Source organism: Streptomyces sp. NBC_01003, from assembly GCF_045162695.1.
Taxonomy (GTDB): domain Bacteria; phylum Actinomycetota; class Actinomycetes; order Streptomycetales; family Streptomycetaceae; genus Streptomyces.
Genome location: NZ_CP108707.1, coordinates 1366075 through 1480560 on the forward strand (window position 1 = coordinate 1366075; position 114486 = coordinate 1480560).

General features: G+C 71.5%; 99 protein-coding genes, 2 pseudogenes and 3 riboswitches (2 of these 104 cut by a window edge). Of the genes and pseudogenes, 40 read left to right on the forward strand and 61 right to left on the reverse strand.

Going from position 1 to position 114486, the window contains the following annotated elements; all coding sequences use genetic code 11:
* The 4 genes from OG698_RS06425 to OG698_RS06440 all read right to left on the reverse strand — a co-directional run.
* A protein-coding gene (locus tag OG698_RS06425; protein WP_406101975.1) for an ABC transporter substrate-binding protein crosses the window boundary here: on the reverse strand, positions 1–1555 show its 5' portion. 47 nt of this gene lie to the left of the window's left edge; 1555 of the gene's 1602 nt are visible here — the first part of the coding sequence; the start codon lies at positions 1553–1555; its stop codon lies off the left edge, out of view.
* Between the two features lie 141 nt (positions 1556–1696).
* Positions 1697–2788 (reverse strand): acyl-CoA dehydrogenase family protein, encoded by a 1092-nt coding sequence (locus OG698_RS06430; RefSeq protein WP_406101977.1) that lies wholly within the window; start codon positions 2786–2788, stop codon positions 1697–1699.
* A complete protein-coding gene (locus OG698_RS06435) occupies positions 2785–3972 on the reverse strand; it encodes an acyl-CoA dehydrogenase family protein (protein WP_406101978.1) in 1188 nt (395 codons plus the stop codon). Before OG698_RS06435 ends, OG698_RS06430 begins: the two co-directional genes overlap by 4 nt.
* Positions 3969–4943 (reverse strand): NADPH:quinone oxidoreductase family protein, encoded by a 975-nt coding sequence (locus OG698_RS06440; protein ID WP_406101979.1) that lies wholly within the window; start codon positions 4941–4943, stop codon positions 3969–3971. The genes OG698_RS06435 and OG698_RS06440 overlap by 4 nt, the downstream gene beginning before the upstream one ends.
* 168 nt (positions 4944–5111) lie before the next feature.
* On the opposite strand from OG698_RS06440, the gene OG698_RS06445 reads away from it, so the two are divergent.
* Positions 5112–6044 (forward strand): SDR family oxidoreductase, encoded by a 933-nt coding sequence (locus tag OG698_RS06445; protein WP_406101980.1) that lies wholly within the window; start codon positions 5112–5114, stop codon positions 6042–6044.
* 41 nt (positions 6045–6085) lie between these two features.
* Here OG698_RS06445 and OG698_RS06450 read toward each other — a convergent pair whose 3' ends face one another.
* The 8 genes from OG698_RS06450 to OG698_RS06485 form a co-directional block, all read right to left on the reverse strand.
* The gene (locus OG698_RS06450) at positions 6086–6976 is read right to left on the reverse strand and encodes an enoyl-CoA hydratase/isomerase family protein (protein WP_406101981.1); all 891 of its coding nucleotides are present in this window, start codon (positions 6974–6976) and stop codon (positions 6086–6088) included.
* Positions 6977–7003: 27 nt separating this feature from the next.
* Entirely contained in the window at positions 7004–7762 is a 759-nt protein-coding gene (locus OG698_RS06455) for a PIG-L deacetylase family protein (protein WP_406101982.1), read from the reverse strand.
* Between the two features lie 84 nt (positions 7763–7846).
* Positions 7847–9151, reverse strand: a complete 1305-nt coding sequence (locus OG698_RS06460) for an alpha/beta fold hydrolase (RefSeq protein WP_406101983.1) — start codon at positions 9149–9151, stop codon at positions 7847–7849.
* Between the two features lie 59 nt (positions 9152–9210).
* The gene (locus OG698_RS06465) at positions 9211–10233 is read right to left on the reverse strand and encodes a LacI family DNA-binding transcriptional regulator (protein WP_406101985.1); all 1023 of its coding nucleotides are present in this window, start codon (positions 10231–10233) and stop codon (positions 9211–9213) included.
* 266 nt (positions 10234–10499) lie between these two features.
* Positions 10500–11582 carry a rhamnose ABC transporter substrate-binding protein gene (gene rhaS, locus OG698_RS06470; RefSeq protein WP_406101986.1) on the reverse strand — a complete coding sequence of 361 codons (1083 nt, stop codon included), beginning with the start codon at positions 11580–11582 and terminating at the stop codon, positions 10500–10502.
* A 29-nt stretch (positions 11583–11611) separates the two neighbouring features.
* Positions 11612–12601 (reverse strand): ABC transporter permease, encoded by a 990-nt coding sequence (locus OG698_RS06475; RefSeq protein WP_406101987.1) that lies wholly within the window; start codon positions 12599–12601, stop codon positions 11612–11614.
* Positions 12594–13652, reverse strand: coding sequence for an ABC transporter permease (locus OG698_RS06480; protein ID WP_406101989.1), 1059 nt, complete (start codon positions 13650–13652; stop codon positions 12594–12596). Before OG698_RS06480 ends, OG698_RS06475 begins: the two co-directional genes overlap by 8 nt.
* A 40-nt stretch (positions 13653–13692) precedes the next feature.
* Positions 13693–15189 carry a sugar ABC transporter ATP-binding protein gene (locus tag OG698_RS06485; protein ID WP_399971269.1) on the reverse strand — a complete coding sequence of 499 codons (1497 nt, stop codon included), beginning with the start codon at positions 15187–15189 and terminating at the stop codon, positions 13693–13695.
* Between the two features lie 212 nt (positions 15190–15401).
* Between OG698_RS06485 and OG698_RS06490 the strand changes: the two genes are divergently transcribed.
* The 9 genes from OG698_RS06490 to OG698_RS06530 all read left to right on the forward strand — a co-directional run bounded on the left by OG698_RS06490 (position 15402) and on the right by OG698_RS06530 (position 30361).
* Positions 15402–18617 (forward strand): alpha-L-rhamnosidase, encoded by a 3216-nt coding sequence (locus tag OG698_RS06490; protein ID WP_406101990.1) that lies wholly within the window; start codon positions 15402–15404, stop codon positions 18615–18617.
* An 84-nt stretch (positions 18618–18701) separates the two neighbouring features.
* Positions 18702–21332, forward strand: a complete 2631-nt coding sequence (locus OG698_RS06495) for an alpha-L-rhamnosidase C-terminal domain-containing protein (protein WP_406101992.1) — start codon at positions 18702–18704, stop codon at positions 21330–21332.
* Between the two features lie 138 nt (positions 21333–21470).
* Positions 21471–22670: an L-rhamnose isomerase gene (rhaI, locus tag OG698_RS06500; protein ID WP_406101993.1), complete on the forward strand. Its 1200-nt coding sequence runs from the start codon at positions 21471–21473 to the stop codon at positions 22668–22670.
* Between the two features lie 5 nt (positions 22671–22675).
* Positions 22676–24718 (forward strand): bifunctional aldolase/short-chain dehydrogenase, encoded by a 2043-nt coding sequence (locus OG698_RS06505; protein WP_406110881.1) that lies wholly within the window; start codon positions 22676–22678, stop codon positions 24716–24718.
* The gene (locus tag OG698_RS06510; protein WP_406101995.1) at positions 24715–26205 is read left to right on the forward strand and encodes a rhamnulokinase family protein; all 1491 of its coding nucleotides are present in this window, start codon (positions 24715–24717) and stop codon (positions 26203–26205) included. The genes OG698_RS06505 and OG698_RS06510 overlap by 4 nt, the downstream gene beginning before the upstream one ends.
* Positions 26206–26279: 74 nt before the next feature.
* Complete coding sequence (locus tag OG698_RS06515) at positions 26280–27035, forward strand: (Fe-S)-binding protein (protein ID WP_406101996.1); 756 nt, start codon at positions 26280–26282, stop codon at positions 27033–27035.
* Positions 27032–28522 carry a LutB/LldF family L-lactate oxidation iron-sulfur protein gene (locus OG698_RS06520; protein ID WP_406101998.1) on the forward strand — a complete coding sequence of 497 codons (1491 nt, stop codon included), beginning with the start codon at positions 27032–27034 and terminating at the stop codon, positions 28520–28522. Before OG698_RS06515 ends, OG698_RS06520 begins: the two co-directional genes overlap by 4 nt.
* Entirely contained in the window at positions 28519–29175 is a 657-nt protein-coding gene (locus tag OG698_RS06525) for a lactate utilization protein C (RefSeq protein WP_406102000.1), read from the forward strand. The genes OG698_RS06520 and OG698_RS06525 overlap by 4 nt, the downstream gene beginning before the upstream one ends.
* A 22-nt stretch (positions 29176–29197) precedes the next feature.
* Positions 29198–30361, forward strand: a complete 1164-nt coding sequence (locus OG698_RS06530) for an ABC transporter ATP-binding protein (RefSeq protein ID WP_406102002.1) — start codon at positions 29198–29200, stop codon at positions 30359–30361.
* A 25-nt stretch (positions 30362–30386) separates the two neighbouring features.
* Here OG698_RS06530 and OG698_RS06535 read toward each other — a convergent pair whose 3' ends face one another.
* The 6 genes from OG698_RS06535 to OG698_RS06560 all read right to left on the reverse strand — a co-directional run bounded on the left by OG698_RS06535 (position 30387) and on the right by OG698_RS06560 (position 35398).
* Entirely contained in the window at positions 30387–31352 is a 966-nt protein-coding gene (locus OG698_RS06535) for an ABC transporter substrate-binding protein (protein WP_406102004.1), read from the reverse strand.
* Positions 31352–32023 carry an ABC transporter permease gene (locus OG698_RS06540; protein ID WP_406102005.1) on the reverse strand — a complete coding sequence of 224 codons (672 nt, stop codon included), beginning with the start codon at positions 32021–32023 and terminating at the stop codon, positions 31352–31354. Before OG698_RS06540 ends, OG698_RS06535 begins: the two co-directional genes overlap by 1 nt.
* A complete protein-coding gene (locus OG698_RS06545) occupies positions 32020–32736 on the reverse strand; it encodes an ABC transporter permease (RefSeq protein ID WP_399979428.1) in 717 nt (238 codons plus the stop codon). The genes OG698_RS06540 and OG698_RS06545 overlap by 4 nt, the downstream gene beginning before the upstream one ends.
* Positions 32737–32851: 115 nt before the next feature.
* A complete protein-coding gene (locus OG698_RS06550) occupies positions 32852–33556 on the reverse strand; it encodes a CDGSH iron-sulfur domain-containing protein (protein WP_406102006.1) in 705 nt (234 codons plus the stop codon).
* Positions 33557–33748: 192 nt separating this feature from the next.
* A complete protein-coding gene (gene sph, locus OG698_RS06555; protein WP_406102008.1) occupies positions 33749–34732 on the reverse strand; it encodes a sphingomyelin phosphodiesterase in 984 nt (327 codons plus the stop codon).
* 123 nt (positions 34733–34855) lie between these two features.
* Positions 34856–35398: an FABP family protein gene (locus OG698_RS06560; RefSeq protein WP_406102010.1), complete on the reverse strand. Its 543-nt coding sequence runs from the start codon at positions 35396–35398 to the stop codon at positions 34856–34858.
* Positions 35399–35584: 186 nt separating this feature from the next.
* Here OG698_RS06560 and OG698_RS06565 point away from each other — a divergent pair, with 186 nt between their 5' ends.
* Both OG698_RS06565 and OG698_RS06570 read left to right on the forward strand, forming a co-directional pair.
* A complete protein-coding gene (locus OG698_RS06565; RefSeq protein ID WP_406102012.1) occupies positions 35585–36568 on the forward strand; it encodes a helix-turn-helix domain-containing protein in 984 nt (327 codons plus the stop codon).
* Between the two features lie 86 nt (positions 36569–36654).
* Positions 36655–38211: an arylsulfatase gene (locus OG698_RS06570; RefSeq protein WP_406102013.1), complete on the forward strand. Its 1557-nt coding sequence runs from the start codon at positions 36655–36657 to the stop codon at positions 38209–38211.
* Between the two features lie 24 nt (positions 38212–38235).
* Here OG698_RS06570 and OG698_RS06575 read toward each other — a convergent pair whose 3' ends face one another.
* Positions 38236–39003 carry an SDR family NAD(P)-dependent oxidoreductase gene (locus OG698_RS06575; protein ID WP_406102014.1) on the reverse strand — a complete coding sequence of 256 codons (768 nt, stop codon included), beginning with the start codon at positions 39001–39003 and terminating at the stop codon, positions 38236–38238.
* 161 nt (positions 39004–39164) lie between these two features.
* Between OG698_RS06575 and OG698_RS06580 the strand changes: the two genes are divergently transcribed.
* A complete protein-coding gene (locus tag OG698_RS06580) occupies positions 39165–41132 on the forward strand; it encodes a hypothetical protein (RefSeq protein WP_406102015.1) in 1968 nt (655 codons plus the stop codon).
* Between the two features lie 64 nt (positions 41133–41196).
* Complete coding sequence (locus tag OG698_RS06585; RefSeq protein ID WP_399979409.1) at positions 41197–41895, forward strand: FadR/GntR family transcriptional regulator; 699 nt, start codon at positions 41197–41199, stop codon at positions 41893–41895.
* On the opposite strand, the gene OG698_RS06590 is transcribed toward OG698_RS06585, so the two are convergent.
* From OG698_RS06590 to OG698_RS06615, 6 genes are all read right to left on the reverse strand, one after another.
* Positions 41892–43976, reverse strand: coding sequence for a SpoIIE family protein phosphatase (locus tag OG698_RS06590; protein ID WP_406102017.1), 2085 nt, complete (start codon positions 43974–43976; stop codon positions 41892–41894). The two genes, OG698_RS06585 and OG698_RS06590, sit on opposite strands and share 4 nt — an antisense overlap.
* A gap of 199 nt (positions 43977–44175) precedes the next feature.
* Complete coding sequence (locus OG698_RS06595; RefSeq protein WP_406102018.1) at positions 44176–45735, reverse strand: long-chain-fatty-acid--CoA ligase; 1560 nt, start codon at positions 45733–45735, stop codon at positions 44176–44178.
* Positions 45736–45842: 107 nt separating this feature from the next.
* Complete coding sequence (locus OG698_RS06600; RefSeq protein WP_406102019.1) at positions 45843–46601, reverse strand: 3-hydroxyacyl-CoA dehydrogenase; 759 nt, start codon at positions 46599–46601, stop codon at positions 45843–45845.
* A 93-nt stretch (positions 46602–46694) separates the two neighbouring features.
* The gene (locus OG698_RS06605; protein ID WP_406102020.1) at positions 46695–47561 is read right to left on the reverse strand and encodes an acyl-CoA thioesterase; all 867 of its coding nucleotides are present in this window, start codon (positions 47559–47561) and stop codon (positions 46695–46697) included.
* A gap of 103 nt (positions 47562–47664) precedes the next feature.
* Positions 47665–48894: a serine hydrolase domain-containing protein gene (locus tag OG698_RS06610; RefSeq protein WP_406102022.1), complete on the reverse strand. Its 1230-nt coding sequence runs from the start codon at positions 48892–48894 to the stop codon at positions 47665–47667.
* 360 nt (positions 48895–49254) lie between these two features.
* Positions 49255–50220 (reverse strand): pirin family protein, encoded by a 966-nt coding sequence (locus OG698_RS06615; RefSeq protein WP_406102023.1) that lies wholly within the window; start codon positions 50218–50220, stop codon positions 49255–49257.
* Between the two features lie 184 nt (positions 50221–50404).
* Here OG698_RS06615 and OG698_RS06620 point away from each other — a divergent pair, with 184 nt between their 5' ends.
* The 3 genes from OG698_RS06620 (at position 50405) to OG698_RS06630 (ending at position 52666) form a co-directional block, all read left to right on the forward strand.
* On the forward strand, positions 50405–50695 hold the full coding sequence (locus OG698_RS06620) for a tetratricopeptide repeat protein (RefSeq protein ID WP_326778390.1): 291 nt from the start codon (positions 50405–50407) through the stop codon (positions 50693–50695).
* Between the two features lie 104 nt (positions 50696–50799).
* Positions 50800–51984, forward strand: a complete 1185-nt coding sequence (locus tag OG698_RS06625) for a methyltransferase (RefSeq protein ID WP_406102024.1) — start codon at positions 50800–50802, stop codon at positions 51982–51984.
* An 82-nt stretch (positions 51985–52066) separates the two neighbouring features.
* Positions 52067–52666 carry a histidine phosphatase family protein gene (locus OG698_RS06630; RefSeq protein ID WP_406110883.1) on the forward strand — a complete coding sequence of 200 codons (600 nt, stop codon included), beginning with the start codon at positions 52067–52069 and terminating at the stop codon, positions 52664–52666.
* Positions 52667–52684: 18 nt separating this feature from the next.
* On the opposite strand, the gene OG698_RS06635 is transcribed toward OG698_RS06630, so the two are convergent.
* The 5 genes and pseudogenes from OG698_RS06635 to OG698_RS06655 all read right to left on the reverse strand — a co-directional run.
* Positions 52685–53077: a hypothetical protein gene (locus OG698_RS06635; protein ID WP_406102025.1), complete on the reverse strand. Its 393-nt coding sequence runs from the start codon at positions 53075–53077 to the stop codon at positions 52685–52687.
* 103 nt (positions 53078–53180) lie between these two features.
* Entirely contained in the window at positions 53181–53939 is a 759-nt protein-coding gene (locus OG698_RS06640; RefSeq protein ID WP_406102027.1) for a CbtA family protein, read from the reverse strand.
* A gap of 20 nt (positions 53940–53959) precedes the next feature.
* Positions 53960–54181 carry a CbtB-domain containing protein gene (locus OG698_RS06645; protein ID WP_100593014.1) on the reverse strand — a complete coding sequence of 74 codons (222 nt, stop codon included), beginning with the start codon at positions 54179–54181 and terminating at the stop codon, positions 53960–53962.
* A gap of 62 nt (positions 54182–54243) precedes the next feature.
* Positions 54244–54326: riboswitch (cobalamin riboswitch) on the reverse strand.
* Positions 54327–54455: 129 nt separating this feature from the next.
* Positions 54456–55268, reverse strand: a complete 813-nt coding sequence (locus OG698_RS06650; protein ID WP_406102028.1) for an ABC transporter ATP-binding protein — start codon at positions 55266–55268, stop codon at positions 54456–54458.
* A 64-nt stretch (positions 55269–55332) separates the two neighbouring features.
* A pseudogene (locus tag OG698_RS06655) lies at positions 55333–55720 on the reverse strand (ABC transporter substrate-binding protein); the annotation flags it as partial.
* Positions 55721–55871: 151 nt separating this feature from the next.
* Here OG698_RS06655 and OG698_RS06660 point away from each other — a divergent pair.
* Positions 55872–56929: pseudogene (locus OG698_RS06660) on the forward strand (RNA-guided endonuclease InsQ/TnpB family protein).
* A 391-nt stretch (positions 56930–57320) separates the two neighbouring features.
* Positions 57321–57519: riboswitch (cobalamin riboswitch) on the reverse strand.
* A 152-nt stretch (positions 57520–57671) separates the two neighbouring features.
* Positions 57672–57826: riboswitch (cobalamin riboswitch) on the forward strand.
* 186 nt (positions 57827–58012) lie between these two features.
* Positions 58013–60331: a 5-methyltetrahydropteroyltriglutamate--homocysteine S-methyltransferase gene (metE, locus tag OG698_RS06665; protein WP_406102029.1), complete on the forward strand. Its 2319-nt coding sequence runs from the start codon at positions 58013–58015 to the stop codon at positions 60329–60331.
* A gap of 71 nt (positions 60332–60402) precedes the next feature.
* Here metE and OG698_RS06670 read toward each other — a convergent pair whose 3' ends face one another.
* Positions 60403–61827 carry a dihydrolipoyl dehydrogenase family protein gene (locus tag OG698_RS06670; RefSeq protein WP_406102030.1) on the reverse strand — a complete coding sequence of 475 codons (1425 nt, stop codon included), beginning with the start codon at positions 61825–61827 and terminating at the stop codon, positions 60403–60405.
* A gap of 126 nt (positions 61828–61953) precedes the next feature.
* Between OG698_RS06670 and trxA the strand changes: the two genes are divergently transcribed.
* Complete coding sequence (gene trxA / locus OG698_RS06675) at positions 61954–62367, forward strand: thioredoxin (protein WP_406102031.1); 414 nt, start codon at positions 61954–61956, stop codon at positions 62365–62367.
* A gap of 67 nt (positions 62368–62434) precedes the next feature.
* On the opposite strand, the gene OG698_RS06680 is transcribed toward trxA, so the two are convergent.
* Together OG698_RS06680 and OG698_RS06685 are read right to left on the reverse strand one after the other, a co-directional pair.
* Positions 62435–63871, reverse strand: a complete 1437-nt coding sequence (locus tag OG698_RS06680; protein ID WP_406102032.1) for a benzaldehyde dehydrogenase — start codon at positions 63869–63871, stop codon at positions 62435–62437.
* A gap of 113 nt (positions 63872–63984) precedes the next feature.
* Positions 63985–65028: a LacI family DNA-binding transcriptional regulator gene (locus OG698_RS06685; RefSeq protein ID WP_406102033.1), complete on the reverse strand. Its 1044-nt coding sequence runs from the start codon at positions 65026–65028 to the stop codon at positions 63985–63987.
* Between the two features lie 137 nt (positions 65029–65165).
* Here OG698_RS06685 and OG698_RS06690 point away from each other — a divergent pair, with 137 nt between their 5' ends.
* Positions 65166–66602 carry an amidase gene (locus OG698_RS06690; protein ID WP_406102034.1) on the forward strand — a complete coding sequence of 479 codons (1437 nt, stop codon included), beginning with the start codon at positions 65166–65168 and terminating at the stop codon, positions 66600–66602.
* A 6-nt stretch (positions 66603–66608) separates the two neighbouring features.
* Here the strand turns inward: OG698_RS06690 and OG698_RS06695 are convergent, their stop codons facing one another.
* Positions 66609–67706: a glycosyl hydrolase family 18 protein gene (locus OG698_RS06695; protein ID WP_406102036.1), complete on the reverse strand. Its 1098-nt coding sequence runs from the start codon at positions 67704–67706 to the stop codon at positions 66609–66611.
* A 71-nt stretch (positions 67707–67777) separates the two neighbouring features.
* On the opposite strand from OG698_RS06695, the gene OG698_RS06700 reads away from it, so the two are divergent.
* Complete coding sequence (locus OG698_RS06700; protein ID WP_406102037.1) at positions 67778–68236, forward strand: type II toxin-antitoxin system PemK/MazF family toxin; 459 nt, start codon at positions 67778–67780, stop codon at positions 68234–68236.
* Here OG698_RS06700 and OG698_RS06705 read toward each other — a convergent pair.
* Positions 68211–69068 (reverse strand): TIGR02452 family protein, encoded by an 858-nt coding sequence (locus OG698_RS06705; RefSeq protein WP_406102038.1) that lies wholly within the window; start codon positions 69066–69068, stop codon positions 68211–68213. The two genes, OG698_RS06700 and OG698_RS06705, sit on opposite strands and share 26 nt — an antisense overlap.
* A 216-nt stretch (positions 69069–69284) precedes the next feature.
* Here OG698_RS06705 and egtA point away from each other — a divergent pair, with 216 nt between their 5' ends.
* From egtA to egtD, 4 genes are read left to right on the forward strand one after another with little or no spacing between them, the layout of a single operon-like run.
* A complete protein-coding gene (gene egtA, locus OG698_RS06710; protein WP_406102040.1) occupies positions 69285–70577 on the forward strand; it encodes an ergothioneine biosynthesis glutamate--cysteine ligase EgtA in 1293 nt (430 codons plus the stop codon).
* On the forward strand, positions 70574–71908 hold the full coding sequence (gene egtB, locus OG698_RS06715) for an ergothioneine biosynthesis protein EgtB (RefSeq protein ID WP_406102041.1): 1335 nt from the start codon (positions 70574–70576) through the stop codon (positions 71906–71908). Before egtA ends, egtB begins: the two co-directional genes overlap by 4 nt.
* Positions 71908–72663 (forward strand): ergothioneine biosynthesis protein EgtC, encoded by a 756-nt coding sequence (egtC, locus tag OG698_RS06720; RefSeq protein WP_406102042.1) that lies wholly within the window; start codon positions 71908–71910, stop codon positions 72661–72663. Before egtB ends, egtC begins: the two co-directional genes overlap by 1 nt.
* Positions 72660–73622 (forward strand): L-histidine N(alpha)-methyltransferase, encoded by a 963-nt coding sequence (egtD, locus tag OG698_RS06725; protein ID WP_406102043.1) that lies wholly within the window; start codon positions 72660–72662, stop codon positions 73620–73622. The genes egtC and egtD overlap by 4 nt, the downstream gene beginning before the upstream one ends.
* A 29-nt stretch (positions 73623–73651) precedes the next feature.
* On the opposite strand, the gene OG698_RS06730 is transcribed toward egtD, so the two are convergent.
* A complete protein-coding gene (locus OG698_RS06730) occupies positions 73652–74956 on the reverse strand; it encodes an extracellular solute-binding protein (protein ID WP_406102044.1) in 1305 nt (434 codons plus the stop codon).
* A 213-nt stretch (positions 74957–75169) separates the two neighbouring features.
* Between OG698_RS06730 and OG698_RS06735 the strand changes: the two genes are divergently transcribed.
* A complete protein-coding gene (locus OG698_RS06735; RefSeq protein ID WP_227298938.1) occupies positions 75170–75385 on the forward strand; it encodes a dodecin in 216 nt (71 codons plus the stop codon).
* Between the two features lie 54 nt (positions 75386–75439).
* Here the strand turns inward: OG698_RS06735 and OG698_RS06740 are convergent, their stop codons facing one another.
* Positions 75440–75940 carry a hypothetical protein gene (locus OG698_RS06740; RefSeq protein WP_406102045.1) on the reverse strand — a complete coding sequence of 167 codons (501 nt, stop codon included), beginning with the start codon at positions 75938–75940 and terminating at the stop codon, positions 75440–75442.
* Positions 75941–75987: 47 nt separating this feature from the next.
* Between OG698_RS06740 and OG698_RS06745 the strand changes: the two genes are divergently transcribed.
* Together OG698_RS06745 and OG698_RS06750 are read left to right on the forward strand one after the other, a co-directional pair.
* Positions 75988–76995 (forward strand): MsnO8 family LLM class oxidoreductase, encoded by a 1008-nt coding sequence (locus tag OG698_RS06745; protein WP_406102046.1) that lies wholly within the window; start codon positions 75988–75990, stop codon positions 76993–76995.
* Positions 76996–77054: 59 nt separating this feature from the next.
* Entirely contained in the window at positions 77055–79424 is a 2370-nt protein-coding gene (locus OG698_RS06750; protein WP_406102047.1) for an ATP-binding cassette domain-containing protein, read from the forward strand.
* Between the two features lie 107 nt (positions 79425–79531).
* Here the strand turns inward: OG698_RS06750 and OG698_RS06755 are convergent, their stop codons facing one another.
* The 5 genes from OG698_RS06755 to OG698_RS06775 form a co-directional block, all read right to left on the reverse strand.
* Complete coding sequence (locus tag OG698_RS06755) at positions 79532–80344, reverse strand: lysophospholipid acyltransferase family protein (RefSeq protein WP_406102048.1); 813 nt, start codon at positions 80342–80344, stop codon at positions 79532–79534.
* Positions 80344–81114, reverse strand: coding sequence for a GNAT family N-acetyltransferase (locus tag OG698_RS06760; protein ID WP_399979336.1), 771 nt, complete (start codon positions 81112–81114; stop codon positions 80344–80346). The genes OG698_RS06755 and OG698_RS06760 overlap by 1 nt, the downstream gene beginning before the upstream one ends.
* Before the next feature lie 230 nt (positions 81115–81344).
* On the reverse strand, positions 81345–82094 hold the full coding sequence (locus OG698_RS06765) for a succinate dehydrogenase/fumarate reductase iron-sulfur subunit (RefSeq protein ID WP_406102049.1): 750 nt from the start codon (positions 82092–82094) through the stop codon (positions 81345–81347).
* A complete protein-coding gene (locus OG698_RS06770) occupies positions 82091–84040 on the reverse strand; it encodes a fumarate reductase/succinate dehydrogenase flavoprotein subunit (RefSeq protein WP_406102050.1) in 1950 nt (649 codons plus the stop codon). Before OG698_RS06770 ends, OG698_RS06765 begins: the two co-directional genes overlap by 4 nt.
* 3 nt (positions 84041–84043) lie before the next feature.
* On the reverse strand, positions 84044–84715 hold the full coding sequence (locus tag OG698_RS06775; RefSeq protein ID WP_329566697.1) for a succinate dehydrogenase: 672 nt from the start codon (positions 84713–84715) through the stop codon (positions 84044–84046).
* Positions 84716–84846: 131 nt separating this feature from the next.
* On the opposite strand from OG698_RS06775, the gene OG698_RS06780 reads away from it, so the two are divergent.
* On the forward strand, positions 84847–85728 hold the full coding sequence (locus tag OG698_RS06780; RefSeq protein WP_406102051.1) for a LysR family transcriptional regulator: 882 nt from the start codon (positions 84847–84849) through the stop codon (positions 85726–85728).
* A 205-nt stretch (positions 85729–85933) separates the two neighbouring features.
* On the opposite strand, the gene OG698_RS06785 is transcribed toward OG698_RS06780, so the two are convergent.
* The 4 genes from OG698_RS06785 to OG698_RS06800 form a co-directional block, all read right to left on the reverse strand.
* Positions 85934–86662 carry a VOC family protein gene (locus OG698_RS06785; RefSeq protein WP_406102052.1) on the reverse strand — a complete coding sequence of 243 codons (729 nt, stop codon included), beginning with the start codon at positions 86660–86662 and terminating at the stop codon, positions 85934–85936.
* A 7-nt stretch (positions 86663–86669) separates the two neighbouring features.
* Complete coding sequence (locus tag OG698_RS06790) at positions 86670–88814, reverse strand: putative bifunctional diguanylate cyclase/phosphodiesterase (protein WP_406102053.1); 2145 nt, start codon at positions 88812–88814, stop codon at positions 86670–86672.
* Positions 88811–89623 carry an SAM-dependent methyltransferase gene (locus OG698_RS06795; RefSeq protein ID WP_406102055.1) on the reverse strand — a complete coding sequence of 271 codons (813 nt, stop codon included), beginning with the start codon at positions 89621–89623 and terminating at the stop codon, positions 88811–88813. Before OG698_RS06795 ends, OG698_RS06790 begins: the two co-directional genes overlap by 4 nt.
* Before the next feature lie 255 nt (positions 89624–89878).
* Complete coding sequence (locus tag OG698_RS06800; protein ID WP_406102056.1) at positions 89879–90832, reverse strand: SCO0930 family lipoprotein; 954 nt, start codon at positions 90830–90832, stop codon at positions 89879–89881.
* Between the two features lie 261 nt (positions 90833–91093).
* Here OG698_RS06800 and OG698_RS06805 point away from each other — a divergent pair, with 261 nt between their 5' ends.
* From OG698_RS06805 to OG698_RS06820, 4 genes are all read left to right on the forward strand, one after another.
* Complete coding sequence (locus OG698_RS06805; protein ID WP_406102057.1) at positions 91094–91588, forward strand: hypothetical protein; 495 nt, start codon at positions 91094–91096, stop codon at positions 91586–91588.
* A 16-nt stretch (positions 91589–91604) separates the two neighbouring features.
* The gene (locus OG698_RS06810) at positions 91605–92369 is read left to right on the forward strand and encodes a DUF4239 domain-containing protein (protein WP_326772425.1); all 765 of its coding nucleotides are present in this window, start codon (positions 91605–91607) and stop codon (positions 92367–92369) included.
* Positions 92370–92446: 77 nt separating this feature from the next.
* Positions 92447–92701, forward strand: coding sequence for a hypothetical protein (locus tag OG698_RS06815; RefSeq protein ID WP_399979314.1), 255 nt, complete (start codon positions 92447–92449; stop codon positions 92699–92701).
* A 421-nt stretch (positions 92702–93122) separates the two neighbouring features.
* Positions 93123–93779 carry a class F sortase gene (locus OG698_RS06820; RefSeq protein WP_406102058.1) on the forward strand — a complete coding sequence of 219 codons (657 nt, stop codon included), beginning with the start codon at positions 93123–93125 and terminating at the stop codon, positions 93777–93779.
* A gap of 20 nt (positions 93780–93799) precedes the next feature.
* Here the strand turns inward: OG698_RS06820 and OG698_RS06825 are convergent, their stop codons facing one another.
* Positions 93800–94597, reverse strand: coding sequence for a polysaccharide deacetylase family protein (locus tag OG698_RS06825; protein ID WP_406110885.1), 798 nt, complete (start codon positions 94595–94597; stop codon positions 93800–93802).
* On the opposite strand from OG698_RS06825, the gene OG698_RS06830 reads away from it, so the two are divergent.
* Positions 94574–95035 (forward strand): universal stress protein, encoded by a 462-nt coding sequence (locus tag OG698_RS06830; protein WP_399979310.1) that lies wholly within the window; start codon positions 94574–94576, stop codon positions 95033–95035. The genes OG698_RS06825 and OG698_RS06830 overlap by 24 nt on opposite strands.
* 129 nt (positions 95036–95164) lie before the next feature.
* Positions 95165–96604: an amino acid permease gene (locus tag OG698_RS06835; RefSeq protein WP_406102060.1), complete on the forward strand. Its 1440-nt coding sequence runs from the start codon at positions 95165–95167 to the stop codon at positions 96602–96604.
* 3 nt (positions 96605–96607) lie between these two features.
* Here OG698_RS06835 and OG698_RS06840 read toward each other — a convergent pair whose 3' ends face one another.
* Positions 96608–97864: a CapA family protein gene (locus OG698_RS06840; RefSeq protein WP_406102062.1), complete on the reverse strand. Its 1257-nt coding sequence runs from the start codon at positions 97862–97864 to the stop codon at positions 96608–96610.
* Positions 97865–98090: 226 nt separating this feature from the next.
* On the opposite strand from OG698_RS06840, the gene OG698_RS06845 reads away from it, so the two are divergent.
* Together OG698_RS06845 and OG698_RS06850 are read left to right on the forward strand one after the other, a co-directional pair.
* Entirely contained in the window at positions 98091–98645 is a 555-nt protein-coding gene (locus OG698_RS06845) for a sigma-70 family RNA polymerase sigma factor (protein ID WP_100592980.1), read from the forward strand.
* A 144-nt stretch (positions 98646–98789) separates the two neighbouring features.
* Positions 98790–99308, forward strand: coding sequence for a hypothetical protein (locus OG698_RS06850; protein ID WP_399979299.1), 519 nt, complete (start codon positions 98790–98792; stop codon positions 99306–99308).
* Positions 99309–99345: 37 nt separating this feature from the next.
* Here the strand turns inward: OG698_RS06850 and OG698_RS06855 are convergent, their stop codons facing one another.
* From OG698_RS06855 to OG698_RS06870, 4 genes are all read right to left on the reverse strand, one after another.
* Positions 99346–100545 carry a histidine kinase gene (locus OG698_RS06855; RefSeq protein ID WP_329566718.1) on the reverse strand — a complete coding sequence of 400 codons (1200 nt, stop codon included), beginning with the start codon at positions 100543–100545 and terminating at the stop codon, positions 99346–99348.
* A complete protein-coding gene (locus OG698_RS06860) occupies positions 100542–102077 on the reverse strand; it encodes a cation acetate symporter (RefSeq protein ID WP_406102064.1) in 1536 nt (511 codons plus the stop codon). Before OG698_RS06860 ends, OG698_RS06855 begins: the two co-directional genes overlap by 4 nt.
* A complete protein-coding gene (locus OG698_RS06865) occupies positions 102074–102421 on the reverse strand; it encodes a hypothetical protein (RefSeq protein ID WP_100592976.1) in 348 nt (115 codons plus the stop codon). The genes OG698_RS06860 and OG698_RS06865 overlap by 4 nt, the downstream gene beginning before the upstream one ends.
* Positions 102422–102535: 114 nt before the next feature.
* On the reverse strand, positions 102536–103285 hold the full coding sequence (locus OG698_RS06870) for a LytR/AlgR family response regulator transcription factor (protein WP_406102065.1): 750 nt from the start codon (positions 103283–103285) through the stop codon (positions 102536–102538).
* A 139-nt stretch (positions 103286–103424) separates the two neighbouring features.
* On the opposite strand from OG698_RS06870, the gene OG698_RS06875 reads away from it, so the two are divergent.
* Positions 103425–104075, forward strand: coding sequence for a zf-HC2 domain-containing protein (locus OG698_RS06875; protein WP_406102066.1), 651 nt, complete (start codon positions 103425–103427; stop codon positions 104073–104075).
* A 48-nt stretch (positions 104076–104123) separates the two neighbouring features.
* Here the strand turns inward: OG698_RS06875 and OG698_RS06880 are convergent, their stop codons facing one another.
* From OG698_RS06880 to OG698_RS06890, 3 genes are all read right to left on the reverse strand, one after another.
* Complete coding sequence (locus OG698_RS06880; protein WP_406102067.1) at positions 104124–104984, reverse strand: Fpg/Nei family DNA glycosylase; 861 nt, start codon at positions 104982–104984, stop codon at positions 104124–104126.
* Between the two features lie 58 nt (positions 104985–105042).
* Positions 105043–107136: a SpoIIE family protein phosphatase gene (locus tag OG698_RS06885; RefSeq protein ID WP_406102068.1), complete on the reverse strand. Its 2094-nt coding sequence runs from the start codon at positions 107134–107136 to the stop codon at positions 105043–105045.
* A gap of 137 nt (positions 107137–107273) precedes the next feature.
* The gene (locus OG698_RS06890; protein ID WP_406102069.1) at positions 107274–108407 is read right to left on the reverse strand and encodes a DUF6777 domain-containing protein; all 1134 of its coding nucleotides are present in this window, start codon (positions 108405–108407) and stop codon (positions 107274–107276) included.
* A 119-nt stretch (positions 108408–108526) separates the two neighbouring features.
* Between OG698_RS06890 and OG698_RS06895 the strand changes: the two genes are divergently transcribed.
* Complete coding sequence (locus OG698_RS06895) at positions 108527–109957, forward strand: lipase maturation factor family protein (RefSeq protein WP_406102070.1); 1431 nt, start codon at positions 108527–108529, stop codon at positions 109955–109957.
* A gap of 13 nt (positions 109958–109970) precedes the next feature.
* Here OG698_RS06895 and OG698_RS06900 read toward each other — a convergent pair whose 3' ends face one another.
* The 6 genes in view from OG698_RS06900 to OG698_RS06925 are tightly spaced (at most 27 nt apart) and all read right to left on the reverse strand, a layout consistent with a single transcriptional unit that may run on beyond the window.
* Positions 109971–110816 carry an amidohydrolase family protein gene (locus OG698_RS06900; protein WP_406102071.1) on the reverse strand — a complete coding sequence of 282 codons (846 nt, stop codon included), beginning with the start codon at positions 110814–110816 and terminating at the stop codon, positions 109971–109973.
* Positions 110816–111127 carry an L-rhamnose mutarotase gene (locus OG698_RS06905; protein ID WP_100592968.1) on the reverse strand — a complete coding sequence of 104 codons (312 nt, stop codon included), beginning with the start codon at positions 111125–111127 and terminating at the stop codon, positions 110816–110818. Before OG698_RS06905 ends, OG698_RS06900 begins: the two co-directional genes overlap by 1 nt.
* Entirely contained in the window at positions 111124–112119 is a 996-nt protein-coding gene (locus tag OG698_RS06910) for an aldo/keto reductase (protein WP_406102072.1), read from the reverse strand. Before OG698_RS06910 ends, OG698_RS06905 begins: the two co-directional genes overlap by 4 nt.
* Before the next feature lie 5 nt (positions 112120–112124).
* Entirely contained in the window at positions 112125–112880 is a 756-nt protein-coding gene (locus OG698_RS06915) for an SDR family NAD(P)-dependent oxidoreductase (RefSeq protein ID WP_406110888.1), read from the reverse strand.
* 14 nt (positions 112881–112894) lie between these two features.
* Positions 112895–114250 carry an L-fuconate dehydratase gene (locus tag OG698_RS06920; RefSeq protein WP_406102073.1) on the reverse strand — a complete coding sequence of 452 codons (1356 nt, stop codon included), beginning with the start codon at positions 114248–114250 and terminating at the stop codon, positions 112895–112897.
* 27 nt (positions 114251–114277) lie between these two features.
* Positions 114278–114486 carry the end of an ABC transporter permease gene (locus tag OG698_RS06925; protein WP_399979266.1) on the reverse strand. Its footprint extends 826 nt past the window's final position, so only the last 209 of its 1035 coding nucleotides appear in the window; the start codon falls outside the window, past its right edge; its stop codon occupies positions 114278–114280.

Genomic DNA, 114486 nt, shown 5'->3' on the forward strand with positions numbered 1-114486 from the left:
CGAGCCCGTGGTCGTGCGGCTCGACCTGGGTGGTGAGGTCGCCGAACCGGTCGCCGACGACGTAGAGGTGGTCGATGTGCGTGAGGAAGGTGTAGCCCGGGTTCTTCACGAGTTCACGCTGCACGGTGTCGTACGCGGCCTTGCGCCTGTCGCGGTCGTCGGTCCTGCGGGCCGCGTCGAGCGCCTTGTCGACACGCGCGTTGTCGTACCAGGCCATGTTGTTGAAGCCGTCGCCCGCGAGGGAGGACTTGAGGAGCGTGTACTGGTCGAAGTCGGGGTCGGCCGGGGAGCCGCCGCCGGCGAGGACCGCGTCCTTGGGCATGCGCGGCTCGATGACCTCCCAGGTGCCGGACTCGACCTTGATCTGGATGCCGAGCTTCTTGGCGTCGGAGGCGTAGGCGAGGGCGTGGTCCTGGCGGAGCTTGTCGCCTGTCAGGTACCAGAGCGGGAAGGAGGCGCGGACGCCGTCCTTCGCGCGGATCCCGTCCTCGCCGGGTTTCCAGCCCGCGTCGTCGAGGATCCTCCTGGCCTTCGCGAGGTCGTGGGTGCGCTCGGTGCCCTCGGTGAACCAAGGGCTGTCGGTCGGGACCGGGCCGTACGCCTCCTTGCCCGCGCCGTAGAGGATCGAGTCGACCATGGCCTTGCGGTCGACGCCGATGTCGAGCGCGCGCCGCACGGCGGTGTCCCCGGCCACCTTGTTGCCGGTGGGCAGGGTCACGACGCGGTAGTCGAAGGTGCGGGCGGCGTACGTCTTCTTGTCGCCGTCGCTCTTGAACGTCGCGGCGAGGTTGGGCGGCAGGATGGCGCCGTCGAGGTCGCCGGAGCGCAGCCGGGTGGCACGCACGTCGTCGTCCTTGATGACGGCCATGGTGAAGTTCCTGACCTTCGGCTCGCCGCCCCAGTAGCGGGGGTTGGCCTTGAAGGTGAGCTTCTCGCCCTTGGACCACTTCACGAGCGTGTATGGCCCGGTGCCGACCGGCTTCGTGGTGAAGTCACCGGTGTTGACGTCCTGCTTGCCGGCTATGTGCTCGGGCGCGATGGGCAGGACGGTGCGCTCGGCGAACGGGGCGTAGGGGTACTTGAGGCGGAAGACGACGGTGTCGTCCCCCTTGGCCTCGACCGTGTCGACGGCGTCGAGCTCCGCCTTGGAGGCGTTGTTGGTCTTCTTGTCGAGGATCGTCTCGTAGGTGAAGACGACGTCCTTCGCCGAGAAGGGCTTCCCGTCACTGAACCGCACGCCGTCGCGCAGCTCGTACGTGTACGTGCGGCCGTCGGCGCTCACCTTCGGCAGGGCGGCGGCGAGCGCGGGCTGCAGCTTCATGTCCGCGTCGTGGGTGAGCAGCCCGTCGAAGACCTTCGAGTTGCCGTCCTTGCCGTAGCCCAGGAGCGGGCTGAGCGTGTCCGGTTCGTAGGCGATGCCCACGACCGCGCTCGACGCTGCCCGCCCCTTGCCGCCCCCGCCAGAGCCGCCGGGCGCCGAACAGGCCGCGGCGGTCACCGACAATGCGGCGACCGCCGCCACCGCTGTCGCACCTCGCGCCGGCCTGACCACCATGCCCACCCCTATTGAAGATCAACTCTTATTGCGAACGGGTCGCAATAATGCCATCTCGTCAAGGGAAGGTAAAACCCGGGGTCAGGCCCGGCGTCGGACCCGGGGTCAGGCCCGATGTCATGTCTGGCATCGGACCCGGTGTCAGGGCGCCCGGAGGTCGACCAGCTCGGCCAGCTCCTCCCGGTGTCTGCCCGCGGAACCCAGGGCGATCGAGTCGGCCTTGGCCCGCTTGAGGTAGAGGTGGACGGGGTGCTCCCAGGTCATGCCGATGCCGCCGTGCAGCTGGAGCGCCTCCTCCGCCGCATGGACGGCCGCAGGTCCCGCGTACGCCTGGGCGACGGCCACCGCGACATCGGCGTCGTCGCTCGCGGCGGCGAGGGTGTCCGCCGCGTTGCGGGCCGCGGCACGGACGCCGACGACCTCCAGCCACACCTGGGCGAGCCGGTGCTTGAGCGCCTGGAACGAGCCGACGGGCCGGTTGAACTGGTGGCGCTCGCGCGTGTAGCGGACCGTTTCGGTCAAGCACCAGTCGGCGAGGCCGAGTTGCTCGGACGCGAGAAGTCCCGCTCCGGCCCGCAGCGCGCGGCGGACGGCCGGAACGGCGTTGTCGGTCAGCACGCGCGCGCGTGCACCGGCGAAGGTCACCGTGGCGACGGGCCGGGTGGGGTCGAGGGACGTCCGTACCTCGACGGTGACGCCGTCGTCGGTGACATCGACCGCGTACAGGCCGCTGCTCGTCGGTACGAGGAGCACATCGGCCGCCGCCGCGTCGGCGACGCCGGTGACCCGCCCTTCCAGCCGGCCACCCTCTTCCCGTACACCGGTGAAGGCCTGGCCGGGCGCGGCCGACAGGGGCACGGCGAGCACGCCCACCGTGCGGCCCGACGCGAGCGCGCCGAGCAGCGTGGAGGCCTCGTCGCCCGAGCAGTCGAGGAGCGCCTCGGTCGCGACAACGGCGCTGGTGAGATAGGGAACGGGGGCGACGGAGCGCCCCAGCTCCTCGAGCACCACGGCCACTTCGCGGTGCGTCGCACCCTGGCCGCCGAGCTCCTCGGGGATCAGCAGGCCCGCGAGCCCCATGCCCTCGGCGAGGGACTTCCACAGCGCGCGGTCGTGCGGCTCCTCCGTCTCGACGCGGGCGAGCACCGACGCGGCGTCGCAGTGGGCGGCGAGGAGGCCGCGCACGGCGGACCGCAGCGCCTCTTCCTCCTCCGTGTACAGCAGATCGCTCATCGCGCGAGGTCCTTCCAGGCGACGTCCTTGTCGGTGCGCGGCTCGGACGGCAGTCCGAGGACGCGTTCGGCGACGATGTTGAGCAGGACCTCGCTCGTCCCGCCCTCGATGCTGTTGCCCTTCGCGCGCAGATAGCGGTATCCGGCGTCTCGGGCCAGGAAGTCGACGACGGCCGGCCGGCGCATGGTCCAGTCGTCGTACAACAGGCCCTCATCGCCGAGGAGTTCGATCTCCAGGCCGCTGATCTCCTGGTTGAGGCGGGCGAAGCCGAGCTTCATGCCGGAGCCCTCGGGGCCCGGCTGGCCCGCGACGAGCTGCTGGCGCAGGCGCTCGCCGGTGAGGCGGGCGACCTCGGCCTCGACCCACAGCTTCAGGAGCCGCTGGTGCAGGTCGTGGGTGCGCAGCTCGGGGCGTTCGCGCCAGGTCTTCGCGACCGCGGAGATCATGCCGCCCTCGCGCGGGATACGGGAGCCGCCGATCGACACGCGCTCGTTCATGAGCGTGGTCTGCGCGACCTTCCAGCCGTCGCCGATCTCGCCGAGGCGGTGCGCGTCCGGGATGCGGACATCGGTGAGGAACACCTCGTTGAACTCGGCCTCGCCGGTGATCTGGCGCAGCGGCCGCACCTCGACGCCGGGGTCGGTCATGTCGCAGATGAAGTACGTGATGCCGCGGTGCTTGGGCACGTCCGGGTCGGTGCGGGCGATGAGGATGGCCCAGCGGGCGGCGTGCGCGCCGGACGTCCACACCTTCTGGCCGTTGATCACCCAGTCGCCGGTGGCCTCGTCGCGCACGGCACGGGTGCCGAGGGCCGCGAGGTCGGAGCCCGCGCCGGGCTCGCTGAACAGCTGGCACCACACCTCCTCGCCGATCCACAACGGGCGCAGGAAGCGCTGCTTCTGCTCGTCGGTGCCGAAGCCGAGCACCGTCGGGGCGGCCATGCCGAGGCCGATGCCGATGCGGCGCGGATCGTTGTCCGGGGCGTCCGCCACGGCGAGTTCGGCGTCCACGACGGCCTGGAGCGAGCGCGGCAGACCCAGCCCGCCGAGGCCCTGCGGGTAGTGCACCCACGCGAGCCCGGCGTCGAAGCGGGCCTTCAGGAAGTCGGTACGGTCCGTGGTCGCGGGCGGATACGCGGCCAGCAACGTCTGCGTGCGGCTGCGCAGTTCGGCGGCGTCGGTCATGCGCCCGCCCCCTCGTGGCCGGGCACCACGGCGACGCGGCCGGTGGTGACGCCGTCGGCGACGCGCTGCACGGCAGCCGCCGCGCCGCCCAGCGGCACGCGCTCACTGATCAGCGGCTTGATCGCGCCGCGCGCCGCGAGCTCGGTGAGCTGCTCGTGGCAGTGCGCGACCAGCTTCGGGTCCTTGGTGTTGTACAGGCCCCAGTGCAGGCCGAGGATCGCGTAGTTCTTCACCAGGGCGTGGTTGAGGGCGGGGCTCGGGATCGTGCCGCTCGCGAATCCGACGACGACGATCCGGCCCTCGAAGGCGACGACCTTCGTGGACTGCGTGTACGCCTCGCCGCCGACCGGGTCGTAGATGACGTCGGCGCCCCGGCCGCCGGTGGCCTCCTTCACGGCGGCGATGACGTCCTGCGCGCGGCGGTCGATGACGACGTCGCAGCCGAGATCGCGGGCCGCCTTCGCCTTCTCCTCGCCGCCGACGACGCCGATGACGGTGGCGCCGGCCGCCTTGCCGAGCTGGACGGCGGCGCTGCCGACGCCGCCCGCCGCCGCGTGTACGAGGAGCGTCTCGCCGGCCTGGAGGTGCGCCCTGCGATGCAGGCCGAACCAGCCGGTCTGGTAGCCGATGTGCAGGGCCGCGGCCTCGGCGTCGTCGAGCGCGTCGGGCGCGGGCAGCAGGGCGGCGGCGTCCGCCACGGCGTACTCGGCGAAGCCGCCGTGCGGCAGCGCGGGGTTGGCCAGCACGCGGCGGCCGTCCTCGGTCTCGCCGCAGATCTCCACGCCGGGCGTGAACGGCATCGGCGGCCGCACCTGGTACTGGCCGCGGCACATCAGCGCGTCGGGGAAGTTGATGTTCGCCGCGCGCACCCTGAGCAGGACCTGGCCGTCGCCGGGGACGGGCCGCTCGACGTCGGCGAGCTCCATCACCTCGCTCGGCTCGCCGTTCCGGTGCACTTGCCATGCCTGCATGCGGGGCCTCCACGGGACTTCTTCGTCTTACCGGGTTCGCTCGCATACTAAGCGGTCGCTTGGAGATCTGGGAACAGGCCGGGGGCCTTTTTCGCGTACGCGTCGCGGTCATGTCCAAGGCTTGTCGCAGGCATGGAGCTTTCGGCGTCCACGCGGTATCGATACGGCATGACGGACTCGACCGGCCCCGCCCGCGCGACGACACCGCAGGGGCTGCCCACCCCTCCCCCGGCCGGCACGACAGCGCTCCCCCCGGGAACGTACCGGGGAAGCCTGGTCCTCGTCACCGGTGGCGGGACCGGGCTCGGGAAGGCCGTCGCCGCCGAGTTCGCGCGGCTCGGCGCCGACGTGATGATCGTGAGCCGCCGGGCCGCGCACCTGGAGCCCGCGCTGGAAGAACTGGGGCGCGTGAGCCGCGACGGCGGCACGGTGACGGCCGCGGTCTGCGACATCAGGGACCCGGACCGCATCGCCGAGGTCTTCGACACGGCGGAGGCGGCCCACGGGCGCACCCCCGACGTCCTCGTCAACAACGCGGCCGCCAACTTCCCCGTACCCGCCGAGGACATGAGCCCGAACGCCTGGCGCACCGTCGTCGACATCACCCTCAACGGCACCTTCTACATGACCCGTGAGTTCGGCCGCAGACATCTCGCGGCGGGCACGCCGGGCTCGGTGATCGCCGTAGGCGCCTCGTACGCGTGGACGGGCGGCCCCGGCTTCGCCCACAGCGCGGCGGCCAAGGCGGGCGTGAAGAACCTGGTGGAGACGCTGGCCGTGGAGTGGGGCCCGTACGGGATCCAGGTCAACGGCCTCGTGCCGGGGCTCATGCCGCACGAGGACATGACCGGCGACATCCGCGCCAACCTCGAGAGGGGCGGACCGAGAGGGAGCGCCGACCACGACGCCCGGCAGCCCGCCCTGCGCGTCGGCGCACCCCGCGAACTGGGCTGGGCCGCCACGTTCCTCGCCTCCCCCTACGCCCGCTTCATCAGCGGCCACACACTCGTCGTGGACGGGGCGAACTGGCAGCGGCGCGGACTGGCGAGCCCGCCTGTGGTGACCGTACGGGAGCAGATGGGGAGGGGGCCGTTCCAGTAAGGACCGTTCCCGGAGGGACCGCGAAGGGCGGCCCTCACGCTCTACTTCCCGTCGAACCGCGGCTCGCGCCGCTCCGCCTTCGCCGTGTACCCCTCGCCGATGTCCTCCGACGTGAGCGTGAGCGCCGCGCTCATCGCCACTCGGTCGAGCGCGGCCCCCATACCCGCGTCCGCGAAGGCGTCGATGTCACGCTTGACGGACTGCACGGCGAGCGGCGCGTTCGCCGCGATCTCCGCGGCGACCGAGTGAGCGGCCTCTTCCAACTCGCCTGCCCCGGTGACCTGTTGGACGAGGTTCAGCCGGTGTGCCGTCCCCGCGTCGACGCGGCGGCCCGTCAGGGCGAGGAACTTGGCCCACCCCGCGCCCGCCTCGCGCGCGATCCGCAGATCGCCGCCCGCGTCCACGGCGACCCCGAGCTGCGCCTCCGGCAGCGCGAACACCGCGTCCTCGGCCGCGATCCGCACATCGGCCATCAGCGCCAGCTCGAAGCCGACGCCGAGGCAGTAGCCCTGTACGGCCGCGACGACGGGCTGTGGCAGACCGGCGAACGCGCGGAACCGTTCATGGACCCAGCGGATGCCCTCGTAGTAGTTGCGCGTCCGCTCGGACCCGGAGCGCCCGGTGATCCCGCCGCCGGGCGCCTTGATGTCGATGCCCGCGCAGAAGGCCCGTCCCTCGGCCCGCAGCAGCACCACCCGGATCGTGTCGTCGAAGCGGATCCGGTCGGCGAACAGCCCGAGTTGGCGGCTCGACTCCCAGCTCCAGGCGTTCAGCTTCTCCGGCCGGCACAGGGTGAGGACACCTATACCGCCCTCCTCGACGTGCAGCCGGAGCCGCCGTTCGCCCTCGCCTTCGCCTTCGCCTTCGTCGGGAAGTTCCTTGCTCGTCGTGTCGATCATCCCGCCACCACCCCCACTTTCCTGACGTGTCATCAGAAGGCGCAGGGTAGGTGACGGGCCCTACCGACTGAAGAGTTCGAACGGCACGGCCGGTGTGCCGCCGAAGCGCTCCGCGACGGCCTGGACGTTGCCGGTGAGGAACGAGCGGCAGTAGGTCTCGGGGTCCTCGTCCGTCAACACCTCGATGTACGCGCGGTGTTCGAGCAGTGAGTGCACGGCCCGTTCGAGCCCGGGCGTCGCGTCGACCGCGTGCGTGGGCGACGACGAGCCCGCGACGGCGACCCAGCGCACGCCGTTCCACGGCTCAAGACCCTGCTCGATGAGTTCGGGGAAGATCCAGCGGTTGCCCGCGTCCGCCGCCGCGTCGAGGGTGGCCCGCCCGACGGCGACATGGTCGGGGGTGTTCCAGGCGACCCCGCCCCAGGTGTCGCGGTGGTTGAGGGTGATGAGGAGTTCGGGCCGGTGCCTGCGGATCGCGGTGGCGATGTCGCGTCGCAGCGCGGTGCCGTACTCGACGACGCCGTCCTTGTGGTCGAGGAACTCGACGGTGTCCACGCCGACGACGGCGGCGCTCGCGCGCTGCTCCTGTTCGCGCAGGGGCGCGCACTTGGCGGGCTCGAGGGTGTCGATGCCGGCCTCTCCGCGGGTGGCGAGGACGTACGCGACCTCGCGTCCGCCGTCGGTCCAGCCGGCGATCGCCGCGGAGCAGCCGTATTCGAGGTCGTCCGGGTGCGCCACGACGGCGAGGGCGCGCTGCCAGTCCTCGGGCATGGGCTGCAGCTGGTCGGGGGCGGCGTTCTGGATCTTCGGCTCGGTCATGGCCGCACCCTAATGCGGTGCCGTCCGCGATGCGGAGGCTTTCGCGGGCGGGGAAAGCCGTCGCGCCTCCCCCGCCGGCGTGTGTCAGATGTCGCCGCGCACCATGGCGAGCAGCCGGTCGAGGACGCGCGGCGCACCGGCCCGCAGTCCGTCGTGCTCGAACTCGTCGGTGACCCAGGTGCGCAGGCCCTTGATGGTGCGTGCCGTGCGCAGGGCGTGGTCCGTGTCGACGTACATGTCGTCGTGGTAGACGGCGGCGACGGCCGGTACCTCGTTGGCGGCCAGGCGGGCGGGGTCGTAGAGCGGGGCCCAGTCGGTGCGGGCGGCGAGGAGTTCGGCGGTCTCGCGCAGGGGGCGCAGGGCCGGGTCGCAGTCGAACATCCACGGGTGCACGGACTCGCCCGTGAAGAGCAGGGGCCCGTCACCGGCGAGCGTCTTCCCGGCGTCGAACTGCGGGAACTCGCCGCGTACACGCTCGGCCGACCAGTTCGTGGGCCGGGCGTCCTGCCCGTAGATGGCCTCGTGCACGAGCGCGTACAGCGGGTGTCCGGCGTAGGAGAGCGTGGCCTGTACGTCCTCCTGGAAGGCGTCGGACAGTTCGACGCCGCCCGGCGTGCGGACGAAGGCGTCCTCGAGGAGGTAGTGCAGGCGGTCGCTGCCGCCGGTCCCGCCGAGCAGGATGCCGAGGGACTGGAACGCCTCGACGGTCAGCTTGTAGCCGCCGTTCAGTACGGGCTCGTGCTCGGCGAGGTACTCGGCGATGCGGCGGGCGCGTTCGACGTCCTGCGGGTAGCGCGCGTAGTGGGCGGCGACCTTGCGTTCGATGCGCGGGTACGCGGCGCGGTAGACGTCGTCCGCGTGACCGTCGAGCGTGGGCAGGCCGCCGGTGATGACGGCGGCGGTGAGGCCCTCGGGGGCCGTCGACAGATAGCGGGTGGCGCAGAACCCGCCGAAGCTCTGGCCGAGGACCGTCCAGGGGGCGCCGCCGGTCACCTCGCTGCGGATGACCTCGCAGTCGCGGACGATCGAGTCGGCGCGGAAGTGCGCGAGGTAGTCGGCCTGTTCGCGCGGGCCGCCGCGCAGCGGAAGCGTCTGCCGGTTGGCCGGGGTGGAGCTGCCGGTGCCGCGCTGGTCGAGGAGGAGCACCCGGTGGTCCTGGAGCGCCGTGCCGAGCCAGGCCTGCTTGCCGGAGAAGCGGTTGGCGCCGAATCCGGGGCCGCCCTGGAGGTAGAGGAGCCACGGGAGGTTCGCGTGTTCCTTGCCGATGGCCACCGCCTCGCGGGCGAACAGCTCGATGCTCTCGCCCTCGGGGTGGTCGTGGTCGAGCGGCACTGAGAAGCGGCGGTCGGTGAGGACGACTCCGGGCTGGCGGTATGTGGCGGTCGTCAAGGAGGCTCCTGAGCGGCGTACGGAATACGGTGTGCGGTGTCCGCTCAGTTCAGCACATGTCAGCGCGAGCCCAGACTCGACCCCCGTACGACCAGCTCGGGCTGGAGGACGACCCTGCGGTGGCGGTGGGGCTCGCCGCTCGCGGGTTCCGTCTCCTCCAGGAGAAGTTCGGCGGCCATCACTCCCATGGTGACCGCGGGCTGGCGTACCGAGGTAAGGGGCACCGTGGCGGCCGACGCGAACTCGATGTCGTCGTAGCCGACGATCGCGATGTCCTCGGGGACCCGTACACCGGCCGCGTACATCGCCTGGAGGACGCCGAGGGCGAGCAGGTCGTTGGCGCAGAACGCGGCGGTGGGGCGATCGGCGAGGCCGAGCAGGCGGGCCCCGGCGTCGCGTCCCGCCGCGACGTCGAGCCGCTCCGTGGGCAGTTCGCGCAGTGCTCCGGCCGGGAGGCCCGCCTCGGCCAGGGCCTGGAGGGCGCCGGTGCGGCGGTCCGTGACCTGGTTGAGCGCGGGCGGTCCGCTGACGTAGGCGATGCTGCGGTGTCCGGCGTCGACGAGGTGCCGCACGGCGAGCGCGCCGCCGGTGACGTCGTCCACGGACACGGAGCACTCCGAGGTGCCCTCGGCGACGCGGTCGACGAGCACGAACGGGATGCCGTGCCGGCGGAAGCTCTCGATGTTGCGGCCGCTCGCCTCGGCCGGGGTGAGGAGCACGCCCCGCACGCGCTGCTCGGCGAACAGGGAGAGGTACTCGGCCTCCTCGGAGGGGTTCTGCGCGCTGTTGCACACCATGACGCCGAGCCCCGCGTCGCGCGCGGCACGCTCGGCGCCGCGCGCGACATCCACGAAGAACGGGTTCCCCATGTCGAGGACGAGCAGCCCCATGATGCGGCTGCGTCCGGCGCGCAACTGGCGCGCCGACTCGCTGCGTACGTAGCCGAGCCGGTCGATGGCGGACAGCACCCGGGCCCTGGTGTCGGACGCGACGGAGTCCGGGCGGTTGATGACGTTCGAGACCGTGCCGACGGAGACTCCGGCGGCGCGGGCGACGTCCTTGATACCCACCGACTGGGCCATCGGGCGGGGACCTCCATGGGGCGTTGAGCGACGGGAATGGTTCAGATTACCCGTGAATGCGCTGGTGGCTGCGGGGACGGGGGACTCGGAGGACTAGGGGGTGTCCGGCGGATCATGGCCGGGGTCGCGGCGCCTGGCACGGCACCTCGCCGCGTTGCCGAAACGTCCGAACAGCTCCGCTATCAGGACGCTCCGGCGCCTTGCGATGCACCGCGCCAGGCGCCGCGACCTGTCCGACCCTGATCCGCCGGACACCCCCTAGAGCCTCAGAAGTGGTAGTCGTCGATGTTCTTCCGGTCGAAGACGGTGGGCTCGCCGAGGTCGATCACGCCGTCCTTGCCGACGGTGAAGGTGCCCATGCCGCCGGCCTTGAAGGTCTCGCCCTCCTTGCCGGTGATCTGCCCGGAGGACAGCGCAACGGCGGTGCGGGCGGCGAGCTCGCCGAGCTTGGCCGGGTCCCACAGCTCGAAGCCCTCGACCGTGCCGTTCTTGACGTACTTGCGCATGTCGTTGGGAGTGCCGAGGCCGGTCAGGGAGACCTTGCCCTTGTACTTGGAGCCGGACAGGTACTGGGCGGCGGCCTTGATGCCGACGGTGGTCGGGGAGATGATCCCGGCGAGCTTGGGGTGTTCCTGGAGGAGGCCCTGGGTCTGCTGGAAGGACTGCTGGGCGTCGTCGTTGCCGTACGCGACCTTCACCAGCTTCATGTCCTTGTACCTGGGCTTCTTCAGCTCGTCCTTCATGAAGTCGATCCAGGTGTTCTGGTTCGTCGCGGTCTGCGCGGCGGACAGGATCGCGATGTCGCCCTTGTAGCCGATCTGTTCGCCCAGGAGCTGGACCTGAGTGCGGCCGAGCGCCTCGGCGCTGGCCTGCGAGACGAACGCGTCACGGCACTCGGGCTTGGTGTCGGAGTCGTAGGTGACGACCTTGATCCCGTTCTTCATGGCCTGCTTGAGTGCGGTGCACAGGGCGCCGGGGTCCTGTGCGGAGACGGCCATCGCGTCGACCTGCTGCTGGGTGAGCGTATTGACGTAACTGACCTGTCCACTGGTGTCGGTGGCGCTGTTGGGGCCGGTCTCCTTGTACGTCGAGCCGAGCTCGGTGACGGCCTTCTCGCCGCCCTTGTCGGCGGTCGTGAAGTACGGGTTGTTGACCTGCTTGGGCAGGAAGGCGACCTTCAGGCCCTTCTTGGTCGCGGCTCCCGGGTCGGCCTTGGCGTGGGAGGACGTGCCGGCTTCGTCGTCCTTCGCCGAGTCCTTGGTGGTGCCGCCGCACGCGGTGGCGGCGAGCGCGAGCGAGGTGACGGCGGCGAGCGCCAGGCAGGCTCGGCGGAGTGCGGGTGCGGACATCGTGGGCCCCTTTCGGGCGGTACGTGAGGTCAGTGCGAGGGGGTGGTGGCCTGGCGGCCCGCTCGGGCGGTCGCGAGCTGCCGGACGACGCGGGGTCCGAGCACGGAGACGACGAGCAGGACGCCGGTGACGACGATCTGCGACTGGGCGGAGACGTTGAGCAGGCTCATCGCGTTCTGGAGGGCGCCGAGCAGGAACACTCCGGCGATCGCGCCGCCGAGTGTGCCCTTGCCTCCGTCGAAGTCGATGCCGCCGAGCAGCACGGCGGCGACGACGGACAGTTCGAGCCCGGTGGCGTTGTCGTAGCGGGCGCTGGCGTAGTGCAAAGCCCAGAACACGCCGGTCAGGGAGGCCATGAGGCCGGTGGCGACGAACAGCCACAGCTTGTGGCGCCGGACGCGGATACCGGCGAAGCGCGCCGCCTCCTCGTTGGCACCGATCGCGAAGAGGGAGCGGCCGAACGGCGTCGCGTGCAGGATGACGACCGCGATCGCGAGCAGCGCGAGGAAGGGCAGGAACGCGTACGGCAGGAAGGTGTCGCCGATGCGTCCCGCCGCGAAGTCCAGGTACTGCGAGGGGAAGTCGGTGACCGCGTCCGAGCCGAGGATGATCTGGGCGATGCCGCGGTAGGCGGCCATGGTGCCGATGGTGACAGCGAGGGAGGGCAGCCCGAGGCGGGTCACAAGGAGGCCGTTGACGAGCCCGCAGACGATGCCGAGGACGAGGCACAGCGGGATGATCGTCTCGATGGCCATGCCCGCGTTCCACAGGGAGCCCATCACGGCCCCGGACAGGCCGGCCGTCGAGGCGACGGAGAGGTCGATCTCGCCTGCGACGACCAGAAGGGTCATCGGGAGCGCGATCAGCGCGATGGGCAGGGTGTTACCGAGCAGGAACGACAGGTTGAGCGCGTTACCGAAGCCGTCGACGAATGAGAACGACACCAGGAGCAGCACCACCAGGAGTGCTCCCACCACGGTGTCCCACCGGACGGCGCGGGCGAGGGGGAGATCAGCCATGGTGGCCACTCCTTCTGTTGAATGCAGCCCTCTTCTTCAGTGCCTCGGCGACTCGCAGGGCGACGACCCGGTCGACGGCGATGGCGAGGACCAGCAGGAAGCCATTGATCGCGAGCACCCACACCGAGCTGACGCCCAGAGCGGGCAGCACGCTGTTGATGGAGGTCAGCAGGAGCGCGCCGAGGGCCGCGCCGTAGACGCTGCCGGAGCCGCCGGTGAAGGCGACGCCGCCGACCACGACGGCGCTGACGACGGTGAGTTCGTAGCCGTTGCCGGTGGCGGAGTCGACGTTGCCGAAGCGGGCGAGGTACAGGGCGCCCGCGAGCCCGGCGAGCGCACCGCACGCGGTGTACGCGGCGAGGATCCGGCGGCGCACGGGGATGCCGGCGAGGCGCGCGGCCTCCGGGTTGGAGCCGAGCGCGTACAGCTCGCGCCCGCCGCCGAAGTGCCGCAGGTAGTACGCCACCGCGATCAGGACGGCGAGGGCGATCAGCGCGAGATACGGCACCGCGGAGATGCCGCCGGAGCCGAAGTCGACGTATCCGCCCGGCAGATCGGACGCCGTGATCTGCCGCGAGCCGACCCAGATGGAGTCGATGCCGCGGATGACGTAGAGCGTGCCGAGGGTGACGACGAGGGCCGGTACCTGGCCGAGGCTGACGAGGGCGCCGTTGAGGAGCCCGCAGCCGACGCCCAGGGCGACGGCGAGCACGATCGCGACGACGGAGTTACCGCCGCCGTGGAGGTAGTCACCGGCGGCGAAGGCGCTGATGCCGAGGGTCGAGCCGACGGACAGGTCGACGTTCCGCGTGATGACGACCAGCGCCTGCCCGGTGGCGACGAGGACGAGGATGGTGGCGTTGAGGAGCAGGTCCTTGATGCCCTGCTCCGAGAGGAACTCGCTGTTGCCGGCCTGGGTGACGCCGATCATCACCAGGAAGACCAGCAGGATGGCGAGTTCACGCATCTTGAAGACCCGGTCGACGAGCCGGGTACCGCCGGCCTTGTCGGGATCGACGGCGGGCGCGGGCGGCTGCGCGGTGACGGTCATGGGGTCCTCCTTCCGGGGTTCGCTTCGCTCGGGCCACGCATCACGCCGCCCTCCCCGTCGCCGCCGCCATCACGGACTCCTCCGTCGCCTCGGTACGCGGGATCTCCGCCGTGAGTCGGCCCTCGTGCATGACGAGTACGCGGTCGGCCATGCCGAGGATCTCCGGCAGGTCGGACGAGATCATCAGCACCGCGACGCCGTCCGCGGCGAGTCCGGACAGCAGCCGGTGCACCTCGGCCTTGGTGCCGACGTCGATGCCGCGCGTCGGCTCGTCGACGATCAGCACGCGGGGGCCGGTGGCGAGCCACTTGGCGAGGACGACCTTCTGCTGGTTGCCGCCGGACAGCGTGCCGACCGCGTCGGCGATCCGCGCGTACTTGACCTGGAGCTTCATGGCCCAGTCCAGTGAGCGGCTGCGCTCGGCCCCACGGTCCATGAGTCCGGCCCGCGCGGTCGTGCGCAACCCCGTGAGCCCGATGTTGCGTTCGATCGACATGCCCATCACGAGGCCCTGGGCGCGCCGGTCCTCGGGCACGAGGGCGAGTCCCGCGGCCATGGCGGTACTGGGGGCGCCGTTGACGAGCGCGCGGCCGTCGACCTCGACGGTGCCCGCGTCCCGGCGGTCGATGCCGAAGACCGCCCGGGCGACCTCGCTGCGACCGGCGCCGACGAGCCCCGCGAGGCCGACGATCTCACCACGCCGCACGTCGAACGACACATCGGTGAAGACGCCTTCGCGGGTGAGGCGGCGCACGCTCAGGGCGACCGCACCGATGTCGGTGGCCTGCTTGGGGTAGAGCTCGTCGAGGTCGCGGCCGACCATGCGGCGTACGAGGTCGTCCTCGGTCAGGCCCTCGACGGGTTCGCTCGCGATCAGGGTCCCGTCGCGCAGCGTCGTGACGCGCTGGCAGAGCCCGAAGATCTCCTCCAGGCGGTGGGAGATGAAGAGGATGGCGGAGCCCTGTTCGCGCAGGGTGCGCACCACGGCGAAGAGGCGGGCCACTTCGCTGCCGGTGAGCGCGGCGGTCGGCTCGTCCATGATCAGGACCCGGGCGTCGAAGGAGAGCGCCTTGGCTATCTCGACGATCTGCTGGTCGGCGATGGACAGGCCGCGCGCGGGCTGCTCGGGGGCGAGGTCGACGCCGAGGCGCGCGAAGAGCGCGGCGGCCGCGGCGTTGACGGCCTTGTGGTCGATCCGGCCGAGGGAGCGGCGGGGCTGGCGCCCCATGAAGATGTTCTCGGCGACGGAGAGGTCCGGAAAGAGCGTGGGCTCCTGGTAGATGACCGCGATCCCGGCGTCGCGGGCGTCGGCGGGCCCGTGCAGGGCGACGGGCTCACCGTCGATGAGCACGGTGCCGGCGTCGGGCCGGTGGACCCCGGCGAGCGTCTTGATGAGGGTGGACTTCCCCGCGCCGTTCTCTCCGGCGAGGGCGTGCGCCTCTCCGGCGTGGAGCTGCAGGGACACGCCGTGGAGGGCGCGCACGGCACCGAAGGACTTGTCGAGTCCCTCTACGGCCAGGACGGGGGGCTCTCTCATGGGAATGGCACCGATCGGGTCTGAAGAGCTGGCTATGAAAGGTTTCAAACAGATTGCACGGAAGCTAGCCCCGTACCAACAGCGCCGTCAATGGTGGGGACTTGGAAATCCGTCAACCCGTTGTGACGCTGCGGCAAACCCTTGACAGGCCACTTTCGTCACTCTAGCTTCCCTCCCTGAAACGATTCATAGCCGAGTCGTATGGAGCCAGTGTGATCAGCAGAAGACGACTGCTCAGCACGACCGCGACAGCCGCCCTGGGGACGGCCATCGCTTCCGCCGCACCGGGAGCCGCGCAGGCCGCGCCCGCCTCGGGAGCCGCCGCAGGGGCTCGGGCCGCGAAGGCCGTGCGCGTGAGCGCGCCCACCGTCGAGTACGTGAGGCACCCGCTCGGGCTCGACGTGCCGCATCCCAGGCTGAGTTGGCCACTGGAGTCGGACGAACCGGGCCGGGCCCAGAGCGCCTATCAGATACGCGTCGCCACCACCGAGAGCCGCCTCGGCGACCCCGACGTGTGGGACAGCGGCAAGGTCGACTCCCCCGAGTCCACCCTCGTCCCCTACGCGGGCCCCGCCCTGGCCGCGCGTACCCGCTACTACTGGTCCGTCCGGGTCTGGGACACCACGGGCCGGGCCTCCGAGTGGAGCGAGTCGTCCTGGTGGGAGACCGGCCTGACCGCCGCGTCGGACTGGTCGGCCCGGTGGATCGGCGCGCCCGCGGCGCTGATCGGAACGCCCGCGCTCGAAGACGCCTCCTGGATCTGGTTCCCCGAGGGCGATCCGGCCGCCGGCGCCCCGGCGGGAACCCGCTACTTCCGCGGCCGTGCCGACGTACCCGAAGGCCTGACCCGGGCCCGCCTGGTGATGACCGCCGACGACGGCTACACCGCGTACGTGAACGGGACCGAGGTGGCACACGCCGACCCGGACGGCCCGGCGGAGAACTGGCGCCGCCCGGCCGTCGTCGACGTAACCGCCCAACTCCGCTCCGGTACCGCCGTGTTGGCCGTCGCCGCCGTCAACGCCACGGACAGCCCCGCCGGCCTGCTCGGCCTCCTGGAGCTGACGACGGCGGACGGGGCGAAGACCTTCGCCACGGGCGCCGACTGGAAGGCCGCCGACCAGGAGCCCGCCGGTGACTGGAAGTCGGCCGGCTTCGACGACTCCTCGTGGAAGCCGGCGAAGGCGCTCGCGAAGTGGGGTTCGGGCCCCTGGGGCAAGGTCGCGCCGTCGCACTCCCCCGCCGCCCAGCTGCGCCACGAGTTCCGGCTCAAGGGCAGGTCCGTGGCGCGGGCACGCCTCTACGCGTCGGCGCTCGGCCTGTACGAAGCCCACATCAACGGCGAGCGAGTCGGCGAGGACCGGCTCGCGCCGGGCTGGACGGACTACCGCAAGCGCGTCCAGTACCAGACGTACGACGTGACGAAGCTGGTGAAATCCGGGGCCAACGCGCTCGGGGCGACGGTCGCCGCCGGCTGGTACGCCGGGAACATCGCCTGGTTCGGTCCGCATCAGTACGGCGAACGGCCTGCGTTCCTGGCCCAGTTGGAGGTCACGTACACCGACGGTTCGACCGAGCGGGTACTGTCCGGCACGGACTGGCGCGCCTCGACCGGTCCCGTCACCGAGGCCGACCTGATGGCGGGCGAGGAGTACGACGCACGCCTGGAGACCGACGGCTGGACGCGCGCCGGGTTCGACGACTCCGGCTGGGTCGCGGCCACCGCCGTCGACAAGGTGAGCGCCGCCCTGGTGGCCGAGGCGGGCGGCCCCACCCGCCTCGAACGCGAGCTGCCCGCACGGAAGATGACCGAGCCGAAGCCCGGCGTGTTCGTCTACGATCTGGGCCAGAACATGGTCGGCGCGGTCCGCCTCACCGTCGCCGGGAAGGCCGGCACCACCGTACGGCTGCGGCACGCGGAGGTTCTCAACCCGGACGGCACGATCTACACCGCCAACCTCCGGACGGCGAAGGCCACGGACACGTACACCCTCAAGGGTGGTGGCAAGGAGACGTACGAGCCGCGCTTCACCTTCCACGGCTTCCGCTACGTCGAGGTGACCGGCTACCCCGGCAAGCCGCCGCTCAACGCCGTCGTGGGCCGGGTCATCCACACGTCGGCGCCGTTCACCATGGACTTCTCGACGAACGTTCCGATGCTCAACAAGCTGCACCAGAACATCACTTGGGGGCAGCGCGGCAACTTCGTCTCCATCCCCACCGACACTCCGGCGCGCGACGAGCGGCTCGGCTGGACCGGCGACATCAACGTCTTCGCGCCGACGGCCGCCTACAACATGGAGTCGGCCCGCTTCCTCACCAAGTGGCTCGGCGACCTGCGCGACGGCCAGAGCGACGAGGGCGCCTTCACGAACGTGGCCCCCGACATGCCCGGCGTCGGCAACGGCGTCGCGGGCTGGGGCGACGCGGGCGTGACCGTCCCCTGGGCGCTGTACCAGGCGTACGGCGACACGCGCGTCCTCGAAGAGTCCTGGTCCTCGATGCTGAAGTGGCTCGACTACCTGGAGAAGCACAGCAGCGGTTTCCTGCGCCCCGCCGAGGGCTTCGGCGACTGGCTCAACCTCCAGGACGAGACGCCCAAGGACGTCATCGGCACGGCCTACTTCGCCCACGCCGCCGACCTCGTCGCGCGGGCGGCGAAGGCGCTGGGCAAGGACCCGGCCCCGTACACCTCGCTGTTCGGCAGTGTGCGTGACGCGTTCCGCACGGCGTACGTCTCGGACGGCGGCAAGGTGAAGGGCGACACGCAGACCGCGTATGTGCTCGCGCTGTCGATGGACCTGCTCGCGGAGGCCGACCGGGGTCCCGCCGCCGACCGTCTCGTCGCTCTCATCAAGGCCAAGGACTGGCACCTGTCGACGGGGTTCCTCGGCACTCCGCGCCTGCTGCCGGTCCTCACCGCGGCCGGTCACACCGACGTCGCCTACCGGCTGCTCGTCCAGCGGTCCTTCCCCAGCTGGGGCTACCAGATCGACAAGGGCGCGACGACGATGTGGGAGCGCTGGGACTCCATCAAGCCGGACGGCAGCTTCCAGGACGCCGGGATGAACTCGTTCAACCACTACGCGTACGGCTCGGTCGGCGAGTGGATGTACGCGAACATCGCCGGAATCGCGCCGGCCGAGCCGGGCTTCCGCAAGATCCTCGTCCGGCCGCGCCCCGGCGGCGGGGTCACGCGAGCGGAGGGGCGCTACGACTCCGTCCAGGGGCCGATCAGCACCAAGTGGTCGGTGGACTCCGACGGGTTCCGGCTCACGCTCACCGTGCCGGCCAACACGACCGCCGAGGTGTGGATCCCCGCTTCCGACGCGGCTGAGGTCGCCCACGGCGCGGCGAAGTTCCTCCGCATGGACGACGGCTGTGCCGTCTTCGCGGCGGCGTCCGGCACCCACCGCTTCACCAACTGACGTACCGCGAGGCCCAGATGAGCCCACGCCTAAATCGATTCACTCCTGCCCGGTCCCGGTGCGGGCGGACGGAGGCACACAGACGTGACGGATGACGTGAAGACAGCACAGGGGCCCGACCGGCGCGCCGTGCTCGGAGCGGGTGTGGGCGGGGCGGTGCTGGCCGCGGCCGGGCTGCCCCTCCTGGGCTCGGGAACGGCCGCGGCAGCGACGCCGGTTCAGGGATCGGCCGCCGGACCGGTCGCTGATACGGCCTGGCACCCCTACGTCCAGGCGCCGTCCAGCCGTACGGTGCGACCGGTACGGATCGTCCGGTCCGCCGGTGACGTGACCCGTCCCGACGCCCTCCTCGAACCCGGCGGCCAGGTCACCGTCCTGCGCCGCCCCGAGCCTCCCGGGCCACCGCGCTGGCCCGACGGAACCACCGCGGAAGGCTCCACCACGCACGCCGGCAACAACGGAGGGGACGGCCAACCGCGCACGTACGACGCGCAGCACGCCGTCGACGGCGACCTCGACACGTTCTGGAACGACGACACCGAGCGCGCCTTCCCCGACACCCTGACGGTGACGGCGCCCGATGCGCTCACGCTGTCGGGCCTGACCGTGGTGTCCGACACGGACGGCGTCCCCACCGACTTCACTGTGGACGCCTGGGTGGACTCGGACTGGCGAAAGATCGCCGCCGTCACCGGCAACAGCGCGGTACAGCGCGCCGTCCGCTTCGACGCGCCTGTGTCCACGGCGCGGGTGCGGATCACGGTCGCCTCGGCCCAGGACCTCGGGCAGGGAGTGTTCACGCGGATCAACGAGGTCTGGCCCGAGGCCGTGGACCCGGTGGTGGCGCCGAGCGTGACGCTCGACTTCGGCAAGGTCGTTGTCGGCTACCCGATGGTCGACTTCGCCTCGGCGTCCGACAACCACCCGGGGGTGCGCCTCGCCTTCTCCGAGACGCTCCAGTTCCTCACCGAACGCTCCGACTTCACCCGCAACGACCAGGCGGGCGGCGCCTCGAAGGGAACGGACCAGTACGCCGTCCCTGCGGGCGGCGCCAAGTGGACGGACAAGAAGGGCTACGCCTCGGGCGGCGACAAGGTGTACGCGGACGGCCTGCACGGCTTCCGCTATCTCAGGATCACGCTGGACGCGCTGCCGTCCGACGCTCCCGCCGCGCAGCCGTGGGGCACCGTGGCCGTGGACTCCGTGTCGCTCGACTTCACGGCCTATCTGGGCACACCGCAGTCGTACCGCGGCTGGTTCCTGTGCTCCGACGAGGAGTTGAACCGCTACTGGTACGGCGCCTCGTACACGAACGAGCTGGTCGTCGACACCTTCCGCGAGGACGACGTGGACCCGCGGGGCGCCTTCAGCGCGTCGCTCGACGGGAAGCTCGTCCTGCACGACGGCGCGAAGCGGGACCGGGATCCGTACGTCGGCGACGTGGCGGTGGCGGGGCGCACCCTCTATCTCACGCACGACGAAGTGGCCGAGGCCTCGCGCAACGTGCTGGCGGACCTCGCCGAGCACCAGCGGGCCGACGGCTGGATCCCGCCGGCCTCCATCAACCACTACACGCTCCCGCTGTTCGACTACCCGCTGTGGTGGGTGACGTGCAGCTGGGACTACATCCTGTACACGGGCGACAAGGACTACGCCGAGCGCTACTACCCACAGCTCGTGAAGGTCCTCGACACGTGGTACCCGAGCGTGACGGACGACGCGGGCCTGCTGAGCAAGGGCCTCAACGGCACGGCCGGGTACGGGGATTACGCGTTCCTCGGGCGCACAGGGCGCATCACCTACTACAACGCCAACTATGTGCAGGCGCTGAGGGACGCGGCCCGGATCGCGGACCACGTGGGCCGTGATGTGGACGCGGCGCGGTGGCGGGAGCGGGCGGACAAGGTCGCTCAGGCGATCAACACGCATCTGTGGGACGAGGCGGCGGGCGCCTATCTGGACTCCGCGACCGGCGCCGTCCGGCACGCGCAGGACGGCAACGCGATCGCCATCACGTCGGGCGTCGCGGGCGCGGAGCGGGCGGCGTCGGCGCTCGCCCACCTGGACGCGACGACGAAACGCCGGTACGGCAACGCCTTCATGGACAACGACACCCTCTTCGGTGGTGCCTCCCAGCGGGTGTACGCCTTCACCTCGTACCCGGAGTTCGTGGCGCGCTTCGAGAGCGGCCTGGCCGACTCGGCGATCGACCAGATCAAGCGCACCTACGGGTGGATGGAGAGCCACGACCCCGGCATCACGCACTGGGAGGGCATCGGCCCGAACGGCTCGCTGTACGAGGGCGCGTACACGAGCATGGCGCACGGGTGGTCCACCGGAGTGCTGCCCGCGCTCACCCATCAGCTGCTCGGCGCGAAGCCGACCTCGCCCGGGTACGCCGCTTGGGAGGTGCGTCCGTACACCGGCTCGGTGCGCTGGGCGCGGGGTGAACTACCCACACCGCACGGGCCGTTGGGTGTGGAGTGGGCACGTGAGGGCGACACGTTCACGTTGACCGTGCGTGCACCGCGGGGCACTCGGGGGATCGTCGCGCTGCCCACGGACGGCCGGGGCTCGACCGTGCGTTCCGGCGGGCGGACGCTCTGGCGGGACGGCAGATCCGCGGCGGCCGGGGTGCGCCTGGACTCCGGCCGCGTGACGGTCTCCGGTCTCGCGCCGGGCACCCACCGCTTCACGCTGACGCGCGAGAGCTGAACTGCGCCTGCGGCCCGGGCGATCGGGCCGCAGGCGCGTCACCGACAAGGCCGTGCGGGGCCGTTGACACACCCCGCACGGCCCTTTAGCGTCAAGCTTTGAATCGTTTCACAACGATCGTTCGTTCACAGGAGAGACATGACCGGGTCCACAGCACACGAGGCGCGGACAGCGGCCGCCAAGGCCGTCCTGAAGCGCCAGTCGATCGAGACACCGTCCTGGGCTTACGGAAACTCGGGCACCCGCTTCAAGGTGTTCGCCCAGGCCGGCGTGCCCCGCACTCCGCGGGAGAAGCTCGACGACGCCGCGCAGGTCCACGCGTTCACGGGGGCCGCGCCGACCGTGGCGCTGCACATACCGTGGGACCGCGTCGAGGGCGGACCCGAGGGATACGCGAAGCTCGCCGCGTACGCCGAGGAGCGCGGCGTGAAGCTGGGCGCGGTCAACTCCAATGTCTTCCAGGACGACGACTACAAGCTGGGCAGTGTCACCAACCCGGACCCCGCGGTGCGACGCAAGGCCGTCGGCCACCTCCTGGAGTGCGTCGACATCATGGACGCCACCGGCTCGCGCGATCTGAAGCTGTGGTTCTCCGACGGCACCAACTACCCCGGCCAGGACGACCTCCGGGACCGCCAGGACCGGCTCGAAGAGGCGCTGCGGACCGTGTACGAGCGACTGGGCGACGACCAGCGCATGGTGCTCGAGTACAAGCTCTTCGAGCCCGCCTTCTACGCCACCGACGTGCCGGACTGGGGCACGTCGTACGCGCACTGCCTCAAACTCGGCGAGAAGGCGCAGGTGTGTGTGGACACCGGGCATCACGCGCCGGGCACCAATATCGAGTTCATCGTCGCGTTCCTGCTGCGAGAGGGCCGGCTCGGCGCGTTCGACTTCAACTCGCGCTTCTACGCGGACGACGACCTGATGGTCGGCGCGGCGGACCCCTTCCAGCTGTTCAGGATCCTGTACGAGGTGCGGCGGGGCGGCGGTCTGGACGCCGACTCCGGGATCGCGTTCATGCTCGACCAGTGCCACAACATCGAGGCCAAGATCCCCGCGATCATCCGCTCGGTGATGAACGTCCAGGAGGCGACGGCCAAGGCGCTGCTCATCGACACCGAGGCGCTCGCGGCGGCGCAGCGGGAGGGCGACGTGCTGGCGGCCAACGGCGTGCTCATGGACGCGTACAACACGGACGTGCGTCCCCTACTGGAGGAGGTCAGGGAAGAGCTGGGGCTCGACCCGGATCCCATGGGGGCCTACCGGCGGTCAGGATGGCAGGAGCGGATCGTGAAGGACCGCGTCGGAGGCGTACAGGCCGGATGGGGGGCATGAGCGACATGGCGGAGCTGCACGCATCGTTGAGCGAACTCCTTGAGCGTTCACACCGTTTGGGCGCGGATCCGCGCAATACGAACTACGCGGGGGGCAACACCTCGGCGAAGGGCACGTCGACCGACCCGGTGACCGGCGGTGACGTCGAGCTGATGTGGGTCAAGGGCTCGGGCGGTGACCTGGGGACGCTCACGGCCGACGGGCTCGCGGTCCTGCGCCTGGACCGGCTGCGCGCGCTGGAGGGCGTGTATCCGGGGGTGGAGCGCGAGGACGAGATGGTCGCCGCGTTCGACTACTGCCTGCACGGCAGGGGCGGCGCCGCGCCGTCCATCGACACCGCGATGCACGGCCTGGTGGACGCGGCGCACGTGGACCATCTGCACCCCGACTCCGGGATCGCGCTCGCCTGTGCCGCGGACGGCGAGAAGCTCACCGTCGAGTGCTTCGGCGACACCGTGGTGTGGGTGCCGTGGCGCAGGCCCGGATTCCAGCTCGGCCTGGACATCGCCGCGGTCAAGGAGGCCAACCCGCGCGCGATCGGCTGTGTCCTCGGCGGTCACGGCATCACGGCGTGGGGCGACACGGCACAGGAGTGCGAGCGGCGCTCCCTGCACATCATCCGCACCGCGGAGGCGTTCCTCTCCGATCGGGGCAGGGCCGAGCCGTTCGGACCGCTGCTCGCGGGATACACCGGCGCAGGACCGGCGGCGCGAAGGGAGCGGGCCGCCGCGCTCGCACCGTTCATCAGGGCGCTCGCCTCGCAGGACCGTCCCCAGGTGGGCCACTTCGACGACTCGGACGTCGTGCTCGACTTCCTGTCGCGCACCGAGCATCCGCGCCTCGCGGCCCTCGGCACGTCCTGCCCCGACCACTTCCTCCGCACGAAGGTCAGGCCCCTGGTCCTCGACCTGCCGCCGTCCGCCCCCCTGGACGAGGCGGTCGCGCGGCTGAAGGAGCTGCACTCCGAGTACCGCGAGGAGTACGCGGCCTACTACGCGCGGCACGCGGGCCCGGACTCGCCGGCGATGCGGGGAGCCGATCCGGCGATCGTGCTCGTGCCCGGCGTCGGCATGTTCAGCTTCGGCAAGGACAAGCAGACGGCGCGCGTCGCGGGCGAGTTCTACGTCAACGCGATCAATGTGATGCGGGGCGCCGAAGCCGTGTCGGTGTACGCGCCGATCGAGGAGTCGGAGAAGTTCCGCATCGAGTACTGGTCCCTGGAGGAGGCCAAGCTCCGGCGGATGCCGAAGCCCGAGCCGCTCGCCACGCGGGTCGCGCTCGTGACGGGCGCGGGCAGCGGCATCGGAAAGGCGATCGCTCGCAGGCTCGTGGCGGAGGGAGCGTGCGTGGTGGTCGCGGATCTGAACGGTGACAACGCGGCTGCCGTGGCCGAGGAGTTGGGCGGTCCCGACAAGGCGGTGGCCGTCACGGTCGATGTGACGTCGGAGGAGCAGATCGTCGACGCGTTCGGGGCGGCGGTCCTCGCGTTCGGCGGGGTCGACCTCGTGGTGAACAACGCGGGCATCTCCATCTCGAAGCCGCTCCTGGAGACCACGGCCCGGGACTGGGACCTCCAGCACGACATCATGGCGCGCGGCTCCTTCCTCGTCTCGCGCGAGGCCGCCCGTGTCATGCGAGCGCAGGGGCTGGGCGGCGACATCGTGTACATCGCCTCGAAGAACGCGGTGTTCGCGGGCCCGAACAACGTCGCGTACTCCGCGACCAAGGCCGATCAGGCACATCAGGTCCGGCTCCTGGCAGCCGAGTTGGGCGAGCACGGCATCCGGGTCAACGGAGTGAATCCGGACGGTGTGGTGCGCGGTTCCGGGATCTTCGCGGGCGGCTGGGGGGCGCAGCGCGCGGCGACGTACGGGATCGAGGAGGAGAAGCTCGGCGAGTTCTACGCGCAGCGGACCATCCTCAAGCGCGAGGTGCTGCCGGAGCATGTCGCGAACGCGGTGTTCGCCCTGACGGCCGGGGATCTCACGCACACGACGGGGCTGCACATACCCGTGGACGCCGGCGTCGCCGCGGCCTTCCTGCGATGAGCTCCGCGGCGAGGGGTCCGGTGGGGGCGCGCGAGGGCGCGTTCGCCGCGGTCGATCTGGGTGCCTCCAGCGGGCGCGTCATGATCGGCCGGGTCGGGCCCGGCAGCCTCGGCCTGGTGGAGGCCCACCGCTTCCCCAACCGTCCGGTGCGGCTTCCGGAAGGGCTGCGCTGGGACGTGCTCGGCCTGTACGCGGGCGTGCTTGACGGGCTGCGGGCCGCGGGGGCGACGGCGGGCGGGCGGCTCGCGTCCGTCGGTATCGACAGCTGGGCCGTGGACTACGGCCTCCTCGACGCGGACGGCGCGCTGCTCGGCCAGCCCGTGCACTACCGCGACGGGCGCACCGAGGGCGTGGCGGAGAAGGTGTGGGCGAGCGTGCCGGCGGCGGAGCTGTACGCGACGACAGGGCTGCAGTACGCGCCGTTCAACACGCTCTACCAGCTCGTGGCGGCACAGGGCTCCGCTCAACTGGCGGCTGCGCGCCGCCTGTTGCTGATCCCCGATCTGATCTCGTACTGGCTGACCGGCGAGCAGGGCACTGAGGTGACCAACGCCTCGACGACCCAGCTGATCGACCCGCGCACCGGTGGGTGGGCATCCTCGGTCGCCGATCACCTCGGGGTCGATCTCGGGCTCTTCGCGCCGCTGCGGCGGCCCGGGGACCCGGCGGGGCAGCTGCTGCCGGAGGTCCTGGAGGAGACGGGCCTGACGGGTCCGGTTCCCGTGACGGCCGTCGGCTCGCACGACACGGCCTCCGCCGTGGCCGCCGTCCCAGCCGCACCCGGCGAGCGGTTCGCCTACATCTGCACGGGCACCTGGTCGCTGGCCGGTCTCGAACTCGACGCCCCTGTCCTGAGCGAGGCGAGCCGCGCCGCGAACTTCACGAACGAGCTGGGCCTGGACGGCACGGTCCGCTATCTGCGCAACATCATGGGCCTGTGGCTGCTCCAGGAGTGCCTGCGCGCCTGGGGAGATCCCGAACTGGGAGCGCTGCTGCGGGAGGCAGGGGACGTTGCGCCGCTGCGGTCGGTGGTGGACGCCGGTGACGCCGCGTTCCTCGCCCCGGGCCGGATGCCCGAGCGCATCGCCGAGGCCTGCCGCGACACGGGCCAGCCCGTGCCGCGCACCCGGGCCGAGACGACCCGGTGCATCCTCGATTCCCTGGCGCTCGCGCACCGGCGGGCGATCGCCGACGCGGCACGCCTGGCCGACCACGTGGTCGACGTCGTGCACATCGTGGGCGGCGGCGCGCGTAACGCCCTGCTGTGCCAGCTGACCGCCGACGCGTGCGGTCTCCCGGTGGTGGCGGGCCCGGCCGAGGCGGCGGCCCTGGGCAACGTACTCGTGCAGGCGCGCGCCCATGGCCTCGTCGGCGACCGGGAGGCGATACGCGAACTCCTCGCCCGCACCCAGTCCCTGACCCGGTACGAACCGCGGGGGAACCACCCCGCGTGGCGGGCCGCCGAGCGGCGTCTCGCCGAACGGTGACGCCAGGTGTCTCCCCTCCGGGCCGCCTGCCGCGTACCCTGCACCCATCCGATGATCGATACGAAGGGGCCGCGATGCGCGTCGCACTGTTCCTGACGTGTGTCAACGACACGCTCTATCCGGACACCGGCCGTGCGGTGGTGAAACTCCTGACCAGGCTGGGTGTCGACATCGACTTCCCGATGGGGCAGACCTGTTGCGGGCAGGCGCACTACAACACCGGCTATCGCCATGAGGCGGAGCCGCTCGCCCGGAAGTTCTCCGATGTATTCGGTAAATACGACGCGATCGTGACGCCGTCGGGGTCATGCGGGGCGATGGTGCGCGAGCTGTATCCGCGGATGGGCGAGCGGGCCCGCGCAGAGGGCCGCGGCGACGGGCTCGCGGCCACTCTGGCGCCGGTCGTGCCGAAGACGTACGAGCTCACCGAGTTCCTCGTGGATGTGCTCGGCGTGACGGATGTGGGCGCGTACTACCCGCACACGGTGACGTACCACCCGACGTGCCACGGCCTGCGCTCCCTCGGCCTCGGCGACCGACCCTACCAACTGCTCAAGGCGGTCAAGGGACTTGACCTCAAGGAGCTGCCGGGTGCGCAGGAGTGCTGCGGGTTCGGCGGCACGTTCGCGGTGAAGAACTCCGATGTCTCGGCAGCGATGGGAGAGGACAAGGTCCGCAACGCCGGGTCGACCGGCGCCGACGTCCTGTGCGCGGCGGACAACTCCTGCCTGATGCACCTCGGCGGCACGATGTCCCGCCTGCACACCGCGATGCGCCCCGTCCACATCGCGGAGATCCTGGCGAGCACGGAAGAGGAGCCCCTGTCATGAGCGGCAGCACCTTCGTCGGCATGCCGTCCTTCCCGAAGGCCGCCCATGAGGCCGTCGGGAACACCACCCTGCGCGCGAACCTCCGGCACGCCACGCACACCATCCGCGACAAGCGGGCCAAGGCCGTCGCGGAACTCGACGACTGGGCGCACCTGCGCGAGGCCGGCAAGCAGATCAAGGACCACACCCTGCGCCATCTCGACACCTACCTCGTGCAGTTGGAGGAGACCGTCACCGCGGCGGGCGGCATCGTCCACTGGGCAGCCGACGCCGACGAGGCCAACCGGATCGTGACCCGCCTGGTCAAAGAGACCGGCGAGACCGAAGTGGTCAAGGTCAAATCGATGGCCACCCAGGAGATCGGGCTCAACGAGGCGCTGGAGGCCGAGGGCATCCACGCCTACGAGACCGACCTCGCCGAACTCATCGTGCAGCTCGGCCACGACCGCCCCTCCCACATCCTCGTCCCGGCCATCCACCGCAACCGCGGCGAGATCCGCGACATCTTCGCCAAGGAAATGGGCGCGTGGGGCCGCCCGGCCCCCGAGGGCCTGACGGACACCCCCGCCGAGCTCGCCGAGGCCGCCCGTCTCCACCTGCGCGAAAAGTTCCTGCGCGCCAAAGTCGGCATCTCCGGCGCCAACTTCATGGTCGCCGAGACCGGCACCCTCGTCGTCGTCGAGTCCGAGGGCAACGGCCGCATGTGCCTCACCCTCCCCGAGACCCTGATCTCCGTCGTCGGCATCGAGAAAATCGTCCCCACCTGGCGCGACCTCGAGGTCTTCCTCCAGACACTCCCCCGCTCCTCGACGGCCGAGCGCATGAACCCGTACACCTCGATGTGGACCGGCACCACCGACACCGAGACCGCGGACGGACCCCGCGCCTTCCACCTCGTCCTCCTCGACAACGGCCGCACCGACACCCTCGCCGACGAGGTCGGCCGCCAGGCCCTGCGCTGCATCCGCTGCTCGGCCTGCCTGAACGTGTGCCCGGTCTACGAGCGGGCCGGCGGCCACGCATACGGCTCCGTCTACCCCGGCCCCATCGGCGCCATCCTCAGCCCCCAGCTGAGGGGCACCGCAAGCGAGATCGACGCCTCGCTCCCCTACGCCTCCAGCCTGTGCGGAGCCTGCTACGAGGTCTGCCCGGTCGCCATCGACATCCCCGAAGTCCTCGTCCACCTGCGCGAGCGGATCGTGCAGGGCGGGCCGGCCACCCGGCACGGCAACAGGGTGGTCCTGAAGCCGGCTAAGGGGCATGCGGCTGAGCGGGCGGCGATGCGCGCGGCCGCCTGGGCGTTCACCCACCCCGGGGCGCTGCGCGCCGGCCAGCGCGTGGCCTCGCGCACGCGCCGCTTCCATCCCCGTACGCTCCCCGGTCCCGGCCGCGCCTGGAGCGCGACGCGGGATCTGCCGCTGGTGCCGGCGGAGCCGTTCAGGGACTGGTGGCAGCGCACGCACGGCGACAAGGAGAGCGGCAAGTGAGCAGCAGGGACATGATCCTGGGCCGGGTGCGGCGCGCGCTGGGCGAGGCGCCCCGGGGCGATGCGCCGGAGTCGTACGAGACGGCCGTGGACCGGGAGTACCGGCGCGAGCACGGCGCCCGGACCACCGAGGAGACCGTCGACCTGCTCGCGGAGAACCTGGCGGACTACCGGGCGATCGTGCACCGCTGCCCGGACGAGGAGGAGCTCCCGGATCTGATCATGAGGCTGCTCGCCGCGCGGGGACCGCAGTACGTTCTCGTGCCCCCGGGCCTGCCGCCCGAGTGGATGTCCGCGGCCGATCCCACCCGGGTGCACGACCGTGCCGTGAGCACCACGCAAGACCTGGACAAGGTGGGGAGCGTGGTCACCGGCTGCGCGGTCGCCATCGCCGAGACCGGGACGATCGTGCTCGACGGCTCGCCCGACCAGGGCCGCAGGCGCATCACGCTGATCCCCGATCACCACATCTGCGTCGTCCGCGTCCCGGACCAGGTCGTCTCCTCCGTCCCGCAGGCCCTTGAACGGCTCGCCCCCACACGTCCCCTGACGTGGATCTCCGGTCCGTCCGCCACGAGCGACATCGAACTCGACCGGGTCGAGGGCGTGCACGGCCCGCGCACCCTGGAGGTGGTGCTGGTGAGCGGGGGGTGACGGACGCGGCTAGCGTGAGGGAATGATCCGGTTCGACCAAGTCACCAAGCGGTACGCGGACGGCACCATGGCCGTGGACGACCTGACCTTCGAGGTCGGCGAGGGCGAACTGGTCACCCTGGTCGGCCCGTCGGGCTGCGGGAAGACCACCACGATGATGATGGTCAACCGGCTCATCGAACCCACGTCCGGCCGGATCTTCGTCGACGGCGAGGACATTTCCAAGCTCGACCCGGTCAAGCTGCGCCGCCGCATCGGATACGTCATCCAGCAGGTCGGCCTCTTCCCGCACCGCACGATCCTCGACAACACGGCGACCGTGCCCGCGCTGATCGGCTGGAAGAAATCCAAGGCGCGTGCCCGGGCCGCCGAGCTGCTCGACCTGGTCGGACTCGACCCGAAGCTCTACGGGTCCCGCTACCCCGAACAGTTGTCGGGCGGCCAGCGCCAGCGCGTCGGCGTGGCCCGCGCGCTCGCCGCCGACCCGCCGGTGCTCCTGATGGACGAGCCGTTCGGCGCGGTCGACCCGGTGGTCCGCGAGCAGTTGCAGGACGAGTTCCTGCGGATGCAGGCCGCCGTGCGCAAGACGGTTCTCCTGGTCACGCACGACATCGAGGAGGCCGTCAGGCTCGGCGACCGGATCGCCGTGTACGGGCAGGGCCGTATCGAGCAGTTCGACACTCCGGGCGCGGTGCTCGGCACGCCCGCGACCCCGTACGTCGCCGAGTTCGTCGGCGCCGACCGTGGTCTGAAGCGGCTCTCCGTGACCGAGATCGAGCCGGACGACCTGGACCAGCCCGCGGTGGCCCGCGCGGGCGAGTCCGCCCGCGACGCCGCCGCCCGGCTGCGTGACGAGGACGCGCGCTGGGCCGTCGTCCTCGACGCGGACGGCGATCTGCACGGCTGGGTGGGCATCGACGAGGTGTCGCTCGCGGGCGAGGACGGGCTGGTCGGCGACCTGGCGCACCGCATGAACGCCTGGGTCCCTGTCGGCGCCCCGCTCAAGCAGGCGTTCGGCGTGATGCTCCAGCACGACGCGGGCTGGGTCGCCGTCCTCGACGGCGCCCGCTTCCTCGGCGTGCTGACCCCGGCGAAACTCCATGAGGCGCTGCGCCGCTCGGTGGACGCGGACGCCCGGGGCGTGGCGCGGGACGAGGTGATTTTCGACTCGGTCGCCGACGCGTGACGGGCCCACCCCCCCTCATAGAAGTTCAGCTCTTGAGCAGCCCCTTCGACTCCAGGTACGAGCGCGCCACGTCCTCCGGAAGCCTGCGCCAGCTGTCCACCTGCTGGTTCATGGACGCCAGGTCCCGGGTGGTCAGTACGGAGTTCAGCGCGCCGAGGACCTTGGCGACGCGCTCGCTGCCCGCCCGCGACCGGTTGAGGACCGGCACGATGTAGTCGGCGTTCTGCAGATGCTTGTCGTCGGCGAGCAGCACGAGGCCGAAGTCGGACAGGGTCGCGTCGGTCGTCGTGGTGAGCACCATCTGGTCCTTGCCGTCCTGGACCGCCTTCTTCGACTGGGTCGTGCCGACGCCCTTGGGGTCGACGCCGGTGACGTCGATGCCGTACGTCTTCTTCAGGCCCGGCTCGCAGTACGGCCGTTGGACGCACTCGTCGCCAGCCGCGAGCCGTACCTTCAGGCCGGACGCGCCGAGGTCGCTGAGCGTCTTGAGGCGGTGCTGCCTCGCGAAGGCGGTGGTCACGGCGAAGGCGTTCTGGTCGACTGCCCTGCCAGGGTCGAGGACGGTGAGCCCGCGCGGGGCGGCGAGGCCGTGCAGCGCCTTCATGGTGGCGTCGAGGTCGGGCGATCCGACGGGCGGGGCCTTCGCGCCGTTCGTCTTGGCGTTGAGCCAGTCGGCGAAGGTCGCCGCGTACTCGGGCACGACGTCGATCTGCCCGGATTCCAGGGCGGGTTCGTACAGTTCGCGGTTGGCGACGGACAGGATCTTGGTGCTGTATCCGGCCTGCTTCAGGAGCAGGGCGTACATCTGGGCGAGCACGTCGCTCTCGGTGAAGCCGGCCGTGCCGATGGTGAGGTGCTTGCTGTCGCCGGGCGGGGCGGTGACCGCGCCCTGGTTCTCCAGGGAGGGTCCGCCGGAGCATGCGCCGACCAGAAACAGAGCGAGGAGCGGGAGGAGTACGGCTGCTGCGGCCCGTCGCCGTAAGGCCCTCATCAGGACCTCCCCCGGGCGAGGGCGGGCGCGAACCGTTCGGCGAGTTCGAAGACCCCCTCGACGAGCAGCGCGAAGACGGCGACGAGGACGGCGCCCGCGACGACCTGCGGGGTGCTCGCCAGGTTGAACCCGGAGGTGATGATGCGGCCGAGGCCGCCGCCGCCCGCGAGGGCAGCGATCGTCGCGGTGGCGACGAGCTGCACGGCGGCGATCCGCACCCCGTTCATGATCATCGGCAGGGCGAGGGGCGCCTCCACCTGGAACAGCATCTGCCGTCCCGTCATCCCCATGCCGCGGGCGGCCTCGACGACGTCACGGTCGACGCCGCGCATCCCGACGTAGGCGTTCGTGAGCAGCGGCGGCACCGCGAAAAGCACCAGGGCGACGACGGTGGGTCCCTCGCCGTACTTGCCGAGCGGGGTCAGCAGGAGCAGGACGAGGACCGCGAAGGTGGGGACGGCTCGGCCGACGTTGGAGATGTTCACGGCGAGCGCGCCGCCCTTGCCGAGGTGGCCGAGGACGAGCGCGACGGGCAGGGCGATCAGGCAGCTGATGACGAGGCAGACGAAGGTCAGGACGAGGTGCTGGGCGAGCCGGTGCCAGATGCCGTCGTCGCCGGACCAGTGCGAGGCGTCGCAGAGCCAGTCCCAGGCGTCGGTGAGGGTCTTCACGCGTGGCTCGCTCTCGTCCAGGGAGTGAGGATCCGCTGCACCCCGAGCAGCAGCAGGTCGGCGGCGACCGCGATGACGACGCACAGCACGGACGCGGTGAGGACCTGGGCCTTGAAGAACGTGTTCATGCCCGCGTAGATGAGATTGCCGAGGCCGCCGTAGCCGACGATGGCGCCCACCGTGACGAGGGAGACGGCGGAGACCATGGCGATGCGCAGGCCCGCCATCGCGGCCGGCAGGGCGAGGGGCAGCTCCACGGTGAGCAGCAGCCTGACCGGCCCGTATCCCATACCGCGCGCGGCCTGCCGGGTGTCTTCGGGCACCGCGCGCAGGCCCGCGAGGATGTTCCGCACGAGGAGGGTGAGCGAGTACAGCACGAGCCCCGCGACGACGAGGGACGCGGACAGGCCGTACGCGGGCAGCAGCAGCGAGAACATCGCGAGCGACGGGATCGTGTAGAGGATCGTTGTCAGCCCGAGGACGGGGCCTGCCGCGAGGGACCAGCGGCGCGCGAGGACGGCGAGCGGCACGGCGATCACCAGCGCGATCAGGACGGCGAGCGCGGTGAGCTGGAGGTGCTGGACGACCGCGTCGAGCAGGATGTGGCGGCGGGTGCTCAGGTACTCGCCGCAGATCCAGTCGTTGTTCGCCAGACAGTCGTCGGGCGGCGCGCTGCCGGGGCTCGGGGTGAGGGATCCGCTCCATGGGGGCACTCGTCCATTCCAGTGGCAGGCGCGGACGGCGGCGCGCTGGACGACCCGTACGGCGTACGGCCGCGGGTGCCGGAGCCGGCTCGGTCGGGCGTCCTCGCAACGGAGTGCGCCCCGGTCAGGTGTCCTTGAAGCCGATCGACGCGTGGGTGCCGTCGCAGAACGGCTTGTTGCGCGAGGCGCCGCAGCGGCACAGGGTCACGCGGTTGCGGACCTCGTACGGCGCGCCGTCGGCGGCGGTCACCGGGATGCGGCCGCGTACCCAGATCCCTCCGCTGACGCCTTCCTGGGGGTCCTCGATGATGCCGATGGACGGCGGGAGTCCGGGCTCGACGGGGCGGCGCTCGGCGAGGTTCCAGGCGACGAGGCGCCCTGAGGGGCAGTCGCCCGTCTCGCGTTCCACCACGTCGGCGGTGCCCTTCTCCTCGACGAGGTTCCACACCTGCCCGTCGGCGTCGCAGAACCGCGCGAAGGCGCACAGGGGCTGGGCGTCGGTGAGGGTGAGCTCGGGTCCGTCCTGCTCGTCGGCCTGCTCCAGATAGGGCAGCCGGCTCGCGGTCTCCGTGCCGTCGAACCCGGCCCGCACATGGCTGCGGTCGCAGAACGGCTTGTTCGCGGACTGCCCGCAGCGGCACAGCTCGTACGTCTCCTCGGTGTCGTACGTGCGCTGCTGCCACCACTCGACGGACTGGCCCCGCGCGTCGGTGACGATGACGAGCTGGATGAGAGGGACACCGCCGGTGACGAGGTACGGCCCGTTCTCCGAGACGCGTACGCCCTGCGCCGAGGCGGAGTGCGGGGCGGGGTCCTGCGCGTCCGGCATGTGGACCCTTCCTGATGCTGCGTGCGGCGGCCCCCTGCCCAAGCCTTGCGGAGGGGGTCGCGGGGCGCCACAGGAGAGGGTCCGCGCCGAGGGCCCGCGCTGCCCGAGGACCGGGAGCACCCACCCCCCTCAGACCCGCGAAACCGCTTCCCGACGCCGGACCTCCATGGCCCGGCGCCGGGCGCGGGTCGCTCAGCGTCCGGCCTGGAGCGGGTAGTGGTCCGACAGGTTGTTGTACGTGTAGCTCGTGCCCCAACTGCTCACGGTCCAGGGCGCGGTGGTCTCCTTGACCACGTTGTTGACCCACCCCGTCGGCCGCGCGTGACCCTGGACGTGCAGGACGTAGTCCAGGTCCTCCTTGGGCTCGCCCGGGTAGCGGTAGCTCGCGATCGAGTTCTCCTCGGTGTCGAACGAGTACGGGTGCCCGGTCCGCGAGTCGGCCCCGACCAAGCCGCCGTCGGCCAGCATGGAGGCGTATTCCGTGCCGTGCGAATCGACGTTCAGGTCGCCCGCCACCATGACCTGCTCGCCGGCCGGGATGTGTTTGGCGTCCAGGAAGGACTTGATGGCCTTGAACTGGAGGCTGCGGTCCTTGACCGCCTCACCGGCCCCGCACCCGGAGTCCGTGGACTGGGTGTGCGTCCCGACCACGTGCACCTTCGCGCCGTTCACGTCGAGGACGGCGTAGACGAAGCCCTTGTTGGACCACCAGTCGGAGCCGCACGCGTCCTTGTAGACGTACTGCTCCTTGTGCACGATCGGCCACTTGCTGAGCAGCGTCACGCCGCCGTCCTCGGGCGTCGTCGACGAGTACGAGCCGCCGGTGGCGTCCCAGCCGTCCTTGGACCGGCCGACGACGGGGGTCTGGTACGGGTACTGCGCCGCCGCGTTGCTCTTCAGCGCGTCGGACGTCGTGTTGTCGAACGCCTCCTGGAGCACGACGACGTCGTTGCCCTGGAAGAACGGCGCGGCCGGGATGGCCGCCGCCCGGTGCGCCTGACCCCAGTTGGGGTAGAGGTTCGTGCTCATCAGGAACGTGTTGTACGTCAGGACCTTGAGCCTCGGCGTATCGGCCGATGTCGCCGCCGACGCCTGCGGGGCGGTCAGGACCGCGGAGGCGGCGGCGAGGGTGACGGCGAGGGCGGAACCGGTCGTGCGGCGGGCAACGCGGGACACGTGGCCTCCCGTTTCTTGTGGGGGAATGGTGAGGGACGTGAGCACGCCACATCAAAGCAGCCACAGTTACTTCCGGGTAACCACCGGGTGGCCACTTTCTGCCAATCCCTTTACTCCCGTGGGCTAGCCCACGCGCCGCAGCTGTGCCGACAGGTGGTGCTGGAGCGGCATCCCGACGGCCTCGAGGTCGTGGGTGAACGTGAGCGTGCCGTCGTCGGTCAGCGCGTAGCGGCGGCGCGTGGCCTTGACCTCCTTGGCGGTGGGCGTGAGCGCCACCTGGTCGGTGGAGAGGTCGACCGTGTTGCCGTCCGCGGTGCCGACGGAGATCTCCGCGATGCCGGTCGGCTGCGTGATCAGCGACTCCACCCGCCCCTCGGGCTGGAGCCGCCACCAGCCGCTCTCCCGCGCCGACGGCCGCAGCGGCGTACCGTCGGCGTCGAGCAGCCAGGCCCGGGCCTCGAAGCGGAGGAACGGCCGGCCGTCGTGGCTGAGGATGATCTCCTGCGCGTACGTGAAGTCCCCCTCGAGCGTGGGATATCCGCCCTGTCCGCGTCCGCGCCAGATGCCCAGAAGGCCCAGCACGGGCGCCAGCAGCGGGTGCGGGGCGGGAGCCTCGTCCGGGCTGGTGCTGTCGGGGTACGGGTGGGCCGGTGCGGGGTCGTACACGGTGCGCGCTCCTGAGGTCGGTGCCTGTGCCTCGTGAAGCCTAGGGGGTGTCCGGCGGATCAGGCCGGGCTCGCGGGGCCCGGCACGCACATCCGCCTCGCCCCAGGTGGCACCCGGATCCGTCCATCGGACGTTTTCGTCGACGTGTTTGATCTGCTGACGGGCACGGAACGGGGAGAAGAACGCGTGCTGAACGAGACGGAGTTCCGGAGTGCGGACGTGTGGGCGGCGGACCGGCTGGCGTACTGGGCGGAGCGAGTGGGGCAGACCCACGCGCCGGTGCGGATGACCAGCGACCACGTCCATGACTTCCGGGCCACCCAGCGGGTCATCGACCTCGGTTCCGTGTCCGTGTGGCCGGCCACGTTCCAGCAGCTCGTCATCCAGCGCACACCGCGGCTCGTCCGCCGCTCCGACCCGGAGCTGTACCACCTCTCGCTGCTCCTCGGCGGGACGGGGACCGGCAGTTGGGACCGCGAGGAAGCCGTGTACCGGCCGTCCGACCTGCACATCAACGACTCGTCGGTGCCGTGGGAGATCCGCACCGGCAAGGACCCCGTGACGGCCGTGGGCCTCGAACTGCCCAAGGCACTGGTGCCGCTGCCCCGTGGGGCGGACCGCCGCTCCATCCCGAAGCGGTTGCCGTCCGGGACGGGGATCGGTGCCCTGCTCGCGCAGTTCTTGTCCCAACTCATCGCCGACACCACGTGCTACCGGCCCTCCGACGGGCCCCGGCTCGGCGGGGTCGTGACCGATCTGGTCACCGCGCTGTTCGCCCACGCCCTGGAGGCCGAGAACAGCCTCCCCCCGGACACGCACCGGCGCGCCCTCCTGCTGCGTATCAAGAAGTTCGTCCAGGAGCACCTGCACGACCCGCAGCTCACCCCCGCGGGCGTCGCTGCCGCGCACCACATCTCCACCAGCCATCTGCACCGGCTGTTCGAGAACGAGGAGGCCACGGTGGCCGCCTGGATCCGCCGCCGGCGCCTGGAGGCGGCCCGTCGCGACCTCGTCGATCCGGCGCTGCGCTCCTGCCCGATCCACGCCGTGGCGGCCCGCTGGGGCTTCCCCCGAGCGGCCGACTTCAGCCGCGCGTTCCGCGCCGCGTACGACATCACGCCGACGGAGTACAGGAGCCTGGCCGCCGCGGACACGTCCCCGCGCTGCTGAGCCGATATGGCTCCTTGTAGGCAAGTCGACTGGGCCCGCTCGACCTGATCGCCCGCGCACCCTGTTCGGGCCGCCCCGCTCCAGGCATGATCGTCATCGTCGCCCACCCGTCGGCGGCGACCGGGCCGACGGGATTCCCGGACCCGGAGCCCCTCTTGCGCCAGCCCAATGTCGTACTGATCTGTGTGGACCAGTGGAGGGGCGACTGCCTCTCCGCCGCGGGCCACCCCGATGTCCACACCCCTCACCTGGACGAACTCGCGGGCGAAGGCGTGCGTTTCGACCGCGCCTACTCCGCGACGCCGACCTGTGTCCCCGCCCGCGTGGCCCTCTTCACAGGTCAGTCGCAGGAGCGGCACGGCCGGGTCGGGTACCGCGAGGGTGTGCCCTTCGAGCAGGTCCACCCGGTGACGCTGCCGGGCGAGTTCCGCCGCGGCGGCTACCAGACGCAGGCCGTCGGCAAGATGCACGTCTTCCCGGAGCGCGCACGCCTGGGCTTCGACGACGTACGGCTGCACGACGGCTATCTGCACTACGCGCGCAGGCGTCACAGCCGTAACTTCGAGTTCTTCGACGACTACGTGCCCTGGCTGCGCCGCCAGCCGGGGATGACGCCGGCCGCCGACTACGCGGACCACGGCGTCAGCTGCAACTCCATCGTCGCGCGCCCCTGGGACAAGCCCGAGGCGCTCCATCCGACGACGTGGGCGGTGACCGAGGCGATCGAGTGGCTGCCGCGCCGCGACCCCACCAAGCCGTTCTTCCTGTATCTGTCGTTCCACCGGCCGCACCATCCGTACGACCCGCCCGAGTGGGCCTTCGACCAGTACATGGCGCTCGACCCGTACGAACCCGTGGTCGGTGACTGGGTCGACGACTACGCGCCGTACCGCAAGGACGGCTGTCACGAGGCGGCCGTCGGCGTGATCGATCCGCGGCTGGTCCACCGGGCGCGGGCGGGCTACTACGGGCACATGGCGCACATCGATCTGCAGATCAAGCGGTTCCGTGAGGCGCTGGTCGAGGCGGGTCTCGGTGACGACACGATGTTCTGTTTCGTGTCGGACCACGGCGAGATGATGGGCGATCACCACATGTTCCGTAAGGCACTGGGCTTCGAGGGCTCTGCACGGGTGCCGATCCTGATGAACCTCGCGCCGTCGATGCGCGGCGACGCGGGCGGCTCGGTGGCCGACGAGGTCGTGGAACTGCGCGACGTGATGCCGACGCTCCTCGAGGCGGCGGGACTTCCGGTGCCTGACAGTGTCGACGGGCGCAGCCTGCTGCCGTTCCTGCGCGGTGAACGCCCGGACGACTGGCGGGAGTACCTGCACGGCGAGCACACCTATCTGGGGCAGTCGCTGCAGTGGGTGACCGACGGGCGGCACAAGTACCTGTGGATGTCGGGCGACGGGCACGAGCAGCTCTTCGATCTCGCCGAGGATCCAAGGGAGTTGGTGAACCTGGCGCGGCTGCCCGAGCACGCGGCGCTGCTCGAGCGCTGGCGCGGGCGGCTGATCGACGCGCTGCGCGACCGCGAGGAGGGCTTCGTGGTCGGCGGCGAACTGGTGACGGGCCGACCGGTGGTCACCGAGCTGCGGCACACCCGGGAGCGCATCGCCGCCGTGACCGCGGTCGGCTGACCGGGGGACTTCTTGTGAGGGAGATCAGGCGAACCGCACTCCGAGCCCGCCGTCCACGGCCCACTCCGCGCCGGTGACGAAGGACGCCGCGTCGGAGGCGAGGAAGCAGACCACTTCGGCGACCTCCTCGGGGGTGCCGATCCGGCCCAGCGGATGGACGTCGAGCGCCTTGCGCTCGGCGTCCCGGTCCGGGTGCTGCTCGAAGTACTCGTCGACCAGTGCCGTCCTGATGTAGCCGGGGCTGACCGCGTTGACCCGTACGCCGTGCGACGCGACCTCCAGGGCCATCGAGCGGGTCAGCCCGACGAGACCGGACTTGGCCGCCGCGTACGGGTACATGCCGGCGCACGTCAGCTTCGCGTGCAGGGACGCGATGTTGACGATCGCCCCGCTGCCGCGCTCGATCATCGACGGCAGGGTGTGCTTCGCGCAGAGGAAGGCCGCCTTCAGGTCTACGTCGAAGACCTGGTCCCATTCGGCCTCGGTCATGGCGACCGGCTCGGCGTAGACGTTGCGTCCTGCGTTGTTGACCAGGACGTCGACCGGTCCGAGCGTGGCGGTCACGTCGTCCACGGCGTCGGCGACCGACTGCCCGTCCGTGACGTCGACCCGGCGGAAGGCGACGCGCGCGCCCCTGCCGGTGAGTTCGTCGCGCAGCGCCGCTCCGGACTCCTCGTCCAGGTCGAAGAACGCCACGGCCGCGTCCTCGCGCACGGCCGTCTCGACGACCGCCCGGCCGATGCCGCGCGCCCCGCCCGTCACCAGGACCACCCGGTCCGCCAACCGACCCATCGCCACACTCCTCGTTCGCTCCGCCTGCCTGGCCCTTGCCCGACTCATGCCCGACACCCTCGCTCGGCTCTCGCCCGGCCCTTGACAGCCTAGCTGCTAAGTAGCGACCCTTGCTGTCGCCCCGCGCCCCGGCCGGGCCCCGCGACCGAAGGTGCGAACGAGTGACCTCACGCTATGTGCTCCGACTCCAGGTGGATCCGGCCGACGATCCGACGCAGGCCGGCGACAGGCTGCTCGCCCTGGCGCGGGCGGCGCGAGCCGAGGAGATCTGCGTATTCCTCTTCGGCCTGGAGTTCAACGACGGCCACGAGAGCCTCGACGGCGTCGCGCACTGGCTGGCGGCCACGCGCCCATGGCGCACCCGGCTCCGCGCCGAGGGCATCGCCGTGAGCCTCAACCCCGGCCACACCGTGGGCCACAGCGACTGGGCCCGCTCCCTCAAGCCCGGCCAGACCTGGCAGACGATGACCGACCAGCACGGGACGGCCGCCACCGTGCAGGTGTGCCCGCTGGACCCCGGCTGGCGCGCGTACTTCGCGCAGACCCTGCGTCTGTACGCAGCCGAGGACGTCGACACGGTGTGGATCGAGGACGACATCCGGCTGCACAACCACCGCCCGCTCGACTGGGGCGGCTGCTTCTGCCCGCTCCACCTGGCCGAGTTCGCCCGCCGAACCGGTATCGAGACGACGCGCGAGAAGCTGGTCGCGGCCTGTACCGCGCCCGGCGAACCGCACCCCTGGCGGGAGCGCTGGCTGGACTTCTGGGACACCACGCAGCGTGAACTCCTCACGTCCTGGCGCGAGATACTCGGCGACCGGCTCGGCCTGATGTCCTCGCGCACGGACTCCCACGCCGCCGAGGGCCGCGACTGGCAGTCCTGGCTGGACCTCCCGACTCTGCACCGCCCGCACTTCTGGGGCTACTCCGACGGCGCCGGACCCGAACTTCCGCGTGCGATCCAGCAGTTGGACATGCAGCGCACGGTGCAGCCCGACGGCCTCCGCAGCTTCCCCGAGATCGAGTGCTGGCCCTACGGACACTGGAACAAGTCCTTCCGTCAGACGGGCGCCCAGATGTCCCTGGCCCACATCCTCGGCAGCGACGGCCTCGCGATCAGCCTCTACGACTTCCTCGGCAACCACCCGGACGACGATCCCCGCCGCGCCTCCTTCCTCGCGGAGTGGCGGGACACCTTCGACTGGCTGTCGGAGACGTTCCCGAAGACCCTGCGGACCGTCGGCGTCGGTCTGCCCTGGTCGGAGCGGACCGGACGGCGCACCCGCACCGAGCGCGAGGGCTGGCAGTCGCTAGTGGTCCCGCACGGCTCATGGGCCGGACTGCTCGGCGCCGCGGGCCACGCAGTGACCGCCCGGGGCGGCGCGAGCGTCAACGCCCTGTCCGGAGAGGCGACTTGGACCTTCGAGGACGCCGAACTGCGCGAGTGGCTGGGCCAGGGGCTCCTGCTCGACTCGGTGGCGGCCCGGATCCTCTTCGAGCGCGGCTACGGCCCGCTGATCGGCGTGACGGGGGCACAGCCGTCCCCCGAGGGTCACGCCCGCGAGATCTGCACCGACCCCGAGTTCTCCCTGCGCCCCGGCTGCGCGATCTCCCTGGACGCCGAGAGCTACGACCGTTCCACCGTGGTCGCGTTCGACCCCGCGCCGGACGCGCGCGTCGCCAGCGTGGTCCGCGACCAGCTCGACCGCGAGAGAGGCAGCGGACTCCTCCTGTACGAGAACGCGCTGGGCGGCCGGGTCGCCGTCACTCCCTGGCCCGCCCACACCCCCGGCATGACCCTCATGAACGCACAGCGCGAGGCGCAGTTGGGCGCCGTACTCGACTGGCTGGACCAGGGTGCGCACGCGCGGGCCACGGGTCATCCGTGGCTCGTCACGCAGTCGCTGACGGACGGCACTCGCTGGCGCGTCGTGGTGTGGAACGCGTCGCCGGACGAGGCAGACGACTTCCGGCTCCGGCTGCCTCAGGGCATGCCGGAACCGAGCTCGGTGGTCCAGGTGACAGCCAGGGGCGAACGCCTCACCGCGGCCTGGCGCGACGACCGTCCGCTGCTGTCGCGCCCGCTCGGGCAGTGGGAGTACGTGGTGCTGAGCAGCAAGCACGCCTGATTCCCGCCCAGACGCCGACGGTACGCTGGGCCCGCCCGGCACGTCCCCCAAAAGGAGTTCCCACGTGGCAGTGCGCCGCACCACGCTGTTCGATCAGGTCGCCGGCGAGATCGTCGAACTGATCGAGGAGTCGGGGCTCAAGCCCGGCGACGACATGCCGTCGGAGGGCGAACTCGCGGCCCGGTTCGGGGTCAACCGGCTCGCGGTGCGCGAGGCGATCCGGGTGCTGTCCGCCCGCGAGATCCTCGTGTCGAGCCAGGGCCGGCCGGCCAGGGTCAACGTCCCCTCCGCGCGGGTGTTCGGGCAGATCCTCCAATTCCGGCTGCGCCAGCAGTCGTTGGAGTTCGCGGACGTCCTGGACGCGCGCGCCGCCATCGAGGGCGCGCTGGCGTCCCGCGCGGCGGCGCGGGTCGCGTCCGGCGACGCCTCCCCCGACGCGGCGGGCGCGCTGCTCGACGAGATGGAGGACGCCGTCGAGGACCGCGACCGCTTCGTGGCCCTCGACCTCGCCTTCCACCACGAGATCGCGCGCATGGCCGGGAACGGCATGCTGGAACTCGTATTGGAGTCGCTCTCGGACATCCTCACCGCACACCGGCTCGCCAGCTACGAGGGGCGGTCCCGCCGGGGCGACAGCCAGCGGGCGACGATCACGGCCCACCGGCGGATCCTGGCCGCCATCGCGACGGGCACACCGGCGGAAGCGGTCGCCGCCATGGCGGCCCACCTCGACGAGACCGGCGAGGATCTCGCCGTGTCTTAGCCACGCCCAGGTGGCTCCGGCTCCGGCTCCGGCTCCGGCTCCGGCTCCGCGAACTCGCACCACACCGCCTTGCCTTCCCCTCGCGGCTCGACGCCCCAGCAGTCCGCGACCGCGTCGACCAGCAGCAGCCCGCGCCCCGATGTCGCCGCCTCGCCAGGTGTCCGGCGGCGCGGAAAGACGCTCGACCGGTCCTTGACCCACAGCCGGACGCGTCGCACCGGCCCCGCCAGCACTTCGAGGGTGACGACGGCGCCGGCGTCCGTGTGCAGGAGCGCGTTCACCATCAGCTCACCGGCGGCGACCTCGACGTCGTCCGCCACCGCCGCGAATCCCCAGTCCTCCAGGGCCCTGCGCAGCGCTGTGCGGGTCTCGACGAGGCCCTGCGGGTCCGCCGGGTGAAGGTACTGGTGGATGCGCGGCGCGAGCGGGGTTCCCGGGTCGAGGTCCCGGCGCAGGACGAGCAGTGCCACGTCGTCGGTGGTCGGCGGGACCTGCGAGACCCGTTCCGACAGATGCTCGGCGATGGCGCGCGCCTGGAGGGGCCCGTGGCGCACCGCTTCGGTCATGGCCTTCACGCCTGCCGTCACGTCGCGCCCCCGATGCTCGACGAGGCCGTCGGTGAACAGGATGAACGCCTCGCCGGGCAGCAGGTCGAGCCGTGTCTCGGGGTACTCCTCCTGCTCGAACTCCGTGGCCAGGCCCAGCGGGAGCCCGCCCCGCACCGGCGGGGTGCTGACGCGGCCGTCCGCGTGCCGCAGCACCGGTTCCATGTGGCCGGCCCTGATGGCCCGTACGTCTCCGGTGGCGGGGTCGACCTGGGCGTACGCGCACGTGGCGAAGCGGTCGGTGTCGAGCTCCGCGAGGAAGCGCGAGGCGCGCGCGATGACCGTGGACGGCGCGTGGCCCTCACCCGCGTAGGCACGGAGCGCGATGCGCAACTGGCCCATGACGGCGGCGGCCTGGGTGTCGTGCCCCTCGACGTCACCGACGACGATCCCGATCCTGCGCCGGGGCAGCGGGATCACGTCGTACCAGTCGCCGCCGACCTCCCGGCCGCTGCCCGCCGCGTGGTAGCGCGCGGCGATCTCGACGCCCGGGAACTTGGGGATGTGCCGGGGCAGCATGCTCGACTGCAGCCCCGTGGCGAAGTCGCGTTCGCCGTCGAAGAGGATGGCCCGCTGGAGGGACTGGGCGACGATGCCCGCGAGGCCGAGGCACAGGTCACGGTCCTCCGCCGTGAACTCGTCACGCCCCCGGAACAGGAGCGCGAGGCCCCCGACGGAGCGGGCCTGGGCGACCAGCGGCAGGAAGGCGGCCGCGTCCAGCTCAAGACGTTTCACGTACGCGCCGAGGCGCGGGAAGGTGTCCGCGAGTTCGCGCAGGGAGGTCACGAAGCGGGGGCGCTGGGTCATCACCGCCTGGGCGAGGGGCAGCGACTCGTCGAGGCGGTGCAGCTTGAGTTCGTCGAGCATGGACGTCGATTCGCCTGCCAGGGCGATGAGTTGCAGCGTGTCGCCCTCGACGAGGCCGAGGACGAGTCCGTCGGCGCCGAAGCGTTCGAGCCCGCCCGGGCCGGTGAGGACGGCGGTCACGTCGGCCACCGTCAGAGCCCGGGACAGGGCGTCGGCGGTGCCCTGAAGGACGGTGGTCATCCGCTGCCACCCCGTGAGCTGTCCGGGGCTGGTCATGGCGAGCTGGGCGCGGTCCGCGTCGGCGTCGCGCACGATACCGACCACACGCAGCGGGGTACCGCTCTCGTCCCTCAGGACCCGGCCGCGCATATGCGTCCACTGCTGTTCGCCGTCGCGGCGCCGCACGCGGAAGTACGCACCGCAAGAGGAGCGTCCCGCGTGGATCGCCGTCATCGCGGCGGCCCCGATCCGGGCGCCCTCCTCGGGCGCGACCTGGGACAGCAAGGACTCGGGCCGGCCGTCGTACTCGTCGGGCCCGATATCGAGCACGGCGAAGCCCGCCGCGTCCAGTTCGAGGGTGCCCTCCTCCAGGTCCCACTCGAAGGTGCCCACGCGGTTCAGGGCGAGGCGCTCCCCGAGGCCGATCTCCGCCCTGCGCCGTCCTGCCATGCGTTCGCTCCGGAGAAGTGAGCCGGGAAGGCCCGGTCAGCCGGCCGGGCCTGTCGCCTCCGGCGCTCCGTCCAGCCCCACGCCGTCAACGCCGGGAATCCTCCGAGCATAGCTTTGCGGGATTTATCACGCACTTCTACGCATATGCCGCACGACTTTCTCTGCATGTGCGGCACGACGATCAGCATGTTCCCGCCGCTCAGGGCTCGCGCGGGGCCAGGTTCTGGCGCAGGACTCGCTTGAGGATCTTGCCGCTGGGGTTGCGGGGCAGCTCCTCCACGAAGTGGACGATCCGCGGCTTCTTGTACGAGGCGATGCGCTCGCGGGTGAAGTCGACGAGGCCCTGCGCAGTGACGGGATCCGCCCCGGGGCGCAGCACTACGGCAGCGGTGACGGCCTCGCCCCACAGTTCGTCAGGGGTGCCGAACACGGCGACGTCCAGGACCGCGGGGTGCTCGGCGAGCACGGACTCGACCTCGATCGGGTACACGTTCTCGCCGCCCGTGATCACCATGTCCTTCATCCGGTCGGTGATGAACAGGTAGCCGTCCTTGTCCAGGTATCCCGCGTCACCGGTCCTGAGCCAGCCGTCGGCGGTGAACAACGCCTCGTTCTCCCGCGGCCGTTTCCAGTAGCCCGGGGTGACCTGCTGGGAGCGGGTGAGGATCTCGCCCACGACACCCGGCGCCACATGATCGCCGGTGACCGGGTCCGCGATGGCGACCTCGACCTCGGGCCACACGTTGCCCGCCGAACGCAGCAGCGCGGAGCGCGGTCCGTCCACGACGTGGTCCTCGGGCAGCAGCCGCGCGGCGGAACCGGTCGTCTCGGTGAGGCCGTACTTCTGGTAGAAGCCGCAGCCGAACGCTGCCATGGACCGGCGCAGCAGCGCGGGCGTGATGGGCGAGGCGCCATAGACGATCAACTGGAGCGCGGAGAAGTCGCGTTCGTCGATGTCGGGCAGTGCGGTGAGGAGGTGGAGTATGGCGGGCACGAAGAACGTGTGCGTGACCCGGTGGCGCTCCATGAGATCGACGACGGCAGCCGGGACGAGGTCGGGGACCAGCACCGTGTGGGCGCCGGCGGCGAGCGCGTTCACCAGCCAGCCGGTCCCGGCGATGTGGAAGACGGGCATGACGTTCAGGGAGACGGACGCCGTCGTCCAGCCCATCTCGCGCAGCTGGGCCTCGCTCGCGCTGCAGTTGTTCAGCGTGAGCTGGACGCCCTTGGGCAGCCCGGTGGTGCCGGAGGTGTAGAGCTGGAGGAAGACCGCGTCCTCGCTCCCGGCACCCGGGTCGGCATCGCCCGCCGCGGCCAGCCACTTCTCGTATGTGCGCTCGCCCGCGTCCGCCTCGCTCTCGGTGACGAGGGTGATGCCGGGAAGCGCGGCACGGACGGCACGCGCGCCGGGCAGGAACTCGGTCTGGGTGAGGACGATGGCGAGTTCGGCGTCCTGGGCGACCGCGACCAGTTCGCGCTCGGCCAGGCGCCAGTTCAGCGGGGTGGCGACGAGCCCCGCCTTGGCGCAGCCCATGAGGAGCTCCGCCGAGAGGACACCGGGGCGTACGAGATATCCGACGTGGGCGCCCTTGGGCAGGCCCGCGGCCAGGAGGGCCTGTGCGACGCGGTTGCCGCGCCGGTCGAGCTCGGCGTAGGTCAGCGTCCGTGAGCCTTCGGTGACGGCTGGGGCGCCGGGGTTCAGCGCGGCGTGCTGTCGTACGGCGTCGGGCAGGAACGGGCCCATGCGGGAGTCCTCCATCGGCGTCGGCTTCAACGACTGGTCGCAGGACAGGAGCGGACCGTGAGCATCCCGGCCCGGCAGCACGGCGTCAATGCGTTGAACACACGTTTGAGACCGGTTCGCGGCTACTTGGGGGCCATGCGGATCGAGCCGTCGAGGCGGATGGTCTCGCCGTTCAGCATCGGGTTGGTGACGATCGCCTCGACGAGCTGCGCGTACTCGGCGGGCTGTCCGAGGCGGCTGGGGTGCGGGACCTGCGCGCCGAGCGAGTCGCGGGCCTCCTGCGGCAGCCGCCCCAGCAGCGGCGTCTCGAAGAGGCCGGGGGCGATCGTCATCACGCGGATGCTCGTCCGCGCGAGGTCGCGGGCGATCGGCAGCGTCATGCCGACGATGCCACCCTTGGACGCGGAGTACGCGCACTGGCCGATCTGCCCGTCGTACGCGGCCACGGAGGCCGTGTTGACGATCACGCCGCGGTCTCCGTCGAGCGGCTCGTTGCGTCCCATCGCCTGGGCGGCCAGGCGGATCACGTTGAAGGTCCCCACCAGGTTGACCTCGACGACCTTGCGGAACTGGTCGAGGTCGTACGGGCCCTCCTTGCCGACGGTGCGGCCCGCGCCTCCGATCCCGGCGCAGTTGACGGTGACGCGCAGCGGGGAGAGCGCGGTGGCGGCGCCGACCGAGGCGGTGACGTCGGCCTCGCTGGTGACGTCACCGGCAACGAACGTCGCGCCGATCTCCTTGGCGACGGCCTCACCGTCGGAGGAGGCCAGATCGAGGATGACGACGCGCGCACCGTTCGCGACGAGCCGCTCGGCGGTCGCCCGCCCGAGGCCGGAGGCTCCACCGGTGACGAGGGCGGACGAACTGGCGTTGATCTGCATGGGTTTCCCGTCTCTCCACTCACTCTTCTTGAACGATCGTTAAATTATGCCGCGATGCAGATTCTGTCCATGCGGCGAGCCGGGCGAACTGGTTCACGCAGGTCCGGATTCCCCCCGTATCCGCAGCAGCGCCTCCTGGACGACCGACGCGACGAGCCGCCCGTCCCGGTCCCAGAACTCCCCGTACGCCAGGGTGCGCCCGTCGCCCGCGAGGCGACTGCGGCAGGCGTACAGGAGCCAGGCGTCGGCCCGGAACGGGCGGTGGAACCACATCGCGTGGTCGAGCGAGGCGAGGACGACGCCGGCCGGCCGCGGTTCCCCGTACGGCACGAGGGCCGTGGGGGCCAGCGGCGCGTCGGAGATGTACGCGAGGGCGCAGGCGTGCAGCGCGGGGTCGTCGGGAAGGGCGCCGACCGTGCGGAACCACCCGAACCGTTCGATCTGCCCCTCGTCCGCGCCGTGGACGTCCGGCATCTTCCGGTACTCCACCGCCGTGCGCAGCGGATGCGTCGCCGGACGGAACCAGAAGCCGTCGTCGAGGCCTTCGGGTCCCGGAACGTCCGGCATGCCGGGCTGCCGCCAACTCCCGTCCCGCTGTGGCAGTTTGAAGGACGCGCTCATCGTGAGCGCGTCCTTGCCGCCCTGAGTGGCGGTCACCTGGCGCACGGAGTAGCTCCGCCCGTCCCGCACCACGTCGGACACGTAGCGCACGGGGCGCTCGGGCGTGACGGGGCGCAGGAAGTAGGCGTGCAGGGAGTGCACGGCGCGGTCGCCCTCGACAGTGCGGTACGCCGCGGCCAGGGCCTGGCCCACGACCGCCCCGCCATAGGCGCGCCGCGGCGCGCGGCCGGCGTGGCAGTACCCCTGGAGGACGCCCGAGCCGACGTCCTCCAGGGCGAGGCGCTCGCCCTTACCGAGGGGACCGAAGGGCTGCGCCTGCTCAGGAACTCTGTTGATCATTCGTTAAGTGTCCAGGCCACGCACCCCGCCTGTCCACCTTTCGTGATCAGCGCACCCGCCCGCAGTTCCGGTGCCGGGACCGGGTGACCGTCCTCCCCCGGTGTCAGTCGTCGATCGCCTGGTAGAGCGTGGTCCAGAAGTCGAGCATGAGATGCACCGGATCCGGGACGGACGCCCCCACCTGGGTGAGCAGGATTCCGGTGAGCTGGTTCTCCGGGTCGGCATAGGTCGAGGTGCCGCTTCCGCCGTCCCAGCCGAACTGGCCGATGGGCGCGTAGTCACCGCGGTAGGTGCGCACCGCCATCCCGAAGCCCCAGCCGCCGTGCTGCCCCTGACCGTGGGACACATGGACGTTGTCGACCGCCAACTTGTGCCGGGCGGCGTGCTGTTCGGGCGAGAGGCGGTTGGTGGTCATCAGCTCGACGGCGGCCCGCGACAGGATCCGTTCGCCCTCGTGCATCCCGCCGTTGAGCAGCATCCGGAAGTAGGCGTGGTAGTCGTCCGCGGTGGAGTTCAGTCCGCCGCCCCCGCCCTGGAACGCCGGCGGCGCGCTGTGGCGTCCCGTCTCGGCCTCGTCCCACACCTGGAACTCGCCGGTCCCCGGGTCGGGGGCGTACAGGGGCGGCAGCCGGTGGAGTTGATCGGCCGGCACGTGGAACCCGGTGTCCTTCATGCCCAGCGGCTCGAAGACGCGCTCGCGCAGGAACGACTCGAACGACTGCCCTGTGACCCTGGCGACGAGCACGCCCACCAGATCGCTGCTGATCTGGTACTGCCAGCACTCTCCGGGCTGGTACATCAGCGGAAGCGTGCCAAGGCGGCGCATCCACTCGTCCGGCTCGGGCATCGGCTCCGGCAGATTGGGGGTGATCCCCTGCCCGAAGACGGCGTTCATGATCGGCGTGCCAAGCACCGTCATGTCCATGCCGAGGCCGAACGTGGAGGTCAGCACGTCCCGTACGGTGATCGGCCGGCGTGCCGGCACGGTCTCGTCCAGCGGGCCGTCGACCCGCTTCAGCACCTGGCGGTCGGCCAGTTCAGGAAGCCACTGGTCCACGGAGTCGTCGAGGCGCAGCCTGCACTCGTCGAGCAGGACCATCGCCGCCGCGATCGAGACCGGCTTGGACGTCGAAGCCATCCGGAAGATCGTGTCCCGGCGCATCGGCGCGCCGCCGTCGTGACGCACCGTCCCGATCGTTTCGACATGGCTCTCGTCTCCCCGGCTGAACAGCGCGACAAGGCCGGGGATCTTCCCTGAGTCGACATGCCGTGACAGCACGTCGTGCACCCTGTTCAACCCCGTCTTGGTGAAGCCGCTTATGCCAGTCCCCATCATCAATCTCCCCATACGCAGTGTTCGATCCATGCAGTGCTTGAGACATGCAGTGCTCGATCTTGCGGGACCCGCACCCGTCCGGCGCTCACGGCTTCGACGAGCCGCGCACACGGGCCGGCTCGCGCAGGCTCCGTCCGGTCAGGTCACGCAGCTGCCGTAGCCGGCCCGCCAACTCCTCGCTCACTCTTTCCGGCCCCCCTGCAGGTCCATCTCAGCCAATGATCCCAGGAGACGGCGTCCGTCTCCCCGGAGTTACCGACTTTCCTGAAGTCCCTTGCGGCCTGCCCGGGTTCGCAATTCACCCACCCTTGGAGCATGCGGACAGGACGGCGGGCCCGGTCCTGCCCACCGCCCGACTCAGCGCACTCGGCCTCGCGGTTTGAGTGGTACAGGCGGCAGTTCGGGAGCAGCCAGCGGATCGCCGTCGTACCCCTTCACCTCCCCGAACCTCGACCCGCTCATCCAGTCCTCCCGGGCCTGAGTGATGTCGTCCTGCGACCGGCCGATGAAGTTCCACCACATGATCAGTTCCTCCTCGAACGGCTCGCCGCCGAGGAGCATCAGGGAAGCGTCCGACTCGGCGCGCAGGGGGAGTTCGGTGCGGCCGCAGCCCAGGTAGAGCATGGAGCCGGGCAGGACAGGGACGCCGTCGACGTGGGCCTCGCCCGACATGGACAGGACCGCGTACTCGAAGTCCGGTTCGAGGGGGACGCTGAGATCGGCCCCGCGCGTGAGGCTGAGGTCCGCCCCGACCATGGGCGTGTACGTCGTGCCGGGTGACGCGGCCCCGTCGAGCTCGCCGAGGATCATGGTCGCGCTCAGGCCGGGGGCCCTGACCTCGGGCAGGTCGGCGTGGTGCTCGAAGCGGGGTTCCGTGTGGCGGTGGCTGTCCGGCAGGGCGACCCACAGCTGCGCGCCGTGCAGAAGGCGGGCGTGCGGGCGCGGGCTCTCCTCGGAGTGGCTGATGGCCCGTCCGGACGTCATGAGTCCCAGTTCGCGGGGCCTGATCGTCTGGAGGCTGCCCGTGGAGTCGCGGTGCAGGACCTCCCCCTCGTGCAGCCAGCTCACCGTCTGCAAACCCATGTGGGGGTGGGGCGGCACCTGCATGCCGGGTTCGTCGGCGATGTCGTCGGGCCCGTAGTGATCGACGAAGGCCCAGGCGCCGACCATGCGGCGGCCGAGGTTCGGAAGCAGCCTGCGGACCTCGGTGGACTCGCCGAGCTTCACGCGCCGGGGGGAGAGGAGTTCACGTACGGGCTCCGCCACGACGAAGCCCCGGCCGCCGCACATGGTCGGCACCGCCTCGCGATCAAGATTGCTCATGGCTCACAACCTAGACCCGTCCCGGCCGTCCCGTCAGGCACGCGTACGGGTGGACCCGCGCGCTCACCAGGACGGAATATGCGCCGGGTCCGTGCCGTTGACAGCGGTCGAGGAGGCACCAGTGGTGAACACGGTCAACTACTACACGCAGGGCACCCCCGCGGAGCGCTGGGAGCGCGCGCGGATGTTCTTCGACGCCAAGGAGTACACGCTCGCGGCGCAGATCCTCGACGACCTGGTCGCCGAGATCCCCGAGCAGGTGGCGGCGCGGCTGCTGCTGGCCCGCGCGTACTACCACTCGGCCCAGCTGGGCCGCGCCGAGGCCGAGCTGCGCACGGTCGTGGAGCGTGACCCGGTCGAGCACTACGCCCGTCTGATGCTGGGCCGCACCCTGGAGCGCCAGGGCCGCCACGAGGAGGCGGGACCGCATCTGCGGATGGCGGCCGCGTTCGCGGGCGACTTCGGCGACGCCTGAGCCGCGGCCGGGGGCCGGCCACTGGGCCGGTCGGCCCCCGGTCAGCCCCCGGTCGGCCCCGCCCCCGGCACGCTGATCTGCGGCTCCGCTAGCCTGGCGGGACGATGAGCAACCGTTTCGAGACGTCATGGGGCGAGTTCGACCTCGCCCGCTTCCCCGAGGATTCCCACGACCCGCTGCGCGCGTGGGATGCCGCGGACGAGTACCTGCTGCGGCATCTCGCCGACAGCGCCACCGATCTTTCGGGGTCGGTGGTCGTGATCGGCGACCGGTGGGGCGCCCTCGCCACGTCCCTGGCCGGGCACTGCGACCGGCCGACCGCGATCTCCGACTCGTACCTGGGGCAGCGCGCGACCCGCGCCAACCTCGACCGGGCCGGCTTCGACGGGAACGCCGTGCGCCTGCTGACCACCCAGGACGCCCCGCCGGAGCGCGTGGACCTCCTGCTCGTACGCGTCCCCAAGAGCCTGGCGCTCCTCGAGGACCAACTGCACCGCATCGCGCCCGCCGTCCACGAAGACACCGTGGTGATCGGGACCGGCATGGTCAAGGAGATCCACACCTCGACGCTGAAGCTGTTCGAACGGATCATCGGCCCGACCCGCACGTCCCTCGCCGAGAAGAAGGCGCGGCTCATCTTCACCACGCCGTTCCCGGCGCTCGCCCGGCCGCGGAACCCGTGGCCGCACAGGTACGCCCTGCCCGACGGTGTCGGCCCCGTGTCGGGCCGGACCGTCACCAATCACGCCGGGGTGTTCTGCGCCGAACGCCTCGACATCGGCACCCGGTTCCTGCTCCAGCACCTGCCCCGCAGCGAGGGCGCCGAGCGCGTCGTGGACCTGGGGTGCGGCAACGGCGTCGTCGGTACGGCGATGGCGCTGGAGAACCCGCGCGCCGAGATCGTGTTCACGGACGAGTCCTTCCAGGCGGTGGCCTCGGCCGAGGCGACGTACCGCGCGAACATCGACCCCTCGGAACACCCCGAGGCGAGGGCGGAGTTCCTCGTGGGCGACGGCCTCGCGGAGCTGCCCGCGGGCAGTGCGGACCTGGTCCTGAACAATCCGCCGTTCCACTCGCACCAGGCGACGACCGCCGCCACGGCCATGCGCATGTTCTCCGACGCGCGCGACGCGCTGCGCCCGGGCGGTGAGCTGTGGGTCATCGGCAACCGCCACCTCGGCTACCACGTGAAGCTGCGCCGCCTGTTCGGCAACAGTGAACTCATCGCCAGCGACCCGAAGTTCGTGGTCCTGCGCGCCGTCAAGAAGGAGCGCGAGCCGCGTTCATAGGCGCGTCGAGCGCCACGAGGGGGGACACGCGGGCATGGCGCGTCGCCCGGTCGCCCACCACATCAAGGACAGGACCGAACCCGTGACCAGCCGCGTCACCTTGATCTCTGCCGCCACGAGCCGGTCGCTGCGGGAGGCACGGTTCGATGACGGGTGTTCGCTCGACGCGAGCGCCGCGGCACGGGCCCGGGCGGCGGCCGGTTCCCTGCCCGCGGCCGAGCGGCCACTGGTCTCCCCCACGGTGCGCTGCCGGGAGACGGCGACGGCCCTCGGACTCGTCGCCGTGGAAGCCCCGGAGCTGGCAGGGCTCGACGTGGGCCGTTGGCGGGGCCTGACGCTCGACGAGGTGAGCGCCGAAGACCCGGCCGGCATCGCCCTCTGGCTCTCCGACCCCGGCGCCGCGCCACACGGCGGGGAGTCCGTACGTGCCCTGTGCGCACGGGTCGCGCGCTGGCTGGACGCTTCGGCGGAGCTCGACGGCCGGACGCTCGCCGTTGTGGAGCCGGAGGTGGTGAGGGCGGTGGCCGTCACGATCCTCGACGCGCCCGGATCGGCGTTCTGGCGGCTCGACGTACCGCCCCTGACCGCGAGCGATGTCAGCGGGCGCTCCGGGCGCTGGAACATTCGACTCGGACGGGCGCTCGGCCCGTCGGAGACGGCGACGGGAGCTGACCCGGAGTAGACCTACTCACCGCTGCCCCTACTGGCTCGACGGTGAGCAGCACTGCTCTCCGACTGCCCCCGGCGGCCCGCCCGTTGATACCCGATGCCGCAGGATCAGTGCCGCGAGCGCGCACCGCAGGCAGTCGCTGTCCGTCGCTCCCGCGGGTTCGTCCGCCTCGCCGTCCGGACCCTCGCTCCCCCGTCGGCCCCCAGGGCCGTGGCACCCGTGCGACGGGCAGCCGACCAGTAACTCGATCTCCCTCAGCAGCTCCTCGCTCTCCTTCGCCCGCTGCGCCAGGACTCGTACACGCGCGCTCTGGCCGCCGATCTGCCGCCTGCTGGCGATCAGTTGCTCGTACTCCTCCAGGGTCAGCGCGACCGCCTCGCGGCCGCCGAGTGTGATGTGGCGCGGTTGGGGGTGTCTGGCCACGCGGGTCTCCGCCCTCGGAAGAAAGCGAGAGGGCCGACCGGATGGTTCCGGCGGCCCTCTGCGCTTGATCGCCTGTCTGGGTCCGGGCTGTGGCGCGGTTCTCTCAGTGGGGTACGGGAGTTGCCTTGCCGGACGCGACGGCCTCGGTGCGCGGGGCGAGCTGACGCTGTGCCAACTCACCGAAGATCAGGCCGAATCCGGTCCACATGGTGAGCTGGATGGCGAGGGCCGAGGTGCGGAACCGCCACAGCAGCGTGGCAGGGAAGTCCTTCGGTACCTCGTTGATGACTGGCAGGAACGCGTACGCGAGCCCGATCGTGAGGACGAAGAACGCGACCGCGGCCACGGTGGCGTACCAGGTGCCCAGGCGGGGAGCGAGCCGTTTCCCGATGATCACCGCGGCGACGGCGAGGAGCCCGCTGAGCAGCATCATCAAGAAGTACAGCGTCGTGCGCTTGCTGATGGTGCCGGGATCGCCGACGGACGGCGGGTTGGCGGGGTACTTCAGGAACGGCACGACGTACACGGCGAGCAGGGCCGTGCCGGAGAGCAGGAGTGCCGTGGCCCGGGGGGTGAAGCGGCCGACGCGACCGAGCGCGAAGCAGTACGCGAGGGCGGCTATGCCGCCGAAGGCGATGCCGTAGAGCAGCATGCCGGTGGCGAGGCCGCCGGTGGACTGCATGCTGCGGCTGACGAGCTCGACCTCGTGGTGGTGCGCGGGTGCGTGGGCCTCCTCGTAGCCGATGGCGCTGTCGACGCTGGGTTCGCCGAGGAAATAGGCGACGATCAGGGCGAGCAGACCGGCACCCAGGCCGGCGAGCATGCCGCGTACGAGGAGATTTCTCACTGTTGCGGAGTTCATGAGCTTTGCGGCGTCCCTCGTCAGTGGCAGGGGAAGCCGAGCAGGTGGCGGGCGTCGTGCACCCATTCATGAACGCCCTCGCCGGAGACGACGGCCGTGGCGCCCTGCTCGGCGCCGACGAAGTAGAGAAGTACCAGCATCAGGATGCCGAAGAAGACGGCCCAGGGGGCAATCGCCTTCAGGGGCAGTGCTGCGGGAAGAACGGGGGTGGTGGCTGTCGGCTGAGCGACGGTCTGCGCCATGGCAGGGCCTCCTCTGGGAGTTCGCGTCCCATCTCGGTGGTGCACAAGTACGACAGCTGCGGGTCTGACTCGCGAGGTCCTTGCCCGTCCGGGCGAGTAGCTCGTCTCACAGTGGCGCGACCGTGCCGGATTCCCACCGGCTTCCGCGCTGCCATCGTCAATATCGGTCAGACCGTACCGCGTAAGGGGCGCACGGCCAAGACCGGGCCGTGCGCAGTGATCTTGGTCATGGCCGCTGCCATGAAGCCCTGGTGAGCGGTGCGGCAGTGCCGTCTCAGGGCGCGGACGTTCTCAGGAAGCGGATGTACGGGCGTTCCCCCGGCTCGGTGGCCGGGAAGACGGTCGCGCGCACTCCGTAGACCCTCGCTATGAGGTCTTCGGTGAGTACGTCTTCCGGGGCGCCGGCGGCGAACACACGTCCTTGCCTGAGCACGACGAGCTGGTCGCAGTACATCGCGGCCAGATTGAGGTCGTGCAGGGCGATCACGCTGGTGAGTCGGAGTTCGGCGAGCAGGTCGAGGAGGTCCAGCTGGTGCTGGACGTCAAGGTGGTTGGTCGGCTCGTCCAGAAGGATTTCGCGTGGCCGCTGCGCGAGGGCCCGGGCGATCTGGACGCGCTGGCGCTCGCCGCCGGACAGGGTGTGCCAGTGCCGGTGCGCGCGGTCGGTGAGATCGGTGCGGGCGAGGGCGGAACGTACGGCCTCCTCGTCCTGCGCCGACGGTGGCATCCACGCCCTGCGGTGCGGGATGCGGCCCAGGCGCACGACGTCCTCGACGGTCAACTCGACCTGGGTGTCGGCCTGTTGCTCGACCACGGCGATGCGGCGTGCGAACTCCCTGCGGCCCACGGCACTCAGCGGTGAGCCGTCCAGGGTCACCACTCCGGCCTGGGGCGTGAGGATGCCCGCGAGCAGCCGCAGGAGTGTGGTCTTTCCCGAGCCGTTGGGTCCGATGAGGCCCGTGATGCCTCCGGGGGCCGGGTGCACGCTCACGCCGTCCAGGATGAGTTGCCCGCCGGTCTCGCGACGGACCCGGTCGGCCCGCAGCCCGTCGGCGGTGATGGGTGGGCCGGTGGTGGATTGGGTCATCGGCTCCGGGTCCGGGTCCGGGTCCGGGTCCGGGTCCGGGTCCGGCTCCGGGTCCGGGTCCGGGTAAGAGTGTCGTTCGGGAGGCGTCGATGCCGCCGGTGGCCTTCTTCACCCGGCCTGGAGCGCGGCGACGAGCCGTTCGCCCCGCTCGCGCACATCGAAGACCGCGGCGAGGTCGCGGACTTCGCCGTAGACGGTTTCCATGCTCAGCGTCTTGTACGAGCGTCCGTCGCCGGCGCCGCTGTTGCCCTTGCCGACACAGTCGGAGGGCGAGAGGTACTCCGGTACGCCCAGTTTCCCGAACTGGTCGCGTGGCGCCACTCCCCCTTGCTGAGCGTGGCGCTGAATGACGCGGCGACGAAGTCGGGTTCGGCGTCGAGGACCTTCTGGAACGACGGGTAGCGGTCGGCGAGCCGCTCGACCTTCGCGTTCTCCTTCTCAAGTCCCTTCATCGAGTTCCTCCGTGGATACTCCGCCCTTCAGGGCGGAGAGGAAACAGGTTCCTGCGGAGCTGGGTAAGGGGCTGTGATGGGTCGTCAGGGCGGACACGGTGCTGTGACCGGCAGATTTGGTGTTGAGTCGCAGTCGCCATAGTTTGTGAGCGTGACCACGACGTGTGTGAAGCGGGCGTTCAAGTACCGCTTCTATCCGACCGACGTGGAGGCAGCCGAGCTGTCGCGCACGTTCGGATGCGTGCGCAAGGTCTACAACCTCGCGCTTGCCGCCCGCACCGAAGCGTGGGCGCGCCAGGAGCGGGTCAACTACAACGCCACCTCGGCGATGCTGACCGCATGGAAGAGGACCGAGGAACTGGCGTTCCTCAACGACGTGTCGTCGGTGCCTTTGCAGCAGACATTGCGGCACTTGCAGACGGCGTTCACCAACTTCTTCGCCAAGCGGGCGAGGTATCCGCACTTCAAGTCGCGGAAGAAGTCCCGCAAGTCCGCCGAGTACACCACCAGCGGCTTCCGCTTCCGTGACGGTGGCCTGACACTGGCGAAGATGAACGAACCGCTCGACCTCGTGTGGTCGGTCTTGACCATCTCCTGACCCTGTCCACCGGCGAGAAGATCGCCAACCCCCGGCACGAACGCAAGGACCGCGCCCGCCTGGCCAAGGCCCAGCAAAACCTCTCCCGCAAGGCCAAGGGCGACGGCACCAACCGGGCCAAGGCCCGGCGCAAAGTCGCCAGGATCCACGCCCGCATCGCCGACCGACGCCGCGACCACCTGCACAAACTGACCACTCGACTCGTGCGCGACAACCAAACGCTCGTGATCGAGGACCTGACCGTACGCAACATGGTCAAGAACCGGAGCCTTGCCCGCGCCATCAGCGATGCCGCGTGGTCGGACTTCCGGAGCATGCTGGAGTACAAGGCCGCCTGGTACGGGCGGGAAGTGATCGCTGTCGACCGCTTCTTCCCCTCCTCCAAGCTGTGCTCCCACTGCGGCACCCTCGCAAAGAAGATGCCGCTGCACGTTCGAACCTGGAGCTGCGACACCTGCGGAACGACCCACGACCGGGACACGAACGCAGCGAACAACCTGCTGGCCGCCGGACTGGCGGTGACAGCCTGTGGAGCTGGTGTAAGACCTCAACGGAGAACTCCGGGCGGGCAGTCGGCGACGAAGCAGGAAACCCCACGGCGCAAGCCGTAGGAAACCCCCTCGTTCACGAGGGGGGAGGAAGTCAACACAGGGTCCGTCCAGGTCCCGGTGCCGGCCATGCGGTCGCCGAGGCCGAGGGCCAGCATGATCTGGTCGAACCCTGGTCGAGGGAAACGGCGCGCTCGGGGGCCGCTTTCACCTCGACCCGCGCCCCGCAGTTGTCGAGTACGACCGGATAGCCGCGGCGCTCTTGTGCGCTGCCGGGGTGCGCTCGGATCCGCTGCTGCCGCGCGCGGCCAGCACGAGCATCTCTGCGAGACCGAGGGCGGCTCTGGGTATGCGGCGGCGTGTGGCGGAGCGCGCGAAGAGCACGGGGACTTCCTCGATGTCGAGGGCTCATGCGCGGAGCCCGGTCGCACGGTCTCCCCCGCCGCCCCGACCGGAGCCCGCGAAGGCTGCCAGCAGGTCTTCGGACTCGGGGTCACGCGGACGGTGCGCCTTCCCGGACCGCGTGCGGTCCAGTGGCCGATGCCCCGCCCGTCACCCTCACCGCTGCGCGTCAGCTCCGGATTCGCACCGGATTCCCTGACACATACCTGTCCAAGATCCCGCAATGCGGGGCAGACGGGCATGAGTTCGACTGGCCTTGGAAAGCTACCACGCCGCCCGAAATCAGACGGCGGCCCCTTCTCGGAGGGTGGCCGCGGTGCGGGGCGGGCTCGCGAAGGAACGTCCCGCGTGCGTAGGGTGACCGGTGCAGCTGGTTCGCCCCGTCCGCCAGGCGGGAGCGTCGTAAGAGGGAACCCGGTGGGAATCCGGGACTGCCCCGCAGCGGTGAGCTGGAACGACCGCCGTCACACGCACTGGCCCGATGGATCGGGCTGGGAAGCGACGGCCAGTAGGTGTCCGCCCGGCATCGGGTGGACGTGCCCGCGAGTCCGAAGACCTGCCCGTTGCCCGCGCGTGAACCATTCGCACGCGGATGTCCCGGTGACCTCGTGGGCGGGTCGGCGTACACACCGAACGGGCGCGCGTGCCCTGCCGTACGCGACCGCGCCGTCCGGTCCGTGTCACCCTTCGCGCTCTCGTCCCGTCTCCGGGATCTCAGGGATTCATCTCGCGAAGGAGATCTCCATGACCACCAAGTCCGCAGCCGCGGCAGCACGGGCCACCGTGTACGGCTATCCCCGCCAGGGCCCTGCCCGCGAACTCAAGAAGGCCATCGAGGGCTACTGGAAGGGCCACGTCGGCGCCGACGCCCTCCGCACCACCGCCGCCGGCCTGCGCCGCGCGAACTGGCACGAACTCGCCGACGCGGGCATCGGCGAAGTCCCCACCGGTGACTTCTCGTTCTACGACCACGTCCTGGACGCCACCGTCATGGTCGGCGCCATCCCCGAGCGGCACCGCCCGGCCGTCGAGGCCGACGCGCTGGACGGCTACTTCGCCATGGCGCGGGGCACGCAGGACGTGGCGCCGCTGGAGATGACGAAGTGGTTCGACACCAACTACCACTACCTCGTACCGGAGTTGGGCCCAGAACTGGCGTTCACGGCCGACTCCACGAAGCAGGTCGCCGAGCTCAAGGAGGCCCTCGCCCTCGGTCTGCCGGCCCGGCCCGTGCTCGTCGGCCCGGTCACCTATCTGCTGCTCGCCAAGCCCGCGCCCGGGGTCGCCGCCGACTTCGAGCCGCTGACCCTGCTCGACCGTCTGTTGCCGGTCTACGCCGAAGTCCTCGCCGACCTGCGCGAGGCGGGCGCCGAGTGGGTGCAGCTCGACGAGCCCGCCCTCGTCCAGGACCGCACGCCGGCCGAACTGAACGCCGCCGGGCGCGCCTACCGCGACCTCGGCGCCCTCACCGACCGGCCCAAGATGCTGGTCGCCTCGTACTTCGACCGGCTCGGCGACGCCCTGCCCGTCCTGGCCGGGGCGCCGGTCGAGGGGCTCGCCCTCGACTTCACCGAGGCTGCCGCCGCCAACCTGGACGCCCTTGCCGCCGTCGGCGGACTGCCCGGCAAGCGCCTGGTAGCGGGCGTCGTCAACGGCCGCAACATCTGGGTCGACGACCTGGAGAAGTCGCTGGCCACCCTCGGCACCCTGCTCGGCCTGGCCGACCGGGTCGACGTGGCCGCGTCCTGCTCACTCCTGCACGTCCCCGTCGACGCGGCGCTGGAGCGCGACATCGAGCCGCAGATCCTGCGCTGGCTCGCCTTCGCGCGCCAGAAGACCGCCGAGATCGCCACCCTCGCACGCGGCCTGACGCTGGGCACCCACACGATCTCCGCCCAACTCGCCGCCAACCGCGCCGACCTGGCCTCCCGGACCACCTCCGCCCTCACCCGCGACCCGGCCGTGCGCGCCCGCACCGCGGCGGTCACGGCGGCCCACGCCCGCCGCGCGCAGCCGTACACGGAACGTGCGGCAGCCCAGCGGGGCAGCCTCGGCCTCCCGCTGCTGCCGACGACGACCATCGGCTCGTTCCCGCAGACGGCCGAGCTGCGCACCGCACGGGCCGGGCTGCGCGCCGGGCGGATCGACGACGCCGCGTACGAGGAGCGCGTCAGGGCCGAGATCCAGGAGGTGATCGCCTTCCAGGAGAAGGCCGGCATCGATGTCCTCGTGCACGGCGAGCCCGAACGCAACGACATGGTGCAGTACTTCGCCGAGCAGCTCACCGGGTATCTGGCCACGCAGCACGGCTGGGTGCAGTCCTACGGCACGCGTTATGTCCGTCCGCCGATCCTCGCCGGTGACATCTCCCGCCCCGAGCCGATGACGGTGCGCTGGACGACGTACGCCCAGTCGCTCACGGGCCGCCCGGTCAAGGGCATGCTCACGGGTCCCGTCACCATGCTCGCGTGGTCCTTCGTCCGTGACGACCAGCCGCTCGCCGACACCGCCCGCCAGGTCGCCCTCGCCCTGCGGGACGAGGTCGACGACCTTGAGACGTCCGGGACCTCGGTGATCCAGGTCGACGAGCCCGCCCTGCGCGAGACCCTCCCGCTGCGCGCCGCCGACCACGCCGCCTACCTCGCGTGGGCGACGGAGGCGTTCCGGCTCACCACGAGCGGGGTCCGGCCGGACACCCAGGTCCACACCCACATGTGCTATGCCGAGTTCGGGGACATCGTGCAGGCCATCGACGACCTCGACGCCGACGTGATCAGCCTTGAGGCGGCCCGGTCACACATGCAGGTCGCCCGCGAGCTGGCCGCCCACGGCTACCCGCGCGAGGCCGGACCCGGCGTGTACGACATCCACTCGCCGCGCGTGCCCGGCGCCGACGAGGCAGCGGCCCTGCTGCGCAAGGGGCTTGAGGCGATCCCCGCCGAGCGGCTGTGGGTCAACCCCGACTGCGGGCTGAAGACCCGCGGCTGGCCCGAGACCCGCGCCTCCCTGGAGAACCTGGTCGCGGCGGCCCGTACGGTCCGCGGGGAACTCTCCGCGTCCTGATCCCGGGGTGAGACTGTCCGGGCGGAGGGCATCGTGTCCCGCCCGGACAGCCACGCACAGAGGGACATCCCTCAGCCGCGGTACGTCTCCAGCAGCCTCAGCCACACCTCGCTCACCGTCGGATAGGACGGGACCGCGTGCCACAGGCGGTCGATGGGGACCTCGCCCGCGACCGCGACCGTCGCGGAGTGGACGAGTTCGCCGACGCCCGGGCCGACGAAGGTCACGCCCAGAAGGATCTCGCGGTCCAGGTCGACGATCATGCGGGCCCGGCCGCGGTAGCCGTCGCCGTACAGGCCGGCGCCCGCCACCGAGGCGATGTCGTAGTCGACGGCGCGGACGCGGTGGCCCGCCGCCTCGGCCTCCGCGAGGGTGAGCCCGGCCGAGCCCGCCTCGGGGTCGGTGAAGACGACCTGCGGGACGGCGGAGTGGTCTGCGGTCGCCGCGTGGGCGCCCCAGCGGTCCGTCTCCAGGAGCGGGACGCCTTGGGCGCGGGCCGCGATGGCCGCGCCCGCGATACGGGCCTGGTACTTGCCCTGGTGGGTGAGGAGCGCGCGATGGTTCACATCCCCGACCGCGTACAGCCAGGTGCTGCCCTCGACGCGGAGGCTGTCGTCGACGGGGAGCCACGAGCCGGGTTCGAGGCCGACGGTCTCCAGGCCGATGTCTTCCGTGCGGGGCGCGCGGCCCGTGGCGAAGAGGATCTCGTCGGACTCCAGGGTCGAGCCGTCGTCCAGGGTGGCGACGACGGTGCCGCCCTCCCGGGTGACCCCCTTCACGGAGACGCCGGTCCGCACCTCCGCGCCGGCCTCGACGAGGGCCTGGGCGACCAGCTCGCCGGCGAAGGACTCCATCCGGGGCAGCAGCCCCGATCCCCGTACGAGCATCGTGACCTGCGAGCCGAGGGCCTGCCAGGCCGTGGCCATCTCCGCGGCGACGACTCCGCCGCCCACGACGACGAGGCGGCCGGGCACCTTCTGCGCGCTGGTGGCCTCGCGGCTCGTCCACGGCTCGACGTCGGCCAGGCCGGGGAGGTCGGGGAGCGCGGCGCGCGTGCCCGTGCAGACCGCGACGGCGTGCCGGGCCGTGAGGACGTGCTCGGTGCCGTCGGGTCCGGTGACCGTGACCCGGCGGGGGCCCGCGAGGCGGCCCTGGCCCCGGTAGAGGTCGGCGCCGATGGACTCCAGCCAGCTCACCTGGCCGTCGTCCTTCCAGTGTGAGGTGTATTCGTCACGGCGAGCGAGGACGGCGGGCGCGTCCAGAGGACCCTGCACGGACTCCAGCAGGCCCGGCAGGCGCCTCGCGTCGGCCTGGGCGATGACCGGTCGCAGCAGGGCCTTGCTCGGCATGCACGCCCAGTAGGAGCACTCGCCCCCGACCAGTTCGCTCTCCACCACGGCGGTACTGAGGCCCGCCGCGCGTGCCCGGTCCGCGACGTTCTCCCCGACCGGCCCGGCGCCCAGAACCACCACGTCGTATGTGTTCTCATCCGTCATGGGCCCAGTGTGGTCGCAGGTGTGCGCCGGGGCCACACGGGTACGTGCGCGGAATACGTCCATTACCGGGACCGTTGTGAACAGCGGCTTCAGCACCGCAACCAGGAAGCAGGAAGAGGGCACATCATGAGCAGCACCACCGTGGAGCTCACCAAGGAGAACTTCGACCAGACGGTCACGGACAACGGGTTCGTGCTGATCGACTTCTGGGCGTCGTGGTGCGGGCCGTGCAAGCAGTTCGCGCCCGTCTACGAGAAGGCCGCGGAAGCCAACCCGGACCTGGTCTTCGGGAAGATCGACACGGAGGCGCAGCCGGAGCTCGCGTCCGCCTTCGGTATCCAGTCGATCCCGACGCTGATGATCGTCCGTGACCAGGTCGCCGTGTTCGCCCAGCCGGGGGCGCTTCCGCAGGAGGCCCTGGACGACGTGATCGGCCAGGCCAGGAAGCTGGACATGGACGAGGTGCGCAAGTCGATCGCCGAGCAGCAGGCCAAGGCGGGCGAGGACGGCGCAGGCGGCGCGGACACCGCTCAGGCCTGACGCCACCCCCCATACCGACGGCCGCCGGGCCCGTACTTTCCGTACGGGCCCGGCGGCGTGCGCGGGGTCAGAACGGATAGCCCGCCACGTCGCCGCGGACCGTCGTCCACCGGGTCTCGGTGAACGCCTCGATGTTCGCCTCGCCGCCGAAGCGGGCGCCAGTGCCGGACGCCGCGACCCCGCCGAACGGGGCGACCGCCTCGTCGTTCACCGTCTGGTCGTTGATGTGGACGATGCCGGTGGGGATGCGCTCGGCGAGGTCGAGTCCGCGCGCCGGGTCGCGGGTGACGATGCCGAGGGAGAGGCCGTACGGGCTCGCGGCGGCCAGCGCGGCCGCCTCGTCGGCGTCGGCGAAGGACCGGACGGGTGCCACGGGGCCGAAGACCTCCTCGGCGTATGCGGGCGTGCTGTCGTCCACGCCCGCGAGCACCGTGGGCCGGTAGAAGAGGTCGCGGTGCGTGCCGCCCGCGGCGAGCTTCGCCCCTGTTGCGGTGCTGGCCTCCACCAGGCCGTGGATCCTGGCGAGTTGGGCCGCGTCGATGACGGGGCCGAGGTGGACCTGTTCGCGGTGCGGGTCGCCGACGGCGAGGGAGTCGGCCTTCGCGGCGAGGCGTTCGACGTACTCCTCGTAGAGCGAGGCGTGGACGAGGTGGCGGCCGGTCGTCATGCAGATCTGGCCCTGGTGGAAGAAGGAGCCCCAGGCCGCGGTGGAGATGACGGCATCGAGGTCGGCGTCCGCCAGGACGATCAGGGCGGAGTTGCCGCCGAGTTCCAGGTGAGCGCGCTTGAGGTGGCGCCCCGCGGCCTCGCCGACGGCCCGGCCCGCGCTGGTGGAGCCGGTGAAGGAGATGACGGGGACGTCCGGGTCGGCGACGAGCGCCTGGCCCGCGTCCGCCCCGCCGGGCAGCACGTGGAGGACGTCCTCCGGCAGACCCGCGGCGGCGAGGACGGCCGCCAGGGCGAGACCGCCGCAGACCGCCGTGCGCGGGTCCGGCTTGAGGACGACGGCGTTGCCGAGCGCGAGGGCCGGGGCGACGGAGCGGATGGAGAGGATGAGCGGGGCGTTGAAGGGGGCGATGACGCCGACGACACCGGCCGGGACGCGGCGTGTGTACGAGAGGCGCGGCGCCTCGCTGGGCAGTACGTGGCCGGCGGGCCGGGACGCCAGGGCTGCGGCCTCGTAGCACTCCTGGGCGGCGACGTGCAGCTCGAAGTCGGCCTTGCCCGGGATGGATCCCGACTCGCGCACGAGCCAGGTGCGCAGCTCGTCGGCGTGCTCGGTGAACAGGTCGCCCGCGCGGCGCAGGACGGCGGCGCGCGCGAAGTGGGGCTGCCGGGCCCAGTCGCCCTGGGCCGCTGCGGCGGCCTTCGCCGCGGTGCGGACATCGTCCGGGGAGGCGAGCGTGACGGTGGCGAGGCGCTCGCCCGTGGCGGGCTCCGTGACCGCGTGCTCATCGCCCGACAGCGGGCGGGCCTGCCAGGTCTTCGGGTCGAGCAGGGGCATGCCGGATCTCCGATCGGTCACTGATCTCCGGGGCGGCGCGCGGGACGGTGCGCCGGCCCATGTTGTTGAGCACGCAACATCCTAGTCGCGTGGGCCATGCGAGACCCCGGTCGTCAGGTCGACTGTCTCGCCACGACGCGGGCCCGGAGCATGTCGTGCGACTCGGTGACGGCGCCCGGGTCGCGTACCAGGCGGTCGACGAGCGCGGCGAGCTCCTGCCCGGACGGCAGCTCGATACGGACCGTGCTCAGCCGGGGCCGCAGCAGCCGCCCGAGCATCAGATCATCGGCCCCGATGACAGCTGTCTCCTCCGGAATGCCGACGCCCGCGTCCTGGAGCGCCCGCATCAGGAGCATCGCGTACTCGTCGTTGTACGCGAACACGGCATCGAGCCCCAACTCCCTGATTCTCGGCACCAGTTGGGCCGCCGAATCCTCGTCGTAGGTGAGGGGCAGCTCGACGACCTCGGCGCCGGTACCGAGGACCTCGTTCCGTATGCCGTCCAGGCGCGGCCGCGCGAAGTGGTCGAGGCCGGGCTCCGTCGGCAGTACGACGCCGATGCGGCGCCGACCGCGTTCGACGAGGTGGGCGCCCGCGCTGCGGCCGACCTCACGGTGGTCCATGAGCAGCGCGTGCGCGCCCTCGGCGCGCTCCGGGCCGAGCGTGATGACGGCCCTGGCGCCGGAGCGGCGGAGCACCTCGACGCCCTCGGTGCCCAGGTCGGGCGGTGTGAGCACCGCGACCGGGCGCAGCTCCGCCCAGGCGCGCGCCGCGTCGTCGCCGCGCAGGCTGACGCTGCCGTACTGCACGACCGTGTAGTCGAGGCGGCTCAGCGCCCACTGGAGGTCGTTGAAGAACGTGTTGTAGAGCGGTCCGGCCGGGACGCTCGGGGAGGGCATCAGGACGATGCGGGTGTGCCCGGCGCGCAGGCTGCGGGCCGCCGCGTGCGGCACGTAGCCGAGCTCCTTCGCGGCCTCGTGGACGCGGCGGCGGGTGGGTTCACTGATTCTGACGGCGCTGGTGTTGTTCAGGACGTAGCTGACGGTGGCACGCGAGACCCCGGCGAGCCGGGCGACGTCGGCGCTCGTCGGCGCCGGGCTCGGCGCGGCGGACTCCCGTGATGTGCGGGCGGACTGCGGCTTCGGTATCTGCACCATGACGCACCGCATCTTTCCAGACGGGTGCGGCCGTGTTCCCGGCCGGGCATACCGGTCGGGGCCCACGACCGCTAGCGTGCGTGCACTCAGGCGTTCGAAGTTCCGAAGTTCCGTATTCCGTATGAGGAGGTGTCCGCATGGCGTCCGACCGTGCCGCCGGGCTCGCCGCGACCGCCCGCGCGCTCGCCGAGGGGGACGTGTCGTCGCGCGTCCTCGTCGAGGAGGCCCTGGCGCGCATCGAGGCGACGCAGCCTGCCCTGAACGCGTTCCGCACCGTCCGCGGGGAGGCAGCTCTCGCCGAGGCGGACGCCGCGGACCGCGAACGCGCGGCGGGCGAAGGCGCGTCAGGAGGCAGGCGGCCGCTGCTCGGCGTGCCGCTGGCCGTGAAGGACGACATGGACGTGGCGGGCGAGCCGACCGCGTTCGGCTGCCCCGGCGACTTCCCGCCGAAGACCGAGGACGCGGAGGCCGTACGGCGGCTGCGCGCGGCGGGCGCCATCGTGATCGGCAAGACGAACACGTGTGAGCTCGGGCAGTGGCCCTTCACCGAGGGGCCCGCGTTCGGCGACACCCGCAACCCGTGGAATCACGGGCACACGCCCGGCGGTTCGTCGGGCGGCTCGGCGGCGGCCGTCGCCGCGGGGATCGTGCCGGCCGCGCTCGGCTCGGACGGGGCGGGCAGCATCCGTATCCCCGCCGCGTGGACGCACCTCGTCGGCATCAAGCCGCAGCGCGGCCGGATCTCGACGTGGCCCTGGGCGGAGTCCTTCCACGGGATCACCGTGAACGGCACGCTCGGCAGGACCGTCGAGGACGCGGCGCTGCTCCTGGACGCGGCGAGCGGTCCGCACGACGGCGACCTGCACCGTCCACCGCGGATCAGGGCGGCGCAGGCGGCCCGCGACGAGCCGGGAAAGCTGCGTATCGCACTGTCCCTGCGCATGCCGTTCACCGCAACTCCCAAACGCCTGGACCCCGTTGTGCGGGCCCGGGTGGTCGCGCTCGCGGAGCGGCTCGCCGCGCTCGGGCACGACGTGGAGGAGGCCGACCCGCGCTACGGGCAGATCGGCCTCGCGTTCGTGCCGCGCGCCACCGCGGGTGTCACCGACCGGCTGCGCGACGTTCCCGACCCCGCGCTGCTCGACCCGCGGACCCGGGAGTCCGCCCGGATGGGGCGGGTACTCGGCGGCGCTCCGCTGCGGCTCGCCCGGCGCGCCGAGGCCTCGCTCCAGCGCAGGGTCGGCGCTGTCTTCGACACGTACGACGTGGTCCTCGCGCCGACGACGGCCACTCCCCCGCCCCGCATCGGCGCGATGGCGTCGCTGGGCGGCTGGCGCACCGACCGGGCCATGATCGCGGCGTGCCCGTACGCATGGCCGTGGAACGTCCTCGGCTGGCCCGGCGTGAACGTCCCCGCGGGCTTCACCGGCGACGGGCTGCCCGTCGGCGCACAGCTGCTCGGCCCGGCGAACAGCGAGCCGCGGCTCATCTCGCTCGCGGCCCAACTCGAAGCGGATCAGCGGTGGTTCGAGAAGTGGCCCGAGAACCTCCAGGAGTCGCGCACCGGCTCGTAGAGCGGGTCACGCACCCCGGGAGAGCACCGCCCACAGGCCCGGGTCCTCGAAGTCGAGGGCCCACAGCGCCGTGTTGCGCACCCCGTAGCGGCGCAGCACGGGCAGGTGCGACTCGGTGCCGCGCGCGTCCTGATACCAGACGGTGCGGACGGTGCCGTCCTCCTTGTACGTGAAGTGCGGGGTCTGCGAGGCCGGGTCGAGCCCGTAGGGCGCGCCGACGGCCTCGCGCAGGGCCTCCGCCTCCTTCGAGGTGACGTGCCGGGCGCCCTCGTCGCTGCCCTCGGCCCAGTCCCAGCCGTAGGCGGGCAGGCCCAACTCGATTCTGTCCACGGGGATTTCGGCGGTGGCGCGGCGCAGGATCTCGTCGTACCAGGCGGTGGAGGAGAGTGGGCCCGGGGTGCCCGTGGCGTGGTGCAGGTTGTAGGCCATGATGCGAACGCGGTCGGCCACCTGGCCGAGGCTCCGGTAGTCCCAGATGCGGCCCGTCGTGGTGGTCTTGGGGGTGACGGTGGCGAAGCACACCTTGCCCAGCGCGTGCAGCCCCGAGCACAGGTCACGCACGAGCGCGGTGTAGCCCGCGCCCACGGTGCGGTAGGTGGCGTCACCGGTCGCCGCGACAGTCTCGTAGTCGAGGTCGATCCCGTCGTACGCGCGGCTGCGGACGAGGGCGAGGAGTTCCGTGATGTGTTCGGCGCGGCGGTCCGGGCTGGTGACGATGGCCGCGAGGGCGCCGGGCTCCATCTGTTCCATGACGGTCGGTACGACCTGGATGCCCGCGGCGTGCAGTCCGTCGATGATGCGCCGCTCCCCCGCTCCGGGGTACCCGTCGATGCGGGTCGCGGACTTCGCCTCGTACCAGAAGGGGCTGATGGTGCGGAGTTGGTCCGCGTGGACGAGGGCGTCCTGGTAGGCGCCTTCCTGGTCCCAGTACGGCAGCCAGGCCGAGACGGTGCGGGGCGGGGGCGCGGCGTCGCCCCGGGCGGGGGCGAGGGCGGCTCCGCACAGTGCGAGGACGATGGCACCCGTGAGCGCGAGGAGAGACAGGGGGCCCGGGCGTATGCGACGTACGCGTCGTACGGATCGGCCGGTTATGGGGGTCTTCATGCGCCGAGCCTGTGTCCCACCGGCCGGGCCCGCTCTGCGGGTTGGGCCAGTCAGGCCCTAACGTGACCCGCGTGACTGCCTTCATCGATGACCCGCATGCCCACGAGCACGCCGGCCGTGCCGGCGCCACCGCCACGGTCGAGGCCGCGCCGCGCGAGGTGGGCCGGGTGCGCACCGAGTACGCGCCCGCCCACGACGGCGACCCCGATCCCGGCGAGATCGTCTGGACGTGGGTGCCGTTCGAGGAGAACGACGGCCGCGGCAAGGACCGTCCCGTGCTCGTCGTCGCCAGGGAGGCCGCCGGCACGCTCCTCGCCGTACAGCTGTCGAGCAAGCGGCACGACCACGACAGGGAGTGGGTGCCGATCGGCAGCGGGCCGTGGGACACCGCGGGCCGCGACTCGTGGGTGGCGATCGACCGCGTCCTTCGGGTCCACGAACGGGGCATGCGGCGGGAGGCGTGCGCCCTGGACCGCATGCGGTTCAACCTCGTGGTGCTGCGGCTCAGGGAGCGCTACGGCTGGCGCTGACCGCCGGCGAGGCCGCGAAGGCCCGCTCGAAGGCCGTCCTGGTCCGTGCGTCCGGCGTGCGGTCCAGGACGCCGAACACGATGTGGTCGAAGCGGCCCGCGAACCGGCCGCCCCCGTCGAGGAGCGCCCGGAACGCGTCGGCGACCTGCGCCGGATCGTTCTGGAACACACCGCAGCCCCAGGCGCCGAGCACGAGGCGCCGGTAGCCGTGCGCCGCGGCCGTCTCCAGGACCCGCTCGGCCCGTGCCGCGAGGGCCCCCGCGATCTCGCCTGCCCGCTCCGGGGCGCTGCGGCGTACGACGCCCGCGTTCGGCGCGGGTGAGGTGAGGAAGCCCGCGGCGTACGGCTCGTCGAGCAGCCGTCCGCGGTCGTCGCGGAAGACGGGGACCCCGGGTGAATGGATCACGCGGTCCGTGTAGAACGGATCGCGGTTCTCGCGGTGGTGATCGTAGAAGTCGCGGGCCCGCAGCAGGCACGTGTACAGGGCCGAGGCCCTGCACACGGCTTCCTCCTGGGCCTGTGCGCCGTTGAGATAGCCGCCGCCGGGATTGTGGGCCGAGGCGAAGTTCAGGACGGCGACCGGGTCCTGACCGGCGGTGACCAGGCGGCGCGCGGCCTCCAGGCTGGACTCGCCGGTGACCTCGACGGCCGTATCCGCGGGCCGGCCCGGCTCGGGCACATCGACCGGGGCCGGGCCGTACGTGCGGGTCGCGTCCCGCGCTGCCGCCACCGCGTCCGCGATCGGCACGACCGCGCCGCCCGGCGCCCTGTACCGCCCCGCCGCGACGATCTCCTCCGTCTGCTGCGCGATCCCCCGCAGCCGGGCGCTCACGCCCGCTCCCCCGTGGTCGTCCTCATGAACGCATGATGTGCGCCGGGCGACTCCGCGAGCAACAGATTTTCAGTGTCCGAGGGGCACTCTTGTGCGATTCTCCGTGAGGGTTTTGGGTGGTACGAGCACTGCCCCGGCCCGGCCCATCCCCGTCGAGTCGACGGCACGGCCCCTACCGGGGACGATGAATGCGAACGGATCAGGAGGATCCTGAACATGTCCGAAGGAGACTGTACGGAGCTCGGCACGGCGGCCCTGGTCACCGAGGCCGAGGTCGAGGCGCTGCTCCGCGGGATCTGCTTCAAGACCGGACCACCTCGCACCGTGGGTGTCGAGGTGGAATGGGTCGTCCACGAGCCGCGCAGGCCGCGGCTCCCCCTGGCACCCGAACGGCTCGACGCGGCGTACGCCGCACTGGGCGCCCTGCCCCTCAGCTCGGCGCTCACCGTAGAACCCGGCGGCCAGCTGGAGCTCAGCTCCCTGCCCGCCTCATCGCTCATGGACTGCGTCTCGGCCGTCTCGGCCGATCTGACGGCGGTCCGCACCTCGCTCGCCGCCCGTGGCCTCGCGCTGACCGGCCTCGGCACCGATCCCTGGCGCCCGCCGCGGCGGCTGCTCCACGAGCCGCGCTACGACGCCATGGAGTCCTGGTTCGACCGGACCGGTCCCGCGGGCCGCGCCATGATGTGCTCGTCGGCGTCGGTGCAGGTCTGCCTCGACGCCGGGTACGAGGAGCCGGGACCGCTCGGCCACGGCAGACGCTGGCGGCTCTCGCACCTGCTCGGCGCCGTCCTGGTCTCGGCGTTCGCCAACTCACCGATGCTGCGCGGGCGTCCGACCGGCTGGCGCTCCACCCGCCAGGCGGTGTGGGAGGAGATCGACCCCGGCAGGTCCGGGGCACCGCCCCTCGACGTGGAGCCGCGCGAGGCCTGGGTCCGGCACGTCCTGGACGCGCCGGTGATGTGCGTCCGCAACGACAGCGGGCCGTGGGACGTGCCTGACGGCATGTCCCTGCGGACGTGGCTGCGTACCGGTGGGCCTCGGCCCGCCACGCGCGGTGACGTCGAATACCACCTGTCCACCCTGTTCCCTCCGGTGCGCCCGCGCGGCCACCTCGAACTGCGCATGATCGACGCGCAGCCGGGCGACGACGGCTGGATCGTGCCGCTCGCCGTGACGACCGCGCTGTTCGACGACCCGGAGGCCGCCGAGACCGCGTACCGCACCGTGAAGCCGCTGTCCGAACGGGCGGGCCCGCTGCCCGCGCCGCACAATCAGCTGTGGCGCGACGCGGCGCGGCACGGGCCCTCGGACCCCGAGCTCGCCGAGGCGGCCGTCACGTGCTTCGCGGCGGCGCTCGAGGCGCTGCCGAGGCTCGGCGCGTCACCCAGGGTGCTCGCCGCCGTCTCCGCCTTCATGGACCGCTATGTCGTGCGCGGCCGGTGCCCCGCCGACGACGTGCTCGACCACATCGATGCCCCCGCCCCCGGGAGGACCGTCACCTCATGACCGCACAGACCGAAGAGACCGCCCCGGACCCCGAGGCACTGCGGGAGCGCGCGCGGACCGCGCTGCTCACCGCGCGGGACCGCACGACACTGCTCACGAGCTGCGTCGAGGGGCCCGAACTGACCGCACAGCACTCGCCGTTGATGTCGCCGCTGGTGTGGGACCTGGCGCACATCGGCAACCAGGAGGAGCAGTGGCTCCTGCGCGCGGTCGCGGGCCGCGAGGCGATGCGCCCGGAGATCGACCCGCTGTACGACGCCTTCGAGCACCCGCGCTCCGAGCGGCCCAAGCTGCCGCTGCTCGCACCCGAGGAGGCGCGCGGTTACGCGGCCGAGGTGCGGGGCCGCGCGCTCGACGTCCTGGAGAGCACGCCCTTCCACGGCGCCCGGCTCACCCAGGCGGGTTTCGCCTTCGGGATGATCGCCCAGCACGAACAGCAGCACGACGAGACGATGCTGATCACCCATCAGCTCCGTTCGGGCGCACCGGTGCTGACGGCCCCGGATCCCGACCCCGTCTCCCCGGCGTTCGGTGGACCGTCCGAAGTCCTGGTGCCCGGCGGGCCGTTCACGATGGGGACGAGCGCGGAGCCGTGGTCGCTGGACAACGAGCGGCCCGCGCACGCGCGCCTCGTCCCGCCGTTCCACATCGACACCGCGCCGGTCACGAACGGCGCGTATCTGGCCTTCATGGAGGACGGCGGCTACGACAGCTCCCGCTGGTGGACGCCCGAGGGCTGGGCGCTGGTGCGGGAGAACGGCCTGCGGTCGCCGCTGTTCTGGCGGCGTGAGGATGGACAGTGGCTGCGGCGCCGCTTCGGGGTGACCGAGGTGGTCCCGCCGGACGAGCCCGTCGTGCACGTCAGCTGGTACGAGGCCGACGCGTACGCGCGCTGGGCGGGACGGCGCCTGCCCAGCGAGGCCGAGTGGGAGAAGGCGGCCCGCTTCGATCCCGCGTCCGGGCGGTCGATGCGCTACCCGTGGGGCGACGCGGACCCGACGCCGGAGCGCGCCAACCTCGGCCAGCGCCACCTGCGCCCGGCCCCGGCGGGCAGCTATCCGGCCGGTGAATCCCCGCTGGGCGTACGGCAGTTGATCGGCGACGTGTGGGAGTGGACGTCGAGCGAGTTCCTGCCGTACCCGGGGTTCGTGGCCTTCCCGTACAGGGAGTACTCGGAGGTGTTCTTCGGCCCGGACCACAAGGTGCTGCGCGGCGGCTCGTTCGCCGTGGACGCGGTGGCGTGCCGCGGCACGTTCCGCAACTGGGACTATCCGGTGCGCCGGCAGATCTTCGCAGGCTTCCGCACGGCGCGCGACGGGGAGGGTGCCTGATGTGCCGGCAACTGGCCTATCTGGGCCCTGCGGTGCCGCTCGGCGACGTGCTCGTGACGCCGCCGCACAGCCTGCTGCGCCAGTCCTGGGAACCGCGCCGCCAGCGGCACGGGACCGTGAACGCCGACGGCTTCGGCGTGGGCTGGTACGCGGACGGGGACCCGGTGCCCGGGCGCTACCGCAGGGCCGGGCCGATCTGGGGCGACCAGTCGTTCGCCGACCTCGCGCGGGTCGTGCGCTCGGGGGCCGTGCTCGCCGCGGTCCGCGACGCCACGCTCGGCGGCGCGGACGGCGAGGCAGCGGCGGCGCCGTTCGCGTCCGGTCCGTGGCTGTTCTCCCACAACGGCGCGGTGCGGGGCTGGCCGCGCTCGCTCGCCCCCCTCACCACAGCGGTGCCACCCGTCGACCTGCTGTCCCTGGAGGCCCGCTGCGACTCGGCGTTCGTCTGGGCGCTGCTGCTGCACCGGCTGCGCTCGGGCGACGACCAGGGGCAGGCCCTCGCCGACACCGTCCTCGAAGTCGCCGAGGCCGCCCCCGGATCACGGCTCAACCTCCTCCTCACCGATGGAGAGACGATCACCGCGACCGCCTGGGGCGACAGCCTCTGGTATCTCACCGAACCCGGCCGCGGCACCGTCGTCGCCTCCGAGCCGTACGACGACGATCCGCACTGGCGCGAGGTGCCGGACCGCACCTTGCTCGCCGCGAGCCGCACCGACGTCCTGCTGACCCCGCTCAAGGAGCCCTCCGCGTGAGCCCGTACCAACTGACCCGCACCCTGCCCGAGGACGCCACCGGCGCCGCCCTGCGCGCCGATGTCCTCAGCGGCCTGACCGGCACGCCGAAAACGCTGCCGCCCAAGTGGTTCTACGACGCGCGCGGCAGCGAGCTGTTCGACGAGATCACGACCCTGCCCGAGTACTACCCGACGCGCGCCGAGCGGGAGATCCTGCTGGCCCGCTCCCAGGAGATCGCCGACGCCACCGGCGCCCGCACCCTCGTCGAGCTCGGCTCCGGCTCGTCGGACAAGACCCGCCATCTGCTCGACGACCTGCCGGTCCTGGAGACGTACGTCCCCGTGGACGTCAGCGAGAGCGCGCTGCGGGGCGCCGCCGAGGCGCTCGGCGCCGAGCGGCCCGGGCTGAACATCCACGGGCTGATCGCCGACTTCACGCTCGGACTCACCCTGCCGGACACTCCGGGGCCGCGCCTGGCCGCGTTCCTCGGCGGCACGATCGGCAACCTTCTGCCGGCCGAGCGCGCCGCGTTCCTGACCTCCGTACGCGCCCTGCTGCGGCCCGGCGACATGCTGCTGCTCGGCACGGACCTGGTGAAGGACGAGTCGGTCCTCGTCGCGGCGTACGACGACGCGGCGGGCGTGACGGCCGCGTTCAACAAGAACGTGCTCAACGTCATCAACCGCGACCTGGGCGCCGACTTCGACCCGGGCGCCTTCGAGCACGTCGCCCTGTGGGACGCGGACAACGAGTGGATCGAGATGCGGCTGCGCTCCACGGCCGCGCAGACCGTCAAGATCGCGGCGCTCGGCCTCGCGGTCGACTTCGAGGACGGGGAGGAGATCCGCACGGAGATCTCGGCGAAGTTCCGCGAGGAGGGCGTGCGGGCCGAACTGGCCGGCGCGGGGCTGCGCATGACGCACTGGTGGACGGACGCGCAGAACCGCTTCGCGCTCTCGCTCAGCCTCGTGGACTGACGGCCCCGAACCCAGTAGCAGGCGGCGGGTCACGGTCCGCTGGCGTCCAGCTCCTTGGTGATCCGTCGGGAAGCCGCCCCGGCCTCCTTGGCCGGGTCGGCCCCGGCGAGCACCTTCGACATGTACGCCTTGATCGGGTTGTCGGCCTCGACCCTCGCCCACAGCGGGGACACGGGCGTGGCCCGGCCGCGTGCGGCGCCCGCCGCCATCGCGGCCACGCCCGGCTCAGCGGCGACGGCGTCGCTGAGCGTCGTCTTGTTGGGCACGTAGTTCATGGTCCTGGCCAGGTCCTTCTGCCACTTCTCGCCGGCCAGGGCCTTGACGACCGCGACGGCTCCGTCGCGGTCGTCGGTGTTCTCGGGCACGACCAGGTCGGAGCCGCCGGTGAAGACGGATCCCGGCTTGGCCGCCGTCTTGCCGGGGATCGGGAAGTAGCCCAGCTTTCCCTTGAGTTCGGGGTTCTGCTGCTCGACGGCCTGGGCGACGCCGGGCACGGCGACGATCTGGCCGACATCGCCCTTCGCGAACTCGCCCGACTGCGGAGGGTGTTCCTCGTCGGCGTCCTTGGGCCCGTGGCCGAGCGCCTGGAGCTGCCGGTAGAACTCCATGCCGCGCAGCGCCGCCGGGGTCTGCAGGCTGCCCTCCCAGATGCCGCCGTCCTCCGTCGCGAGGTCGCCGTCCTCGTCCCAGATGAATCCGGAGAGCGTGTACCAGTCCTGGCCGGCCAGGTAGATGCCCTGGTCACCATGGGTGTTGAGACGCCGTGTGTCGTCGAGCCACTCGGCGCGGGTGCGGGGCGGCTGCTTGATGCCCGCCTTGGCGAACAGGTCCTTGTTGTAGATCACCACCCGGTTGGCCGCGTACCAGGGGATGCCGTACTGGCGCGAGTGGAACATGCCGGGATCGGCGAGTCCGGGCAGCCACTCCTCCATGCCGAAGTCGCGTGCGGACTCCAGGCTGAGGTCGAGCAGTCCGCCCTCGTCGACGTACTGGGGCACCTGCGTGTTGCCGACCTCGATGACGTCGGGCGCCGGTCCGTCCGCCGCGTCGCCACTGGCCGTGGCGCCCTTGCCCTGGGTGAGGGCCGCGCTCACCTTCTCGCCGATGCCGGTCCACTCCTGGATACGGATGTCCAGGCGCAGGCCGGGGTTCTTGTCCTCGAAGCTCTTCGTGAACCGCTTGAGGAACGCGTCCGACGCGCTGTCCTTCATCAGCCAGACGGTCACCGTGCGCTCCTCGTCGCCCGCTCCCGGCAGATAGGCGCAGCCCGTGAGCAGCGAGGCGGACACGAGGGCGAGGGGGATCAGGGACGCGGCGGTGCGGCGGTACTTCACGTGGGTCACTTTCTGCCTGCGGACAGGGAGGGGCGGCCCGACGTGGGGGATGAGCGTGACGCTCGCACGGGTGTGGCTGGATTTTGGTATGGACCAATCGAACGGTCAAGGGGGTGGCGGCCGGTAAGTCGAACATCTGCGCTCTCGCTCGCGGTCCACGGTGACCTGAGGCACCGTGGAGGGACGTCCACCGCAAGGGCCGAGGAGGCCTTCATGTCCGATCACACGTACCGGGTCACAGAGATCGTCGGCACCTCCCAGGAGGGAGTCGACCAGGCCATCCGCAACGGTATCGCCCGCGCCTCGCAGACGCTGCGCGGCCTGGACTGGTTCGAGGTGTGCCAGGTACGCGGCCACATCGAGAACGGGCAGATCGAGCACTACCAGGTCGGCCTGAAGGTCGGTTTCCGGCTGGAGGACGAGGCCTGAGCGTGCACGCCGGGGCCACTCGGGTCCGGCTCTGAACCCGCTCGCCCGGTCCGCTCAGGTCCGCCCCTCGCGCTCCTGGGCGTCCTTCAGCGCCTCGGACCCGCTCGCCCAGCGGGCGCGTACGACGGTGAAGCCCGCCCGTTCGGCCTCGTCGCACACGAGCTCGTCGTCGTCGACCAGCATGCGCACCTCGCGGCCGCGGGAGAGCGTGCGCAGCGTCTCCAGTTTGGTGCGGCGCGCGGGCCTGCGGTCGTCGTTGCGGCGCATCCAGACGCGCCCCTCGGGCAGGCCCTGTTCGGCGAGCCAGGCCACGGTGTCGGCGCGGCACCGCTCCGGCCTGCCCGTGAGGTAGACGACCTCGCACTCGCGGGCGCTCTCCAGCGCCAGCTCGACGCCGCGCGCGAGCGGCGGATCTTCGGGCGCGGCCGCGAAGAAGGCCGACCAGTCACGCGGGGTGCGCTCCAGGAAGCGCTGCCGGTGGGCCGTGTCGGCGAGGGTGTTGTCGAGGTCGAACACGGCCAGGGGTCTGGCGAGAGGTCTGCTGTTGTCGATCACACGCCAAGCGTAGGGAATCCTGAAGCGGCACAGACGTTGAACGGTGTGTGAGCTCAGTGATCGCATCCACCCGGTTCTCCGTCCTGGACCGTTCGCGCACCCGTGAGGGGCACGACGGGCCCTCGGCGCTGCGCGACACCGTGCGCTTCGCGCGCGAGCTGGACGCGCTCGGCTATCACCGTGTCTGGGTGTCGGAGCACCACGGGGTGCCGGGCGTCGCGGGGTCCGCGCCGACCGTGCTCGCCGCGGCGGTCGCGGCCGCCACCCGCACGATCCGGGTCGGCACCGGCGGCGTGATGCTGCCCAACCATCAACCCCTGGTGGTGGCCGAGCAGTTCGGGGTCCTGGAGTCACTGTTCCCCGGGCGGATCGACATGGGTCTGGGCCGTTCGGTGGGCTTCACGGGCGGGGTACGCAAGGCGCTCGGGCGGGACAAGGACGATGCCGACGACTTCGCGGCGCAGCTCGCCGAACTGCTCGACTTCTTCCGGGGGACCTCCGCGACCGGGGTACGCGCACGCCCCTCGGACGGGCTGACCGTCCCGCCGTTCGTGCTCGCCATGGGCGAGGGCGCGACGATCGCCGCCGAGGCCGGACTCCCGATGGTGATCGGCGACCTCAGGAACCGCGAGAAGATGCTGCGCGGAATCGACCAGTACCGCGCCACGTTCCGGCCGTCCGCGTGGGCGAGCGAGCCGTACGTCGTCGTCTCGGGGACGATCGCGGTCGCCGGGAGTCCACAGGCGGCCCACCGCCTGCTGATCCCGGAGGCCTGGTCGATGGCGTACTCCCGCACCCACGGCACGTTCCCGCCGCTGCCGCCCGCCGAGCGCGTGGAGGCGCTGACGATGACGGCGAAGGAGCGGGACTTCTACGAGTCCGGGCTGCGCGGCCACATCGCGGGCACCGAGGACCAGGTCGCGGACGAGCTGGAGACCCTGATCAAGGAGAGCGGCGCGCAGGAGGTCCTGGTCACGACCAGCTCGTACGACCGCGAGGGCCTCCTGGAGTCCTACCGCGGGCTCGCCCGGGTCGCGGGGCTGCGCCGGGCCTAGAATCGTGGGGTTTGCCCCCCGCGTGACAGCGCATCCAGCCGCCCTACGGAGCCCGCCCCATGCACGAGCCCGACCACGATCCGTTCGTCCGTGTGCGGGGTGCCCGTGAGCACAATCTGCGGGGCGTCGACGTGGACATCCCGCGCGACGTGCTCGCCGTCTTCACGGGGGTCTCCGGCTCCGGGAAGTCCTCGCTCGCCTTCGGCACGATCTACGCCGAGGCGCAGCGCCGCTACTTCGAGTCCGTGGCCCCGTACGCGCGCCGCCTCATCCACCAGGTCGGTGCGCCCAAGGTCGGCGAGATCACCGGGCTTCCGCCGGCCGTCTCGCTCCAGCAGCGCCGCTCCTCCCCCACGTCCCGGTCCTCCGTCGGCACGGTGACGACGCTCTCCAACTCGCTGCGCATGCTGTTCTCGCGCGCGGGCGACTACCCGCCCGGCGCGGAGCGGCTCGACTCCGACGCCTTCTCGCCGAACACGGCGGCCGGGGCGTGCCCCGCATGCCACGGGCTCGGCGTGGTGCACCGCACGACGGAGGCGCTCCTCGTGCCCGACCCGTCCCTGTCCCTCCGCGAGGGCGCGATCGCCGCGTGGCCGGGTGCCTGGCAGGGCAAGAACCTGCGCGACGTCCTGGACGCGCTCGGGTACGACGTCGACCGGCCCTGGCGTGAACTGCCGCAGGAAGAACGCGACTGGATCCTGTTCACGGACGACCAACCCGTCGTCACCGTGCACCCCGTGCGGGACGCGGGCCGGATCCAACGCCCGTACCAGGGCACGTACATGAGCGCGAACCGCTACGTGCTCAAGACGTTCGCGGACTCCAAGAGCCAGACGCTGCGGACGAAGGCCGAGCGGTTCCTCGACAGCGCGCCGTGTCCGGTGTGCGGCGGGGCGCGGCTGCGGGCCGAGTCGCTCGCGGTGACGTTCGGCGGACGGACGATCGCGGATCTCGCGCATCTGCCGCTCGCGGACCTGGCGAAGATCCTCGACGCCCCCGGCGACGCCTCGGAGACGGCTCGGGTCCTCACCGGCGACCTGCTGGCCCGGATCGCCACCGTCGCCGAGCTCGGCCTGGGCTACCTCAGCCTGGACCGCGCCACGCCCACACTGTCCGCCGGTGAGCTCCAACGCCTGCGCCTGGCAACACAGTTGCGCTCCGGACTCTTCGGGGTGGTCTACGTGCTCGACGAGCCGTCGGCGGGCCTGCACCCGGCCGACACGGAGTCGCTCCTCACCGTCCTCGACCGGCTGAAGGCGGCCGGCAACTCGGTGTTCGTCGTCGAGCACCACATGGATGTCGTCCGCAAGGCCGACTGGCTCGTCGACGTCGGCCCGCTCGCGGGCGAGCACGGCGGCCGCGTCCTGCACAGCGGTCCCGTCGCGGATCTGGCGTCGGTCGCGGACTCGGCGACGGCCCGCTTCCTGTTCGGCCGCGAGCACGTGCCCGTGCGCAGGGTGCGGGAGCCGCGCAGCTGGCTGAGGGTCGGCCCGGTGACCAGGCACAATCTGCGCGATGTGTCGGTGGACGTACCGCTGTCCACGTTCACGGCCGTCACCGGCGTCTCCGGGTCCGGGAAGTCCACGCTCATCGGCTCGATCACTGAGGAACTGGAGGGCGTGGGCCGCCTCGTGGTCGTCGACCAGAAGCCGATCGGGCGCACCCCGCGCTCCAACCTGGCCACGTACACGGGCCTGTTCGACGTCGTACGGAAGGTGTTCGCGGCCACCGACGAGGCGAAGGCGCGCAAGTACGGCGTGGGGCGCTTCTCGTTCAACGTGGCCGGCGGCCGGTGCGAGACCTGCCAGGGCGAGGGCTTCGTCAGCGTCGAGCTCCTCTTCCTGCCGAGCACGTACGCGCCCTGCCCGGACTGCGGCGGCGCGCGCTACAACGCCGAGACGCTGGAAGTCACCTACCGGGGGCGGACCATCGCCGAGGTCCTCGATCTGACGGTGGAGAGCGCGGCGGAGTTCTTCGCGGACACGCCGGCCGTGGCGCGCAGCCTCGGCACGCTGCTCGACGTGGGGCTCGGCTATCTGCGGCTCGGGCAGCCCGCCACCGAGCTGTCCGGCGGGGAGGCCCAACGCATCAAGCTGGCGAGCGAGTTGCAGCGCGGGCGGCGCGGTCCCACGTTGTATCTGCTCGACGAGCCGACGACCGGTCTCCATCCGGCCGATGTCGAGGTTCTGATGCGGCAGTTGCACGGGCTCGTCGACGCCGGGCACACCGTGGTCGTCGTCGAGCACGACATGGCGGTGGTCGCGGGCTCGGACTGGGTGGTCGACCTGGGGCCGGGCGGCGGCGACGCGGGCGGTCGGATCGTCGCCGCGGGGCCGCCGACGGAGGTGGCGCGGGCGAGCGGGAGCACTACGGCTCCATATCTCGCCCGTGCCTTTCCGCCGGGCGCTCTGCCGGAAGCGCGGTCATGAACCTGCGGGCCGTACGTGGCTGGTCGCGCCCACGCGGCGGAGCCGTATACCGGCACAGCCCCGCGCCCCTGAAGCACCGGAGTTCGCCAGCCCCCTTCGGCGAGTCCTCAGGCCACCAGCGCGGTGTGGTTCCTACGGGGCAGGCCCGTCGTCGCCGACTCGGCGGCCCGGGCCAGTGAGCGGCGGTCGAGGTGAGAGCCCGGCGGGATCACGTCCCGCACCTCGACCTCGGCCACCAGCCCCCGTGTCGACGCCACCCGCCACAGCGAGGCGAGCAGCGTGTCGTCGCCGACGAAGGCGGCTGCGGTGCTGGCCGCCCCGTCGGCGAGCCGGTACCGGACGTGGACCGGCTGGACCGGGACTCCCGCGTCCAGCGCGGCCTGGAAGACGGCGCGCCGGAAGTGCCCGTGTGCGCGGCCGCACCAGGTGCTGCCCTCGGGGAACGCGACGACGGCGGAGCCGGCCCGCAGCGCCTCGGCGATGCGGGCGACCGTGTTCGGGAGGGCACGCAGCCGGTCCCGCTCGATGAACAGGACGCCGTTGCGCGCGACCACCGGCCCGGCCAGGGGCCACCGCCCGATCTCCGCCTTGGCGAGCATCCGGGCCGGGCGCACGGCGCCGAGCAGCGGGATGTCCAGCCAGGAGATGTGGTTGGCGACCAGGAGCAGACCGCCGGTGGGTGCGGCGGCGGTGCCGGTGACGCGGACCTGGACCCCGATGGCCCGCGCGATCGCCCGGCACCACCGCCCGACCAGTCCGGCGGGGATCCGCCCGCCGAGCGGTGACAGCGCGATCCCGGTCAGGACCAGGACCACGACCGCCGTCATCCGCAGTACGGCCCGGGGTACGGCCGTCGCGGACCCCGCCGGCTCCACGCATGCCTTCGGGGTGCAGGGCGCGCTGGGCAGCCAGACGCTCATCAGGCCGGGGCGAGAGAGAGGAAGTGCCGCAGATAGCGCGGGTTGACCCGGCGCATCGACAGCAGCACGTACAGGTCGGCGACTCCGAAGTCCGGGTCGTGGGCCGGCTCCGCGCACACCCAGGCGCCGAGGCGGAGGTAGCCGCGCAGCAGAGGCGGAAGCTCGGTGCGGGCGGGGAACTCCACACGCTCCGCGTTCCAGGGCAGCAGCGGTCGTACGCGGTACTCCTCAGGAGCCAGGTGCTTGGTGCGCACGCGGTCCCAGGCGCCCGCCGCGAGGACACCGCCGTCGGCCAGCGGGATGGAGCAGCAGCCGGCCAGCCATTCGTGGCCGCGGTCGACCATGTAGCGGGCTATCCCGGCCCAGATGAGCCCGATGACGGCGCCGTCCCGGTGGTCGGGGTGCACGCAGGAGCGGCCGACCTCGACGAGGCCTGGCCGGATCTCGTCGAGGGCGGTCAGGTCGAACTCGCCCTCCGAGTACAGTCGTCCGGCGACGGAGGCCCGCTCCGGCGGCAGCAGCCGGTAGGTGCCGACGACCTGCCCGGTCACCGTGTCGCGGACGAGCAGGTGGTCGCAGTACGCGTCGAAGGCGTCGACGTCGAGGCCCGGTTGCGTGGTGGTCAGCAGGGCGCCCATCTCGCCCGCGAAGACGTCGTGCCGCAGCCGCTGCGCGGCACGGACGTCGTCCTCGTCGCGGGCCAGGGTGACGGTGTAGCGGGTGGGTGCCTCGGGCTGTGGGGGACGGTCGAGCGTGGTGACGCCGGTCATGGCTCTCTCCTGGTCACGGGCCGGTTCGGCGGAGCGATGGGCGGGCCTGACTGTCGTACGGCCTGCCGCTCCTGTTCTTCCGATACCGGCTGTCGTGTACGTGACCTGTGCCAGGAGAGGGGATGTGGGGATGTTGAATGCCAGGAGCGCCGGCGAAAGCGAGACGGGGCCGGGGATGAGCACCACTCCCGGCCCCGCCCGTCCGCACGTTGACGGCGAACGACGTACGGCTAACGCCGGCCCGACTTACGGGTCGCGCGCAGCCATTCTCTGTTCATCCCGGTGATGGAGACCAGCGGGATGCCCTTCGGGCAGGCGGTCGCGCACTCACCGGTGAGGGTGCAGCCGCCGAAGCCCTCGGCGTCCATCTGCCCGACCATGTCGAGGACGCGGGTCTCGCGCTCGGGCGCGCCCTGCGGCAGGACGTTCAGGTGGTTGACCTTCGCCGAGGTGAACAGCATCGCCGAGCCGTTCGGGCAGGCCGCCACGCACGCACCGCAGCCGATGCACTCGGCGTGCTCGAACGCGAAGTCCGCGTCGGGCTTGGGCACAGGCGTGGCGTGCGCCTCGGGCGCGGCCCCGGTCGGCGCGCTGATGTAGCCACCGGCCTGGATGATCCGGTCGAACGCGGTGCGGTCGACGACGAGATCCTTCACCACGGGGAAGGCGGAGGCGCGCCACGGCTCGATGTCGATCGTGTCGCCGTCCTTGAAGGACCGCATGTGGAGCTGGCAGGCGGTGGTCCGCTCGGGGCCGTGCGCGTCGCCGTTGATGACGAGCGAGCAGGCTCCGCAGATGCCCTCACGGCAGTCGTGGTCGAACGCGACGGGGTCGTCGCCCTTGAGGATGAGCTCCTCGTTGAGCGTGTCGAGCATCTCCAGGAACGACATGTCCTGCGAGATTCCGTCCACGTCGTACGTGGACATGGCGCCTTCGGCGTCGGCGTTCTTCTGGCGCCAGACGCGCAGGGTGAGCTTCATGCGTAGCTCCGCTGAGTGGGGTGGACGTACTCGAAGACGAGGTCTTCCTTGTGCAGGACAGGGGCGTCGCCGGTGGCGGTGAACTCCCAGGCGGCCGCGTAGGAGAACTCCTCGTCGCGGCGGGCGGCCTCGCCGTCCGGGGTCTGGGACTCCTCGCGGAAGTGGCCGCCACAGGACTCGGCGCGGTGCAGGGCGTCGAGACACATGAGCTCGGCGAGCTCCAGGTAGTCGACGATGCGGTTGGCCTTCTCCAGCGACTGGTTGAACTCCTCGCCGGTGCCGGGCACCTTGATGCGGCGCCAGAACTCCTCGCGGATCTGCGGGATCCGGTCGAGGGCCTTGCGCAGGCCTTCGTCCGTACGGGCCATGCCGCAGAACTCCCACATGAGTTCGCCGAGTTCGCGGTGGAAGGAGTCGGGGGTGCGGTCGCCGTCGACGGCCAGGAGGAGGTTGATCCGGTCCTCGGTCTCGGCCAGCACGTCCTGGACGACGGGATGTTCGGCGCTCACCTCTTCGTGGTGCGGGTTGCGCGCGAGATAGTCGTTGATGGTCGACGGAAGCACGAAGTAGCCGTCGGCGAGACCCTGCATGAGCGCGCTCGCGCCCAGGCGGTTGGCGCCGTGGTCGGAGAAGTTGGCCTCCCCGACCGCGAACAGGCCCGGGATCGTGGTCTGCAGGTCGTAGTCGACCCACAGTCCGCCCATCGTGTAGTGCACGGCGGGGTAGATCCGCATCGGCACCTCGTACGGGTTCTCCGCGGTGATCCGCGCATACATGTCGAAGAGGTTGCCGTACTTCTCCTCGACGGCCTTCTTGCCCATGCGGCTGATCGCGTCGGCGAAGTCGAGGTACACGCCCTGGCCGCCGGGGCCCACTCCCCTGCCCTCGTCGCACACGTTCTTCGCGGCGCGCGAGGCGATGTCGCGGGGCACGAGGTTGCCGAACGCCGGGTAGATGCGCTCCAGGTAGTAGTCGCGCTCGTCCTCGGGAATCTCGTTCGCCGGGCGCGTGTCGCCCTTCGCCTCCGGTACCCAGATGCGTCCGTCGTTGCGCAGCGACTCGCTCATGAGCGTCAGCTTCGACTGGTGGTCGCCGGTGCGCGGGATGCACGTGGGGTGGATCTGGGTGAAGCACGGGTTGGCGAAGTAGGCGCCGCGCCGGTGCGCCCGCCAGACGGCGGTCGCGTTGGAGTTCATGGCGTTCGTCGACAGGTAGAAGACGTTGCCGTAGCCGCCGGACGCGAGGACGACGGCGTCGGCGAAGTACGTGTCGATCTTCCCGGTGATCAGGTCGCGGGCGACGATGCCGCGTGCCTTGCCGTCGATGACGATCACGTCGAGCATCTCGGTGCGCGCGTGCATCTCGATGTTCCCGGCGGCGATCTGCCGCGACAGCGCCTGGTAGGCACCGAGGAGGAGCTGCTGGCCCGTCTGGCCGCGGGCGTAGAACGTACGGGAGACCTGGACGCCGCCGAAGGAGCGGGTGTCGAGCAGGCCGCCGTACTCACGGGCGAACGGGACGCCCTGCGCGACGCACTGGTCGATGATCTCGACGGAGATCTGCGCGAGGCGGTGGACGTTCGACTCGCGGGCGCGGAAGTCGCCGCCCTTGACCGTGTCGTAGAAGAGGCGGTGGACGGAGTCGCCGTCGTTGCGGTAGTTCTTCGCCGCGTTGATGCCGCCCTGCGCGGCGATCGAGTGGGCGCGGCGCGGGGAGTCCTGGTAGCAGAACTGGACGACGTGGTAGCCCTGTTCGGCGAGCGTGGCGCCCGCGGAGCCCCCGGCCAGGCCGGTGCCGACGACGATCACGGTGTGCTTGCGGCGGTTGGCCGGGTTGACCAGCTTCGCCTCGAAGCGGCGGGTGTCCCAGCGCTCGTTGACGGGGCCCTCGGGGGCCTTGGTGTCGACGACCGGCTCGCCGGTCGCGTACTCCGCGTAGGAATTCATGGGTCAGCTCACCACTCCGGTCATGACGCCCACGGGTACGGCGATGAAGCCGGCCGTGAGCAGCAGCGCGAGAACATTGGCGATGGTCTTCAGGACGCGGTCGCGGGTCGCGCTGCCCACGCCGAGGGTCTGCGCCGCGCTCCAGAAGCCGTGCTGGACGTGCAGGCCGAGCGCGAGCATCGCGACGATGTAGACGACGTTGCCGTACCAGGTGGAGAAGGTGTCGATCACGTTCTGGTACGGGTGGCCCGGCTGGAAACCGCCCGGGTGCGCGGTGCCGGTCGTCAGGTCGAGGAGGTGCCACACGATGAACAGCGCGAGGATGATGCCGCCCCAGCGCATCGTGCGCGTGGCGTAGCTCGAACGCGCCTTCTTGTGCACGTACTTGGCCGGGCGGGCCCTGATGTCGCGCCGGCTCAGCTGGTACGCGGACGTGGCGTGCGCGACGACGGCGACCACGAGCACGACGCGGACGAGCCACAGCGTCCACTCGTAGTGCATGAACGGCTCACCGACCGTGCGCAGCCAGTGGGCGTAGTGGTTGAACTCGCCCGACCCGAAGAAGATCTTCAGGTTGCCGATCATGTGGACGACCAAGTAGAGCAGCATGATCAGGCCGCTCACGGCCATCACTGTCTTCTTGCCGACGGACGAGTCCCAGAGCGTACGCGTCATGGACGGCCGTCGGTCCGTCCGTGTTGCCAGTGCCATGTCACGCACACTAGAGCCGAGGGGCCCGATCGGTCCAAGACATGGTCCGGCTCATTTCGATAGGCTCAGGCTATCGAGCGATTACTGTGGGGGTCATGCAGTTCCAGCAGCTCCAGTACTTTGTCGCGGTTGCCGAGACCCGGCACTTCACCCGGGCCGCCGAGGTTGTCCATGTCGCCCAGCCGTCGCTGTCCCAGCAGATCCGGTCCCTGGAGCGGGAGCTGGGCGCGGATCTCTTCCTGCGCGCCCGCGGGAACATCACGCTCACCGACGCGGGTGAGGCGCTCCTGCCGCTGGCCCGCCGCATCCTCGCCGACGCGGACACGGCGCGGCAGGAGGTGCAGGAGCTGGCGCAGCTCAAGAGCGGCCGGGTGCGGCTCGGCGCCACGCCCTCGCTGTGCACGGGCCTGCTGCCCGATGTGCTGCGCAGCTTCCACGACCGGTATCCCGGGATCCGCTTGATGATCGAGGAGGGCGGCTCCCACGACCTCGTACGCGAACTGGCGCGCGGCGCGCTGGACCTGGCTCTCGTGGTGCTGCCACTGCCCGCGCCGGCGCCGGCGCTGACGACCGTGGAGCTGCTGCGGGAGGATCTGGTGGTCGTGTCGTCGCCGGATGCGCCGCGACCCGGGCGGAGGCGGTCCGTGCGCATTGCCGATCTTGAGGGTGAGCGGCTTGTGATGTTCCGGCACGGCTATGACCTGCGGGAATTGACCGTCACCGCATGCCGGGCGGAAGGCTTCGAGCCGGATTTCGCGGTGGAGGGCGGGGAGATGGACGCGGTGCTGGGGTTTGTGCGGGCGGGGCTCGGGGTGGCCGTCGTGCCGCATATGGTCGCGACGCGGGCGGGGGCCGATCTGCGGGTGACTCCGCTGGCCCGTCCCGGGCTGCACCGGACGATCGCACTGGCACATCGCAGCGATGTGGCTCCGCCTCGGGCCGCGCGGGAGCTTCAGCGGATGTTGTTGGAGGGGTGACGCGTTTTTGGGCGGGGGAATTTGTGCGGGTGGTCTTTGGGGGTTCTGCGCAGTTCCCCGCGCCCCTGATCGGGCGGCTGGGACCGGATTGCGGCCGCGGGTTGTTCGTGGGTTTTTGCGCAGTTCCCCGCGCCCCTGATCTCGGGACCTCGGCGGCTTGGTCGGGTGCCGGTGAGTCGTGGGGCTTGCGCAGTTCCCCGCGCCCCTAGGGGGTGGGGGGTCTGGATGTCAGGCAATACGTTGTTGCCGATGGGTCCTGTAGGACCAGCCAGTGTGCGCCCCTTGATACGAGTTTCGCGCCCAGGGATTCGTGCCAGGCTCGGGTTGCTTCCGTGTTTGTGCAGGCCAGGTCCAGGTGGGCGGCTGTGGGGCGGCCGGCCGATAGGCGTTGCAGCAGGATTTGTACGGGGAGTTCCGTCGAGGGGCGGATCGTGTGGAACTCCGGGAGGGTGCCCGGCGACGAGGTCCAGGCCGTGAACTTGGTCCAGAACTCGATCTCCGCCTCGTACACCGCCGGGGCCAGGTCGACGCAGACCTGGTCCAGGCGGCTCGTGGTTCCGTCGGGGGCCGTGACGGGGTCGGGGCGGCGGTGTTCGCCGAACCAGGGGACCAGGCAGAACAGCTGGCCGCCGGGTGAGCGCAGGACCTCGAGGCCTTCCTCCGTGTGGACGGGCGTCGCCCCCAGGTGGCGCGCCAGGCCGGCTGTCTGAGCGAGGTCGTCCACCGCGAAGTCCAGGTGTGCGCCGCCGGGGCCGTTGACCGCCTGCGCCTTCAGGTACGGATCGGCGGAGCCGTCCGGCAGCAGCGTCGCGAACTCGTCGTGGTCGCCGCGGGGCGCGGACAAGCGCGTACCCGTGACCCGCGTCCAGAAGTCGCAGGCCGCCCCGAAGTGCGCCTCCGGCCGGTCGATGAAGGCGTACACCCAGCGGATCACCAGGGCCTCACCCCGTCGCGTCGCACAGGGCGAGCTCGTGCAGGCGGTCCGGCGGGCCCGGGCGGGCGTAGTACCAGCCCTGCGCGGTGTCGCAGCCCAGGTCGCGCAGCTGCTCGGCCTGTGCGCCCGTCTCCACGCCCTCCACGGTGACCGAGAGGTCGAGGCTGTGCGCGAGCGCGACGATGCCCTCGACGATCTTCAGGTCGACGGAGTCGGCGGGGTACCGCTGCATGCCCTGCGTGAAGGAGCGGTCCAGCTTGAGGACGCTCACAGGGAGCCGGCGCAGGTTCGCGAGGTTCGAGTAGCCCGTGCCGAAGTCGTCCAGCGCGATGTCCACGCCCATCTCGGCGAGCCGCCGCAGGGGCTTCAGGAGATCGTCATCCGCGCCGATCAGGGCCGACTCGGTGACCTCCAGGCACAGGGCGCCGGGTTCGAGTCCGAAGCGCTCCAGGATGTCGACGGTGTCGGAGACCAGGCCCGGGTGGGTGAGCTGCATCGGGGACAGGTTCACGTTGATGCGCAGGGGCCCCGCGTCCTCGTAACGCTCCTGCCAGACCCGGGCCTGGCGCACCGACTCCTCCAGGACCCAGCGCCCGAGCGGCACGATGAGGCCGGTGTCCTCGGCGAGCGGGATGAACTGGTCGGGCCCGAGCACACCGTGCTGCGGATGCAGCCACCGCACCAGCGCCTCGGCGCCCCGCACACTGCCGTCGCCGAGGTGCACGAGCGGCTGGTACTCGATGAAGAACTCGCCGCGCTCCAGGGCCGCGGGCAGCGCGGTCGTGAGGCCGTGCCGGGTGATGGCGCGCGCGTCGGCCTCGGGGTCTGCGAGCTCGTAGCGGTTGCCGCCCGCCGACTTGGCCCGGTACATGGTGATGTCGGCGCTGCGCAGCACCTCCGCCGGGCTGCGCTCCCCCGCCGCGGGGCCCTCCACGATGCCGATGGAGCCGCGCACGGTCAGCTCGCGGCCGTCGATGCGGATGGGGGCGGCCAGCGCGTGCATGATGCGCCCGGCGAGGTCGTCGACCTCGGCCGCGGTGTCACGGCCGGTGGTCAGCGCGACGAACTCGTCGCCGCCGAGCCTCGCCACCATCTCGCCGGGCGCGGTCGCGCAGGCCTGGAGACGGTCGGCGACCTCGACGAGGAGCCGGTCTCCCGCCGCGTGGCCGAGGCTGTCGTTGATGGTCTTGAAGCCGTCGAGGTCGAGGTAGCACAGGCCGAAGCGCATGCCGTCGCCGGCCGCGAGCGCCTTCTCCAGGCGCTCGAAGAACAGGGTCCTGTTGGGGAGCCCCGTGAGCGCGTCGTGGGTGGCCTCGTAGCGCAGCCGCAGGTTGAGGAGGCGGCGCTCGGTGGTGTCCTCCACCAGCGCCAGCTGGTACTGCGGCACTCCGTCGGCGTCCCGCAGCAGGGAGACCGTCAGGTTCGTCCACAGGGCGGTGCCGTCGGGACGGTAGAACGCCTTCTCGACGCGGTAGTGCTCACGCTCGCCGCGCACCAGCTCCTCGTACAGGCGCCACACGTGCGGGGCGTCTTCGGGGTGGGTCCACTCGCCGACGTTGCGGCCGCGCACCAGGTTCTCGGCGCCGCCGAACATGCGCACCAGCGCGTCGTTGGCCTCCAGGACCGTGCCCTCGAGGTCCGCTATGCCGATGCCGATGGCCGCGCCGTGGAACACCGCGCGGAACCGGGCCTCGCTCGCGTGCAGCGCCTCGGCGACCGCGCTGCGCGCGCTCAGGGCGGCCCGTGAGATGGCCTCCTGCTCGACGAGGGTCCGCTCGCGCAGGGCCTGGGCGAAGCCGGCCGCGACGGAGTGCTGGAGCCGGGCGCAGCGCGCCCGCAGCTCTTCCTCGCGCCGGTCCTCGTCGGTACGGCAGTACAGGACGAGGTAGGCGTCGACGACGTCGAGGGTGCGGGTGAGCGCCTCGGGGTCGGTGCAGTGCACGCCGATCAGTGCCGCGCCGACGGCCTGGGCCGCGGGCGCGTCCAGGGTCCGCTCGCCGAGCGCGTCCCGCAACCGCCGCGCGAGCGGCATGAGTTCCTTCTCGAACTCGACCCGGGTCAGGGAGGTCGCCGTCACCGGGAAGATCGCCCGGCTCCAGATGGTGGCGAACCTGCGCAGTCTGCCCTCGGGCCCGTCCGGTTCGCCGCTCACGCCTTGCGCCCCACGCCGGCGCAGCCCGAGAAGGCATACGGATCCTCGTCCGCGGGCGCGTTCTCCGGCCGCCATTCGGGCATCTGTACGAGTCCGGGTTCCACCATCTCGTATCCCTCGAAGAAACGCGCGATCTCCTCGCGCGAGCGCATGATCAGCGGGTTGCGGATGTTCTTGTACACGTCGACCGTGCCGGCGGCGCGCGCGGCGGGTACAGGGATGCCCTCGTACGCGGCGTGCGTGACGATCAGGAGACTGCCCGGCGCGAGGGCGTCGCGCAGCTCGGCGACGGCGCTCTGCGGGTCGTCGGCGTCCTCGACGAAGTGCAGGACGGCGACGAGGAGCAAGGCGACCGGCTTGTCCAGGTCGAGGAGTTCACCGACCTCGGGGGCCGCGAGGATCTCCCGGGGCTTGCGCAGGTCGGCGGTCACGACGGCCGCGCGGTCGTTGCCCTCGAGGACGGCCCGGCTGTGCGCGACGGCGACCGGGTCGTGGTCGACGTACACGACGCGCGCTTCGGAGTCGGCTGCCTGGGCCACCTCGTGGACGTTGCCGAAGGTGGGGATTCCGGATCCGATGTCCAGGAACTGGGTGACGCCCTGCTGGACCGCGTAACGCACTGCCCGGCGCATGAAGGCACGATTCGCCTGCATGATCTTCGGGAGCCCCGGCATGAACTCCATCGCCTTGCGGGCCGCCTCCCGGTCCACCTCGAAGTTGTGCGAACCGCCCAGGTAGTAGTCGTAGATCCGGGACACGCTGGGCACCGAGATGTCGATGCCCTGAGGGGCCCAGGCGGGACGCTCCATCAATGTCTCCAAGGCGTAGGCGAGCCGGTGTTCGAGCTGAGGCTACTGATCGCCCGCCAATGGAGCGAGTCAAAACGGAAATTGACCGTCCGTTCTCGGTCACTGCCTCCGGCAAGTGCCGAATGGCAATGATCCGAAATCACCCCGAAACCTTCTCTGTTGCAACGGAAAAGAACCGGCCTGTTCCCTCCGCGTGATCACGGAGGGAACAGACCGGCGATTCACCAAATCCGTCGCAGACTCTACGCGGTACCCCTACTTGGGCGCTCCCACGGGCTTTCCGTCGGGCGCAGCGGCGTACCAAGTGCCGCCCACGCCCTGCCCATTGGTGTCGCCGGGCTTCTTGTCGCCGGAGTAGGTGTAGATCGGCCAGCAGTTGATCGTCTGCTGCTTGCCTCCGTCGGGGCGGTTGTACGTCATGAAGCCCTTCTTGAGGATGCCCTTGGTGTCGTTCTTCGCGACGGGCGCGACGGCCGGCCAGTTCTCCGCGCAGGTGTCGACACAGTTCGACTTGATGGGCCAGGCCGAGTCCTTGAGGAACCGGTAGACGGTCATTCCGTTCTTGTCGACGACGATCTCGCCGAGTTTCGGGTCCTTGCGTGTGGACAGGCCGGCCAGGTCGGCGGGCTGCGCGGCGGCGGGGCTCGCCTTCTTGCCGTCGGGCCCGGCGGCGTACCAGACGCCTCCGACGCCCTGCCCCTTCGCGTCGCCCGGCTTGGTGTCCATCGCGTAGCGGTACATGGGCCAGCCGTCGATCGTGAGCTGTTTGGTGCCGTCGGCCGCGGTGACCTCGCCGAGCAGCGACTGGTCGACGCCGGGCGCCGCCTTGGCGCCGTCCGCGGGCACCACGGGCCACGCCTTGAGGCAGGCGTCGTCACAGTTCGACTTGGGCGGCTGCGCGGTGTCCTTGTCGAAGCGGTACATCGTGAAGCCCTCGCTGTCCGTGAGGACCTGGCCGAGCTTCTTGCTGTCCCAGGTGGCGAGCTGCCCGGCCGGCTTCGCCTTGGCCGCGCCCGCGTCCTTCGCGTCTCCGTAGCCGTCGCCACTGCCGTACGCGTCCCCGTTGCCGTAACCGCCCTGCGCCGGGGCGGCGTTGCCCACGGACTGGCCGTTGGGCGACTGGTCGCCCTGGTCCTGACCGCACGCCGTCGTCAGCGCCAGCAGGGCCGCAGCTGTCGCTACGAGTGAGGCGCTCCGCCAGGTGTTCATTGCCAACTCCCGCTGGTTGCTTGGGTGTTGTGCGATCCCGGAAGGGGCCGCACATGGCCCTAGGTACGCGCGGCGACCGCGGATGTGTTCAACGGGGCCGAAAATTTCTTTTTGGTCAGGGGGCGCGGAACGCATCCGGGGCGGGCCACGCGTGCGCTCCGGTGGCCGCGGGCAAACCTGGCGCCCCCCATCTCCCCACCTTCGGACCAATCCTCGGCGGCCGGGGCGTGGCGGCGCCTCCCGCCGCCCATGATCTCCGTCGTGTACGGATCCAGAGGGGCCAGGTCGACCCTGGTCACACGGGTGGTGGCGGTGTTCGCGCTGGCCTGGCTGCTGGGCTCGCCCGCGGCCGGCGCCACGGCGGCCGCACTGACCCCGGCCGACAACTGCGCGTACGCCTCGATCGGCAAGGGCGGCGACGCGATAGCCCGCGCCGGTGACGGCGTCGTCTGCCGGGCGGGACCCGTCAAGCCACCGCCGCGGAAGCCCGCGCCGCCCCCGGCCCCGAAACCACCGCCTCCTCCCCCGCCGCCACCGCCTCCGCCACCGCCTCCGCCACCGCCCGTGAAGGCACCGCCGCCGCCCGCCCCGAAGCCGACGGTGCGCCCCAAGCCCTCGCCGACTCCGGTGAGTTACCCCGAATACCGCCCCGCGCCCCGCAAGGCGCCGCCGAGCGGCGGGCCTTCCCTGGTCTCGCTCACCCTGCTCATCACCGCGCCCGCGGTGCTCGCCGTAGCCGCGCTGCGCCCGCGCTGACCGCCCGGAGGTCCTGATGTCGGAATGGCTTGTTCTCACCCTCGCGATGGTGGCCGCGTGCGCGGTCGTGCTCGTCGTGACCGTTCTTCAGCAGCGCAGGATCGGCGACGACGACGACCCGAGCGAGACCCCTGACGTCATCGAGTACATGACGATGATGATCGGCGTGGTGTACGCGATCGTCCTGGGCCTCGCCATCGCGGGCGTCTGGGAGGGCCGCAGCGCCGCCCAGGACCATGTACGCAACGAGGCGCAGGCGCTGCACGAGGTCCATGAACGCGTCCGCGTCTATCCGACGGAGGTCAGAACCCGTATCCGCTCGGATGTCGACACCTATGTCAGCCATGTCGTCACCACCGAGTGGCGCACGATGAAGAACAAGGGCCATCTCACCGCCGAGGGCACCCGGCTCCTCGACAAGGTGCGCCACGACGTCACCGACTACCAGCCGAAGACCGACTTCGAGGCGCAGGCCTACCAGCCGCTGCTCGACCAGATCACCGCCGCGGACGACGCCCGCAACGCGCGCGCGGACTCCACCGGCGCCACGATGCCGGGCGTGGTCTGGTTCGGCCTCATCGCGGGAGGCCTCGTCACGATCGGGATGGTCTTCGCACTCCAGATCCGCAGAACGGCACGCGAGCTGGTCCTCGCCGGGCTCTTCTCGGCACTGATCGCGTTCCTGCTCTTCCTGGTCTGGGACCTCGACGCGCCCTACAGCCGCGGGGTCGCGGCCACCGTGGAACCCTTCCTCATGCTGTTCCCGCACGCCGGGGGGTGAGACCGACGGGCCGCGCTCATCTCCGGGTCGGCGCGGCCCGCCCTGCACCCTGCGCCCCGACGACGCACTCTGGTGCCATGACTGCCTGGCACGCCCCCATCGTCGTACACCCTCCCGCACCCGAAGGCGGGCGGCATGTCACCGTGCGGGGGCGGGCCGTCGGGCTCGCGCACAGCGATCAGGACCTCATCCGGCTGCTGCGTTCGGCCGGGCTCGGGGAGTCCGACATGACGCTCGACGATCCCCATCTGGTCGAGTGGCGCGGCGCGGGCGCACACGTATGGCACACGACGGGCCCCGACGAGCCGTCACCGCACCGCCCTGTCGCCTGACCGGCGGACAGCGCCGCCCCGTTCGCCGTCCACGGATCGCGGCCGTGCGGGTCCGTACCTTGCCTGGCTACTGGTCTCGGCGCCGCGCGGGCGACAGCAATGCCTGACCGCCGCACGGCCCTTCGCCCCGGTCGGCCATGTCGGTCGGGGTGGGCGTCGTCCGGAACGCGGGTGACGCGACGGTGCTGCGGACCCCTGGCAAGCACTGCCGTCGACGGTCACAGTGATCCGGCCACCCCACGCGATGACGCTGGGCATGGCGACGATGTTGGTCTGTCGGCGATGCGGACTCGTACGGCGCACCGCACTCCTGGCCGCCACCCATTCGCTCCTGGGCTGTCGCCCCCCGCGTGCGCCGCGCTTAGTTTTTCAGTAAGCGCAAGTGACGCGGTCTCGCCGCCGCGTCGAGAGGGGTGAACGAATGTCTTCGTCCCAGCCGGCCGACGAGGAGGGTCAGCAGAAGAAGCGCGCGCCGTGGGGCGTGATGGCGCTGGTTCTGCTCACCGGACTCGCGCTGATCCGCAATGGATCGGGGGAATTCGACATCGGTCCCCCGCAGCCCGCGTCGGCGGCGGCAGCGGATCCCCGCTCCCCGTCCGGTGCGGCGGCGCCGAAGCCGCTGCCGTTCTCCGTGGCGGACCGGGTGCAGATCCCGGCGATCCAGGTGAACGCCCCGGTCACGCCCGTAGGGGTCGCCCCGGACGGCTGGGTGGACGCCCCGCCGCCGGAGGACCCGAATCTCGCGGGCTGGTTCACCGGTGGCGTGACTCCGGGCGAGAAGGGCACCGCTGTCATCGTCGGCCATGTCGACAACCAGCAGGGGCCCGCGGTCTTCTACGGACTCGGCTCGCTCAAAAAGGGAAACCGCGTCCAGGTCATGCGCAAGGACCGGAAGACCGCCGTGTTCGAGGTCTACGGCATCGAGGTCTTCGAGAAGGCGAATTTCCCGGGAAAGCGCGTCTACGGCAGCACGGGAGTGCCCGAACTGAGGGTGATCACGTGCGGTGGCGGTTTCTCCAAGCAGAACGGCTACGACGGGAATGTCGTCGTCTTCGCCCGCCTGGTCGAGGTGCGCTGACCCGGCGGGCGAAAACCGGCTCAGGCTCCCCGGCGCCTGGGCACCATGATGCGGTAGCCCGAGTCGAGGAGTTCCGGCAGATAGGTGCGCAGGGCGGCAACACTCTGGGAGCGGTTGCCGCCCGCGTCATGGCTGAGGACGACCACGCCTGGGGCTGCCCCGGCCCGGACCGCCCGGACGATGGAGCGGGTGCCCGGCTCCGTCCAGTCGAGGGTGTCGACGGTCCAGGCGAGGGGCTCCATGCCGAGCTCGGCGCCGATCCGGAACGCGTTGCGGTTCCAGGCGCCGTACGGCGCGCGGAACCAGGTGGGCGGCTCGCCGATCGCGTCGTCGACGACCTCGCAGGTCCGCTCGGTCTCGGAGTGCATCGCCGAGCGCGACATCGTGGTCAGGAGGGGATGGGTCCACGTGTGGTTGCCGACGACGTGCCGGTCGTCGGCCATCTCGCGCAGCAGGTCCCTGTTCCACTCGGCCTGTTCCCCGCAGACGAAGAACATGACGCGGACGTCGTGCTCACGCAGCGTCCGCAGGATGTGCGGGGTACAGCGGGGGTCCGGTCCGTCGTCGAAGGTGAGGACCATGCTCTTGTCGTGGGCGTCCATCTGGAGGATCGGCTGGTGCCGTACCGGCAGCCGGGTGGGCGGCGCATGCGGCGGGCCGTATCCGGCCAGGGGCTGGAGGCGGTACGTGGAGGGCCGCAGCGCCTTGGCTGCCTGCGGTCCCGCGGCGGGCCCGTACGGAAAGTGCCGCCCCCTGCACCTGTGGGACCTGGGGTTTCCGCTAGCCTCACCGCTGTGAACGCAGAGCAGCCACACCAGTTCGAACGCGGTACGGACGGCCCCAAGGTGATCGTGGTCGGGGTGGACGGCTCCGACTCGTCGCTGCGGGCCGCGTCCTACGCCGGAGGCCTCGCGCGGCGCCAGCGGGCCCTCCTCGCCGTCGTCTACGTCCAGCCCGTCATGGCCACCGGCGCCGCGCTCGGCGTCCCCGTGGCCGACACCACGGACGAGATCGCCGAGGGTCTGATCACCGAGATCAGGGACGCGGCGGAGCGGGTGAAGGGCATATACGAGGTGCGCTGGGAGTTCCACACCTTCCGCGGCGACCCGTACAACGGCCTGGTCACCGCCGCCGACGAACTGAAGGCGGACGCCGTGGTCGTCGGCGCGTCCGAACAGGCGGGACACCGCATCGTCGGGTCGGTGGCGATCCGGCTGGTGAAGGCAGGGCGCTGGCCCGTCACCGTGGTCCCGTAACCACCGGAACCCGGTACCGGCCCCATACGAACCCTCACTCCCCAAGAGCCTGCCTTCTTCCGCTGCCGCCGCGGCTGGGCCATCATGATCGACCGTCAGCCGACTGACGTCCGCGAAGAGGTGGATCCCATGGCCGGTCTCAAGGGACTTCGGATGGGGCAGGGCGTACTGCGCCGTAAGCCCATCGAACAGATCGAGGAGACCGAGGGGGGCGGCGCGCAGCAGCTCACCCGCACCCTCGGCCTGTGGCAGCTCACCGCGATCGGCGTCGGCGGCATCATCGGCGCCGGCATCTTCACCCTCGCGGGCACGGTCGCCAACGGTACGGCGGGGCCCGCGGTCCTGATCTCGTTCCTCATCGCGGGCGTCGCGAGCGCGTGCGCCGCGCTGTCGTACGCGGAGTTCGCCGGCCTCATCCCGAAGGCCGGGTCCGCCTACACGTACGGGTACGCGGTCCTCGGCGAGCTGGTCGGCTGGTTCATCGGCTGGGACCTGCTCCTCGAGTACACGGCGATCGTCGCGGTCGTCGCCATCGGCATCTCGGGCTACTTCAGCTTCCTGCTCGGCGAGATGGGGCTCGACCTGCCGCACTGGATGCTGGGCGCGCCGGGTACGGGCGACGGCCACAAGATCGACCTGTTCGCCGCGCTGCTGTGCCTGCTCATCGCGTACCTGCTGACGCTCGGCATAAGGAACGCGGCCCGCTTCGAGACCGTCGTGGTGGTCCTGAAGGTCCTCGTGGTGCTGCTCGTCATCGCCGTGGGCTTCTTCCACATCGATACGGGCAACTACACGCCGTTCTTCCCGTTCGGCGTCAGCGGCGCGTTCACGGGCGCGGCCACCGTCTTCTTCGCGGTGTTCGGGTACGACGCCATGTCGACGGCGGCCGAGGAGTCCAAGGACGCGCAGCGCCACATGCCGAAGGCGATCCTCTACTCGCTCGCGATCTCGATGGTCCTGTACGTGCTGGCCTGCCTGGTCCTGACCGGGATGCAGAACTACAAGGACATCGACCCGGAGAGCGGCTTCTCGACGGCGTTCAAGTCAGTGGGCCTGAGCGGCCTCGCGGATGTCATCGCGGTGGGCGCGATCATCGGCATCCTCACGGTGATGTTCACCTTCATGCTGGGCGTCACCCGTGTGTGGTTCGCGATGAGCCGTGACGGGCTGCTGCCCAAATGGTTCGCGAAGACCCATCCGACCCGGCACGTGCCGACGCGCGTGACGTGGATCGTCGGCTGCGCGTCGGCGGTCATCGCCGGGTTCCTGCCGATCGGGGAGGCGGCCGAGCTGACCAACATCGGCATCCTGCTGGCGTTCGTCGTGGTGTGCATCGCGGTGATCGTGCTGCGCTACAAGCGGCCCGACCTGCACCGCACGTTCCGTACGCCCGGTATGCCGGTGGTGCCCGCGCTCGGCGTCGTGTTCTCGATCTGGCTGATCACGTTCCTGCAGTGGCAGACGTGGGTGCGGTTCGCGGTGTGGTTCGCCATCGGGCTCGTCATCTACTTCAGCTACTCGTACAAGAGGTCGGAGCTGGCGAAGACGGACCCGTCGGCGAAGTCCTGACCGCTACCTGCCCATGGTCAGGCCGTCCTCGGCCGCGCCGCGGCTGAGGACGGCCTGGCTGATCCGGTCGCGGACGTCGTTCAGGCCGAGGCCGTCGTGGATGGCCTGGTTGACGTTGATGACGCGGCCCGAGCCGACGTTGAACCACTGGGGGAGGAACTCGGCCTTGCGCACCTCCCAGCGCCCGCCGGCCCGCTCCGGCGGCGCGAAGGTGAAGCGCCCGATGGTGCCCTCGTTGCCGCGCGGATCCTGGGCGCCGTCGTAGTTGTACATCTCGCCGGCGATCTGGTCGCCCATGCCGTAGACCACCCAGGTGCCGTTGACCTTCTCGTACGCCTGCGGGACGTGCGCGTGCGTGCCGAGGATCAGGTCGATGTCGGGGCGGCCGTCCGTGCGGGACGCGGTGAGCTCGTCGCCGAGTCGCAACTGGCTCTCGTCCGGCTCGTCCTGCCATTCGGTGCCCCAGTTCAGCGAGAGGACCACCACGTCCGCGCCCGCCTTCCGGGCCGCCCGCGCGTCGTCGACGATCTTCTGACGGTCGATCATATTCACGGCCCACGGCCGCCCCTTGGGCATCAGGGCGCCGTTCGTGTCGTACATGTACGCGAGGTGGGCGACCTTGGCGTCACCGGCGCGCAGCCACGCGGGGCTGCCGGCCTCTGCGGCGGTTCGGGCCGAGCCCGTGTGGCGGATACCCGCGCGGTCCATGGCATCGAGGGTGCGGTCGATGCCGGCGGCGCCGTCGTCGAGAGCGTGGTTCGAGGCCGTGGAGCAGGCGTCGTAGCCCGTGTCGCGCAGCCCTTTGGCGACCTCGGGCGGGGACTTGAATTTCGGGTCGCCGGTGTAGTGGCCCGCGGTGCCGTAGGCCGTCTCCATGTGACAGATCGCCAGGTCCGCCTTGGAGACGGCCGGCTGCACGCCGGACAGCATCGGCGCGAAGTCGTACCCGTCGCCGCCCGCGTCGATTTTCGCCTTCTTGATGATCGAGGCGTGCGGCAGTACGTCACCGGAGGCGACGAGCGTGAAGCCGCGGTGCCCGCCGGTGGCGCCGCCGGCGGCCGACGGCGCCGGGGTGTCGCTGCCGTGGGGCGTCGGGGTGTCGCTGCCCTGGGACGCCGGACGATGTGTACGGTCCGCGGGCGCGGAGCAGCCCGCGCCCGCCGCGATCAGTGCGGCCGCGAGGACCGCCGCGCCCTGCCATGTGCGCCGCGCGTGTGGCGTGTGTCTGGTGCGGCTTGTGGCCCGTGTGCGTTGCGTCATCGACCAAACTCCATGATTCGGTGGATAAGGTGATTTTCGACATACGCATAGACGTACGGGCATCGGGCCGAGTCAAGGCTCCATACCGCCGCAGTCCCCGGAACGGCGTCACGTTCCGGCGCAGTCGGCCCCGTTCGCCGCACCGCTTGCCGACGGCATCGACCGCCCGTCGCAGGCCGCTGCCCGGGCTCTGGGCGTGAGCGGCGCGCTGCGCTGCCATACGGCCATGACGACCGCCACGAAGACCGAAGGACCCGACCGCACGGCAGCACATGTGCTGGCCGAGCTCCAGCGCGAGCACGGCAGGCCGCTTCTCTCCTTCCTCCTGCGGCTGTGCGACGGCGACCGGCAGCGGGCGGAAGACCTGGTCCAGGAGACGTTCGTCCGCGCCTGGCAGCATCCGGAGGCGCTGCGCGCCGACTACGAGTCCGTGCGGCCCTGGCTGTTCACCGTGGGCCGCAGGCTCGCCATAGACGCCCGGCGCGCGCGGCTCGCCCGCCCTCCGGAGATCGGCGGCACGGTCCTGGAGAGCGCGCGGGTCTGCGCCGACCATGCGGAGCGCTCGGCGGCCGCGCTCGATGTGCGGGAGGCCGTGGCGACGCTCAGCCCGGAGCACCGGGCGGTGCTCCTCCAGGTGTACTTCCGTGGCGCCTCCGTGGCCGAGGCCGCCGCAGCGCTCGGCATCCCGCCCGGTACCGTGAAGTCCCGCGCGTACTACGCGCTGCGCGCACTGCGCAGGGTTCTCCCGGGCTATGAGGCGAACACGGTCGGCCCGCATTGAAACCGGACGGCAGGTCAAGCCTCCGTAAAGCGCCTTGCCCGGTGCCCCGGTCCTCGATTGAGTAATCGGCTGTCCTCCCCCGCCCGGTCGGGCGCGAGGGCCCGGGGGCGGCACAGCGCACGGACCGGAGGAAGGCAGGAAGGGATGTTGCACGGGAGCAAGGAAGGCACATCGGGCGCCGGCGGCGGCGAACTGACGGTGCCGATGGCGTGGTTGTACGCCGAATACATCGCCGATGAGCTGCTGCGCACCGGTGATCTGATGCCGCCGACGTCCTTCGAGTTCCGGGCCGGGCGCGACGCACTCGCACTGACGATCTTCCTGTCGGACACGGACGGCGAGCTGTCCGGCATCCGGGTCGTGTCCCAGCTGGAGACCTGGCTGTCGCTGACGGCGTACGACCAGCCGTGGCAGTACTGGGTGCGGGAGCACATGGGGCGCCTTGCCGCGCAGGCGCTCGCCGAGAACAGACCTTCGCCGGACCTCGAACTGGCCGAGGCGGCCTGGCGATGGCTGGAGGAGACGGAGCTGCTCGCGCCGGACCTGGACTCCGTGCCGGGCCGCGGTTCGCTGCCCGACGAGGAGGACGACGGGCCGAAGGTATGGACACCGGCGTGGCAACTGGGGCTGCCGCTCGGCCATCTGGCGATCCATCTGTTCTGAGGCCCTTCGGCCTCTTCGCCGGGCCCCTGCTGTCCCGCTATTCGACCTCGACGCCCGAAGAGTGCACGCCCGCACGGTACTTGGGGATCCGCACGGTGATCTTCATGCCCGCGCCGGTGCCGGTCTCGATGACGAGGCCGTAGTCGTCGCCGAACACCTGCCTGAGCCGCTCGTCGACGTTCGAGAGGCCGATCCCGGTCGAGGTGCCGCCCTCGCCGCGCAGGATCGCGCGCAGCTCGCCCGGGTCCATGCCGACCCCGTCGTCCTCGATGACGACCTCTGCCTCCGCGCCCGCGTCCCGGGCGCCGATCGTGATGCGGCTGCCGGTGACGGCGCCCTCCAGGCCGTGCTTCACGGCGTTCTCGACGAGGGGCTGAAGGCACAGGAAGGGCAGCGCCACCGGCAGCACCTCGGGCGCGATCTGGAGCGTGACCGAGAGCCGGTCGCCGAACCGGGCCCGGACCAGGGCCAGATACTGGTCGATGGAGTGCAGTTCGTCGGCGAGCGTGGTGAAGTCGCCGTGGCGGCGGAACGAGTAGCGGGTGAAGTCGGCGAATTCCAGGAGGAGTTCGCGGGCCCGCTCGGGGTCCGTGCGTACGAACGAGGCGATGGCGGCCAGTGAGTTGAAAATGAAGTGTGGCGAGATCTGCGCGCGCAGCGCCTTGATCTCGGCCTCGATGAGGCGGGTGCGGGAGCGGTCGAGTTCGGCCAGCTCCAGCTGTACGGAGATCCAGCGGGCCACCTCGTCGGCAGCGCGGGCGAGGACGGCCGACTCGCGGGGCGCGTAGGCGACGAGGGCGCCGAGCACGCGCCCGTCGGTGACGATCGGGGCGGCCACGGCCCAGCGCAGCGGGCAGTCGACGGCGCCGCATCCGCAACCGAACGCGGCGCTGCGCCCGGTGTCGAGCAGCCCTTCGAGATGCCCCATGACCTGTTTGCCGTGCTGGTCCCCCGCGCCGTCCCAGGCGAGGACGGCGGTGCGGTTGGTGAGGCAGAGCGCGTCGGTGCCGAGCAGCGTGCGCAGCCTGCGGGCAGACCTGCGAGCCGACTCCTCGGTGAGTCCGGCCCGCAGCGGCGGCGCGGCGAGCGAGGCGGTGTGCAGCGTGTCGAAGGTGGCCCGCTCCACGGGCGTACCGACGTCGCTGCGGCCCCCTGGGTGCGCCGTGCGCCGGCCGAGGACGAAGCCGCCCGCGAGGAGGAGCGGGCACAGGGCGAGGAGTACGGCGGTGGCGGTCACGGGCGGGCTCCCTGCTCGCCCGCGGTGATCGTCCCGTCCGTGCTGAGCGACTCGGGCAGGTGCAGCCGCGTCATCGTGGCGCTGGTGTGCGGCGGTACGGAGTCCTGGGTGGCCAGCGATACGAGGATCATGGCCAGGAAGCCGACCGGGACCGACCACACGGCGGGCCAGGCGAGCAGTGTGTGCAGCCAGCCGCCCCGTGCGACGCCGGCGACGGTCAGGGTGACCGCGACGAGCGCGGAGCCGCCGCCGAGGAGCAGCCCCGCCCGCGCGCCGGGCGGGGTGAGCCGCCGCCACCAGATGCCGAGGACGAGCAACGGGCAGAACGAGGACGCCGACACCGCGAACGCCATCCCGACCGCGTCCGCCACCGGCACCCCGCTGACGAGGAGCGCCCCGCCCAGCGGCACGGTCATCGCGAGGAGTGTCGCCAGGCGGAAGTGCCGTACGCCGCGGGCCGGCAGGACGTCCTGGCTGAGCACGCCGGCGACGGCCATCGTCAGGCCCGAGGCGGTCGACAGGAACGCGGCGAAGGCGCCGCCGGCCACGAGCGCCCCGAGCAGGTCGCCGCCGAGCCCGCCTATGGCCCGCCCCGGCAGGAGCAGGACGGCCGCGTCGGCGTCCTGGGTGGCGCTCAGTTCGGGCGCGTACAGACGGCCGAGCCAGCCGTAGATCGGCGGCAGGACGTAGAAGAGCCCGATGAGGGCGAGCACGGCGACCGTGGTGCGGCGGGCCGCGCGGCCGTTCGGGCTGGTGTAGAAGCGGACGACGACGTGCGGCAGGCCCATCGTGCCGAGGAACGTGGCGACGATGAGGCCGTACGTCGCGTACAGCGGGTGGTCCGCGCGGCTGGTGGCGAGTGGCTGCCCGGAGCCCGCGCCGGACCAGGGCACGCCGTCGGCGGAGGGCGGGGTGCCGCCGTCGCCGTGCCAGGCGAGAACCAGGAAGAACGCGGGCACGAGCAGCGCGGTCAGCTTCAGCCAGTACTGGAAGGCCTGCACGAAGGTGATGGAGCGCATGCCGCCCGCGGCGACCGCGAGGACGACGACGGCGGCGACGAGCGCCCCGCCGAACCAGCGCGGCGCGCCCGTGAGGATCTGCAACGTGAGCCCGGCGCCCTGGAGTTGGGGCACGAGGTAGAGCCAGCCCGCGCCGACCACGAGCATGCTGACGACCCTGCGGACGCTGCGGGACTCCAGGCGGCCCTCGGCGAAGTCGGGCAGCGTGTACGCGCCGGAGCGGCGCAGCGGGGCCGCGACGAACACGAGCAGGACGAGGTATCCGGCGGTGTAGCCGACGGGGTACCAGAGCATGTCGGGGCCGTGCACGAGCAGCAGTCCGGCGACGCCGAGGAAGGAGGCCGCGGAGAGGTACTCCCCGCTGATCGCCGCGGCGTTGAGGCCGGGGCCCACCGTGCGCGAGGCGACGTAGAAGTCGGAGGTGGTGCGGGAGATGCGCAGGCCGAAGCCGCCGATGAGGACCGTGGCCAGGACGACCACGGCCACGGCCGGTATCGCGTACGCCTCGTTCACGGCGCCCCGTGACGTTCGCGGGCGGCCCGGCCGTGCACGAGGCGGGCGAAGTCGCGTTCGTTGCGCTCGGCCCGGCGCACGTACCACCAGGCGATGAGGACGAGGACCGGGTAGCAGCCGAAGCCGAGGACGATCCAGACGACGGTGGTGTTGCGCAGCGCGCCGAAGAAGAGCGGCAGGGTCACGACGGGCAGCGCGAGGACCGCGAACGCGGTGAGTCCGGTGCGGAGTTGACTGCGCATCAGGGAGCGGACGTAGGCCGCGCCCAGCGTCGTCTGCTCGTCGATCTCCCACTGGGTGGGGTGGCCGGGCAGCCGGCGAGCCGCGCGCGGCTCGCCGGTCACGACCTCGCGGCGGGGTGCGGGCTCAGCGCTGGCGGACACGGCCGGAGTGTAGGCGGGGGTGCGGGCCGAGCGGAAGAGGTCGACGGGTATCGGCCCAGGTCACGCGGTTTCCGGTCAGCCGCCCGCGCGCCGCATCAGGAGTTCGCGGACGCGGCTCGCGTGGCGACGGCTCACGGCGAGTTCGGCGTCGCCTATCCGCACGCTCATGCCGCCACCGTCGAGACGGAGTTCGTCGATGCGGTGCAGGGCGACGAGATGGCTGCGGTGGATCCGGACGAACCCGTGCGGCTGCCAGCGCTCCTCCAGGGTGGTCAGCGGTATGCGCACCAGGTGGCTGGCGTCGGCGGTGTGCAGGCGCGCGTAGTCGCCCTGGGCCTCGGCGTACGTGATGTCGGCGACGGCCACGAGGCGGGTGACGCCGCCGAGTTCGACGGGGATCCGGTCGGCGGAGAGGTCCACGGCGGGCCGGGTGACGGCGGCCTGCTCGGCGACGCGCCGCACGGCCTCCGCGAGGCGTTCCCTGCGGACGGGCTTGAGGACGTAGTCGACGGCCTTCAGGTCGAAGGCCTGCACGGCGAAGTCCTCGTGGGCCGTGACGAAGACGATCATCGGGGGCTTGGCGAACCCGGCGAGGAGCCGGGCCACGTCGAGGCCCGTGAGCCCGGCCATCTGGATGTCGAGGAAGAGCACGTCGATGGCGCCGGCCTCGTCGCCTCCCGCGTCCAGGGCGCGGCCGATGCGGCGCAGCGCCTCGTTCGCGTCGGTGGCGCCCTCGGCGGCGCGCACCCGCGGGTCGGCCCGCAACAGGTAGAGCAGCTCGGCGAGTGCGGGTTCCTCGTCGTCGACGGCCAGTACGCGCAGCATGCGGCTGGAGTGTAGGTGGTTGCCCCGTGGTGGCCAATCCTGGTGGGACTTGAGTGATTCGGCGGCCGGTTGCGTACGGAAGGGCGAGCGGCACACACCGTCCGGTCAGAGGTCAGACACGTACGACGCGAGGAACGGCATGAGGTCCCTGGATCGGCATCGCGACGCCGGCGCCTACGCGCTGGGTGTTCTCGACGAGGCGGACCGGTTCCGCTTCGAGGACCATCTCGGGCAGTGCCCCGGGTGCCTGGCGCGGGTCAGGGGGTTCGGGTCCACGACGGCGGCCCTGGCGCTGTACGCGCGGGCTACGCCGCCGGCCGTGGCGACGGTGGCCGAGGCGGGTCCCGTGCTCCTGGACGGGCTGGTCTCGCGGATGGAGCGGGTGCGCCGGGCGGGCCGGAGGCGGTGGCTGTGCGCGATGGCGGCGGCGGTCGTGCTCGCCGTGGCGGGGCCGGGTGTTGTGGTCCTGGGCGGATCCGGCGACGGCGCCGTGCGCCTGGACGCGCGGGACGCGGGGACCGGGGTGGCGGCCTCGGTGACGGCGTCCGCCCACGAGTGGGGCACCGGGGTGGGGCTCGCGGTCCGCGACGCGCGCGGCCCACGGGTGTGCGAGCTGGTGGTCGTCGGCAAGGACGGTTCGCGGCAGACGGTGACGAGCTGGGCCGTGCGAGCCCACGACGCCGGGGTGACCACGACGCAGAGCGCGGTGGCGCTCCACCCTCAGCAGATCGCCCGCTTCGAGGTGCGGACTGCGGACGGGGCGCGCCTGGTGACCATCCCCATGCGGTGAACCCCCTTTCTGGCAAGCGACTTCGGGCAGGGCACGTCGGCCCGGCCGTCACTTCAGGAGCTTCGACATCCTGCGGTCCGCGAGCGGCTTGCCACCCGTCTGGCAGGTCGGGCAGTACTGGAGCGACGAGTCGTGGAAGGACACCTCACGGACGGTGTCGCCGCACACGGGGCACTTCTCGCCCGCCCTGCCGTGCACCCGCAGCCCGCTCTTCTTCTCGGCCTTGAGCCGCCCGGCCGCGACGCCGCGCGAGCGCTCGACGGCCTCGGTCAACGTGTCGCGCAGGGCCTTGTGGAGGACGGACACGTCGTCGGCGCTCAGGCTCGACGCGAGCTTGAACGGGGACATCTTCGCGGCGTGCAGGATCTCGTCGCTATACGCGTTCCCGATGCCCGCGATGAGGCTCTGGTCGCGCAGCGCCCCCTTGATCTGCCGCCGCTCGCCGTCCAGGAGTGCGGCGAAGCGTGCCTCGTCGAAGCCGTCGGCGAGCGGGTCGGGGCCGAGTCTCGCGATGCCGGGGACATCGGCCGGGTCGTGGACGACGTACACGGCGAGGCTCTTCTGAGTGCCCGCCTCGGTGAGGTCGAAGCCCTCGCCGTCCTCCAGGGCGACGCGCAGGGCGAGCGGTCCTCTGCCGGGGCGGGGCGGGCCGTCGGGGAGCCGGTCCTTCCAGTGGAGCCAGCCCGCGCGGGCGAGGTGCGTGACGAGGTGAAGTCCGTCCGCGTCGAGGTCGAGGAACTTGCCGTGCCGCGTCACGCCCGTGACCCTGCGGCCCTCCAGGGCGGCGGGCGGCGGGTCGTACGTCTTGAGGACGCTCACGGCGACGGGCAGGACGCGGACGATCTCGTGCCCCACCAGATGCTCGGTGAGGAAGTCCGTCAGCGCTTCGACCTCGGGAAGTTCCGGCATAGGTCCAGAGTGCCACCGGGCACTGACACCGCCATGTGAGCCGTCGCCACGGCCCCGGTCAGTCGCGGGCCGGCACCACGAACTCGCACCACACGCACTTGCCGCTCCCCCGCGCCTCCACGCCCCACACGTCCGCGAGCCGGTCCACGAGGAGCAGACCGCGCCCCGAGACGCCGTCCTCGCCCGCCTCGCGCCGGCGCGGCAGCGCGCTGGAGGTGTCCTCGACCTCCACGCGCAGCCTGCGGTCGGACGCGGTGATCACGCGGAGGGTGACGACCGCGGGGCCGTAGGTGTGCATCAGCGCGTTGGTGATCATCTCGTCGGCGACGAGCTCGATCTCGTCCGCGCGCCCGCCCGAGCCCCAGGCCCGGACGGCGGCCCTGATCATGTGCCGGGCCTCTCTCAGGGCCTCGGGGTCGTTCGGCGCGACATGCTGCTGGAGTCGGCCGCCCGACTGGGGGGCACCGATGCCGCGGCGGCGCAGCAGGAGCAGGGCGACATCGTCGTCACCGCCGCGTTCGTCGACGCTCTCGCACAACAGGTCGCCGAGGTCGCCGAGGTCGTGGGGGCCGGTGCCGACGAGGGCCGTGAGGGCCTGGAGTCCGTCGTCGAGGTCGGTGCCGGGCTGCTCGACGAGGCCGTCGGTGCACAGGATCAGGGTCTGGCCCGGGTCGAGTTCGACGGTTCCGACCGGGTATTCGAGCCGGCCGAACTCGGCGGAGAGGCCCAGCGGCAGGCCGCCGTCGACAGGCAGTCTGCGGCAGGTCCCGTCGGTGAGGCGCAGCAGCGGGTCCAGATGCCCGGCGCGGACGAGCTGGACGACCCCGGTCGACAGGTCGGCCTCCGCGTACAGGCAGGTCGCGAACCGCTCGGTGTCGAGTTCGTGGAGGAAGACGGAGGCGCGGGCCATGACGGTGGCGGGCGTGTGCCCCTCGGCGGCGTACGCGCGCAGCACGATGCGCAGCTGTCCCATGACGGCGGCGGCGTGGGTGTCGTGTCCCTGGACGTCGCCGATGACCGCGCCGACGCGTCCGCCGGGCAGCGGGATCACGTCGTACCAGTCGCCTCCGATGTCGCGGCCGAGGGAGGCCGACCGGTAACGGACGGCGATGTCGGCGCCGGACACGGCGGGGATGGTGCGGGGCAGCATGGCCTGCTGGAGGCCCTGGGCGAGGTCCTTCTCCTGCTCGTAGAACATCGCGCGCTGGAGGCTCTGGGCGATGCTGCTGCCGAGGGCGACGAGGACGTTGCGATCCTCCTCGGTGAAGCCGCGTTTGTCGTTGTAGAGCAGGCCGAGCGCGCCGATGGGGCGGGCCTGGGCGATGAGCGGCAGGTAGGCGGCGGCCGTGATGTCCAGCTGGGTGATGTGCGGCCACAGCAGCGGGTAGGACCGGGCGAAGTCGTCGGGTGACTCGATGAAGCGGGGTGCGAGGGTGCGCACGACGTCGCCCATGGGGTACGGCTCGTCGATCCGCGTGACCTTGGTGCCGGGCACGAAGCTGCCCTCGGGGCCTTCGGCGACGAGGTGGATGCGGCCGGCCCGGACGAGGCCCATGACGAGGCTGGTCGCGCCGAGGTGCTGGAGGCCGTGGCTGTCCTTGAGCACGTCGATGACGTCCTGGACGGTGCGGGCGTGGGCGAGTGCGGCGGTGGTGCCCTGGACGACGCTGGTCTGGCGGCGGCGCAGGGCGTCCTGTTCACGCCGGGCCGTGCTGTCGCTGAGCTCCTGGGTGGCGTCGCGGACAAGGCCGACGATGCGGCGCGGGAGGCCGGTGTCGTCCCGCCTGACGTAGCCCTGGGTGTGGGTCCAGCGCATCCTGCCGTCGCGGCATTTGACGCGGAAGTAGGCGCCGTAGTTCTCGCTGCCGTTCTTGAGGGCCGTGGAGACGATGCCGTCGAGCCGGGTGGACTCGGTCGGGGGGACGCGGAGGCCGAGGGACTCGGGGCGCCCGTCGTATTCGTCGGGGCGTAGGTCGAAGATCTCGTGGGCCTTGGGGTCCATGTGCATCAGGCCGGTGTCGAGGTCCCAGTCGAAGCTGCCGATGCCCAGGTGGTCCCCGAACTCGGCGAGGAAGCAGCAGGCCGCACCGTCTGCCGCCCTGCCGCAGTGGGTGCAGTCGTTCGGCTCCCCGCCCCCCGTACCGGCTTCCATGGGGCCACGCTAGGCGCACGGCGAATCACTCGCACGCGGGGCACGGTGTGCTCCGCATGGCCCTGCGCGCACCCCGAGGCGCGCCGGGGGCCGTCGGTGCGGCGGCCCCCGGCGCGCCTTCGCCGGGCGGGGTTGCGTCAGCTGTCGAGGACGTTCTCGGCGGACGGCTTGTCGGGGATGAGGCCGCTGCCGTCGGGCTGGTCGGGGCTGTCGGGGACGGTGTCCGGGCCGAGGTCGCTGGAGCCGTCGCTGGGGGGCGAGTCCGGCGGGGTGTCTGTGTCGCCAGGCGCGCTGGTCGACGGGCCGGCGGGCTCCGAGGCCGGTGCCGACTCGCCCGCGGAGGGCGGCGCCGACTCGTCCGAGGAGCGCGGCTGCGACGACGGTGGGCTGGCGCTGCTGGAGGACTCCGACGGGCTGCTGCTCGAGCTCGGTGACGTGGACGACGGCGGGGGCGACGTGGAGCTGTCGGAGGGGTTGGGCTTCGGCATCGGGGGCGGCGGCACGCGCTTGTCGTGCTGTCCGTCGTCACCGACCTTGCGCTCGATCCACGTGTTGTTGGTGATGTTCACGATGACGATGTTCGTGATGGCCTTCGGTGCCGGGGTGACGACCACGACCTTGGTGGGCTGGTAGCCGGACCACTCCTGTCCCTGGGTGTTCGGCGTCCCCTTGAACGCTACGGGGGGCGCCAGCGGGTTGCCGCACGCGCACCGCACGCGGGGCAGCCCGCGTGCGTCGACGAGTACGGCGGTGCCGGCCTGGAGCACGGACTGGTAGCTCGTCGCCTCTCCGGAGCGGTAGCCGTGGTTGGTGACGCGGGTGTCGGCGCGCAGCACGACGGGGGTGAGGCCGCGCAGGAAGCCGGGGACGGAGGTCGCGGAGATGCCCGCGGCCTCGGCGAACGCGCGTTCCTTGGTCGGGTCCGAGGTGAGGAAGGCGACCTGCTTCTCGACGTCGCAGCTTCCGACGGACTGCGTGCCGCCGTAGAGGCCGGGGGTCGCGCCGTCGACGGGACGCATGCCCTGTGTGGTCGCGGTTGCGGTGCCGCGCGGTGACGGCGGCTGCGGCGTTCGGGTGACTGGGGCGGGAGTCTCGGTGCTGGTGGCGGTGGAGTCGGTGAACGGGTCGGGGCCCACCTCCGCCACGGGCTGGAGGAACAGCTCCCCCTTGTCGGCCGACGCGTTGTTGCCGCTGTCCCCGGAACATCCGGCGACCAGGAGTGCGGCGGATATCGCAAAGGCAGTGACAAGGGTCCTGGTGGGTGAGCGCACCGTGTTCTCCCGCCTACATATGGGCACTTTGCCCCATTGTTTGCGGCGGAATCGGGCATCTCGCAAGCGCAGTGCGGTCCCGCACGCGCATTACCCTCACTCTCCGTCACACTGGAGAGGTGGAGTGGTTCAGCTCGCCCGGGTACTGGCTCGGCCGCCTGATCTTCCAGCGCGGTCTGGCGGCGCTGTATCTCGTGGCCTTCGTGGGGGCGGCGCTGCAGTTCCGGGCGCTGATCGGCGAGCGCGGGATGCTGCCGGTTCCGCGCTATCTGGCGCGGGTGCCGTGGCGGGAGGCGCCGACGCTGTTCAGGGCGTACTACTCGGACCGGTTCTTCGCGGGCGTCGCCTGGGGCGGGGCCGCGGTGTCGGCGGCGCTCGTCGCGGGCCTCGCCGACCGGGTGCCCCTGTGGGCAGCCATGGCCCTGTGGGTGGTGCCGTGGGTGCTCTATCTGTCGATCGTGAACGTCGGGCAGACCTGGTACGCGTTCGGCTGGGAGTCACTCCTGCTGGAGGTGGGCTTCCTCGCCGTCTTCCTCGGCAACGAACGGGTGGCGCCACCGCTGCTCGTACTGGTGCTCCTGCGCTGGGTCCTGTTCCGCGTCGAGTTCGGCGCGGGCCTGATCAAGATGCGCGGGGACGAGTGCTGGCGGAAGCTGACGTGCCTCTACTACCACCATGAGACACAGCCGATGCCGGGCCCGCTGAGCTGGTTCTTCCACCGGCTGCCGCGCCCCCTGCACCGCGTCGAGGCCGGGGCGAACCACGTGACCCAACTCGTCGTGCCCGTGCTCCTGTTCACCCCGCAGCCGATCGCGACGGGCGCGGCCTGTCTGATGATCCTCACCCAGCTGTGGCTGGTCCTGTCGGGCAACTTCTCCTGGCTGAACTGGCTGACGATCCTGCTCGCCGTGACGGCGGTGGACTTCTCCCTCCTGCGCGAGCCGCCGCACCCGGCCGCCGCCCCGCTCTGGTACGAGTGCGTGGTCATCGCCCTCACCGCGCTCGTCGTCGCGCTGAGCTACCACCCGGCGCGCAACCTGCTGTCCCGGCGCCAGTCCATGAACCGCTCCTACGACTCCCTGCACCTCGTCAACGCGTACGGCGCCTTCGGCAGCGTCGGACGTATCCGGCACGAGATCGTCATCGAGGGTACGGCCGACCCGCTGCCGCGCGAGGAATCCCCTTGGCTGGTCTACGAGTTCAGGGGCAAGCCGGGCGATCCGGGGCGCTGGCCACGCCAGTTCGCCCCCTACCATCTGCGGCTCGACTGGATGATGTGGTTCGCGGCCCTCTCTCCCCTGTACGCGGAGTCCTGGTTCGGAGGCCTGGTGGAGCGGCTCCTGACCGGCGACCGCGACACGTTGCGGCTCCTGCGCCGCTCGCCGTTCCCCGCCGACGCCCCGCCCACGTACGTCCGGGCCCGGCTCTACCGCTATCGCTTCACCACCTGGCGCGAGCTGCGGGCGACAGGTGCCTGCTGGGAGCGGACGTACGTACGCGAGTTCCTGAGGCCGACGCGGCTTGCCGCCTCCTGGATTCAGAGCCGGTAGACACCTCCCGGGGTCAGAGCCCGTAGACGCGGGTCGCCGTACCGCCGAAGACCGCGTCACGCTCAGCAGCTGTCAGCGACCCGGTCAACTCATGTGCTGCTTCCATGACTTGCTCATAGGTCGCAGCCAGGTTGCACACCGGCCAGTCCGAGCCGAACATCACGCGATCGGGCCCGAACGCCTCCAGGACCGTGTCGGCGTACGGCCGCAGCGCCTCCGGCGTCCAGGTCGCCCAGTCTGCCTCGGTGACCAGGCCGGAGAGCTTGCAGACCGTGTTGGGCAGTGCCGCGAGCGCCCGCATGTCACCCGTCCACGGCTCGGTGACGCCCGACGCGACGGGCGGCTTGCCGCAGTGGTCGAGGACGAAGGTGAGGCCGGGCAGCGCGGCGGCCGCCGCGGCGCAGGAGGGGAGCTGGTCCGGCAGGACCACCAGGTCGTAGACCAGACCGGCGTCGGCGACAGCCGCGAGGCCCCGGCGCACGTCGGGCCGCAGCAGCCACTCGGGGTCGGGTTCCGCCTGGACCTGGTGGCGGATGCCCTTCAGGTAACGTCCGCCCGGGAGTGCGGCGAGCCGGGCCAGGGCGTCGCCGGTGTCCGGGCGCGTGAGGTCGGCCCAGCCGACCACTCCGGCCACGAGTTCGCTGTCGTGGGCCAGGGCGAGGAACTCCGGGGTCTCATCCTCGACGGTGACGGTCTGTACGAGGACGGTGGCCGTGACCTCGGACTTGCGCGCGAGGGGTGCCAGGTCGCCCAGGGTGAAGTTCCGCCGGATCGGGGCGAGTTGCTCGCCGGTGATCCAGGCCTGGTCGCGCACGGAGAGGTTCCAGACGTGGTGGTGCGCGTCGACGATCGCGGGCATCACAGCTCCCAGACGACGGGCAGGCCCGCGTCGGCGCCGTCGGCCGAGTAGTCGTGGACGACGTCGAGCAGTTCGGCCATCCGGGCCTGCCAGGCGATGTTCACCGGCAGCTTGTCCAGCTCGGCGAGCATGCGGGCGTAGTCCTCGCACTCCAGGACGTGGAACAGGTCGGTCCCGCTGCGCCAGATGGTCCACGACGTGGCACCGGCCGCGCGGATGGCCTTCCGGAGTTCGGCCGGGACCTCGCGGTGCGCGGCCTCGTACGCGTCGACACGGTCGGCGCGGACCTTGGTGTGCAGGGCGATTCTCACGCGTGCTCCTCTCCGGGTACGGGGACGTCGTCGGGCAGCAGTCCGGCGGCGCGTACTTCCTTCCAGAACGCGGCCGGCACTGCGGTGACGAACTGCTCGGCGGCGTCCAGGACTTCGTGCGGCGAGCGCGTGCCGACCAGGACGCTCGCCACCGCCGGATGGCCGAACGGAAAGGCGAGCGCGGCCGCTCGCAGGGTGATGCCGTGCCGCTGCGCCACGTCCTTCAACCGGTAGGCACGGTCGAGGACTTCGCGGGGCGCCGCCGCGTAGTCGTACGTCGCGCCGGGCCGCGGGTCGGCGAGGAGACCGGAGTTGAACACTCCGCCGACGACCACCGACGTGCCGCGCGCCTGCGCCTCGGGCAGCAGCTCCGTCAAGGCCCCCTGGTCGAGCAGGGTGTAGCGGCCCGCGCACAGGACGGCGTCCACATCGGTGTCGCGGACGAACCGGGTGAGCATCGCGACCTGGTTCATGCCGGCGCCGATCGCCCCGACGACACCCTCGGCACGCAGCCGCTCAAGAGCCGGGTAGGCCTCGCGGAACGCCTGCTCACCGTGGTCGTCCGGGTCGTGCAGGTAGACGACGTCGACGCGGTCGAGGCCCAGCCGCGTCAGGCTGTCCTCCAGGGAGCGGCGCACCCCGTCCGCGCTGAAGTCCCAGACGCGGCGGTGCGTGGCGGGCACGGCGAACCCGTTCTCCAGGTCGTCGCCCCCGCTCTCCCCGGCCGGCACGAGGAGGCGTCCCGCCTTGGTGGAGACGGTGTACGCCGAGCGGTCCCGGGCCGCGAGTGCCTCGCCGAGGCGCCGCTCGGACAGGCCGATGCCGTAGTGCGGTGCCGTGTCGAAGTAGCGGATGCCCGCGTCCCAGGCCGCGTCGACCGCGGTCCGGGCCTCCTCGTCGGTGACGGGCGTGTACAGGTTGCCGATGCCGGCGGCGCCGAAGGACAGCTCGGTGACATCGACGCCGCTGTGGCCCAGGGCGCGGGTGCGCATGGCGGTCACCGGCCCGCGGGGCGCAGGCGCAGGCCCTGCATGCCGCCGTCGACGGCCAGGGCGGTGCCGGTGGTGGCGCCGGACAGCGGGCTCGCCAAGTACGCGACGGCGCCCGCGACTTCGGCGGCGGAGACGAGACGCCCCGTGGGCTGACGGGACGCGAGGGCCGCGCGCTCGGCGGCCGGGTCGGGGGCGGCGGACAGCAGCCGGCCGACCCATGGGGTGTCCACGGTCCCCGGGTTGACGCAGTTGACGCGTACCCCTTCGCGGACGTGGTCGGCGGCCATGGCGAGCGTCAGGGAGTACACGGCGCCCTTCGACGCCGAGTACAGGGCGCGCTGCGGGAGGCCGGCCGTCGCGGCGATGGAGCAGGTGTTGACGATCGCCGCGTGGGACGACTCCCGAAGGTGGGGCAGGGCGGCGCGGGTCGTGCGGACGATGCCGAGGACGTTGACGTCGAGGACGCGGTGCCACTGGTCGTCGTCGTTGTCCTCGACGGTGCCCTGTGCGCCGATGCCCGCGTTGTTGACGAGGACGTCGAGGCCGCCGAGGTCCGCCACGGCGGCTGCCACGGCGGCGCGGAGGGAGGCGTCGTCGCTGACGTCGGCGGTGTAGCCGCGCAGTGGCTTGTCGACGCCGCCCGGGTCGAGGTCGAGTACGGCGACGCTCGCGCCGCGGGCGGCGAGGAGTTCGGCGGTGGCCCGGCCGATCCCGGACGCTCCGCCGGTGACGAGGGCCTTGAGCCCCGCGAAGTCCTGCACGTCGCTGGCGTCGGTCATGCCGCTGCACCCTTCTGGTCGGTGGCGCCCTGCCGGGCGAGGTCGGCGGCCCAGAACGCGCCGTCGGGGTAGGTGTACTCCGCGATGGACTCGGGCCGCATCGCGGCGGAGAAACCGGGCGCGGTGGGCGCCGTGTAGTGGCCGTCGCGCATCACGACGGGGTCGATGAAGTGGCCGTGCAGATGGTCGACGTACTCGATGACGCGGTCCTGCGTGGTGCCCGCGAGGGCGACGTAGTCGAACATCGAGAGGTGCTGGACGAGCTCGCACAGGCCGACGCCGCCCGCGTGCGGGCAGACGGGGACGCCGAACTTGGCGGCGAGCAGCAGGATGGCGAGGTTCTCGTTGACGCCGCCGACGCGCGCCGCGTCGATCTGGAGGATGTCGATGGCGCCGGCCTGGAGGAGCTGCTTGAAGATGATGCGGTTCTGGACGTGCTCGCCGGTGGCGACCTTCACGGGCGCGACGGCCCTGCGGATCGCTGCGTGGCCGAGGACGTCGTCGGGGCTGGTCGGTTCCTCCACCCAGTACGGGTCGAACTCGGCGAGCGCCCTGGTCCACTCGATGGCCTCGCCGACGTTCCACCGCTGGTTGGCGTCGATCGCCATCCGGATGTCCGGGCCGATCACCGCGCGGGCGGTGCGGCAGCGCCGGATGTCGTCGGCGAGGTCGGCGCCGACCTTCAGCTTGATCTGCCGGAAGCCGTCGGCGACGGCCTGCCGGGCGAGCCGGCCGAGCTTCTCGTCGGAGTAGCCGAGCCAGCCGGGTGAGGTGGTGTAGCCGGGGAAGCCGCGCTCGCGCAGGGCGCTCTCGCGTTTCGCCGCGCCCTCGCGGCCCGATCTGAGGAGCGCGAGGGCGTCGTCGGGGGTGAGTGCGTCGGCGATGTAGCGGAAGTCGATCTGCGAGACGAGCCACTCGGGGGTCGCGTCGGCCAGGAACTGCCACAGCGGCTTGCGGGCGCGCTTGGCCGCCAGGTCCCACACGGCGTTGACGACGGCACCGATCGCCATGTGCATCACGCCCTTCTCGGGGCCGAGCCAGCGGAGCTGGCTGTCGCCGATCAGGTCGCGGTTCAACGTTCCCGGGTCGGCGCACAGTTCGTCGACCCCCCGGCCGACGACATGGTGCCGCAGGGCGTCGATCGCGGCGACCTGGACATCGTTGCCACGACCGATGGTGAACGTGAATCCGTGGCCCTCGACTCCGTCGGCGGCGTCGGTGCGGAGCACGACGTAGGCGGCGGAGTAGTCGGGGTCCGGGTTCATGGCGTCGGATCCGTCCAGCTCCCTGGAAGTCGGGAACCGGATGTCGAAAGTGTCAACCGCGATGATTCGGGCGGCAGTTGGAGACACGGGTGGCCTTTCTTGCTGAGGCGGGGGTCAGTCCTGGGCGCGGCCGGTCGTCACACGGGCGATCATCAGGGCGAGGAGGATGATTCCGCCGTAGATGGCCTGGATCCAGAACGACGGAACCTGGGCGAGGGTCAGCAGGTTCTGGACGACGCCGAGCAGCAGGACGCCGGTGAGGGCGCCGAACATGGTTCCCTTGCCGCCGTCGAGGCTGATGCCGCCGATGACCGCCGCCGCGA

Bases quoted from the DNA above. Each gene is read 5' to 3' on its own strand.
- OG698_RS06640 (WP_406102027.1), bottom strand. From the start codon at position 53,939: ATGAACTCCGCAACAGTGAGAAATCTCCTCGTACGCGGCATGCTCGCC.
- OG698_RS06760 (WP_399979336.1), bottom strand. From the start codon at position 81,114: ATGACCGGCGTCACCACGCTCGACCGTCCCCCACAGCCCGAGGCACCC.
- OG698_RS06610 (WP_406102022.1), bottom strand. From the start codon at position 48,894: ATGGGGACTGGCATAAGCGGCTTCACCAAGACGGGGTTGAACAGGGTG.
- OG698_RS06845 (WP_100592980.1), top strand. From the start codon at position 98,091: ATGACGACCGCCACGAAGACCGAAGGACCCGACCGCACGGCAGCACAT.
- OG698_RS06670 (WP_406102030.1), bottom strand. From the start codon at position 61,827: ATGACGGATGAGAACACATACGACGTGGTGGTTCTGGGCGCCGGGCCG.
- OG698_RS06595 (WP_406102018.1), bottom strand. From the start codon at position 45,735: ATGGAGGACTCCCGCATGGGCCCGTTCCTGCCCGACGCCGTACGACAG.
- OG698_RS06435 (WP_406101978.1), bottom strand. From the start codon at position 3,972: ATGACCGACGCCGCCGAACTGCGCAGCCGCACGCAGACGTTGCTGGCC.
- OG698_RS06520 (WP_406101998.1), top strand. From the start codon at position 27,032: ATGAGCGGCAGCACCTTCGTCGGCATGCCGTCCTTCCCGAAGGCCGCC.
- OG698_RS06645 (WP_100593014.1), bottom strand. From the start codon at position 54,181: ATGGCGCAGACCGTCGCTCAGCCGACAGCCACCACCCCCGTTCTTCCC.
- OG698_RS06465 (WP_406101985.1), bottom strand. From the start codon at position 10,233: ATGGCCCAGTCGGTGGGTATCAAGGACGTCGCCCGCGCCGCCGGAGTC.
- OG698_RS06780 (WP_406102051.1), top strand. From the start codon at position 84,847: ATGCAGTTCCAGCAGCTCCAGTACTTTGTCGCGGTTGCCGAGACCCGG.
- OG698_RS06875 (WP_406102066.1), top strand. From the start codon at position 103,425: ATGAGGTCCCTGGATCGGCATCGCGACGCCGGCGCCTACGCGCTGGGT.
- OG698_RS06850 (WP_399979299.1), top strand. From the start codon at position 98,790: ATGTTGCACGGGAGCAAGGAAGGCACATCGGGCGCCGGCGGCGGCGAA.
- OG698_RS06690 (WP_406102034.1), top strand. From the start codon at position 65,166: ATGGCGTCCGACCGTGCCGCCGGGCTCGCCGCGACCGCCCGCGCGCTC.
- OG698_RS06835 (WP_406102060.1), top strand. From the start codon at position 95,165: ATGGCCGGTCTCAAGGGACTTCGGATGGGGCAGGGCGTACTGCGCCGT.
- OG698_RS06685 (WP_406102033.1), bottom strand. From the start codon at position 65,028: ATGGTGCAGATACCGAAGCCGCAGTCCGCCCGCACATCACGGGAGTCC.
- OG698_RS06910 (WP_406102072.1), bottom strand. From the start codon at position 112,119: ATGCGCACCCGCGCCCTGGGCCACAGCGGCGTCGATGTCACCGAGCTG.
- OG698_RS06505 (WP_406110881.1), top strand. From the start codon at position 22,676: ATGGCGGAGCTGCACGCATCGTTGAGCGAACTCCTTGAGCGTTCACAC.
- OG698_RS06590 (WP_406102017.1), bottom strand. From the start codon at position 43,976: ATGGCAGGACGGCGCAGGGCGGAGATCGGCCTCGGGGAGCGCCTCGCC.
- OG698_RS06575 (WP_406102014.1), bottom strand. From the start codon at position 39,003: ATGGGTCGGTTGGCGGACCGGGTGGTCCTGGTGACGGGCGGGGCGCGC.
- OG698_RS06475 (WP_406101987.1), bottom strand. From the start codon at position 12,601: ATGGCTGATCTCCCCCTCGCCCGCGCCGTCCGGTGGGACACCGTGGTG.
- OG698_RS06510 (WP_406101995.1), top strand. From the start codon at position 24,715: ATGAGCTCCGCGGCGAGGGGTCCGGTGGGGGCGCGCGAGGGCGCGTTC.
- metE (WP_406102029.1), top strand. From the start codon at position 58,013: ATGACCACCAAGTCCGCAGCCGCGGCAGCACGGGCCACCGTGTACGGC.
- egtC (WP_406102042.1), top strand. From the start codon at position 71,908: ATGTGCCGGCAACTGGCCTATCTGGGCCCTGCGGTGCCGCTCGGCGAC.
- trxA (WP_406102031.1), top strand. From the start codon at position 61,954: ATGAGCAGCACCACCGTGGAGCTCACCAAGGAGAACTTCGACCAGACG.
- egtA (WP_406102040.1), top strand. From the start codon at position 69,285: ATGTCCGAAGGAGACTGTACGGAGCTCGGCACGGCGGCCCTGGTCACC.
- OG698_RS06455 (WP_406101982.1), bottom strand. From the start codon at position 7,762: ATGACCGAGCCGAAGATCCAGAACGCCGCCCCCGACCAGCTGCAGCCC.
- OG698_RS06880 (WP_406102067.1), bottom strand. From the start codon at position 104,984: ATGCCGGAACTTCCCGAGGTCGAAGCGCTGACGGACTTCCTCACCGAG.
- OG698_RS06450 (WP_406101981.1), bottom strand. From the start codon at position 6,976: ATGACACGTCAGGAAAGTGGGGGTGGTGGCGGGATGATCGACACGACG.
- OG698_RS06535 (WP_406102004.1), bottom strand. From the start codon at position 31,352: ATGAGGGCCTTACGGCGACGGGCCGCAGCAGCCGTACTCCTCCCGCTC.
- egtB (WP_406102041.1), top strand. From the start codon at position 70,574: ATGACCGCACAGACCGAAGAGACCGCCCCGGACCCCGAGGCACTGCGG.
- OG698_RS06625 (WP_406102024.1), top strand. From the start codon at position 50,800: ATGAGCAACCGTTTCGAGACGTCATGGGGCGAGTTCGACCTCGCCCGC.
- OG698_RS06795 (WP_406102055.1), bottom strand. From the start codon at position 89,623: ATGGAGCGTCCCGCCTGGGCCCCTCAGGGCATCGACATCTCGGTGCCC.
- OG698_RS06605 (WP_406102020.1), bottom strand. From the start codon at position 47,561: ATGATCAACAGAGTTCCTGAGCAGGCGCAGCCCTTCGGTCCCCTCGGT.
- OG698_RS06485 (WP_399971269.1), bottom strand. From the start codon at position 15,189: ATGAGAGAGCCCCCCGTCCTGGCCGTAGAGGGACTCGACAAGTCCTTC.
- OG698_RS06775 (WP_329566697.1), bottom strand. From the start codon at position 84,715: ATGACGCGTACGCTCTGGGACTCGTCCGTCGGCAAGAAGACAGTGATG.
- OG698_RS06770 (WP_406102050.1), bottom strand. From the start codon at position 84,040: ATGAATTCCTACGCGGAGTACGCGACCGGCGAGCCGGTCGTCGACACC.
- OG698_RS06440 (WP_406101979.1), bottom strand. From the start codon at position 4,943: ATGCAGGCATGGCAAGTGCACCGGAACGGCGAGCCGAGCGAGGTGATG.
- OG698_RS06620 (WP_326778390.1), top strand. From the start codon at position 50,405: ATGTTCTTCGACGCCAAGGAGTACACGCTCGCGGCGCAGATCCTCGAC.
- OG698_RS06515 (WP_406101996.1), top strand. From the start codon at position 26,280: ATGCGCGTCGCACTGTTCCTGACGTGTGTCAACGACACGCTCTATCCG.
- rhaI (WP_406101993.1), top strand. From the start codon at position 21,471: ATGACCGGGTCCACAGCACACGAGGCGCGGACAGCGGCCGCCAAGGCC.
- OG698_RS06650 (WP_406102028.1), bottom strand. From the start codon at position 55,268: ATGACCCAATCCACCACCGGCCCACCCATCACCGCCGACGGGCTGCGG.
- OG698_RS06755 (WP_406102048.1), bottom strand. From the start codon at position 80,344: ATGAGCGTCTGGCTGCCCAGCGCGCCCTGCACCCCGAAGGCATGCGTG.
- OG698_RS06680 (WP_406102032.1), bottom strand. From the start codon at position 63,871: ATGCCCCTGCTCGACCCGAAGACCTGGCAGGCCCGCCCGCTGTCGGGC.
- OG698_RS06885 (WP_406102068.1), bottom strand. From the start codon at position 107,136: ATGGAAGCCGGTACGGGGGGCGGGGAGCCGAACGACTGCACCCACTGC.
- OG698_RS06765 (WP_406102049.1), bottom strand. From the start codon at position 82,094: ATGAAGCTCACCCTGCGCGTCTGGCGCCAGAAGAACGCCGACGCCGAA.
- OG698_RS06615 (WP_406102023.1), bottom strand. From the start codon at position 50,220: ATGAGCAATCTTGATCGCGAGGCGGTGCCGACCATGTGCGGCGGCCGG.
- OG698_RS06840 (WP_406102062.1), bottom strand. From the start codon at position 97,864: ATGACGCAACGCACACGGGCCACAAGCCGCACCAGACACACGCCACAC.
- OG698_RS06900 (WP_406102071.1), bottom strand. From the start codon at position 110,816: ATGCCCGCGATCGTCGACGCGCACCACCACGTCTGGAACCTCTCCGTG.
- rhaS (WP_406101986.1), bottom strand. From the start codon at position 11,582: ATGTCCGCACCCGCACTCCGCCGAGCCTGCCTGGCGCTCGCCGCCGTC.
- OG698_RS06430 (WP_406101977.1), bottom strand. From the start codon at position 2,788: ATGAGCGATCTGCTGTACACGGAGGAGGAAGAGGCGCTGCGGTCCGCC.
- OG698_RS06750 (WP_406102047.1), top strand. From the start codon at position 77,055: ATGCACGAGCCCGACCACGATCCGTTCGTCCGTGTGCGGGGTGCCCGT.
- OG698_RS06820 (WP_406102058.1), top strand. From the start codon at position 93,123: ATGTCTTCGTCCCAGCCGGCCGACGAGGAGGGTCAGCAGAAGAAGCGC.
- OG698_RS06445 (WP_406101980.1), top strand. From the start codon at position 5,112: ATGACGGACTCGACCGGCCCCGCCCGCGCGACGACACCGCAGGGGCTG.
- OG698_RS06735 (WP_227298938.1), top strand. From the start codon at position 75,170: ATGTCCGATCACACGTACCGGGTCACAGAGATCGTCGGCACCTCCCAG.
- OG698_RS06810 (WP_326772425.1), top strand. From the start codon at position 91,605: ATGTCGGAATGGCTTGTTCTCACCCTCGCGATGGTGGCCGCGTGCGCG.
- OG698_RS06570 (WP_406102013.1), top strand. From the start codon at position 36,655: ATGATCGTCATCGTCGCCCACCCGTCGGCGGCGACCGGGCCGACGGGA.
- OG698_RS06480 (WP_406101989.1), bottom strand. From the start codon at position 13,652: ATGACCGTCACCGCGCAGCCGCCCGCGCCCGCCGTCGATCCCGACAAG.
- OG698_RS06530 (WP_406102002.1), top strand. From the start codon at position 29,198: ATGATCCGGTTCGACCAAGTCACCAAGCGGTACGCGGACGGCACCATG.
- OG698_RS06815 (WP_399979314.1), top strand. From the start codon at position 92,447: ATGACTGCCTGGCACGCCCCCATCGTCGTACACCCTCCCGCACCCGAA.
- OG698_RS06695 (WP_406102036.1), bottom strand. From the start codon at position 67,706: ATGAAGACCCCCATAACCGGCCGATCCGTACGACGCGTACGTCGCATA.
- OG698_RS06600 (WP_406102019.1), bottom strand. From the start codon at position 46,601: ATGCAGATCAACGCCAGTTCGTCCGCCCTCGTCACCGGTGGAGCCTCC.
- OG698_RS06800 (WP_406102056.1), bottom strand. From the start codon at position 90,832: ATGAACACCTGGCGGAGCGCCTCACTCGTAGCGACAGCTGCGGCCCTG.
- OG698_RS06550 (WP_406102006.1), bottom strand. From the start codon at position 33,556: ATGCCGGACGCGCAGGACCCCGCCCCGCACTCCGCCTCGGCGCAGGGC.
- OG698_RS06870 (WP_406102065.1), bottom strand. From the start codon at position 103,285: ATGCTGCGCGTACTGGCCGTCGACGACGAGGAACCCGCACTCGCCGAG.